The sequence below is a fragment of the Aeromonas rivipollensis genome (assembly GCF_037811135.1).
GTDB classification, from domain to species: Bacteria; Pseudomonadota; Gammaproteobacteria; order Enterobacterales; family Aeromonadaceae; genus Aeromonas; species Aeromonas rivipollensis.
The window spans coordinates 3156775-3269211 of the sequence record NZ_CP149130.1; the positions used below are offsets into that span (position 1 = coordinate 3156775).

109 protein-coding genes, 1 other RNA gene and 1 pseudogene (1 of these 111 only partly in view) are annotated in these 112437 nt (G+C 62.8%); 44 read left to right on the plus strand and 67 right to left on the minus strand.

What is annotated here, in order from left to right; genetic code table 11:
* Positions 1-492, plus strand: the 3' end of a protein-coding gene (locus tag WIR04_RS14170; protein ID WP_338887758.1) for a potassium/proton antiporter. It extends 1236 nt beyond the left edge of the window; the window shows 492 of its 1728 coding nt (coding positions 1237-1728); its start codon lies beyond the left edge, outside the window; the stop codon is at positions 490-492.
* 89 nt (positions 493-581) lie between these two features.
* Positions 582-1685, plus strand: a complete 1104-nt coding sequence (locus tag WIR04_RS14175; RefSeq protein WP_338887759.1) for a beta-N-acetylglucosaminidase domain-containing protein — start codon at positions 582-584, stop codon at positions 1683-1685.
* 73 nt (positions 1686-1758) lie between these two features.
* Here the strand turns inward: WIR04_RS14175 and WIR04_RS14180 are convergent, their stop codons facing one another.
* Positions 1759-2391: a LysE family translocator gene (locus tag WIR04_RS14180; protein WP_338887760.1), complete on the minus strand. Its 633-nt coding sequence runs from the start codon at positions 2389-2391 to the stop codon at positions 1759-1761.
* A gap of 163 nt (positions 2392-2554) precedes the next feature.
* Between WIR04_RS14180 and WIR04_RS14185 the strand changes: the two genes are divergently transcribed.
* From WIR04_RS14185 to WIR04_RS14195, 3 genes are all read left to right on the plus strand, one after another.
* Positions 2555-4177, plus strand: a complete 1623-nt coding sequence (locus tag WIR04_RS14185; RefSeq protein ID WP_338887761.1) for a methyl-accepting chemotaxis protein — start codon at positions 2555-2557, stop codon at positions 4175-4177.
* Between the two features lie 158 nt (positions 4178-4335).
* Positions 4336-4866 carry a DUF1523 family protein gene (locus tag WIR04_RS14190; protein WP_205641336.1) on the plus strand — a complete coding sequence of 177 codons (531 nt, stop codon included), beginning with the start codon at positions 4336-4338 and terminating at the stop codon, positions 4864-4866.
* Positions 4867-4897: 31 nt separating this feature from the next.
* Positions 4898-5194, plus strand: coding sequence for a winged helix-turn-helix domain-containing protein (locus WIR04_RS14195; RefSeq protein WP_025326297.1), 297 nt, complete (start codon positions 4898-4900; stop codon positions 5192-5194).
* Between the two features lie 73 nt (positions 5195-5267).
* Here the strand turns inward: WIR04_RS14195 and WIR04_RS14200 are convergent, their stop codons facing one another.
* Together WIR04_RS14200 and rihA are read right to left on the minus strand one after the other, a co-directional pair.
* Positions 5268-5738 carry a hypothetical protein gene (locus WIR04_RS14200; RefSeq protein WP_025326296.1) on the minus strand — a complete coding sequence of 157 codons (471 nt, stop codon included), beginning with the start codon at positions 5736-5738 and terminating at the stop codon, positions 5268-5270.
* Between the two features lie 29 nt (positions 5739-5767).
* On the minus strand, positions 5768-6703 hold the full coding sequence (gene rihA / locus WIR04_RS14205) for a pyrimidine-specific ribonucleoside hydrolase RihA (protein ID WP_338887762.1): 936 nt from the start codon (positions 6701-6703) through the stop codon (positions 5768-5770).
* Between the two features lie 208 nt (positions 6704-6911).
* On the opposite strand from rihA, the gene WIR04_RS14210 reads away from it, so the two are divergent.
* Positions 6912-7607, plus strand: coding sequence for an RluA family pseudouridine synthase (locus WIR04_RS14210; protein ID WP_338887763.1), 696 nt, complete (start codon positions 6912-6914; stop codon positions 7605-7607).
* Between the two features lie 154 nt (positions 7608-7761).
* Here WIR04_RS14210 and udp read toward each other — a convergent pair whose 3' ends face one another.
* The gene (gene udp, locus WIR04_RS14215) at positions 7762-8517 is read right to left on the minus strand and encodes a uridine phosphorylase (protein ID WP_025326293.1); all 756 of its coding nucleotides are present in this window, start codon (positions 8515-8517) and stop codon (positions 7762-7764) included.
* A gap of 392 nt (positions 8518-8909) precedes the next feature.
* Here udp and yiaY point away from each other — a divergent pair, with 392 nt between their 5' ends.
* The 3 genes from yiaY to WIR04_RS14230 all read left to right on the plus strand — a co-directional run bounded on the left by yiaY (position 8910) and on the right by WIR04_RS14230 (position 11296).
* Complete coding sequence (gene yiaY / locus WIR04_RS14220; protein WP_338887764.1) at positions 8910-10061, plus strand: L-threonine dehydrogenase; 1152 nt, start codon at positions 8910-8912, stop codon at positions 10059-10061.
* A gap of 133 nt (positions 10062-10194) precedes the next feature.
* Positions 10195-10533, plus strand: a complete 339-nt coding sequence (locus tag WIR04_RS14225) for an outer membrane protein assembly factor BamE (RefSeq protein WP_005325779.1) — start codon at positions 10195-10197, stop codon at positions 10531-10533.
* 127 nt (positions 10534-10660) lie between these two features.
* Positions 10661-11296 (plus strand): NAD(P)H-binding protein, encoded by a 636-nt coding sequence (locus tag WIR04_RS14230; protein WP_338887765.1) that lies wholly within the window; start codon positions 10661-10663, stop codon positions 11294-11296.
* Between the two features lie 88 nt (positions 11297-11384).
* On the opposite strand, the gene WIR04_RS14235 is transcribed toward WIR04_RS14230, so the two are convergent.
* Positions 11385-11744, minus strand: coding sequence for an RnfH family protein (locus tag WIR04_RS14235; protein ID WP_042650423.1), 360 nt, complete (start codon positions 11742-11744; stop codon positions 11385-11387).
* Positions 11737-12171 (minus strand): SRPBCC family protein, encoded by a 435-nt coding sequence (locus tag WIR04_RS14240; RefSeq protein ID WP_338887768.1) that lies wholly within the window; start codon positions 12169-12171, stop codon positions 11737-11739. Before WIR04_RS14240 ends, WIR04_RS14235 begins: the two co-directional genes overlap by 8 nt.
* Positions 12172-12420: 249 nt before the next feature.
* Here WIR04_RS14240 and smpB point away from each other — a divergent pair, with 249 nt between their 5' ends.
* Both smpB and ssrA read left to right on the plus strand, forming a co-directional pair.
* Entirely contained in the window at positions 12421-12909 is a 489-nt protein-coding gene (smpB, locus tag WIR04_RS14245; protein WP_025326288.1) for an SsrA-binding protein SmpB, read from the plus strand.
* A gap of 122 nt (positions 12910-13031) precedes the next feature.
* Positions 13032-13391: a transfer-messenger RNA gene (gene ssrA, locus WIR04_RS14250) on the plus strand.
* A 154-nt stretch (positions 13392-13545) separates the two neighbouring features.
* On the opposite strand, the gene WIR04_RS14255 is transcribed toward ssrA, so the two are convergent.
* Positions 13546-13977, minus strand: a complete 432-nt coding sequence (locus WIR04_RS14255) for a GNAT family N-acetyltransferase (protein ID WP_025326287.1) — start codon at positions 13975-13977, stop codon at positions 13546-13548.
* Positions 13978-14159: 182 nt separating this feature from the next.
* Here WIR04_RS14255 and WIR04_RS14260 point away from each other — a divergent pair, with 182 nt between their 5' ends.
* Positions 14160-14660, plus strand: coding sequence for an SRPBCC family protein (locus tag WIR04_RS14260; RefSeq protein WP_025326286.1), 501 nt, complete (start codon positions 14160-14162; stop codon positions 14658-14660).
* 60 nt (positions 14661-14720) lie between these two features.
* Here the strand turns inward: WIR04_RS14260 and WIR04_RS14265 are convergent, their stop codons facing one another.
* On the minus strand, positions 14721-15227 hold the full coding sequence (locus WIR04_RS14265) for an N-acetyltransferase (protein WP_338887773.1): 507 nt from the start codon (positions 15225-15227) through the stop codon (positions 14721-14723).
* A 161-nt stretch (positions 15228-15388) separates the two neighbouring features.
* Positions 15389-16603: a GNAT family N-acetyltransferase gene (locus WIR04_RS14270; RefSeq protein ID WP_338887775.1), complete on the minus strand. Its 1215-nt coding sequence runs from the start codon at positions 16601-16603 to the stop codon at positions 15389-15391.
* Positions 16604-16822: 219 nt separating this feature from the next.
* Here WIR04_RS14270 and WIR04_RS14275 point away from each other — a divergent pair, with 219 nt between their 5' ends.
* The 3 genes from WIR04_RS14275 to WIR04_RS14285 are packed head-to-tail and all read left to right on the plus strand — an operon-like array spanning position 16823 to position 19268.
* Positions 16823-17641 carry a DUF3100 domain-containing protein gene (locus WIR04_RS14275; RefSeq protein WP_338887777.1) on the plus strand — a complete coding sequence of 273 codons (819 nt, stop codon included), beginning with the start codon at positions 16823-16825 and terminating at the stop codon, positions 17639-17641.
* Positions 17638-18087 carry a hypothetical protein gene (locus WIR04_RS14280; protein ID WP_025326283.1) on the plus strand — a complete coding sequence of 150 codons (450 nt, stop codon included), beginning with the start codon at positions 17638-17640 and terminating at the stop codon, positions 18085-18087. The genes WIR04_RS14275 and WIR04_RS14280 overlap by 4 nt, the downstream gene beginning before the upstream one ends.
* Positions 18087-19268, plus strand: coding sequence for a M20 family metallopeptidase (locus tag WIR04_RS14285; protein WP_338887780.1), 1182 nt, complete (start codon positions 18087-18089; stop codon positions 19266-19268). Before WIR04_RS14280 ends, WIR04_RS14285 begins: the two co-directional genes overlap by 1 nt.
* A gap of 123 nt (positions 19269-19391) precedes the next feature.
* Here the strand turns inward: WIR04_RS14285 and WIR04_RS14290 are convergent, their stop codons facing one another.
* The 4 genes from WIR04_RS14290 to WIR04_RS14305 form a co-directional block, all read right to left on the minus strand.
* Positions 19392-20351, minus strand: a complete 960-nt coding sequence (locus WIR04_RS14290) for a LysR substrate-binding domain-containing protein (RefSeq protein WP_338887782.1) — start codon at positions 20349-20351, stop codon at positions 19392-19394.
* Positions 20351-20989, minus strand: coding sequence for a pyridoxamine 5'-phosphate oxidase (gene pdxH / locus WIR04_RS14295; RefSeq protein ID WP_338887784.1), 639 nt, complete (start codon positions 20987-20989; stop codon positions 20351-20353). The genes WIR04_RS14290 and pdxH overlap by 1 nt, the downstream gene beginning before the upstream one ends.
* 164 nt (positions 20990-21153) lie before the next feature.
* Complete coding sequence (locus tag WIR04_RS14300; RefSeq protein ID WP_338887786.1) at positions 21154-21477, minus strand: hypothetical protein; 324 nt, start codon at positions 21475-21477, stop codon at positions 21154-21156.
* Entirely contained in the window at positions 21474-23450 is a 1977-nt protein-coding gene (locus WIR04_RS14305; protein WP_338887788.1) for a reprolysin-like metallopeptidase, read from the minus strand. Before WIR04_RS14305 ends, WIR04_RS14300 begins: the two co-directional genes overlap by 4 nt.
* A gap of 211 nt (positions 23451-23661) precedes the next feature.
* Between WIR04_RS14305 and WIR04_RS14310 the strand changes: the two genes are divergently transcribed.
* Entirely contained in the window at positions 23662-24873 is a 1212-nt protein-coding gene (locus WIR04_RS14310; protein ID WP_307765567.1) for an RsmB/NOP family class I SAM-dependent RNA methyltransferase, read from the plus strand.
* Between the two features lie 65 nt (positions 24874-24938).
* Here WIR04_RS14310 and WIR04_RS14315 read toward each other — a convergent pair whose 3' ends face one another.
* Positions 24939-25283, minus strand: a complete 345-nt coding sequence (locus tag WIR04_RS14315; protein ID WP_025326276.1) for a Grx4 family monothiol glutaredoxin — start codon at positions 25281-25283, stop codon at positions 24939-24941.
* 287 nt (positions 25284-25570) lie between these two features.
* Here WIR04_RS14315 and sodB point away from each other — a divergent pair, with 287 nt between their 5' ends.
* Positions 25571-26155 carry a superoxide dismutase [Fe] gene (sodB, locus tag WIR04_RS14320; protein WP_005331469.1) on the plus strand — a complete coding sequence of 195 codons (585 nt, stop codon included), beginning with the start codon at positions 25571-25573 and terminating at the stop codon, positions 26153-26155.
* A gap of 103 nt (positions 26156-26258) precedes the next feature.
* Here the strand turns inward: sodB and WIR04_RS14325 are convergent, their stop codons facing one another.
* The 42 genes from WIR04_RS14325 to befA form a co-directional block, all read right to left on the minus strand.
* Complete coding sequence (locus WIR04_RS14325) at positions 26259-27071, minus strand: MlaA family lipoprotein (RefSeq protein WP_025326274.1); 813 nt, start codon at positions 27069-27071, stop codon at positions 26259-26261.
* Between the two features lie 79 nt (positions 27072-27150).
* Entirely contained in the window at positions 27151-28428 is a 1278-nt protein-coding gene (ccmI, locus tag WIR04_RS14330; protein ID WP_338887791.1) for a c-type cytochrome biogenesis protein CcmI, read from the minus strand.
* Positions 28425-28904 carry a cytochrome c-type biogenesis protein gene (locus tag WIR04_RS14335; RefSeq protein ID WP_338887793.1) on the minus strand — a complete coding sequence of 160 codons (480 nt, stop codon included), beginning with the start codon at positions 28902-28904 and terminating at the stop codon, positions 28425-28427. The genes ccmI and WIR04_RS14335 overlap by 4 nt, the downstream gene beginning before the upstream one ends.
* 11 nt (positions 28905-28915) lie before the next feature.
* Positions 28916-29446 carry a DsbE family thiol:disulfide interchange protein gene (locus WIR04_RS14340; protein WP_139744875.1) on the minus strand — a complete coding sequence of 177 codons (531 nt, stop codon included), beginning with the start codon at positions 29444-29446 and terminating at the stop codon, positions 28916-28918.
* On the minus strand, positions 29443-31398 hold the full coding sequence (locus WIR04_RS14345; protein WP_262108981.1) for a heme lyase CcmF/NrfE family subunit: 1956 nt from the start codon (positions 31396-31398) through the stop codon (positions 29443-29445). Before WIR04_RS14345 ends, WIR04_RS14340 begins: the two co-directional genes overlap by 4 nt.
* A 248-nt stretch (positions 31399-31646) precedes the next feature.
* Positions 31647-32138: a cytochrome c maturation protein CcmE gene (gene ccmE / locus WIR04_RS14350; protein ID WP_338887798.1), complete on the minus strand. Its 492-nt coding sequence runs from the start codon at positions 32136-32138 to the stop codon at positions 31647-31649.
* Positions 32135-32341: a heme exporter protein CcmD gene (ccmD, locus tag WIR04_RS14355; RefSeq protein WP_025326268.1), complete on the minus strand. Its 207-nt coding sequence runs from the start codon at positions 32339-32341 to the stop codon at positions 32135-32137. The genes ccmE and ccmD overlap by 4 nt, the downstream gene beginning before the upstream one ends.
* A 2-nt stretch (positions 32342-32343) precedes the next feature.
* Positions 32344-33084, minus strand: coding sequence for a heme ABC transporter permease (locus tag WIR04_RS14360; RefSeq protein WP_025326267.1), 741 nt, complete (start codon positions 33082-33084; stop codon positions 32344-32346).
* 164 nt (positions 33085-33248) lie between these two features.
* Positions 33249-33917, minus strand: a complete 669-nt coding sequence (ccmB, locus tag WIR04_RS14365) for a heme exporter protein CcmB (RefSeq protein WP_025326266.1) — start codon at positions 33915-33917, stop codon at positions 33249-33251.
* 2 nt (positions 33918-33919) lie between these two features.
* Entirely contained in the window at positions 33920-34555 is a 636-nt protein-coding gene (gene ccmA / locus WIR04_RS14370; RefSeq protein ID WP_338887801.1) for a cytochrome c biogenesis heme-transporting ATPase CcmA, read from the minus strand.
* A 266-nt stretch (positions 34556-34821) separates the two neighbouring features.
* Positions 34822-35208, minus strand: coding sequence for a DUF2802 domain-containing protein (locus WIR04_RS14375; RefSeq protein WP_025326264.1), 387 nt, complete (start codon positions 35206-35208; stop codon positions 34822-34824).
* 94 nt (positions 35209-35302) lie between these two features.
* Positions 35303-35791 (minus strand): chemotaxis protein CheW, encoded by a 489-nt coding sequence (locus WIR04_RS14380; protein ID WP_005333026.1) that lies wholly within the window; start codon positions 35789-35791, stop codon positions 35303-35305.
* A 69-nt stretch (positions 35792-35860) separates the two neighbouring features.
* Positions 35861-36721 carry a chemotaxis protein CheW gene (locus WIR04_RS14385; protein WP_338887806.1) on the minus strand — a complete coding sequence of 287 codons (861 nt, stop codon included), beginning with the start codon at positions 36719-36721 and terminating at the stop codon, positions 35861-35863.
* Positions 36718-37512: a ParA family protein gene (locus WIR04_RS14390; protein WP_025326262.1), complete on the minus strand. Its 795-nt coding sequence runs from the start codon at positions 37510-37512 to the stop codon at positions 36718-36720. Before WIR04_RS14390 ends, WIR04_RS14385 begins: the two co-directional genes overlap by 4 nt.
* 4 nt (positions 37513-37516) lie before the next feature.
* Positions 37517-38425: a flagellar motor protein MotB gene (locus WIR04_RS14395; protein WP_290030759.1), complete on the minus strand. Its 909-nt coding sequence runs from the start codon at positions 38423-38425 to the stop codon at positions 37517-37519.
* Positions 38426-38427: 2 nt separating this feature from the next.
* Positions 38428-39165 (minus strand): flagellar motor protein, encoded by a 738-nt coding sequence (locus tag WIR04_RS14400; RefSeq protein WP_338887811.1) that lies wholly within the window; start codon positions 39163-39165, stop codon positions 38428-38430.
* A 2-nt stretch (positions 39166-39167) separates the two neighbouring features.
* The gene (locus WIR04_RS14405; protein WP_338887813.1) at positions 39168-40280 is read right to left on the minus strand and encodes a chemotaxis response regulator protein-glutamate methylesterase; all 1113 of its coding nucleotides are present in this window, start codon (positions 40278-40280) and stop codon (positions 39168-39170) included.
* Positions 40281-40311: 31 nt separating this feature from the next.
* Positions 40312-42456 (minus strand): chemotaxis protein CheA, encoded by a 2145-nt coding sequence (locus WIR04_RS14410; protein ID WP_338887815.1) that lies wholly within the window; start codon positions 42454-42456, stop codon positions 40312-40314.
* Between the two features lie 11 nt (positions 42457-42467).
* Entirely contained in the window at positions 42468-43208 is a 741-nt protein-coding gene (locus WIR04_RS14415; protein ID WP_025326257.1) for a protein phosphatase CheZ, read from the minus strand.
* Positions 43209-43220: 12 nt separating this feature from the next.
* Positions 43221-43604 carry a chemotaxis response regulator CheY gene (gene cheY, locus WIR04_RS14420; protein WP_025326256.1) on the minus strand — a complete coding sequence of 128 codons (384 nt, stop codon included), beginning with the start codon at positions 43602-43604 and terminating at the stop codon, positions 43221-43223.
* A gap of 111 nt (positions 43605-43715) precedes the next feature.
* Positions 43716-44435, minus strand: a complete 720-nt coding sequence (locus tag WIR04_RS14425; protein WP_025326255.1) for an RNA polymerase sigma factor FliA — start codon at positions 44433-44435, stop codon at positions 43716-43718.
* The gene (locus WIR04_RS14430) at positions 44428-45303 is read right to left on the minus strand and encodes a MinD/ParA family protein (RefSeq protein WP_025326254.1); all 876 of its coding nucleotides are present in this window, start codon (positions 45301-45303) and stop codon (positions 44428-44430) included. The genes WIR04_RS14425 and WIR04_RS14430 overlap by 8 nt, the downstream gene beginning before the upstream one ends.
* 1 nt (position 45304) lies before the next feature.
* Positions 45305-46765 (minus strand): flagellar biosynthesis protein FlhF, encoded by a 1461-nt coding sequence (gene flhF / locus WIR04_RS14435; RefSeq protein WP_025326253.1) that lies wholly within the window; start codon positions 46763-46765, stop codon positions 45305-45307.
* Positions 46766-46781: 16 nt separating this feature from the next.
* Entirely contained in the window at positions 46782-48884 is a 2103-nt protein-coding gene (flhA, locus tag WIR04_RS14440) for a flagellar biosynthesis protein FlhA (RefSeq protein WP_338887821.1), read from the minus strand.
* 307 nt (positions 48885-49191) lie between these two features.
* A complete protein-coding gene (gene flhB / locus WIR04_RS14445; protein WP_106887471.1) occupies positions 49192-50322 on the minus strand; it encodes a flagellar biosynthesis protein FlhB in 1131 nt (376 codons plus the stop codon).
* Positions 50315-50557 carry a hypothetical protein gene (locus WIR04_RS14450; RefSeq protein WP_338887824.1) on the minus strand — a complete coding sequence of 81 codons (243 nt, stop codon included), beginning with the start codon at positions 50555-50557 and terminating at the stop codon, positions 50315-50317. Before WIR04_RS14450 ends, flhB begins: the two co-directional genes overlap by 8 nt.
* Positions 50550-51347: a flagellar biosynthetic protein FliR gene (fliR, locus tag WIR04_RS14455; RefSeq protein ID WP_338887826.1), complete on the minus strand. Its 798-nt coding sequence runs from the start codon at positions 51345-51347 to the stop codon at positions 50550-50552. Before fliR ends, WIR04_RS14450 begins: the two co-directional genes overlap by 8 nt.
* Before the next feature lie 70 nt (positions 51348-51417).
* Positions 51418-51687, minus strand: a complete 270-nt coding sequence (gene fliQ / locus WIR04_RS14460) for a flagellar biosynthesis protein FliQ (RefSeq protein ID WP_010673927.1) — start codon at positions 51685-51687, stop codon at positions 51418-51420.
* A gap of 27 nt (positions 51688-51714) precedes the next feature.
* Entirely contained in the window at positions 51715-52470 is a 756-nt protein-coding gene (gene fliP, locus WIR04_RS14465) for a flagellar type III secretion system pore protein FliP (RefSeq protein ID WP_307765577.1), read from the minus strand.
* The gene (gene fliO / locus WIR04_RS14470; protein WP_338887829.1) at positions 52457-52840 is read right to left on the minus strand and encodes a flagellar biosynthetic protein FliO; all 384 of its coding nucleotides are present in this window, start codon (positions 52838-52840) and stop codon (positions 52457-52459) included. Before fliO ends, fliP begins: the two co-directional genes overlap by 14 nt.
* Complete coding sequence (fliN, locus tag WIR04_RS14475; protein WP_025326247.1) at positions 52837-53232, minus strand: flagellar motor switch protein FliN; 396 nt, start codon at positions 53230-53232, stop codon at positions 52837-52839. Before fliN ends, fliO begins: the two co-directional genes overlap by 4 nt.
* A gap of 50 nt (positions 53233-53282) precedes the next feature.
* Positions 53283-54353, minus strand: coding sequence for a flagellar motor switch protein FliM (fliM, locus tag WIR04_RS14480; protein ID WP_106887475.1), 1071 nt, complete (start codon positions 54351-54353; stop codon positions 53283-53285).
* Between the two features lie 10 nt (positions 54354-54363).
* Positions 54364-54870 carry a flagellar basal body-associated protein FliL gene (fliL, locus tag WIR04_RS14485; RefSeq protein ID WP_171268714.1) on the minus strand — a complete coding sequence of 169 codons (507 nt, stop codon included), beginning with the start codon at positions 54868-54870 and terminating at the stop codon, positions 54364-54366.
* A gap of 57 nt (positions 54871-54927) precedes the next feature.
* Positions 54928-56724 (minus strand): flagellar hook-length control protein FliK, encoded by a 1797-nt coding sequence (locus tag WIR04_RS14490; protein ID WP_338887835.1) that lies wholly within the window; start codon positions 56722-56724, stop codon positions 54928-54930.
* 88 nt (positions 56725-56812) lie between these two features.
* The gene (gene fliJ, locus WIR04_RS14495; RefSeq protein ID WP_106887478.1) at positions 56813-57253 is read right to left on the minus strand and encodes a flagellar export protein FliJ; all 441 of its coding nucleotides are present in this window, start codon (positions 57251-57253) and stop codon (positions 56813-56815) included.
* Between the two features lie 16 nt (positions 57254-57269).
* Complete coding sequence (gene fliI, locus WIR04_RS14500; RefSeq protein ID WP_025326242.1) at positions 57270-58601, minus strand: flagellar protein export ATPase FliI; 1332 nt, start codon at positions 58599-58601, stop codon at positions 57270-57272.
* A gap of 183 nt (positions 58602-58784) precedes the next feature.
* Positions 58785-59588, minus strand: coding sequence for a flagellar assembly protein FliH (gene fliH / locus WIR04_RS14505; protein WP_338887838.1), 804 nt, complete (start codon positions 59586-59588; stop codon positions 58785-58787).
* A gap of 68 nt (positions 59589-59656) precedes the next feature.
* Positions 59657-60718, minus strand: coding sequence for a flagellar motor switch protein FliG (gene fliG, locus WIR04_RS14510; protein ID WP_025326240.1), 1062 nt, complete (start codon positions 60716-60718; stop codon positions 59657-59659).
* On the minus strand, positions 60711-62417 hold the full coding sequence (gene fliF / locus WIR04_RS14515) for a flagellar basal-body MS-ring/collar protein FliF (RefSeq protein ID WP_338887841.1): 1707 nt from the start codon (positions 62415-62417) through the stop codon (positions 60711-60713). Before fliF ends, fliG begins: the two co-directional genes overlap by 8 nt.
* A gap of 55 nt (positions 62418-62472) precedes the next feature.
* Positions 62473-62790, minus strand: coding sequence for a flagellar hook-basal body complex protein FliE (fliE, locus tag WIR04_RS14520; RefSeq protein WP_338887843.1), 318 nt, complete (start codon positions 62788-62790; stop codon positions 62473-62475).
* A gap of 125 nt (positions 62791-62915) precedes the next feature.
* Positions 62916-63266 carry a hypothetical protein gene (locus tag WIR04_RS14525; protein WP_338887845.1) on the minus strand — a complete coding sequence of 117 codons (351 nt, stop codon included), beginning with the start codon at positions 63264-63266 and terminating at the stop codon, positions 62916-62918.
* A 149-nt stretch (positions 63267-63415) separates the two neighbouring features.
* On the minus strand, positions 63416-64192 hold the full coding sequence (gene befA / locus WIR04_RS14530) for a beta cell expansion factor BefA (protein ID WP_025326236.1): 777 nt from the start codon (positions 64190-64192) through the stop codon (positions 63416-63418).
* A 296-nt stretch (positions 64193-64488) separates the two neighbouring features.
* On the opposite strand from befA, the gene rimO reads away from it, so the two are divergent.
* Positions 64489-65817 carry a 30S ribosomal protein S12 methylthiotransferase RimO gene (gene rimO, locus WIR04_RS14535; protein WP_338887847.1) on the plus strand — a complete coding sequence of 443 codons (1329 nt, stop codon included), beginning with the start codon at positions 64489-64491 and terminating at the stop codon, positions 65815-65817.
* Between the two features lie 162 nt (positions 65818-65979).
* On the opposite strand, the gene WIR04_RS14540 is transcribed toward rimO, so the two are convergent.
* Entirely contained in the window at positions 65980-66447 is a 468-nt protein-coding gene (locus WIR04_RS14540) for a GNAT family N-acetyltransferase (protein WP_338887849.1), read from the minus strand.
* A gap of 356 nt (positions 66448-66803) precedes the next feature.
* On the opposite strand from WIR04_RS14540, the pseudogene WIR04_RS14545 reads away from it, so the two are divergent.
* From WIR04_RS14545 to WIR04_RS14595, 11 genes and pseudogenes are all read left to right on the plus strand, one after another.
* Positions 66804-66983: pseudogene (locus tag WIR04_RS14545) on the plus strand (hypothetical protein); the annotation flags it as partial.
* A gap of 614 nt (positions 66984-67597) precedes the next feature.
* Positions 67598-69280: an ABC transporter substrate-binding protein gene (locus WIR04_RS14550; protein WP_025326232.1), complete on the plus strand. Its 1683-nt coding sequence runs from the start codon at positions 67598-67600 to the stop codon at positions 69278-69280.
* A 117-nt stretch (positions 69281-69397) separates the two neighbouring features.
* Positions 69398-70381: an ABC transporter permease gene (locus tag WIR04_RS14555; RefSeq protein WP_005331240.1), complete on the plus strand. Its 984-nt coding sequence runs from the start codon at positions 69398-69400 to the stop codon at positions 70379-70381.
* A gap of 1 nt (position 70382) precedes the next feature.
* Complete coding sequence (locus tag WIR04_RS14560) at positions 70383-71291, plus strand: ABC transporter permease (RefSeq protein ID WP_163136087.1); 909 nt, start codon at positions 70383-70385, stop codon at positions 71289-71291.
* Positions 71288-72310 (plus strand): ABC transporter ATP-binding protein, encoded by a 1023-nt coding sequence (locus WIR04_RS14565; RefSeq protein ID WP_338887853.1) that lies wholly within the window; start codon positions 71288-71290, stop codon positions 72308-72310. The genes WIR04_RS14560 and WIR04_RS14565 overlap by 4 nt, the downstream gene beginning before the upstream one ends.
* A gap of 11 nt (positions 72311-72321) precedes the next feature.
* Positions 72322-73314, plus strand: a complete 993-nt coding sequence (locus WIR04_RS14570) for an ABC transporter ATP-binding protein (RefSeq protein ID WP_338887855.1) — start codon at positions 72322-72324, stop codon at positions 73312-73314.
* A 102-nt stretch (positions 73315-73416) separates the two neighbouring features.
* Complete coding sequence (locus tag WIR04_RS14575; protein WP_338887857.1) at positions 73417-75132, plus strand: glycoside hydrolase family 9 protein; 1716 nt, start codon at positions 73417-73419, stop codon at positions 75130-75132.
* Positions 75133-75490: 358 nt separating this feature from the next.
* Complete coding sequence (locus WIR04_RS14580) at positions 75491-76363, plus strand: BadF/BadG/BcrA/BcrD ATPase family protein (RefSeq protein ID WP_338887859.1); 873 nt, start codon at positions 75491-75493, stop codon at positions 76361-76363.
* Positions 76364-76513: 150 nt separating this feature from the next.
* On the plus strand, positions 76514-78379 hold the full coding sequence (locus WIR04_RS14585; protein WP_338887861.1) for a beta-N-acetylhexosaminidase: 1866 nt from the start codon (positions 76514-76516) through the stop codon (positions 78377-78379).
* Between the two features lie 200 nt (positions 78380-78579).
* Positions 78580-80133 carry a PAS domain-containing methyl-accepting chemotaxis protein gene (locus tag WIR04_RS14590; RefSeq protein WP_338887863.1) on the plus strand — a complete coding sequence of 518 codons (1554 nt, stop codon included), beginning with the start codon at positions 78580-78582 and terminating at the stop codon, positions 80131-80133.
* 77 nt (positions 80134-80210) lie between these two features.
* A complete protein-coding gene (locus WIR04_RS14595; protein ID WP_025326223.1) occupies positions 80211-80567 on the plus strand; it encodes an MGMT family protein in 357 nt (118 codons plus the stop codon).
* 21 nt (positions 80568-80588) lie between these two features.
* Here the strand turns inward: WIR04_RS14595 and WIR04_RS14600 are convergent, their stop codons facing one another.
* Together WIR04_RS14600 and topA are read right to left on the minus strand one after the other, a co-directional pair.
* On the minus strand, positions 80589-80759 hold the full coding sequence (locus WIR04_RS14600) for a hypothetical protein (protein ID WP_162852227.1): 171 nt from the start codon (positions 80757-80759) through the stop codon (positions 80589-80591).
* 116 nt (positions 80760-80875) lie between these two features.
* Positions 80876-83497: a type I DNA topoisomerase gene (gene topA / locus WIR04_RS14605; protein WP_025326222.1), complete on the minus strand. Its 2622-nt coding sequence runs from the start codon at positions 83495-83497 to the stop codon at positions 80876-80878.
* A 360-nt stretch (positions 83498-83857) separates the two neighbouring features.
* Between topA and astB the strand changes: the two genes are divergently transcribed.
* Positions 83858-85195: an N-succinylarginine dihydrolase gene (gene astB, locus WIR04_RS14610; protein WP_307765591.1), complete on the plus strand. Its 1338-nt coding sequence runs from the start codon at positions 83858-83860 to the stop codon at positions 85193-85195.
* Positions 85196-85268: 73 nt separating this feature from the next.
* On the opposite strand, the gene sohB is transcribed toward astB, so the two are convergent.
* A complete protein-coding gene (gene sohB, locus WIR04_RS14615) occupies positions 85269-86276 on the minus strand; it encodes a protease SohB (RefSeq protein WP_338887869.1) in 1008 nt (335 codons plus the stop codon).
* Positions 86277-86500: 224 nt separating this feature from the next.
* Between sohB and WIR04_RS14620 the strand changes: the two genes are divergently transcribed.
* Together WIR04_RS14620 and WIR04_RS14625 are read left to right on the plus strand one after the other, a co-directional pair.
* Entirely contained in the window at positions 86501-87256 is a 756-nt protein-coding gene (locus WIR04_RS14620) for a YciK family oxidoreductase (protein WP_338887871.1), read from the plus strand.
* 87 nt (positions 87257-87343) lie between these two features.
* Positions 87344-88228: a LysR family transcriptional regulator gene (locus tag WIR04_RS14625; protein WP_338887873.1), complete on the plus strand. Its 885-nt coding sequence runs from the start codon at positions 87344-87346 to the stop codon at positions 88226-88228.
* Positions 88229-88302: 74 nt separating this feature from the next.
* Here WIR04_RS14625 and WIR04_RS14630 read toward each other — a convergent pair whose 3' ends face one another.
* On the minus strand, positions 88303-89475 hold the full coding sequence (locus WIR04_RS14630) for an MFS transporter (protein ID WP_025326217.1): 1173 nt from the start codon (positions 89473-89475) through the stop codon (positions 88303-88305).
* Positions 89476-89637: 162 nt separating this feature from the next.
* Here WIR04_RS14630 and WIR04_RS14635 point away from each other — a divergent pair, with 162 nt between their 5' ends.
* Both WIR04_RS14635 and WIR04_RS14640 read left to right on the plus strand, forming a co-directional pair.
* Positions 89638-90780 (plus strand): PatB family C-S lyase, encoded by a 1143-nt coding sequence (locus WIR04_RS14635; RefSeq protein WP_338887874.1) that lies wholly within the window; start codon positions 89638-89640, stop codon positions 90778-90780.
* A gap of 221 nt (positions 90781-91001) precedes the next feature.
* Positions 91002-92330: a TAXI family TRAP transporter solute-binding subunit gene (locus tag WIR04_RS14640; RefSeq protein ID WP_338887875.1), complete on the plus strand. Its 1329-nt coding sequence runs from the start codon at positions 91002-91004 to the stop codon at positions 92328-92330.
* 78 nt (positions 92331-92408) lie between these two features.
* On the opposite strand, the gene WIR04_RS14645 is transcribed toward WIR04_RS14640, so the two are convergent.
* Positions 92409-93317, minus strand: coding sequence for a LysR family transcriptional regulator (locus tag WIR04_RS14645; protein WP_338892592.1), 909 nt, complete (start codon positions 93315-93317; stop codon positions 92409-92411).
* Between the two features lie 170 nt (positions 93318-93487).
* On the opposite strand from WIR04_RS14645, the gene WIR04_RS14650 reads away from it, so the two are divergent.
* The 4 genes from WIR04_RS14650 to ygjK all read left to right on the plus strand — a co-directional run bounded on the left by WIR04_RS14650 (position 93488) and on the right by ygjK (position 99027).
* Positions 93488-94744, plus strand: a complete 1257-nt coding sequence (locus tag WIR04_RS14650) for an adenylosuccinate synthetase (protein ID WP_025326213.1) — start codon at positions 93488-93490, stop codon at positions 94742-94744.
* Between the two features lie 266 nt (positions 94745-95010).
* Entirely contained in the window at positions 95011-95547 is a 537-nt protein-coding gene (locus WIR04_RS14655) for a YbhB/YbcL family Raf kinase inhibitor-like protein (RefSeq protein WP_338887877.1), read from the plus strand.
* A gap of 11 nt (positions 95548-95558) precedes the next feature.
* Entirely contained in the window at positions 95559-96362 is an 804-nt protein-coding gene (locus WIR04_RS14660) for a helix-turn-helix transcriptional regulator (RefSeq protein ID WP_043135564.1), read from the plus strand.
* Positions 96363-96546: 184 nt separating this feature from the next.
* Entirely contained in the window at positions 96547-99027 is a 2481-nt protein-coding gene (gene ygjK / locus WIR04_RS14665; protein ID WP_338887880.1) for an alpha-glucosidase, read from the plus strand.
* Between the two features lie 74 nt (positions 99028-99101).
* Here ygjK and tyrS read toward each other — a convergent pair whose 3' ends face one another.
* On the minus strand, positions 99102-100301 hold the full coding sequence (gene tyrS, locus WIR04_RS14670) for a tyrosine--tRNA ligase (RefSeq protein WP_338887882.1): 1200 nt from the start codon (positions 100299-100301) through the stop codon (positions 99102-99104).
* 114 nt (positions 100302-100415) lie between these two features.
* On the opposite strand from tyrS, the gene WIR04_RS14675 reads away from it, so the two are divergent.
* Entirely contained in the window at positions 100416-101735 is a 1320-nt protein-coding gene (locus WIR04_RS14675; protein ID WP_289984737.1) for a peptidoglycan DD-metalloendopeptidase family protein, read from the plus strand.
* A 265-nt stretch (positions 101736-102000) separates the two neighbouring features.
* Positions 102001-103110, plus strand: coding sequence for an anhydro-N-acetylmuramic acid kinase (locus tag WIR04_RS14680; RefSeq protein ID WP_338887886.1), 1110 nt, complete (start codon positions 102001-102003; stop codon positions 103108-103110).
* A 215-nt stretch (positions 103111-103325) separates the two neighbouring features.
* Here the strand turns inward: WIR04_RS14680 and WIR04_RS14685 are convergent, their stop codons facing one another.
* Together WIR04_RS14685 and WIR04_RS14690 are read right to left on the minus strand one after the other, a co-directional pair.
* Positions 103326-103739, minus strand: a complete 414-nt coding sequence (locus tag WIR04_RS14685) for a nuclear transport factor 2 family protein (RefSeq protein WP_338887888.1) — start codon at positions 103737-103739, stop codon at positions 103326-103328.
* A gap of 72 nt (positions 103740-103811) precedes the next feature.
* Positions 103812-104273, minus strand: coding sequence for a GNAT family N-acetyltransferase (locus tag WIR04_RS14690; RefSeq protein WP_338887890.1), 462 nt, complete (start codon positions 104271-104273; stop codon positions 103812-103814).
* Positions 104274-105060: 787 nt separating this feature from the next.
* Here WIR04_RS14690 and WIR04_RS14695 point away from each other — a divergent pair.
* Positions 105061-106326: a RidA family protein gene (locus WIR04_RS14695; RefSeq protein ID WP_338887892.1), complete on the plus strand. Its 1266-nt coding sequence runs from the start codon at positions 105061-105063 to the stop codon at positions 106324-106326.
* 54 nt (positions 106327-106380) lie between these two features.
* Here WIR04_RS14695 and WIR04_RS14700 read toward each other — a convergent pair whose 3' ends face one another.
* Positions 106381-107202 (minus strand): hypothetical protein, encoded by an 822-nt coding sequence (locus WIR04_RS14700; RefSeq protein WP_338887894.1) that lies wholly within the window; start codon positions 107200-107202, stop codon positions 106381-106383.
* 360 nt (positions 107203-107562) lie between these two features.
* Positions 107563-109554, minus strand: coding sequence for a transketolase (gene tkt / locus WIR04_RS14705; protein WP_338887896.1), 1992 nt, complete (start codon positions 109552-109554; stop codon positions 107563-107565).
* A gap of 341 nt (positions 109555-109895) precedes the next feature.
* Between tkt and metK the strand changes: the two genes are divergently transcribed.
* From metK to WIR04_RS14720, 3 genes are all read left to right on the plus strand, one after another.
* A complete protein-coding gene (gene metK, locus WIR04_RS14710; RefSeq protein ID WP_025326202.1) occupies positions 109896-111047 on the plus strand; it encodes a methionine adenosyltransferase in 1152 nt (383 codons plus the stop codon).
* Positions 111048-111115: 68 nt separating this feature from the next.
* Complete coding sequence (locus WIR04_RS14715; protein WP_338887898.1) at positions 111116-111655, plus strand: SprT family zinc-dependent metalloprotease; 540 nt, start codon at positions 111116-111118, stop codon at positions 111653-111655.
* Positions 111656-111728: 73 nt separating this feature from the next.
* Entirely contained in the window at positions 111729-112427 is a 699-nt protein-coding gene (locus WIR04_RS14720) for an endonuclease (protein ID WP_025326200.1), read from the plus strand.
* The last annotated feature ends 10 nt before the right edge of the window (positions 112428-112437 follow it).

Consider the following 112437-nt stretch of genomic DNA (forward strand, 5'->3'; position numbering starts at 1 on the left):
AGCCAGTGGGAGACCTTCGTCTATCGCCTGAGCGCCGAGAAGTGGTGCATCGGCTCGCCCCTGCGGGAGTTGCGCATGCCCCAGGGCACCCGCATCTGCGCCCTGTTCCGCGGCCAGGAGCTGCTGCACCCCTCGGGCAGTACCTGCCTGCAGTCGGACGACATCCTCTGCGTCATCGGCCACGAGCGGGATCTGCCCGCCCTCGGCCAGCTGTTCAGCCAGGCACCGGAGCAGGATCTGGGCCCGCGCTTCTTCGGTGACTTCCTGCTGGAGGCGAGCGCCAGGCTGGTGGATCTCGCCCCGCTGTACGGGCTGGATGTGAGCGAAGTGGCGGATCAGACCCTGGGCGATTTCATTGCCCATCAGTTGGGCGATAATCTGGTAGTGGGTGACCACGTCGCCTGGCAGGGCCTGCTCTGGACGGTGGCGGAGATGGAAGAGAGTGAGCCTCGCAAGATAGGGGTACGCTTCCTGGAAGAAGATCCGGTCTAGGACGCAAGCCGGCCCCTGTTCAATACACATACTCGGCGCCCGTTCCCGCCAGGACGGTGAACCGGCGCCCGGCGAGAAGGGAGTGACCCATGCCTTATCAAACCCTGTTATCTGGTCTCTATCCTCCCTCCCCCCGACTGGGGCTGATCGAGGGCTTCTTCGGCAAGGGCTGGAGCTGGGAGGCCCGTGCCCGCTATGCCCAGTGGCTGCCCCGCCATGGCTATGGCTTCTACCTCTATGCCCCCAAGGAAGACGGCTATCTGCGCAAGCACTGGGCCGAGCCCTGGCCGAGGGAGCAGCTCGACCACCTGCGCCAGCTGGCCCAGCAGTGCCGGGACAACGGCCTCGCCTTCGGTGTGGGCCTGAGCCCCATGGGCGCCCATCACGACTACGCGCACAAGCGCCCGGCCCTGCTCGAGAAGGTGCGCCTCATCGAGGAGGCGCTCAAGCCCGACATCCTGGCGGTGCTGTTTGACGACATGAAGGGGGACACCCCGGATCTCGCCCACTGGCAGCTCACCATAGCCCACGACATCGCGGCCCACACCGGCGCCAGCCGTCTCATCTTCTGCCCCAGCTACTACTCGACAGATCCGGTGCTGGAGAAGGTGTTCGGCGCCATGCCCCCCCACTATCTGACGGATCTGGGCCAGGGGCTGGACAAGGGTTTTGACATCTTCTGGACAGGCCCCAAGGTCTGCTCCACCGACTACCCGGCCGCGCACCTCAAGCAGGCCGCCGACTGGCTGCACCGCAAGCCCTTCCTGTGGGACAACTACCCGGTCAACGACGGCAGCAAGGCGAGCAGCTTCCTGCACCTGCGCGCCTTCGAGAACCGCCCCGCCGAGCTGGCGGAGCTGACCGCCGGCCACGCGGTCAATCCCATGAAGCAGGCGGCGCTCTCCGTGCTGCCGCTCGCCACCCTGCCCATGAGTTACCGGCTCGGCCACCAGTACGATCCGGATCAGGCGCTGCACACCTCCCTCAACGCCACCTGCGGGCCGCAGATCTCCGCCATGATAGAGGCCGACCTGCCGCTGTTTCAGGACATAGGGCTGGCCCAGCTCACCCCCGAGCAGCTCATCCACCTCAAGCACCGCTACCTGCCGTTTCAGGATCAGGCCTGCGTCGCCGAGATCCTGCGTTGGCTGGACGGCGAATACGTGTTCGATCCGGACTGCCTGACCGACTGACCCCGACCGTCAGCCGCCCACGAAAAAGGCCACCTCCCCGGCAGGGAGGTGGCCTTTTTTCATTCCGATCCCCTCAGCCGAAGGCCAGCCAGATGCCGACGAACAGCATGAGCGAGCCGGCAATGCGGTTCATCAGGGTGACGTTGCCGCTCCTGGCGAGGAAGTGGCGCAGGGTGCGGCCACCGCTCGCATAGAGCAGCAGGCAGGAGAACTCGATGACCAGGATGAGCACCACCAGGGCACTGATCTGGGGAGCCATCGGCTTGGCCGCATTGATGAAGGGCGGCAGCAGGGAGACCATGAAGGCCCACCCCTTGGGATTGGCGATGGCGGTGACGAAGCCCTGCAGCGCCAGGCCGAGCGGCCTGGTCTCCTGGCCGGCCGAGAGATCCGCCGGAATCGCCATCTTGCCCTTGGCCTGCCACATCTGGATGCCGAGCCAGACAAGATAGGCACCGCCCACGTACTTGAAGGCCGAGAACAGGGCCGGATAGTTGAGCATGACGGCCGCCACCCCGACCACGGAGAGCACAGAGACCAGGCCGACCCCGATGAGCTCCCCCCACATCATGTGCAGGGTGCGGCGCACCCCCAGGCTCATGCCCAGAGTCATCGCCAATGTCATGCACATGCCGGGGGTCACGGAGACAAAGAAAAACGTGGGAATAAAGAGCGCCAAGATGGCGGGATCAATCCAGTCGGACACACTACACCTCCAGATAACAAGCAGTCGATCTTGCCTATCACACTCTTTTAACACAAGAAAAACCTTTGCGTTCAGCAAGAATTCAACATTAAAAACCCTGTGACAAGAGTTGTCGCGCCTGTGTAAGATGCCGCCTCACTCCTCTTTTGGGTTAGGATCTTTCATGTCTTTGAATAATCTGTCCATTCGTCTGCAAGTTCTCATTCCACTACTGCTCGCCAGCCTGCTGATGCTGCTCATGGCCGTGATCAGCAAGCAGGAGATAGACGGTGCCATCAAGGACATGAACGACACCACAACCAGCGTCACCCGCCACAAGGATGATATCGCCGCCCTGATCCACGCCACCTACCGGCTGCGCACCAACGCCATCTACGGCCTCTACGATCAGGCCCGCTTCGCCGAGCTGCCCGGCACGCTCAATGCCGCCGAGCAGGAGATAAGCGGCCTCTTGTCCCGGCTGGTGATCCCCGGGGCCGAGCAGGACAACAACCAGGTGGCGGCGGCCCTGCAGGCCTATCTCGGCCATACCCGCAGCAACATGCTGCCACTGCTGGCCCAGCAGTACAGAGACGGGACCAAGCCCGCCGGCTATGAGCAGTCCAGGCTGCGTTTTCGCGAGCTGGGGGAGCAGTTGATCAAGCAGATTGATACCCTCTCTGCCCACATCAATCAGCTGATCCAGCAGGAGATAGCCCTGGAGCAGGCCCACTACCAGGCCACCCTGCTGCAGACCCTGCTGCTGATGGCCGCCACTCTGGTCGCGGCGCTCTGCGGTGGCTGGTGGCTCTCCGGTCGCATCGTCCAACCCATAGGCCAGTTGCAGGAGGTGATGCACGCCGTCGCCCTCGGTCGCTTCAACGTGCGCGCCAAGGCCGAAGGCAACAACGAGCTGGGCCAGCTGGCCAAGGACATCAACCAGACCCTGAGCCAGCTTGGCAGCACTATCCATGCCCTGACCGGCATCAGCGGCAACGTGGCCTCCGCCGCCACCGAGCTGGCCGCCGTCATGACCCAGTCCGAGGCCAATGCCCAGCAGCAGCGCAGCGAGACCGAGCAGGTGGCCTCCGCCGTCACCGAGCTGGCCAGCACAGCGGACAACGTCAACCACAATGCCGCCCTGGCCGATGAGCTGGCGCGAGAGGCCAACAGCCGGGTCGAACAGGGGCTGGCCCTGTTTGCCGAGAGCATCGAAGCCAACGGCCGCATGGCGGGCAGCCTGGAGAACGCCGCCACCGTAGTGGCTCGGCTCAAGTCCCAGTCCGAGCAGATCGGCAAGGTGATAGAGGTGATCCAGAGCATCTCGGAGCAGACCAACCTGCTGGCGCTCAACGCCGCCATCGAGGCCGCCCGCGCCGGCGAAACCGGCCGTGGCTTTGCGGTGGTGGCCGACGAGGTACGCCTGCTGGCGGCGCGGACCCAGGACTCCACCAAGGAGATCCAGGCCATCATAGAGCAGTTGCAGAGCCAGTCCCTGTCGGCCAACAGCGGCGTACAGGAGACCCTGGAGATCCTCGGCCACAACCAGCGTCTCTCCGCCGAGGTGCAAGACCTGCTGGGGGGCATCACGGAGGCGGTCAACCAGATCAATGGCGCCAATGCCCAGGTGGCCACCGCCGCCGAGGAGCAGTCCTGCGTCACCGCCGACATCAGCCGCAACATCACCAACATCCACGAGATAGTGAACCAGAACGTGGCCGGCATCACCCAGAGCGCCGCCGCCAGTCACGAACTGTCACAGCTCGCCGAGCAGCAGCGCAGGCAGCTCGCCCAGTTCCAGCTGTAATACTCCCCTCTCGTTGACAGACCCCGGGCCCGGCCCCGGGGTCTGCCCCCTCCCGTTTAAAACGGCTTTTTGCCCACAAGGCGCCATTGGGGGCTGGGCTGCATCCACAAATATGGGTATGGTAGAGGCACGTCATTCCCCCTCACCCAGAGAACACCATGAGCCTCAAGTTCAAGAAACCCGCTTTTATCACGCTGGGCCTCGTCGCCCTGCTCTCCGCGCTCTGGCTCGATTTCTATCTGCCGGAACACACCATCGCCACCATCACAGGGGTCGAGGTGAAGCGCACCGACAAGGATGGCCCCATCAGCCAGAAGAATCCGGCAGACGGCCCCACCACCGACGTCTATTACATCTACACCGAGCGCCCCGGCGAGAAGATCCGGGTGTTTCGCAACGAAGATACCGGCTGGGGCTGGCCCTTCTACTTCAAGTTCAATGCCGCCGACGTCCAGGCCAAGGCCAAGTCCATGGAGTTCGAGAAGCGCCTGGCCATCATCACCTCCTATGGCTGGCGGATTAACATGTTCACCATGTTCCCCAACGTCACCAAGATCGAGAGCACGGATCCTGACGCCTCGACCTGGAGCTTCTTCCGCTGGTTCTGGTTCGGCATCTGGGCCCTGGTGATGGGCAAGGCCGCCATCGCCACCTGGCGCTACTTCGACCGCCTCGAGGACGAGATATGAGGGGTACACCGGCATCAGGCGGAGACGGGCAATGACAGAGCCGAGCAAGACCCGCACCAGCTTCTACCGGCGGCTCTACGTGGCCCATCTGATCAGCCAGGGCACGGATACGGTGCCCGCCATCATGGCCGCCACCGGCATGCCGCGCCGCACCGCCCAGGACACCCTGAGCGCCCTGGCCGAACTCGATATCAGCTGTGCCTTCGAGCAGACCGAGGGAGCCCGCCACCTGCAGGGCCACTACCGCATCAGCGACTGGGGCCCCATCAATCCTGCCTGGATCGAGGCCCAGCTCCCCGCCATCAAAGAGACCCTGGGATATCCCTGAGGGCGAGCTGACAATAGACAAAAAGAGAGGGGAGCCCGTGGCTCCCCTCTCTTTTTGTCATCGGGATATGGCCCTACTCCGGGAAGGGCTCCTCCGGCAGCGGCTCCGCCGATTCCCCCCGGGTGCAGTCGATGATGGAGCGCTTGGGGTTGCCCGGGTCACGCAGCAGCAGGGGGGCCTCCCCCCTGTCGTGCTTCTGCTCGTCAGCAAACTCGCTGCCGTAGGCGTTGTGGGTCAGCCTGCGCGCATTGGCGATGGGGGTATCCACAAACAGGGCGTGCACCTCGAAGGTCGAGGCCGGGATCAGAAATCCCGTGATGGGCAGGCCATGAAGCTCCTGGTGGGTCTTGTACCAGGCGAAGCCGTCAGAGGTCCTGTCGGGGGTGAAGGTCTTGAGCAGCGGGTGGGACGGCTCACCGCTCTCGCTGTCCAGGTAGAGATCGTCCAGATCGCAGGTCGCCAGCCCCTGCCACATCCTCTCGAAGGGGGTGGCACAGGCCGTCAATTGCATACATGTCAGCAGTGCCAACGTCCCTTTCCACATGCCCAACCCCTTATTCGATGTCCGAGATCTTAGTCAAACGCCCTTAGACGCCCCACCAACAGATCGATGAAGCCGACCCTGTCCAGCCCCAGCAGCACCCGCGCATTGGCCGGTCTGCCGGTGAGCCCGTAGCGATCCACTACCGTCATGCCGGTAGTATGGGTGCCTCCGGTTTCGATATCGACCCGGCACTCTACCCCATGAAACAGCGTCGGTGCCAGCAACCAGGCGATGGTACAGGGGTCATGGAGCGGCGCGCCAGCAAATCCCCACTTGGGATCCCTGTGGTAGATCATGAAGAAATCAAGCAGGTCCGCCACGCACTGGGCCACCGGATTGGGGATGGCACGCACCCGCGCTATATCCTCGTCCATCACCTGGGCCTCGTGGGTCACATCCAGCCCGCACATGGTGATGGGGATACCGGCGTTGAACACCATATCGGCTGCTTCCGGGTCCACATAAATATTGAATTCCGCCGTTGGGGTCCAGTTGCCCGCCCCCGCCGCGCCGCCCATCAAGACGATGCGGCCAATCTTGGATTTCAACTCGGGGTGGGCAGCCAGCAGCAGGGCGATATTGGTCAGCGGCCCGGTCGGCACCAGGGTGACCGGCTCCGGGTTCTCGCGCAGGCACTTGGCCATCAATTCGAGGCCCGTCATGGCCTGGGGCGCAAAGGCGGGATCCGGCAGTGTGGGGCCGTCCAGACCCGATTCGCCGTGGACGTTGTCCGCTATGATGAGCTCCCGGGCCAGGGGGTTGGGCGCCCCCGCCGCCACCGGAATGTCGTGGCGACCGAGCAGAGTGAGGATGCGCAGGGCGTTGTTGAGAGTCTTGTCCGGGGTCTGGTTGCCCGCGCTGGTGGTCACCGCCAGCACCTTGAGCTCTGGGCTCGCCAGCGCCAGGATGAGGGCGATGGCATCATCGTGACCGGGATCGCAATCGAGAATAACGGGCAACGCCATGGAGAGGTTCCTTACGACATGACAGGGAGCCATACCTTAACAAGCAAGCTTCGGATGAACTCGGGAAGGGGTCACAAAACGGGGCCTTCCTGCATTATCAATCAGTTGCCACCAGCCCCGCCGGGCAGGCACTGGCCAGCTCGTCCCGATTCGCCCCGCGCCGCCGGTTCGGGTATGATCGCCCCCCGTTTCCAGCCCGCAGCCGCCCATGTCCGCCATCGTCGATACCTTTATCGCCCCCCCCTGCAATGCCCAAATAGAGATCCTGTTCGAGGATAAACACCTGCTGCTCATCAACAAGCCGAGCGGCCTGCTGAGCCTCTCGGGCAAGAACCCGCAGAACCTCGACTCTGTCCACCATCGGCTGGTGCAGGATTACCCCGGCTGCACCCTGGTGCACCGCCTCGACTTTGGCACCTCGGGTCTCATGGTGGTGGCCAGAGACAAGGGCATCAACGGGATGCTGTGCCAGCAGTTCAGCCAGCGGGCGGTGAGCAAGGCCTATGACGCCCTGCTGTGCGGCCATCTGGCGGACGATGAGGGGGTGATCGACGCCCCCATCGCCAAGGATCCGGCGATCTTCCCGCTGATGAAGATCTGCGCCAGCGGCAAGCCCGCCCGCTCCCGCTATCGGGTGGTGGAGCGACTGGTGCACGAGGGTGCCGGGGGCGAGCCCTTGCCATTGACCCGGGTCAGCCTGGTGCCTGAGACGGGCCGCACCCATCAGCTGCGCATCCACAGCCAGCTGCTGGGTCACCCCATACTAGGTTGCGATCTCTACGGCGGTCTGCTGTTGCCGGGCTGTGAGCAGGCGCCAAGGCTGATGCTGCATGCCAGCGCATTGGATTTCGTGCATCCGGTGAGCGGCGAGCCGATGCAGATCCGCTGTGCAGCGCCTTTTTAGGGGCAATCAGTAGAGGCCGTCAGTAGATGGCAATAGACGCGAGTGTGGCGGGAATAGTGAAAGAGGTGACGGGAGAAGAAAAGGGGCAAACGGCGGATAAAGATAGGGGCCGCGCTTTCGCAACGGCCCCCACCCCCCACTCGTGGTGGTGCTATCAGATCAGCTTGCGGGCAGCGCCCAGCACGATCTTGATGGCATCAGATTCGGTTCTCGCCATGGTTTCGGCGTTCGGGATTTCCTGCTGGGTACGGTTCACGATGACACCGGCCACCATGCCGGCGCGCAGGCCCTGGCTGGAGCACATGGTCAGCAGGGTGGCGGACTCCATCTCGTAGTTCAGCACGCCCATGGCTTGCCACTCTTTCATGGAACCCTGGAAACGGCTCACTACGCGGCCGGATACGGTGTCATAGCGCTCCTGACCCGGGTAGAAGGTGTCGGAAGAGGCAGTTACACCCACGTGCAGGGTGGAACCCAGTTCCTTGGCGGTGTTGACCAGCGCAGTGGTGCAGTCGAAGTCGGCCACGGCCGGGAACTCCATGGGTGCGAAGTGCAGGCTGGCACCGTCAAGGCGCACCGAGCCGGTAGTCACAATCACGTCGCCCACGTTCAGGTGCGGCTGGATGGCGCCTGTGGTGCCGATGCGCAGGAAGGTACGGATACCCAGCTGGGCCAGCTCTTCCACTGCGATGGAGGTGGACGGGCCGCCGATGCCGGTGGAGCAGATGATCACGGCCTTGCCGTCCATCTCGCCGCGCCAGGTAGTGAACTCACGATGGCTGGCCAGGTGCACAGGGTTGTCCAACAGCTCTGCGATACGCTTCACGCGCTCGGGGTCACCGGGAACGATCGCCAGGGTGGCGCCTTGCAGATCCGCTTTCTTCAAACCCAAGTGAAATACATCAGACATAGTGGACTCCTGGTTGCATCCCGCCGCCTCGCAGCCGAGCGCAGTTAAGGTGATTCTTTATGGTATTTTCGAGCCTGTTTCCCTCCATTGGGGAAGGCGCCAACTATGGTCGAAAGCGCTTTCCAATTCCTTGACGCGCTTCACACTTCCGCGCATCCGCGGCCCTAAAAAACCGGCAAAACGTTTGCTAACCTGATGAATTTCTTGAAAAACGTTTTTATACCGAACAAGAGGCAAGAGCCCTTGTCAATCCCCGCCAGGCCCCGGTTTTTCGGTACGTGATCGAGTCCATAAAGTTGCCAATCAGATACCATTGACCCCTTTTCATCCCCTCTGACGCTGTTATGTTGAGGCCCGTATACCACTTAATGGCTAATCATACGGAGTCCACCATGGCGACATTCAAGTTCTACATTCCCGCGGTCAACCTGATGGGGGCGGGCTGCCTGCAAGAGGCGGCGGCCGACATCCAGGGTCATGGCTTTCGCAAGGCGCTGATCGTCACCGACAAAATTCTGGGCCAGATAGGCGTGGTCGCCAGGCTCACCGCCCTGCTGGCAGAACATGGCATTGAAAGCGTGGTTTTCGACGAAACCAAACCTAACCCCACCATGACCAACGTCGAATCCGGTCTGGCCATGATCAAGGCCCATGGCTGCGACTGCGTCATCTCCCTCGGGGGCGGCTCCCCCCATGACTGTGCCAAGGGCATCGCCCTGGTGGCCACCAACGGCGGCAGCATCCAGGACTACGAAGGGGTGGACTGCTCCGCCAGGCCGCAGCTGCCGCTCATCGCCATCAATACCACGGCCGGTACCGCCTCCGAGATGACCCGCTTCTGCATCATCACCGACGAGGCCCGTCAGGTGAAGATGGCCATCATCGACAAGCACGTCACCCCGCTGATGTCGGTCAACGATCCCGAGCTGATGCTGGCCAAACCCGCCGGCCTCACCGCCGCCACCGGCATGGACGCCCTGACCCACGCCATCGAGGCCTATGTCTCCACCGCCGCCACCCCGGTGACCGATGCCAGCGCCGTGATGGCCATTCAGCTCATCGCCAAACACCTGCGCACCGCCGTCAACCAGGGGGACGACCTGCACGCCCGCGAGCAGATGGCCTATGCCCAGTTCCTGGCCGGCATGGCCTTCAACAACGCCAGCCTGGGTTATGTGCACGCCATGGCCCACCAGCTGGGCGGCTTCTACGACCTGCCCCACGGGGTCTGCAACGCCGTGCTGCTGCCCCACGTGCAGACCTACAACGCCCGGGTGAGCGCCGCTCGACTGAAGGAGGTGGCCCGTCACATGGGGGTGGACGTGAGCGCCATGAGCGACGTACAGGGTGCCGAGGCGGCGATTGCCGCCATCAGGCAGCTGGCGCTGGACGTGAAGATCCCGGCCGGGCTGGAGCAACTGGGCGTCAAAACCGATGACTTCGACCTGCTGGCCAGCAACGCCCTGAAAGATGCCTGCGGCTTCACCAACCCCAAGCAGGCAAGCCACGAAGAGATTGTCGCCATCTTCCGCGCCGCCATGTGAGGGCGCTGTAGTGTGTCAGGGCCGCCACGCGGCCCTTTTTATTGGCAGGAGGATCAATGGCTTTTTACTTCCGCACGGGGAGTGGGTATGATTTGCCGAGCTAAAAAGACTGTATGGATGATCTGAACCCGATATGCGGATGAAACACCTGATTGCCGCGGCCCTGACCGCCCTCACCCTGTCCGGTTGCAGCCTGGTCTATCGCATCGATATTCCTCAGGGCAACTATGTGGAACAAAAGCAGGTCGACAAGCTGCGCCAGGGCATGACCCGCGAGCAGGTCGAGTTCGTGCTGGGTTCTCCCATGCTGCGCGACGGCTTTGACCCCAACACCTGGTACTATCTCTATGAGTTCCAGCCAGGTCGTGGTGACAAGGAGCGCAAGGAGCTGACCCTGAACTTCGTGGGTGACAGACTCGCCACCGCCACCGGTGACTTCCCCCTCCCCGCCGCCTTCACGACCCCGCTCTGATAGCATCACAAAACCGGCCAAGGCCGGTTTTCTCTTGTCTGGCCTCCAATCGGGTTTCGCAGGAGCGCGCTCCCTGAACCATGATCAAGGAGGTCAAGGCCCCTCGTCACCCCCTCTAGGAGATCACATGAGCCAGATCCTGATCGCCGGGGCAACCGGTTTGGTCGGCCAGGCCCTCATCAGCCAGCTCGGCCCCGAGCACCAGCTGACCCTGCTCTGCCGTCAGCCGGGCGAGGCCGCCCCCAACCGGCACTGGCTGCCGGTGAACTTCGAACGCCTCGACGAAGTGGCGCTGCCCGGCCCCGTCGAGATGGCCTTCTGCTGCCTCGGCACCACCCGCAAGGATGCCGGCTCCGATGAGGCCTTTCGCCGGGTCGATCACGACTATGTGCTGGCCTTTGCCGCTCTCGCCCGCCGCCACGGCTGCCGCCGTCTGCTGGTCGTCTCCAGCCTGGGAGCCAACCCCGGCTCCCCCGCCCTCTATCCCCGCACCAAGGGCGAGATGGAGCAGGCCTTGCTGGCGCAGGAGTGGCAGCGGCTCGTCATACTGCGCCCCGCCATGCTGCTCGGCCATCGCCAACCCCCGCGCAGATCCGAGCAGATAGTTCAGGCCATCTATCCCTGGATAAAACCCCTGCTGCAGGGGCCCCTCATGCGCTGGCGGGCCATAGAGGCGAGCCAGGTGGCGCACGCCATGACGGTGCTTGCCAACCAGGCTCAGGGGGTCGAGATAGTGCAAAACGAGCGATTGCTCACCCTGTAAGGCCCGGGCCTGTGCAGCCCCTGTGGTAAAACATCCCATAGAAAAGAGGCGCCATGGCGCCTCTTTTCATTGCTCGGTCTTCCCCGCATCAGGTCGATTCGCCGTCGTCCCGCTTGCGGTGCACATCGGGGCGCCCGCCGGTGACCACGTCGGCCCGTCCCTCTTCCTTGGCCTTCTCCGCCCGCTTCTTGCGCATCTCCTTGGGATCGGCGATGAGGGGACGGTAGATCTCGATGCGATCCCCGTCCTGCACCGGCTCGCTTCCCTTGACCGGACGGCTGTAGATGCCGAACTTGTTGACCGAGAGATCGATCTCCGGGTGTTTCTGCACTATGCCGGACAGCTCGATGGCAGCCAGCACGCTGGTGCCCGGGGCCACCCGGATGCACAGCACGGTTTGCCGCTCGGGCAGGGCATAGGCCACTTCGATATTGAGCAGATCAGACACCGTAGACCACCTTGGCGCGGTTGGAGAAGGCGAGCACCATGGAACTCACCAGGTCGCGGAAGATCTGGCCAAAGGCCAGCTCGATCAGCTTGGAGGTAAATTCAAAATCGAGATCGAACTCCACCTTGCAGGCATCCACGTCCAGCGGCGTGAAGGTCCACCAGCCCGCCAGCGTCTTGAAGGGACCTTCCACCAGCTCCATCTTGATGGCGCGGTTGGCATCGAGCTGGTTGCGGGTGGTAAAGGTCTTGGCGATGCCTGCCTTGGCCACATCCACCGAGGCCGTCATGTAGTCCTCGCCGGTCTCGTGGACGCGGCTGCCGACACAGCCGGGCAGAAACTCGGGGTAAGCGTGAACATCGTTGACCAGCCGGAACATTTGTTCGGCACTGAACATCACCAGGGCACTGCGAGTAATACGGGGCATGGGCTTTCCTCATCCAATCGGGCCGATTTTATCACCTTGTCAGCCAAAATCACCGCCGAAACTGCTCAGCGGGCCGCTACTCGTGCAATTGCCCCCTTTGTAGCCCCTGATGACCGGGTTGAGATCACCTTGCCAGCCAAAAACATCACCGAACTGCTCACAAAGCCGCCACTCGAGTGGTTGCGCGTTTTACAGCCGCCGCCACCCACGTATAATGCGCCTTCCTAAACATTGCCGAAGGCCCCCGTCATGAGCAAAAAGAACAGTAAAAACAAAGCCGGGTCCAGCACCATTGCACTCAACAGAACCGCCCGTCACGAGTACTTCATCGAAGAGCGCGTGGAAGCCGGTCTGTCCCTGCAAGGGTGGGAAGTCAAATCCCTGCGGGCGGGCAAGGCCAACATCAGCGAAGCCTATGTCATCTTCCTGCAGGGCGAAGCCTTCCTGTTCGGCTCCAGCTTCCTGCCGCTGAACGCCGCCTCCAGCCACGTGGTGTGTGACCCGACCCGCACCCGCAAACTGCTGCTGAGCCGCCGTGAACTCGACAAGCTCGAGAGCCTGACCGCCCGCCAGGGCTACACCATAGTGCCGCTGGCGCTCTACTGGAAAGAGTGCTGGGTCAAGGTCGAGATCGGCCTGGTGAAGGGCAAGAAAGAACACGACAAGCGGGAAGACACCAAGGCTCGGGAATGGGACCGGGAGAAGGCCCGCATCATGAAGAACAAGAACCGCGGTTGATTGTGCGCCGCCAGCTCCCGTGCGGCGACCAATAAACCAGCAATCGACCGGCCCGTGCCGGTCGATTGCCATCAACGCCTTGCCATGGCAGGATTTTTGCGTACAATCGCTTTTGACAACTTGGGGCTGATTCTGGATTCGACAAGATTCACGAAACCCAAGGTGCATGCCGAGGTGCGGTAGGCCTCGTTAACAAACCGCAAAAAAATAGTCGCAAACGACGAAAACTACGCACTCGCAGCTTAATAACCTGCGCTGAGCCCTTCTCCCCTAGCTTGCCTGTGTCCTAGGGAATTGGAAGGTCATCCTTCACAGGATCGTGTGGAAGTCCTGCTCGGGGCGGAAGCATTAAAACCAATCGAGCTAGTCAATGCGTGGCGTGTCTCTCCGCAGCGTGCTGGCGAATGTAAAGAGTGACTAAGCATGTAGTACCGAGGATGTAGTAATTTTGGACGGGGGTTCAAATCCCCCCAGCTCCACCAAACGTTTGGAAAAGGCCACTTCGCAGGAAGTGGCCTTTTTTGTGGATTGCGTTCATGCCTGAGCCGGCTCTGGCGGTCTGTCGAGACCTGTGACGGGCTGGACGGCTCTGATGCCGCCCTCTGCCGGAGCAGAGGGCGCGCCTCGCGAGGGAGACTAGTCGCCGGAGGTCAGGACCAGCCTGCGCCAGGGGCCCGTTATCTCGCAGTGGCCGGTCTCGTCCGTATTTTGCCAGCCCAGGCGGTGATAGAACGCCAGCGCCGTGGTGTTGCGGGTGGCCACCTTGAGGGATGCCGGCGGCTTGTGTCCGGCAAGCCCGGCGGCCAGCAAGGCCCGCCCCATTCCCTGCCCATGCCAGTCGGCCACCACATAGAGGTGATGCACGAAACTGTCTTGACCCCAGATGGAGACAAATCCGCAAGGGGTGCCGCCCTTCTCCGCCACCCAGATCTGTTCACCCCGGGTCTGCTCGGCAAAGTCGCTCAACCGAAACAGGGAGGGCTCTACCCAATGGAAGGCCTGTCGCCTCCCCTTGAGGAATAGCTGCGCCAGCATGGGTTCATCTGCATCTCTCATCATTCTGATCATGAAGACATCCTTGATTTGCCTGCTTACTGCCTCCCACTCTCGATGGATACCGCCGCCGTGTCAAATCGGCAAGATGGACCCTCTTGAATACATGATGCTGTGACGCAGGGCTGCCTATTTTATCGCCTTAGGGGCTATACTGCCTGGGTCCCGTCCATGACTGGTTTGAGGTTCACTGATTTATGGATAACAAGCAAATAGAAGGCAGCATTCTGGTACCCGCCCACATCGACGATGTCTGGCGGGCCTGGACCACGGAGAGCGGTCTGCGCAGCTTCCTGGCGCCGGAATGTCTGATGGTGCCGGAACCCAACGGTCCTTTCGAAATCTATTTCAGGCCAGAAGCCCCGCTGGGAGAGCGCGGCAGTGAAGGGTGCCGGGTGATGGCGGTCATGCCCCATGACTTGCTCAGCTTCAGCTGGAATTTCCCGCCCCAGTTTCCCCATATCCGCCAGCAGAAGACCCAGGTCAGCCTGCGTTTCGTGCCCGAAGGTCAGGGCACCCGGCTCCATTTCCTGCAAACCGGCTGGGCCAATGACCCGGATTGGGACCAGGGCTATGCCTACTTCAGGGAGGAGTGGCTGGAGCTCAGTCTGCCAAGGTTGCAGTATCGCTTCACCCACGGCCCCATCGACTGGAACAACCCGCCGGGCAAACAGCAGTTGAAGTCCCTGGCCCAGTGAGGGAGAAATTGAAATAAAGAAGGACCCTTAGCGGGTCCTTCTTCTATGGTGTTCAGGCGATTATTCCACCTGCTCTTCGTCGAACAGGGGGTGGTAGAGCACCTCGCCCTGCAGACCGGCCAGCCCCCCGGGCTGCAGCTCCATCGCCATGAAGCAGTCGGCGGGCACCTCGTAGATGCAGTGCAGGCCGAAGTCGCTGGCGGGCCTGAAGCCGAAGCGGCCATAGAAAGCCGGATCGCCGAGCACCACCACCGCCTTCCAGTCCATCTCGAGGGCCGTGTCCAGCCCTTCCCGCACCAGATCCGAACCTATGCCCTGCCCCTGCCAGTCCGGATGGACGGCCACCGGCGCCAGCCCGAGCCAGGGACCTTCCTGGCCGTCAATGGTGATCGGGCTCAGCATCAGGTGCCCCATGAACTCGTACTCTTCCTCCTCGACCATGGTGACCACGGCGGCCCCACACTCGCGCAGGCGATTGACCAGTTCGGCCTCGTCGGGACGACCAAAGGCGGCGCTCACCAGCTCGTAGACTGGCAGCATGTCGCCGGGACGCTCGGTTCTCAACATACAGCGTTACTCCTCGTACAGCAGGGCGGCCATTATTTCACAGAAGTGGCCCCTGGCTTGAGCGCCTTTATCCGAAAATGGGAGGGCTGACTCAGGAAAACGAATGACAACCCGTGCACAAAGCATCGCAATACCCCCTCTTCCCGCCGACGTTGCCAGCATCAAACACCTGGCTCACCCCGCAATCGCAGCAGGTACCCGAGGCCAAGCTCGCCCCTGTCCTTGAGCAGGACACCGCCATCATGGGCCTGCACCCCGGGGGACTCAGGCGCCAGCCAGGCGAGCGGATGGCACCTGACCGTCAGCCCAGCGGGGAGACGCCGCTCACCGCCCGCCCCGGCCCCTTCCATGAAGAGCGCCACCTCCTGCCCCCCGACTTCGTCCTCATGGAGGATGGCCACCGCCACCCGCTCGTCCTCGAGCCAGGGGGCCAGCGCCTCCTTGCGGTCGTCCGGCAGGTCCGGCGGGCGATCCAGTCGCCAATGATCCAGTTCAGCGGGTTGGCGCGCCGACCCGGGCCGCCGACCGCAATGGTGCATGCCGAGCTTGGCCATCACCCGGCCGGAAGCCAGGTTGCCCGGCATGTGGCGGGCGGTCAGGGCGGGCAGACGCAGTTGCTCGAAGGCAAAGGCCCTGACCAGCCGTGCTGCCCGGGTGGCCAGCCCGCGGTTTTGCCAAGGGACACCCACCCACCAGGCCAGCTCGCCGTGCCAGTGCAGGGAGATGACCCCGAGCAGGGGGGCCGGCTCATCACCCATGGGCAATGTCAGGGCCCAGGTCCGCCCCAGCCCGAGGGCGGCCTTGCGCCCGCTCATGGCGAGCCAGTCGCGGGCCGCCTCTGCTGGATAGGGGTGAGGAATATTGAGGGTGTAGCGGGCGAGCGCCTCATCCGAGCAGTAGCGCAGGACGGCTGGCTCGTCGGCGGCTTGCAGTGGCCGCAGCACCAGAGCCGGAGAGGCAGCGCCCCCGGGTTCACGCAGCAGGGGGGTGGTCAGGCGCCGGGCCAGCAGGCGTTGCAGCGCGGCGGCCAGATCCCCATCGGCGCCGAGGAGCATGTCCGCCCCACCGGGCCCCAGGGTGAGCAGGCCGCTCTCCTTGGCCAGGGTCAGGAGGACGCTGGAGGCAGAAATCAGGATCTGGCAGCTCGGGTCCGCCGTCATGAGGGGTGACTCACCCTCCCCCAACCAGGCGGCGAGCAAGCCGCTGGCCAAGAGGATGCCATCGGGCGGGCAGCGGGCCCAGGGCGCAGGGGTCACTGCCCCTTGCTCGCCGCGCCTGCCTTGCAGCAACTGCCAGCGGTTGCCCTGCCCCTGCCACGCCTGCAGCGCCCCCTGCCAGCGGGGCTGCCAGAGCGCCTCTTCTATCAACAGTTCCATCCTTCCCCCTGCGACCGCCGAACGGCGCAGCATAACCGGCTGCTAATGGTTTGTTAACCCATATCTTTAGCATGGTTAAACGGCATACCCCATGAAAAAATGCCATATGGCCAGCTTGATGGCGGTCACATTAATGCCCCCCTGCCCTTCCTATCATGCCCCCATCTCGCAGCGGCCAGCGCCGCTCGTGAATGACAACGCATAACAAGAGAACACACTATGCAGCAAACCACCCCCCTCAAAACGGTGTTAGTCAGTACCCTGGCGACCGCCCTGCTGATCTTCGTGGCCCAGTACCTCATCGGGAAACAGGAGATCAGGATAGGCATCGCCATCATCCCCATACTGCCCATGCTCTTTGCCGTCATCATCGGCATGATAGTCTCCGCCAAACCGGTCAAGGATCGCATCCCGGGCTGGAAGCGCCTCTTCAGCGAAAAGGAAGAGGGCTTCTGCGGCAAGATGGTGGGCTTCAGCCTGCTGATCCTGGGTACCCAGTATGCGGGCATGATCATCCCCAACCTCAAGATGATCCTCAGCGTCGGCGTGCCCCTCTTCCTGCAGGAGATAGGCAACCTGCTGCCCATCCTCATCGCCATTCCGCTGGCGGTGAAATTCGGCTTCGGCCGTCGCGCCATCGGGGCCTGCTCCTCCATCAGCCGCGAGCCTTCGGTCGCGGTGATCCAGGGCAGATTCGGCACCGGCTCCCAGGAGTACATTGGCGTGCTCGCCATCTACCTGTGCGGCTCCGTCATCGGCACCCTCTGGTTCAGCGTGCTCGGCAGCATAGCGCCCCTCACCGGTCTGCACCCGCTGGCCCTGGCCGCCGGCTCCGGCGTGGGCTCAGGCTCCATGCTGAGCGCCGCCTCCGGTGCCCTCATAAACGGCCTCGACGAGGCGCTGGCCCAGCAGGTGCTGAGCATAGCCGCCGCCTCGAATCTGCTCTCATCGGCGCTGGGTGCCCTCTCCCTCACCTACCTGGGGCTGCCCCTCGCCGAAAAGATCTATGCCCTGACTGACAAAGGAGCGAAAGCATGAAAAGCATCGTGATGGATATGCGGTTCGTCTTTCTGGCGATCCTGCTGGCCATGTTTACCCAGACCCTGACCACCGGCACCCCGCTCTGGCTCATGGGTGACAGCTTCGTCGCCATGTCCCTGGTGGTGTTCGCCTCCCTGGTCGCCAAGCGCTACCTGCCCTCCTCCCTGCCGGCCTTTGCCTATGCCACCATCATCGGCATCCTCATCTGCCTGCCGGAGACCCCAGTGCGCGCGCTCTTCATCGATGCGGTGGCGAAGATCTCCTTCCTCTCCTGCTGCGTGCCGCTGCTGGCCTTCGCCGGCCTCTCCGTCGGTGGTCAGCTTGAGGAGCTCAAGAAGATGTCCTGGAAGGTGATCCTCATCTTCATGATCGTTTCAACCTGCTGCTTCTTCGGCGCCTCGCTGGTTGCCCAACTCGGCTTCTCCATTCAAGGGATCATCTGATGCACCACTACCACATAGAATCGGATCTGCTCGCCCTGCGTGACTTCAGCTGCGAGGTACGCCACCACCTGCACAGCATCCCGGAATACTCCGGGGCCGAGTTCAAGACCTCGGCCTACTGCCGCGCCCTGATGGAAGAGTTCGGCTACCAGATCACCGACTACCCGGGCTTTACCGGTTTTCACGGGGATTTGGTTATTGATCCCAACCTGCCCACCATCGCCTTCCGTGCCGACATGGACGGCCTGGAGATGCACGACATGAGCGAGGTGGCGTTCAAGTCCACCCACGAGGGCATGGCCCACAACTGCGGTCACGACTCCCATATGGCGATCGCCCTGACCACCGCCAAGTTCCTGGCAGCTCACCAGGCTCGGCTGCAATACAATGTGCGCATCATCTTCCAGATGGCGGAAGAGGACATGCGGGTACCGGGCGCCGAGAAGATGGTGGAACTCGGCTGCATGGCGGGGGTGGACGAGGTCTACGCGCTGCACAACGACGGCGCCATGGAGACGGGCACCATCAAGTTCAACCAGGGGGTCATGTCCTCATGGGGCTCCGCCTGGACCCTGAATGTGCACGGCATCTCCGCCCACGGCTCCACCCCCCACAAGGGGCTGGATGCCATCCGCGAGGCGGTGCGCATCATCGAGGACATGGACTACATAGTCGCAAAGCGCACCAGCCCGTTCAGCCCGGCGGTGTTTGGCTGCGGCATGATCAACGGCGGCACCATCCCCAATGCGGTGGCCGATCACGTGCAGGCCCGTGGCACTATCCGCGCCATGGACGCCGAGACCGACCAGATCCTGAAAAACAGCTTCAAGGACATGGTCGCGCAGAGCGAGCTGCGCGGCTTCAAGACCACCATGGTCTATGCCGGCTACCCGGCGGTGGAGAACCATGGCGAGGCCTGTGCCCGCCTGCTGCAGGCCGCCACAGACGTGCTGCCAGCCGAGGGCATCAATGCCCAGGGTCAGCCCATGACCGGCAGCGAGGACTTCAGCTACATGCTCAACGCCACCCCGGGTCGCAAGGGGGCCATGTTCTTCCTCGGCAGCGGCTGCCAGGCCAAGGGGATCTGCAACTACCTGCACGCCAATCCCTATTACCTGGACGATGACTGCCTGCTGATCGGTGCCCAGATATTTGTCAATCTGGCGACCAGGGCAACCTAGTCACCCGACGGAAATAGAAAAGAGAGGCCAATGGCCTCTCTTTTTTTGCCTCTGCCATTTCGAGCTGCATCGCAGCCCCGGCTATTTGCCTCTGCCATTCAGGGCCGCAGCACAGATCCGGCGCTACAACCAGGGCAGGGTCGCGGCACTGGCGGGGGGCGACTGGTTGAGCAGCGCCAGCTGCACCGTCTCCCGGCTCACGTGGGGAGCATAGAGGTGGATGAAGTCATACATGTAGTCCCGCAGGTGGGCGTGTCTGCGCAGGCAGACATGGGCCACGCTCGAGGCGATCAGGTGATCAATGTTGAGGCAGACCAGGCTCTCCCTGTCCCCCTCGTCGAACGCCGAGGTGGCGATCACCCCCACCCCCATGCCGAGGCGCACATAGTGCTTGATGATGTCGCTGTCGGTGGCGGTCAGCACTATGCGGGGGCTGAGGCCATGACGACCGAAGGCCTTGTCCATCTTGGAGCGACCGGTGAAGCCGAACACATAGGTGATGAGGGGATAACGGGCCAGATCCGCCATGGCCAGGGGCTGGCAGTCGAGCAGCGGATGACCGTGGGGCACCACAACGCCGCGCCCCCAGCGGTAACAGGGAATGGTCGCCAGCTCGTCGAACAGGTGCATGGACTCGGTGGCGATGGCCATCTCCACATCCCCGTTTTGCACCATCTGCGCCAGCTGGGCCGGCGCCCCCTGATGCAGCTGGATGCTCACCTCGGGGAAGCGGCGGGAGAAGGCGGTGATCACCGACGGCAGCTTGTAGCGGGCCATGGTGTGGGTGGTGGCGATGCGCAGCACTCCGCTGGTGGCCAGCTGATCACCGAGGGAAAGTTGGCCAATCTGCTCCACCTGGGCCACCACCCCCTTGGCCAGCTCCATCACCTGCTCCCCCATGGGGGTCAGGCCCACCAGATTCTTGCCCTTGCGGGTGAACAGCGCCAGCCCCAGCTCGTCTTCCAGCATCTTCATCTGCTTGCTGAGGGTCGGCTGGGAGGTGTAGAGCTTCTCCGCCGTCGCCGAGATGTTGAAGTTGTTCTTCACTATCTCGGTGAAGTTCTTGAGCCGGGCTATGTTCATCAGGGGGCCAGTCGCTCTATGTGCCAGCCATCCCCCTCGCGGCTGTAGTAGAAGCGATCGTGCAGGCGATGCTCGCCCCCCTGCCAGAACTCCACCGTCTCGATCCGCACCCGGAAGCCGCCCCAAAAGCTCGGCAACGGCACCTCGCCATTGGCAAACTTCTGCTTGAGCTCGAGGAACTTGGCTTCCAGCACGCCACGGGCCGAGATGCGGGTCGACTGCTTGGAGACCCAGGCGGCTATCTGGCTATCCTTGGGACGGCTGTGGAAGTACTTCATCACCTCGAAGGTGCTCATCTTCTCCACCCGGCCTGTCACGTGCACCTGGCGGTCGAGGGTGTGCCAGGGGAAGAGCAGGCTGATGCGGGGGTTGCCCTCCAGCTGGTGCGCCTTGCGGCTGCCCATGTTGGTGTAGAACACCATGCCCTCGGCATCGTAGTGCTTGAGCAGCACTGTGCGCTGCCAGGGCTGGCCGTCGGCATCCACTGTGCCCACCACCATGGCGGTGGGGTCGGTCAGCCTGGCCTCGCACGCCTGGGCCAGCCACTTCTCGAACAGGACGAGAGGCTCGGCCGGCAGATCGGCCCGGTGCAGTCCGCCCCTGGTGTATTCACGACGCAGATCAGCCACATCCATCATCTTGATTTTCCTTCTCTCTTTCTTTGCCGCCACTGCGGCTGTGGATGGGGGCATTGTGCGACGAGCACGTCATGGGTACAAGCCTGGGGGCGGCCAAATACTGGCACCAAAAACAGAAAGGGAGGCCTGTGCCTCCCTTTTTCTGCCGGCAGCTTGCCGCCTGCCTATGGTTTGCCGTCAACCGGCGGGCAATGGGCCAGCATGCGCCGGTTATATTCCGCCGCATAGGCGCTCAGCCTGGCGTGAGCCTCCTTCTGATCCGGCTTGATGACATCGCCGAGCCCCTCCAGATAGCGCACGCCACAGCGGGCCTTGGCCGCCACCTGCCGCTCCGCCGCTATGCCGGGCGCCACCTCGCCGCGCCCGGCCCGCACTATCAGCCGGTAGTCCTGCTTGGCCAGGCTGTCACTGACCGCCTGATCCAGGGTGTCGGCATCGGCCTGACAACCGCCAAGCAGGGCGAGCAGCAGCACGCAGGCCAGCCTCATGCCCGCCTCCGTTGCCAGCCCAGCAGCGCCAGGGCCAGGGTCCAGAAGCCGAGGGCGCCACCGCCACCACCGCCGCCCTCTTCCCCACGCTGGGTCACCGACAGCTTGAGCGGGCTGATGGCGAAGAAGAGGTTGTCACTGCAGGCCACCTTCAGCCTGGCGGTGCCGTCGTTGCCGGCGGGTATGGTAACGCTGGCCGAGCCGGAGTTGGGCTGGCCACTGGCGAGCAGGGTCCAGCTCACCCCCTCGTCCCGGGTCAGGGAGAGATCCACCTTGCTGCAATTGATGGGGGCCGCGTTGGTGCCGGCCACGTCCCAGCCTATGGTCTGGCTGGCGCCGGCTCCCAGCGGGGTCACCAGCGGGCTGGTCAGGCGGAAGGCGCTGCCGGTGTTGACCACCTGGATCTTCATGTCGTCACTGGAAACACCGCCCTTGCCGTCCCGCGCCGTGAGGCGGAAATTGAGCTCCCTGTTGGTGGCAGGCCAGGCCTCCCCCTTCGCCAGGGTGTTGGAGAGCAGGGAGGGCAGACTTGGCAGGGTACGCTCCGGCAACGCGGTCGGCGCCACGAAGCGAAACAGCGGGCGACTGCCGTCGTCCACCATGCTGGCGACGCTGAAGGACTCGGTGCCGAGATCGATCTGCTCCCAGGTGTAACTCAGGGGATCCTGATCCAGATCCGCCCCGGCGCCCTTGAGCACGAAGGGGGTGTTGGCCGGGATCACATAGTCGTTGCCGGCGGCGACCTGGGGCGCGTTGTTGGTCAGGCTCTGGGAGCTGCCACAGCTCGCGACTGTGGCCATGTGGGCCCGCATCTGCTCGATGGACTTGCTGTGGAAGTAGGGCAGGCTGTTGGCCTGCAGGTTCTCTTCCCCGCAGATCCCCGCATAGGCCATGATGGAGCTGCCGCTGCCGGGCTCCCAGGCCTGGCTGGCCTCCCGGTTGCCACCGCCACAGCTGCCGGTGGTGCCGTTGAAGGTGTGGTCGGCGCCGAACTGGTGGCCAATCTCGTGGGCCACGTAGTCGATGAAGAAGGCATCCCCCACCGGATTGGGGGAGCCCGTCATGCCCGCCGACTTCTCCGCGGTGCAGAGCACTCCCAGCCCCGCCAGACCGCCGCCCCCGGTGTTGACCACGTGACCTATGTCGAAGGCGCCGAGCTTGGTGCCAGCCTGGGTCTGTGCATTCTGCTGCACTGTGACGTTGGCATCTATGTCACCGTCATCGTTGTTGAAAGGATCGGTGGCGGTGTCGGTGAAGATGATGGTGTCGTTGCCGCTGGCGAGCTGGAACTCGGCGGCGACGTCACGCTGGTACACCTCGTTGACCCGGTTGAGCAGGGTGGCGATGGCGCCGAGACCGGCCTCGACGGTGCCGCCGTGATACTGGGTGTACTCCCCCGCCGCCGAGATGGCGATGACGTAGCGCTTGCGCTGGTTGCCATCCACCAGTACCTGACGGGCCAGGGCCTTGGCCTGGGATCCGATCACCTTGTCCGCCTCTTCCTCCAGCCGGCTGTGGGCATCCTGCTGGTAATAGATGGCGTAGCCTTCACCGTTTCTGAGCGGATCCACGAACACCATGCGGCCCTGGTGGCTGAACATGGCGTGGAAACCCTGGGGACCGAGATCGAAGCGCCCCGTCTCCACCGGGTTGGACTCGTCATACCCCTTGAATGCCAGAATGCCGGGATACCTGGTGGCGAGATCCGATGGCAGCAGATCATAGGCCTGCAGGTTGAAGGTCACCTCCTTGCCATCCGGCAGGGGCAGGGTCAGCCGCGATTCCCCCGCCAGCAAGCCGGCGAAGTAATCGGCCGGCACAGTGGCAATGCGATATTGGCTGGCCCGCACCTCATAGCCATCGGCAGCGGTGGCCCGTGCCGCCACCGTATTCCACTCACTGGCGGCCAGGCCGGTGGCGTTCATCAGACCGGCCACCAGCAACGCCAGCGGAGAGTATTTCATCAACTGCATCTTTATTATTCCTTTTTCAATGCGTTCGCCTGAACTGCCTCAGCATCATTTTCCTGCCCGGGTGAGAAGTCCAGCGCCATCCTCTGTACATTCCCCGAATGGGGACGGTTGCACCAATGCAGTCTAGCCCCTATCATGGCGCGGATTTGTCCGTTTCAGAACCCTCCTGTGTCACGGGCCGGTTCACCCTTTTTTGGCCAAGGTTAATCTCATGCTCAAATCCCCACTGTTGCCCCGTTTCGGGGATCTGGTCGTTGCCATTGTTGACGATGTACTCGGTCAGGGCCTCACCCTCGACCGCGCCTATGCCCGTCACTTCTCCGGCATCGAACTCAAACCGCAAGAACAGGCAAGGATTGCCCTGGTCACCGGCGACCTGCTGCGTCGTCTCAGCCTCTATTGCTTCCTGACCGGCATCCAGGTCCGTCAGGCCGAAAAGAATGTCTGGCCGCTGCTGCACAGCTGGCACGCCTTCCACAAGATTGCCCAGCCCAACAACCCGACCCTGGATCGCTTCAATGAAGAGGCATTCCGTCGCCGTCTGACCGAGGCGAAGAAGAACCCGGTGCTGATGGATGGTTGCCCTGCCTGGCTGGAGAAGCTGGGCAACGAGCAGTTGGGTGAGGCCTGGCCTGCCGAGCGTGCCGCCCTGGCCTGGATGCCCAAGCGCTACCTGAGGGTCAACACCCTCAAGTGCACCCGGGAAGAGCTGCAAACCATTCTGGCCAAAGAGCATGTCACCACCATTCCGGTTGATGGTGTTGAGACGGCCCTGCAGGTCACCTCGGACGCCGCCCTGTTCCGCACCAAGGCCTTTGCCGATGGCTGCTTCGAACAGCAGGATGCCGGCTCCCAACTGGTCGCCGCCGCCCTGGAAGTGACCCCGGGCATGCGGGTCATCGATGCCTGCGCCGGTGCCGGTGGCAAGACACTGCACATCGCCGCCATGATGGAAGGCAAGGGCCGCCTGCTGGCGATGGACGTGGAAGAGTGGAAGCTGGAGAACCTCAAGCAGCGCGCCCGCCGCGCCGGTGCCCACAACGTGGAGACCCGGGTCATCACCAGCAGCAAGACTGTCAAGCGCCTCAAAGAGAGCGCCGACCGCGTATTGCTGGACGTCCCCTGCTCCGGCCTTGGCGTACTCAAGCGCAATCCGGATGCCAAGTGGCGTGACACCGCCGAGCGCCTGCCGGTGCTGGTCGCCCTGCAAGAAGAGATACTGCAGCGCTATAGCCAGATGGTGAAGGTGGGCGGCCTGCTGGTCTATGCAACCTGCTCCATCCTGCCCCAGGAGAACCGCCAGCAGGTGGACAAGTTCCTCGCGGCCAACGAGAACTATCGCCTGCGGGATGACCACACCGTCAGCCCCTCCGAGACCGGCTTCGACGGTTTCTACATGGCACGGATCGAGCGTATCGGCTGAGGCCCTGCGCACCCATAGAAAAGGGGAGCCATGGGCTCCCCTTTTTGCATGATGCGGATGCGACCTTATTCGGCGGCGGCATCGTCCTGCTTGTGCTTGGCAGCAGCTTCCTTGATCAGGGTCTGCAGCTCGCCAGCCTGGAACATCTCGATCATGATGTCGCAACCACCGACCAGCTCACCTTCCACCCAGAGTTGCGGGAAGGTCGGCCAGTTGGCAAATTTCGGCAGCTCGGCACGGATGTCCGGGTTTTGCAGGATGTCGACGTAAGCAAAAGGCTCGCCACAGGACATCAGGGCCTGGGAGGCCTGGGCAGAGAAACCGCAGCTGGGTAGCTTGGGGGATCCCTTCATGTACAGGATGATGGGATTCTCAGCCAGCTGCTGTTTGATCTTTTCAATAGTTTCCATAAATGCCTCACTAGAGCGATTTCGGCGGCCATTCTACTGCAAACCGGGCAGACCACAAACTGGCAAACCGTCCCGAATGCAAGAAGTGATGAATCAATACGCCGCAGCTTGATCCGGATCATGGCGAGAATCAAGAGTTGTTCGCCCATCTTTGATGCTGCTACAATCGACGGGCTTTGGGCCGTCTGGCCCCATCATTTCAAGAACAATTCTTTTCAACATAGAAAAGAGTACGCAATGTCTTGCAACCGTCGCCTTCGCACGGCCCAGCCAATGGAGAGTAGAAAATGGCTTTCGAACTTCCCGCTCTGCCCTATGCAATCAATGCTCTGGAACCGCACATCTCCCAGGAAACCCTGGAATATCACCACGGCAAGCACCACAACACCTACGTGGTCAACCTGAACAACCTGGTGCCGGGTACCGAGTTTGAAGGCAAGTCTCTGGAAGAGATCATCAAGACCTCCACTGGCGGTGTCTTCAACAACGCCGCCCAGATCTGGAACCACACCTTCTACTGGCACTGCCTCTCCCCGAACGGCGGTGGCGAGCCCACCGGCGCCCTGGCCGATGCCATCAACAAGGCCTTCGGCTCCTTCGCCGAGTTCAAGGATGCGTTCACCAAGTCTGCCATCGGCAACTTCGGCTCCAGCTGGACCTGGCTGGTGAAGAAAGCCGACGGCTCCCTGGCCATCGTCAACACCTCCAACGCCGGCTGCCCGCTGACCGAAGCCGGGACCACCCCGCTGCTGACCGTCGACCTGTGGGAGCACGCCTACTACATCGATTTCCGCAACCTGCGTCCGAAGTACATGGAAACCTTCTGGGCCCTGGTCAACTGGGAATTCGTGGCCAAGAATCTGGCTGCCTGATAGCCTCTTTCTTGCCAAAACGCCCCGCACTGCGGGGCGTTTTTTTATGGCGAACGACCAACGAAAAAGGCGCCATGGGCGCCTTTTTGATAACCATGGGTCGTTACTGGTCTATCTCGTCCAGATACTCGTCCAGGTTGCTGTCATCCTCCTGCTGGCCCTTCTGCTGCTTGAGCTCAGGCTGGCGACCTGTCACCTTGCCATCGTTGTACTGCAGGTAGAAGTCCTTGGTCAGGGCATAAGGATCGAGTGCATTGTCGATGATCCGCTCCTGATCGATGAGCTTGGAGCGCGTGCCCAGGCCATCCAGCGCCCAGTGCACCACCCGCAGCGGGAAGGTCAGCAGGGCATAGGGGAAGTAGATGGTATCTATGGTATCCCCGACAAACTCCCGGGTAGTGGTCGGGCCGTAGACGGGCACCATGATGTAGGCGCCATCCCCGATGTCCGCCCTGCCGAGCACTGTGTCCATCTCCAGCATGTTGCGCTCGAGGCCGGCATGCTTGGCCACGTCGAAGATCCCCAGCAGACCTATGGTGGTGTTGAGGGTGAAGCGGCCCAGGTTGGTCCCCGCCCCCTTCAGATCGCCGACCAGCAGGTGGTTGATCATGCTGCTCGGCTCGTCGAAGTTCTCCACCAGGTTGTCGATACCGTCTTTCATCCCCTGGGGCACATAGCGGGCATAGCCATGGACCACGGGGCGAGCCACGTAGGGTTCCAGCACGTCGTAGTTGATGGCCCACATGGCCCGGTTGGCCCCCTGGAAGGGGTCACGGGGATCGCTGGCCGTGCTGGACGCACCGGGGCGGCTGGGGGTTTCGTTGAGATCCAGGCTCTCTGGGCCCGGCTTGGGAGGGCCACCCGCACAGCCCCCCAACAGCAGTGCCACTGCCAATGCTCCTGAACGCAGATACATATGAAAGTCCTAAGCTTTTTTGGGAATCTTTATGGATTATAGGTAGCCCGCCCCATCCCGGGGTCGGGCCAAGAGGGTATTAGAGTGCGTGATCGATGCGGATGTCAATCGGCGCTGTGGGAATGGTGGTGGTCGGCACTGTGACCGAGACCCCCTCAAAGGCTCCTTCCTTGTTCATGACGTTGCCGCCCCGGGAGAGGCGCGCCTTGAACTGCAGCTCGGGATAGGCCGCCAGCTTGCTCCCCTCCATCATGGCATCCCCATCCCCCAGTGAGAGGGTGAGGGGCAACTGCGGACCCGGGATGCGCTTGACCGCGATGGGCATGGGCGGGCCATTGGGGATCACCGCAAAGACGAACAGGTGGGCATCCTCCGGCAGCTGGATGCCGGGTGCCAGGGTGATGTGCAGGGGATATTCTCCCTCCTTCACCGCCAGAACCTGAGCACTGCCCTGCCCAGCCTGAGCGCCCTGGGCGGCAGGTGCGGCTGTCACGGCGATGCCGCGCTGACGCAGTTGCTGCTCGGCATACTCGATGGAGCGCTCCACCATGGCATGGCGGGTCGAGCCCTTCTCCAGCAGCGGCAACATGGCTCGCCAGCGCACCAGCGCTGTCTGGAAGTCCTCTTTCTGCAACGCCATGAAGGCATGGACCGAGCGCGCCTCTATGTTGGCCGGATCCTGGGCGATGGCCGCCTGCAGCAGCTGATCCGCCCGGGCCTCCTCCCCCGTCATCATCAGGGCCTGGGCATAGGGCACCGCCACCATGGCCTTCTGCGGAGCCAGGGAGTAGGCCCGCTCCAGCGCCTCGCGGGCCATCTCGGGGTCATTGCCATCCAGGGTCAGACGCCCCAGCAGCAGCCAGCCACGATAGTCGTTCGGTTCTTCTTTCAGCCGGGTGCGCAGCCCCAGGGTGAAGTCCAGCAGATCCTGCTCGGTCACCTCGCTATCCCGCTCCACCAGGATGCGGTTGCTCAGCTCCCCCAGCCGACTGCTGGCATCCTGCCAGCGGCTCACCTCCTGCCAGGCCCCCAGCTGGTAGTAGAGCCCCAGGCTCACCACCACCAGCACCAGCACACCCGGGATCCAGATCAGGCTCTTGCCGCCGCGGGCACTCTGCTCCACGTCTGGGATGTCGTCCAGCAGGCTGCGTTGCAGCTCAACCAGGGACTCGGACTCCTCGGCCAGTATCCCCTGCTCACGCTCCTCGCCTATCTCCAGCAGACGCTGGCGATAGAGTTGCTTGTTGAGCGCCGAACGGCTGATGCTCTGGCGACCCTCGCCGCGCCACAGCGGCAGGATCAGCGCCAGGCTCGCCAGCACCAGCAGGGCCGCGATCACTATCCAAAATGCGGTCATTGTTTCTCTTCCTCTTTGAGCAGCTCGGCCAGACGGCGCCGCTCTTCTTCGCTCAGGGCGTTATCCATTCGTTTTGTCGCCGCCGGGGCACGGCGGCTGCGCACCACCACAGTGGCGGCACCAATGACGATGACCAGCAGGGGGCCAAGCCAGAGGATCAGGGTGGAGGCCATCAGGGGGGGATCATAGAGGATGAAGTTGCCGTAACGGGCCACCATGTAATCCACCACCTCCTCCTTGTCCTTGCCGTCCCGCACCATCTGGTAGGTCTTGTCCCGCAGGTCCTTGGCGAGCCCCGCATTGGAATCAGCGATGTCCTGGTTCTGGCACTTGGGGCAGCGCAGTTCCCTGGTCAGCTCGCGGAAGGTCTGCTCCTGGGCATCGTTGTCGAAGGTGTAGACGTCGATGGCGGCACTGGCCTGGCCGGCGCCCAGCAGACCCCCCAGCAGCAACAGGGATGCAATAAGTGTTTTCATCAGAGCGGCCCTCACTTCATGGCATCGAAGATGGGTTTGAGGGTCGAGGCCCAGACTTCGGGATTGACGTCCCCCACGTGGCGATAGCGGATGATGCCCTGGCTGTCGATGAAGAAGGTCTCGGGGGCGCCGTAGACCCCCAGATCCAGCCCCAGCATGCCGTCCGGATCATAGAGGTTGACCTCATAGGGATTGCCGAGCTCAGCCAGCCACTTGATGGCCTTGTCCCGCTCATCCTTGTAGTTCATGCCGACGATGGGAATGCCCTGCCCCGCCAGCTGCTTGAGGTAGGTGTGCTCCCCATAGCAGGTCGGGCACCAGGTGGCCCAGACGTTGAGCAGCATGGGGCGCCCCTTGAAGATGCTCCTGTCATGCTGCTTGCCCAAGTCATAGATGTCCTGCAGGGTGAACACGGGCACCTCCTTGTCCACCATCACGGATTCCAGCTTGGTGGGGTCCGAGTAGAGCCCTTTGAACAGGAACACCGCCCCCATCAGGAAGATGATGAAGGGCAGCAGAAACAGCCAGGTCTTCTTGCTCATGCCTTGGTCTCCTCGTCACGACGGCCGAACCGGTAGCGCTTGTCCAGCATGGCCAGCACGCCGCCGATGGCCATGAAGACGCCGCCGAACCAGATCCAGCGCACAAAGGGCTTGTAGTAGATACGCACCGCCCAGGCGCCGTTGTCGAGCTGCTCGCCCAGCGCCGCATAGAGATCACGGGTGAAGCCGGCATCGATGGCGGCTTCGGTCATCGGCATGCGACTGACCTTGTACATCCGCTTCTCGGGCTTGAGCAGGGCCACCTGCTTGCCGTTCCTGTGCACCTCCAGCACCCCCTTGAAGCCGTCGTAGTTGGGGCCGTTCTTTTCGCTGATACCGGTGAACACGAATTCGTAGTCGGCGAAGTGCACCCGATCGCCAGCCTGCATGCGCAAGTCCTTCTCGATGCTGTAGTTCTGGGTGCAGGCGATGCCGATGATGCTGACCGCCAGTCCCACGTGGCCCAGGATCATGGCCCAGTGGCTGTTGCCGAGGCGGCGCACCCCGGTGGCGAAGCTGTGCTTGTGGGTGGCGCGCACCCAGGTCTCCTGGATGCTGGTGATGATGATCCAGGTACCCAGGCCTATGCCGAGCGCGGCCCAGGGCTTGAACTCACCGGCGAAGAGCTGCGGCAGCAGCAGGGCGGCGGCCAGACTCAGTCCCAGGGCCAGCACTACCTTGCCCTTGAGCTCACCGAGCTCCTGACGGCGCCAGCGGAACAGCGGCCCGACCCCCAGCAGCAAGGCGAACGGGATGATCAGCCAGCTGTAGATGTGGTTGAAGAAGGGGGTGCCGATGGAGATGCTGCCAAGCCCCAGCTCCTTGTGCACCAGGGGCAAGAGGGTGCCGAGCAGCACTGTGAGCAGGCCCGCTACCAGCAGTATGTTGTTGCCAAGCAGCAGGGTCTCGCGGCTCCACAGCTCGTGCTTGCCGTGGCTCTTGACCTGGGAGCCCTTGAAAGCGAACAGCAGCAAGGAGCTGCCTATCACCGCCAGCAGGAAGCCCAGGATGAAGAGGCCGCGGGTCGGGTCGGAGGCAAAGGCGTGGACGGACACCAGCACGCCGGAGCGCACCAGGAAGGTCCCCAGCAGGCTCAGGGAGAAGGCGGAGAGCGCCAGCAGCACTGTCCAGGCCTTGAAGGTGGCGCGCTTCTCGCTCACCGCCAGCGAGTGCAGCAGGGCCGTGCCCGCCAGCCAGGGCATGAAGGAGGCGTTTTCCACCGGATCCCAGAACCACCAGCCGCCCCAGCCGAGCTCGTAATAGGCCCACCAGGAGCCGAGCACTATGCCAAGGGTCAGGAAGACCCAGGCCGCCATGGTCCAGGGACGGGACCAGCGCGCCCAGGTGGCATCGAGACGCCCCGTCATCAGGGAGGCGATGGCGAAGGCGAAGGCCACCGAGAAGCCCACATAACCCATGTAGAGCATCGGCGGGTGGAAGATGAGACCCGGATCCTGCAACAGGGGGTTGAGGTCGCGCCCATCCACCGGGAAGTACGGCAGGGTGCGGGTGAAGGGATCAGAGGTGAACAGCACGAAAGCGGTAAAGCCCACCGAGATGAGCCCGAGCACCCCCAGCACCCGCGCCACCGCATCCAGCGGCAGGCGACGACTGAACAGGGCGACGGCCGCGGTCCAGCCCCCCAGGGTCAGCACCCAGAGCAGCAGGGACCCCTCGTGGGCCCCCCACACCGCCGAGATGCGGTACTGCAGCGGCAGCAGGCTGTTGGAGTTGGTGGCCACATACTGCACGGTGAAGTCGTTGTCGACAAAGGCCCAGGTCAGGCAGAGGAAGGAGAGCAGCAGCAGCAGGAACTGGCTGTAGGCGAGCGGACGGGCCGCCGACATCATGCCGAGGCGCCCCAATTTGGCGCCGATCAGCGGATAGCTCCCCAGCAGCAGGGCGGTGGCAAAGGCCAGGATCAGTGCGAATTGCCCCAGTTCAGGGATCATGGCTGACTTCCTTTCAATTGCGCCGCGACTAGGACCGGTGCACAGGCATGAGACGGTGAGAACTGCCCCAGTTCAGGGATCATGGCTGACTTCCTTTCAATTGCACCGCGACCAGAACCGGTGTCCAGGCATGAGACGGTGAGAACTGCCCAAATTCGGGGATCATTGACTATTTCCTTTCGATGGCAGGGTGAGACATACCGATCCGGCGGCGAAACGAGCTGAACACGAGACAAAGGCTGCCGGTATCATTGCTTGGCCCCCTGCAATTGCGCTTCGGTATATTCGGGCTTGAAGTGCATGCCATTGGTAGCGTCCGCCACCTCCGGCGGCATGTAGTTCTCGTCGTGCTTGGCCAGCACCTCGAAGGCGGCCACAGTGGTCGCGTCCTTGAGGGTACCCTGGGCGACTATGCCCTGCCCCTCCCGGAACAGGTCCGGCAGTATGCCGTCAAATTCCACCGTCACCAGATGGCCGCCGTTGTCTATCAGCTTGAAGGCCACCTTGAGGCTCTGGGGATCACGCTGCACCGAGCCCGGCACCACCAGGCCGCCGATGCGCAGGCGCTGGCCCTCTTCCGGCTTGACCTTCTCCGGCCCCTTGCCCTCCACCAGCTCGCTCGGGGTATAGAAGAGATCGATGTTCTGGCTGAGGGCATAGAGCACCAGGCCAGTCACGCTGGCGAGGCCCAGGCTGATGGCCAGAATGATGGTGAGGCGTTTCTTGCGTCTCGGGTTCATAGGGTGTTCTCCATCTGCTGGGCCGCCTTGCGACGAGCCTCGCGGGCCTGCTTGTTGCGCAATTCGCCGAGCAGGTTGCGGGTTTTCAACCGGGTGGAAATGACGATGCCGACCAGGCAGAGCGCGGTCAGACCGAAGGAGAGCCAGACGTAGAAGGCGTAACCCCCCATGGCCATGAAGTCGCTGAATGAGGCAAAGTGCATGCTTACTTCTCCTGTCTGGCGATGTCGGCAACCCAGGGGCGGTGCCACTCCCGCATCAGCAGCTCGTTGCGAAACCGCATCAGGGTCAGGGCCCCGAGGAAGGTGGCAAACGCCAGTATCATGATGAGCAGCGGCCACAGCATCTCGGGGGAGATGGAGGGCTTGTCAAACTTGGTGATGGAGGCGCCCTGGTGCAGGGTGTTCCACCACTCCACCGAGTAGTGAATGATGGGCAGGTTGATCACCCCCACCAGCGCCAGTATGCCGGCGGCGCGACCCGCCACCACCTTGTCGCTGAAGGCGTTGTAGAGGGCGATGACCCCAAGATAGAGAAACAGCAGGATAAGCTCGGAGGTGAGGCGCGCGTCCCACACCCACCAGGTGCCCCACATGGGCTTGCCCCAGGCGGCACCGGTGAAGAGGGCGATGAAGGTGAAGACGGCGCCCACCGGGGCTATGGCCGCCACCGTCATGTCCGCCATGCGCAGTTGCCACACCAGGCCGATGAAGGCCGCCACAGCCATGGTGGAGTAGGCTCCCATGGAGAGGATGGCGGCAGGCACATGGATGTAGATGATCCTGAAAGAGTCGCCCTGCTGATAATCGGCGGGGGCAAAGGCCAGCCCCCAGACGGTGCCTATGATGAAGGCGAGCAGGCTTGTCACGACAAACCAGGGCAGCAGGGTGCCGGCCAGCCCATAGGCGCGCTCGGGTTTGGCATAAGGGTGCAACCATTTCCACATAGCTCACAGAACCTTTCAGTTATTAATTTTTAAGTGGCGAGGCCTACCATACCCACCGGCGGGAAACATCATATCCCCCCAAAGCAATAAGCAGCCATCCCCTTGATCTATCTCAATTATATTTTTCATAAAACAGCCTCAAAAGAGGCTTTTTTGATAATTAATCAGTTGACGCTGACCCGCAGTGCCGCCGAGATGGCCAGGGGCGTCAGGGTCAGGGCCCCCACCAGCATGGCCCCCAGGATCGCGAGTTGCCCCCCGTAGGGCAACCCCATGCTGGCCGCATCTATGGCGGAGGTGGCGAAGATCAGCACCGGTATATAGAGCGGCAGCAGCAGCAGGCTGAGCAGCACGCCCCCCTTTCGCAGTCCCGCCGTCAGCGCCACCCCGACCGCCCCGAGCAGGCTCAGCACCGGAGTCCCCAAGGCCAGGGTGGCCACCACGGCCAGATAGCTCTTCATGTCCAGGGAAAGCAGGATGGCGAGCAGCGGGGAGACCAGCAGCAGTGGCAGGCCGGTCAGCAACCAGTGAGCGATCACTTTGGCCAGCGCCAGCAGCCCGAGGGGATGAGGCATCAGCATCATCTGCTCCAGGGCGCCGTCGCTGAAGTCATCGCGAAACAGCCGCTCCAGGGAGAGCATGGCCGCCAGCAGGGCCGCCACCCAGATGATACCGGGGGCGATGCGGGCCAGCAGCTGGGGCTCGGGCCCGATGCCGAGGGGAAAGAGGGTGATGACGATGAGGAAGAACCAGAGCGGGTTGAAGATGTCGGCGCGCTGGCGCAGGGCCATCAGCAACTCGCGGTGAATAAGGTGTATGACGGCGCGCAGCATGGCTACTCCTGCAACAACGAGGTCAGCGACAGTGTCTTGAGGCGCCCCTGCATCAGGGTCAAGTCCTGATGGGTGGTGAGGACCACCATGCCTCCCCGATCCGCGTGGATCAGGAACAATCGCTCCAGCACCCTGACCCCCTGCTTGTCGATGGCGGTGAAGGGTTCATCGAGGATCCAGAGCGCCGGGCGCTCCGACAGCCAGAGCCTGGCCAGGGCCACCCGGCGCTGCTGCCCTGCCGAGAGCTGGCCCGCGGGATAGTCCTCGAAGCCGGCGAGTCCGACCTGGGCCAGCACCTGCCAGAGATCCACGGAAGCCTCGGCCGTGCCGTGCAGCTTCTGGTAGAAGGAGAGGTTCTCGAGGGGGGTCAGGGTCGCCTTGACGCCGGGCTGATGGCCCAGGTAGAGCAGGCTGGCATGGTACTCATCCCGGCAATGGCGGATGTTCTCCCCGTTCCAGCACACCTCCCCCGCGAAGGGTTGGGAGAGGCCGGTCAGCAGCCGGAGCAGGCTGGTCTTGCCCACCCCGTTGGGGCCTTCAATCTGCATCAGATCGCCCGAGCGCACCGCGAAGGAGAGATGTTCAAACAGGGTGCGATCTTCACGCACGCAGCTCAGATTGTTGGCTTGAAGCAGCATGAGGATGTAATCGTTGAAAATGAGGCGGCCTGCATCTTAACACAGGATCCGGAGGCGTCTTTTCAAAGATGCCAATAATCAACAGGATTTGTGGGGGAGATCGCGCACCGGCAGAAGAAGATGTGGCAAGGGGAAACTGGAGTGACCAGGCACGGGCAGAGGAAGGGGTGGCAGGGGAAAAGTGGGGAGATCGCGCATGGACAGGGGAAGATGTGGCAGGGAAGAGAGGGGCGGCCTGAGCCTCCCCTCTCGGTCAGGAGCAGGGGTTAGCTGCGACCCTTGCGCAGGGAGATCAGCAACTCGGCTTCGGCCTGGGGCAACTCGCACTCGCTCATCACCTCGTCGAGATCGGCGCCGAGCTCCACCATCTTGGCGGCGCGGCTGTAGAGGCGGCGTTCCGGATCCTGCAGGGTCAACTCCTGCTGGCTATCCTGGATCTTCTGCATGGCTCCTTCGGCGGATTGCAGGCGCTGACCCATGCCGATGGCACCGGTATGCAGCTCCATCATCTGCTTGCGCAGACTCTCGAGCTGCCCCTGCAGCGTCTCCATCCTGGCCTCGGACTCTCGCTGACGGCGGCGGTGACCCAATAGACCGTAGAGGGCCAGCACCAGTGCCAACAAGGACAACCCCAAGGCTGCGAATTCAATCATCAAACTGTCACCTTCCTCATCACAGGGTCCCGCTCGGCATCAAGGTGCCGCGGGCAGATCCGGGACCGCTGTTGTATCACTTTTTGACCCGCCGTTACAGGGAGCCAATATCGTCCCACTCTTCGTCGGAGAGCAGCTTGTTGAGATCCACCAGGATCAGCAGCTGACCGTCGCGGTTGCTGACACCCTGGATGAACTTGGCGCTCTCCTCGGTGCCCACCGCCGGGGCGGCATCGATCTCGGAGGAGCGCAGATAGACCACCTCGGCCACGCTGTCCACCATGATGCCGATCACCTGCTTCTCCGCCTCTATGATGACGATGCGCGAATTCTCGCTCACATCACCGGCCGGCAGGCCGAAGCGGGAGCGGGTGTCGATGACGGTCACCACGTTGCCACGCAGGTTGATGATGCCCAGTACATAGTCGGGCGCACCCGGTACCGGGGCTATCTCGGTGTAGCGCAACACCTCCTGGACCTGCATCACGTTGATGCCATAGGTCTCGTTTTCCAACTGGAAGGTCACCCACTGCAGCACTTCGTCCTCGGCCAGATTTTGTGCAATATTGCGCTTCTCTGTCATCTTCTTGATCCTTGTATGAACCCGTCAACGGGTAAAATTAGCAATAAAACCATGGCAGTGCCGATGTTGTCAGCGGCCTTCAATGTTCACGCCTCGGCCAAGGAGCACCAGCAGCTCCCTGACGTGCAGCAGGGCACACATCTTCTCCTTGACCATGCCCGCCAGCCAGGGGCGTTTCCCCTCCTGGTGGCGCCACTTCACCTGATCCCGATGCAGCAGTTCGGTGCCCTTCAACTGATGACAGGCCAGTCCCCAGGGTGATTCCCCCAGCATAATCAGATATTTGTACTCGTCTATCTCCAGATGCTGGCCCGGCATGACCCACTGGGCCGTGTCGACCACGTTCATCTTCTGCTCCCGGGAGGTCATGATCCCCTTGTACCAGCCCGGCTGGCCGAAGAGGGAAGTCACCTCCCCCAGCTGGTGGATGCCGCCGAGTTCGGTCAGGGGCACAGCGAAGGTCACCCCGGCCACATCGAAGAAGAGCGCCTGAAACTCGTTGCCGGTATCCAGGTTTTCCCAGGCCGCAGGGGCAGGCTCAGGCTCCGCCGCCAGCGCGGGTTCGGCCAGTGTCAGGGCGACGGGTTCGGCGATCACCGGTATCACCTCGGGCGTCGCCAGGGCCACCTCGACCGGTTCGGGCTCGACCTCGAGCTGGAAGGGCTCGACATGCAGCTCTTCATGGCTCAGGACATCCATCTCATCCTGCACCTGGCTCACCTGGGCGAGCAGCTCGCTCAGTTGCGCCAGTCGGCTGTCGGCTTCGAGATAGGGGGCCGCAACCACCTCGGGCAAGGGGGCGGGTTGAGGCTGCAACTGCAGCACAGGGGCCGGCGCCTCGTCGTCCGGATCGTCCCGCAGCAGGACGTCATCGAGCAGCAGGGAGTGGAAATAGTCATCCATGGCCCGAACCTGGGTGGTCTCTCTCATGGCGTCACCTCCTGGGTTCGTTGACGCTCCAGCGCATCAATAAAGTTGAGCAGTGTCTCGTAGGCATAGGTGCCACGGCTGCCCGGTGCATAGATGGACGGGGGTATGTGCAGCAGGCTGGCATCCCGGAATTTGGTGTCGATGGGAATGACCGCATTCCACACCGCCTCCCCATACTGCTCCTTGATGGACTGCAGCGTCATCAGGGAGGCCCGGGTACGCTTGTCGAACATGGTCGGGATCACCGTATAGCGGAACTTGTCCCGCTTGGATCGCTGCATGATCTCGAAGGTCTTCATCATCCGCTCCAGCCCCTTCAAAGCCAAAAATTCGGTCTGCACCGGCACCAGGATGCGATCGCAGGCCGCCAGCGCATTGACCATCATCACCCCCAGCACGGGCGGGCAGTCGATGAGCACATAGTCATACTGGTCCTGCACCCGCAACAGGGCACGCTTGAGTACCAGTCCCATGCCTTCCCGGTTGCCCATGACTCTGTCCAGGGTCGCCAGCGTGATGGAGGCCGGCAGCAGGTGGATGTTTTCGAACTTGGTCTTCAGGGTCATGCGGTTGACCAGCTCGCTGCTCGGCTTGGCCGCCTGGAACAGCTCGTAGAGGGTGCCTTCCAGCCGGTCCGAGTCAAAATCGAAATAAGAGGTCAGGGAGGCATGGGGATCGGTGTCGATCAGCAGTACCCGCTGGCCACGCTGGGCCAGAATGCCCGCCAGGGAGACGACCGTGGTGGTTTTACCGACTCCACCCTTCTGATTGGCAACCGTCCAAACAATCACTGTATCAATCCTGCCTTGTTGTTATGCGTATGCCACCACCGGGCAGCGTCACCACTCTGACGTCCTCGCTGTCGACGCTCTGTGGCGCGGCCGGGGCCGGCGTCACCGTCAGGGAGTTGACGGAGGTTCGCGGCACCCAGGCGAATCTGGATATGGCGACCACGACCTTGCGATTCTGTAACCGCCCCTGCTCGCTGCCGTTGTCGGCGAAGGGAGAAAATTCCCCATAGGCCTCGTAGGCGAGCCGCTCGGGGGCTATCCCCTTGGCCACCAGGGCGCCGAGCACAGCTTCGGCGCGGGCGGCAGACAGGGTCCAATTGGAGCGAAACATTTCGTTGTTGATCGGCTGGTTATCCGTGTAACCCCGCACCCTGACATAGTTATCGACCGGTTTCAGAATACCTGAAAGCGTATCGAGTACAGGGGCCGCATTGCTCCCCAGAAAGGCGCTGCCGCTGCGAAACAGCAGGCCGGAACTCAGCTCCACCGTCAGCCAGTTGTCATCCTTCGCCAGCTTGACCACGCCGGCATCCACCAGGGCGCCCATGGCCTCCTGCAACTGCAGGTCTATGGTCGCAAGGGCCGTGCCATCTTGCTGGATCGGGGTGCCCGTGATGGGGGCGCGCGAAGGCGACGGGGAGGCCTGGCTCTCCAGCAGGGAAGGCGCTGCCGACACCGGGTGGTTGAGCAGGGAGTTGCCCTGCCCTTCCAGCAAGCCATCGCTGCGCGGTACCTGGTTGAAAGCCTGGGTCATGCCCTCGATGACGGCGCGGTACTGCTCCTTGTTGACGATGGCCACAGAGTAGAGCACCACGAAGAGGGCGAAGATGAGCGTCATGTAATCGGCATAGGAGACCAGCCAGCGATCGAGATGTTCTCGCCCTTGCAGGTGCAAACGATAGCGCTTGCGCATGGCTATTCCCCTTTCAGATAAGCCCGTAGCCGCCGTTCAACCTGCTGGCCATTCTCCCCGTGGGCGATGGCCAGCAACCCTTCCAGCGTCATCTCCTGATAGAGACCGTAGTGGTAGTGAAATGCCCGCAGGCGATTCGCTATCGGCAGATAGAGAAGGTTGGCAAACCCCACTCCGTAGATGGTCGCGACGAAGGCGATGGCGATGCCGGCACCGAGGGTGCCCGGCTCCTCCAGGTGAAACATGGCCTGGATGAGGCCTATCACGGCCCCTATGATGCCGATGGTCGGGCTGTAGCCCCCCATGGCCTCGAACACCCTGGCAGCATGCTCGTTGCGCTCCTGCTCGATGTCGATGTCCGCCTCCAGCAGGCGGCGGATATCCTCGACGGAGACACCGTCCACTATCATGGTGAGCCCCTGGCGGGTGAAGGGATCAGGCTCCTCTTCGGCCTGGTTCTCCAGTGCCAGCAACCCCTGCTGGCGCGCAAACTGGGCCCAGGCCTGCAGGCGCTCGGCCTGCTGCACCAGATCCAGTTGCGGCGGGAACAGCATCCAGCGGGCTTGGGCGAGCGCGGCCAGCATGTACTTGCGGGGCGTCTGCAGTATGACGGCCCCCCAGGTGCCCCCGACCACGATGACGAAGGCCGGGCCATCCAGCAGGGTCAGCAGGCTGCCGCCGTGCCACCATTGGGCGACGGCCACGGCGAGCAGCGCCAGCACCAGGCCGAACATGCCCATGGTCAGCGACCCAACTCGACCAGGATGCGCTGGGCCACCCGATCCAGCGGCAGGGATTCGCTCGCGATGCCGGCCTTGGCAACCGCCTGGGGCATGCCGTAGACCACGCAGGAGGCTTCATCCTGCGCCCAGATGGTGGCGCCCTGCTCCTTGAGCAGACGCGCCCCGTCCCGGCCATCGGCACCCATGCCGGTCAGCACTATGGCGAGCACCTTGTCGCCGTAGATCTTGGCGGCCGAGGCGAAGGTGATGTCGACGCAAGGCTTGTAGTTGACCTTGTCATTGCCCTCTATGATGCGAAGGCGAGCCCCGGGCCCGCGCCCTTCCAGCAGCATCTGCTTGCCACCGGGGGCCAAGTAGGCGTGGCCCGGCTTGAGCACGTCACCGTCCTCCGCCTCCTTGACCCCGATCTGGCACAGACCATTGAGACGGGCGGCGAAGGCGGCGGTGAAGGTGGCCGGCATATGCTGGATTAACAGGATCGGATGGGGAAAATCTCCCGGCAGCTTGGTCAGCACGTTCTGCAGCGCCACCGGGCCACCGGTGGAGGTGCCGATGGCCACCAGCTGATAGCTCTTGCCGCTGCGCTTGAAGCTGGCGGGCGCCGCGGCGCGGACCGGCTCGGGCTGACGATCAAGAGGACGCGCCGAGGCAGCGCCGAGAGTGGGGCGCACCAGGGGCTCCGGCGTCCGGGGTCTGGCGGCCGCCATCAGGAAGCGCTTGCGGGCTATCTCCCTGACGCGTTGTTGCAGCAGCTTGACGGCCTCATCCTTGTCGCGGGCGATGTCTTCGAACTTCTTGGGCAGGAAATCCAGGGCACCGGCATCCAGTGCATCCAGGGTCGCCTTGGCCCCCTCGTGGGTCAGCGAGGAGAACATCAGTATGGGAGTCGGACACTTGGCCATGATCTCGCGCACGGCGCTGATGCCGTCGAGCACCGGCATTTCAATGTCCATGGTGATGACGTCAGGCCGCAATTGCAGCGCCTTGTCTACCGCCTCCCGGCCGTTCTGGGCAGTGTCGATCACCGTCATCAGGGGGTCCTGATTGATGATCTCGCTGACCCGGCGACGGAAGAAACTCGAATCGTCGACCACTAATACCTTGACTGCCATTGTTATTCTTTTAACTCCTTGGGCCAGACGCTCAGTGGCGACGGGCATAGGCCTTGAGCAGGCTGGGCACGTCCAGGATGAGGGCGATGCCACCGTCGCTGGTGATGGTGGCGCCGGCCATGCCGGGGGTCCCTTGCAGCAGATTGTCCAGAGGCTTGATCACCACCTCTTCCTGGCCGATGAGGTTGTCCACGACGAAGCCCACCTGCTGGGTGCCGATCTGGACTATGACCACGTGGCCTGTGTCCTGTCGTGCCGCCCTGCCGGCACCGCGGACCAGCCACTTGTGCAGGTAGAACAGCGGGATCGCCTTGTCACGGACTATGATGGTGAGCTGGCCATCCACCACGTTGGCCTTCTTCAGATCCAGGTGGAAAATTTCGTTCACACAACCAAGCGGCAGGGCGAAGGTCTGTTCACCCACCTCCACCATCAGGGTCGGCAGTATGGCCAGGGTCAGGGGAACCTTGATCTCAAGGCGGGTGCCCTTGCCCCAGGTCGAATCTATGTGCACAGAGCCATTGAGGCTGACGATGCTGGTCTTCACCACATCCATGCCGACGCCACGGCCCGAGATGTCGGAGATCTCGGATTTGGTGGAGAAACCGGGGGCGAAGATCAGGTTGTAGGCATCGTTGTCGCTCATGCGCGCCGCGCTGTCGGCATCGAGCACGCCACGGCTGATGGCGATGGCTTTGAGCTTCTCCGGATCCATGCCGGCGCCGTCATCCTCGATGCAGAGCAGAATATGGTCACCCTGCTGGGAGGCGCTCAGGGTGATGGTGCCCTGACGGGGCTTGCCCGCCTTCTCCCGCACGTCCGGCATCTCGACGCCGTGGTCGCAGGAGTTGCGCACCAGGTGAACCAGGGGATCGGCCAGGGCCTCCACCAGGTTCTTGTCGAGATCCGTCTCTTCACCCACCATCACCAGCTCAATATCTTTCTTGAGGGTGCGGGCGAGATCGCGCACAACGCGGGGGAAGCGGCCGAAGACTTTCTTGATAGGTTGCATGCGGGTCTTCATGACCGCGCCCTGCAGATCGGCGGTCACCACATCCAGGTTGGCCACCGCCTTGGACATCTCTTCGTCGTTGCTGGCGATGCCGAGGCTCACCAGGCGGTTTCGCACCAGCACCAGCTCGCCCACCATGTTCATGATGACGTCCAGGGTCTTGGTATCCACCCGCACCGTGGTGTCGTTTTGCACCGCACTGCTCTCGGCAGGGGCCGCCTGTTTGGCAGGGGCGGGTGCCGGGGCCGGCTTGGCCGGTGCAGAAGCGGCTTTGGCGGGGGCTGCGCTGACCGCGACCGGCGCCTTGGGCGGGGTCACGGGCGCGGCGGGAGCCTTGGGCTCGGGAGGCGGAGCAGCCGCCATGCTGTGCTGCGGCGCCTGGCCACGGCCATGCAATTCATCCAGCAGGCGTTCGAACTCGTCGTCGTCGATGAGCTCGTCCACCTCTTTTTGTACCGATTGCAGCGGGGAGAGATCCGGGGCGCCGCCATGCTGGCCCTGGCCGTGCAGCTGATCGAGCAAGGCCTCGAACTCGTCGTCCGTGATGTCGCCTGAACCGCTCAGCACGGGGGCGGCAGAGACCGTCGGCGCCTTGCCAGCACCGTGCAGTTCATCCAGCAGGCGCTCGAATTCGTCGGCGGAGATCTCGTCGATGGAGCCGCCACCGTTGACGGCCACAGGCGCGCTCTCGGCGACGATGGCGGGTTCGGGTTCTGGCTCTGGCTCGGGTTGCTGCGAGGCGGCAACACTGGCGGTCCGCAGCTGTTCCTGCCCTTCGGGTTTGCACAATTCGTGCAGATCATGCAGCAGATCGGCAGAGGCCGGGCTGGTCGGCTCCCGATTCTGCACCTGGGCAAACATGACGTTGATGGCATCAAGGGCCTGCAAAATGACATCCATCAGCTCGGCACTGAGGGTTCGCTTGCCGTTGCGCAGCATGTCGAACAGGTTCTCGGCACCATGGCAGACGTCCACCAGTTCGGTCAGGGAGAGGAAACCCGCTCCCCCCTTGACGGTATGGAAGCCGCGAAAGATGGCATTCAACAGATTCTTGTCATCGGGCCGCTTTTCCAGGTCGACCAGTTGTTCAGACAACTGTTCCAATATTTCTGATGCTTCGACCAAAAAGTCTTGCAGTATGTCTTCATCAACTTCGAAGGCCATGCGTCACTCCATTAGAATCCCAGGCTAGACAGCAGATCGTCCACATCATCTTGACCATTGACCACATCGGACCTTGTCTGCGGGTTCATGATGGGGCCTTCTGCCTCGATGCCGCTCGCCGGCAGGCTGCGCGCCGAATTCTCGATGACGGCCTCACCAAACATGGTCAGCATCTCTATCAACTTTGTTTCAACTTCCTGCACCAGCTTGATCACCTTGCGGATCATCTGACCGGTCAAGTCCTGGAAATCCTGAGCCATCAGGATTTCAGTCAGCAGTTGTCGTAACTTATCGGCATCCGTCTCCGAAGCCTTAATAAAATCATTCAGTTGATGGCAGAGTGCCTTGAACTGACCCAGTTCAAGATCCCGACTCATCAAGGCATTCCAATTGGGCATCACCAGCTGAATGTTGTCATTGAGCCGATCGGCGATGGGAAGACTGGCCTCGACCGCATCCATGGTGCGATTGGCCGCCTTGTCAGTCATGTCGATGACATAGCTGAGCCGCTCCCGGGCATCCGGGATCTCATGGGTGGCCAGGTCGGGGATCCTGGGATCCAGGCGAAAATCTTGCAGTGAGTTGTGCAATTGGCGGGTCAGCTGCCCCACCTTGTCAAACAGGGCCGCCGCATTGGGGGCGCACACATCGGCGAGGATGGTATCGGCCTGTTCAAACTCTTCTCGCTCCAGGTGGGCAACCAGCATCCTTGCCTGTTCAAGCGAGATCATGGCACTCGTTTTGGCCTTCATCCCTGCCGCTCCTTAGCCGATTCGTTCAAAGATTTTGTCGAGCTTCTCTTTGAGGGTGGCGGCAGTGAACGGCTTGACGATATAGCCATTGACCCCGGCCTGGGCGGCTTCGATGATCTGCTCGCGCTTGGCTTCCGCAGTCACCATCAGTACCGGCAGGTGCTTGAGTTTGTCATCGAGACGGATCGCCTTGAGCAGGTCTATGCCCTGCATGCCGGGCATGTTCCAGTCGGTGACCACGAACTGATAATCGCCGTTTTTCAACATCGGCAGGGCCGTGTTGCCATCGTCTGCTTCATGGGTATTGTTATATCCCAGGTCACGCAGCAAGTTCTTGATAATCCGGCGCATCGTTGAAAAATCGTCGACGATGAGGATTTTCATGTTCTTGTCCAAAATTCCCTCCTAAATAGCCGCCAAAACGGCTCACTTACATGATGCAGATCGCAGGTTTTATGGTGCGGATTATGCCTTAGAGTTGCGTTCCAGTGTAGCCAGTACAACCACTTATAAATTCCAATCTCTCAAACGGGCCCGCAGCCTGTGCATGGCCTGGCTGTGGATCTGGCTCACCCGAGACTCGCTCACGCTCAGGACTTCCCCGATTTCACGCAAGTTCAGCTCTTCGTCGTAATACAGCGACAGCACCAGGGCTTCCCGTTCGGGCAGGCGGGCGATGTGTTCGGCCAGGGCGCCCTGAAAGCGCTCGGCCGCCAGATCGTCGAAGCCGCCGTGACCGCTGGCGTCATCGGGATGCCCTATCACATCCTCGCTGACCCCGAGATCCTCGATGCCGATGATCTTGCCGCAGGAGACATCCTGCAGCATGGCATGGTATTCGCCAAGGGAGACCCCCATGTTGGCGGCCACCTCGGTGTCTCTGGCATCCCGGCCATGGGCCTGCTCCACGTTCTCGATCGCCTCGGCGATGGCACGGCTGTTGCGGTGCACCGAGCGGGGCACCCAGTCCCCGCGGCGGATCTCGTCGAGCATGGCGCCGCGGATGCGGATGCCGGCATAGGTTTCAAAGCTGGCGCCCTTGCTGCCGTCAAAGTTGCGGGAGGCTTCGAGCAGCCCAATCATACCTGCCTGGATCAGGTCATCCAGCAAGACACTGCTTGGCAGGCGAGCCAATAAATGCTGGGCAATCCGCTTGACCAGCGGAGCGTGACGCTCGACCAGCACGTAGGAATCCTGATGACGCAAGTATGCTTGGGCTTTATTCACGGGAGTCTTCCTGTGCTATGACCGGCTTTTGCAATAAATTTTCCAGGAAAAATTCGAGGTGTCCCCCCGGCTGGTTCGGGATGGGCCAGCTCGCCGCCTTGTTCGCCAGGGCACGAAATGCCAGGGAGGCAGGCGACTTGGGAAACGCCTCGACGATCAGCTTCTGCTTGCGCACCGCGGCCCGCAGGTTGGTGTCGTAAGGCACGCAGGCCACCAGCTCCAGAGAGGTGTCCAGGAAGCGGTCGGTCACCCGGGTCAGCTTGGCGAAGAGCTCCTGCCCCTCGCGCAGGGAGCGAACCATGTTGGCCACCACCTTGAAGCGGAACACCCCATGATCCTTGGAGAGGATCTTGATGAGGGCATAGGCATCGGTGATGGAGGTGGGCTCGTCGCACACCACCACCATGATGTCCTGAGCCGCGCGGGTGAAGCTCAGCACCATGTCGGAGATCCCTGCCGCCGTGTCCACCAGCAGCACGTCCACCTGGGTCTTCATCTCGCTGAAGGCGCGGATGAGCTCGGCATGTTGCACCGGCGACAGCTCGACCATGGACTGGGTGCCCGAGGTGGCCGGCACTATCATCATGCCGTAGGGCCCCTCGACGATGATGTCGTCTATGGTGCACTCCCCGGCCAGCACATGGGAGAGGTTGCGGTGCACCCGCAGCCCCAGCATGACGTCGACGTTGGCCAGACCCAGGTCGGCATCCAGCACCAACACCCGCTTGCCCTGGGCGGCCATGGCTCCCGCCACGTTCAGGGTCACGTTGGTCTTGCCGACGCCCCCCTTGCCTCCGGACACGGCGATCACTTTTACTCGATTGTTTTGACGCATTTTGCGCAGACCACTCGCCTGATCCATATACATGTTACTCATAAAACTCCGAATCTTCGGCCTCGCCAAAGCCTGAACCCCAGAAGTAAGGGTCTTCTGTTTCCCGCTCCAGCGAGCCCATGGCCGCGCCGACCAGCAGCGCCGCATTGGCAACTTGAATATCTTCCGGCACCCGCTGTCCATCTGTGATGTAGCTGATGGGCAGGGCGTTCTGAATGCATACATTGATCACCTCACCCAGATTCAGGCTCTCGTCGAGCTTGGTCAGGATGCAGCCGGAGAGCGGAATGCGCCGGAAGTGATCCACCGCCTCCTGCATCACCCGGCGCTGGGAGGTGGCTGACATGACCAGGTAGCTGCGAATGCGCACCTTGGCATTCTTGACCAGGGTGTCGAGCTGCTCGGTCAGGCGGATATCCCGCTGCCCTACCCCGGCGGTGTCGATGAGCACCAGCCGACGGTGACGGAACTGATAGAGCGCATTGGCCAGCTCCTCGGCATCCCGTACCTGACGCACCGGGCAACCCATGATGCGACCATAGGTCTGCAGCTGTTCGTGGGCCCCGATCCTGTAGTTGTCCGTGGTGATGAGGGCCACCTGCTCGGCGCCATACTTCATGGCAAAGCGAGCCGCCAGCTTGGCGATGGTGGTGGTCTTGCCCACCCCGGTCGGGCCGAGCAGCGCCACGGCACCGCCCTGGCGCAAGATGTCGTCTTCGCTGATCTTGAGCTGGGCCGTCAGTACCTCGGCCAGCTGGGCCATAGCCTGATGGATGGGCATGTCTTCCGGGATAAGCCCGGCGAGCTGATCGGCGAAGGCATCGTCGAACCCCATCTTCTTGAGTTCCTTGATGAGCAGCGCCCGCATCGGCTCGCGGCGCTCCACCTCCTGCCACATCAGACCGGAGATCTGGTGCTCCAGCAGCTTGCGGATGCTGGCCATCTCCTTGCGCATCCCCTCCATCTCCTGATCCCGCGGGGCGGGTTGGGCAGCACGGGGGCCGGGGGCAGGACGTGCCTTCGGCTTGGCAGGCTCGGGGGCCGCGCCCCACTGGCCCTGTTCGGCCAGCGTCCTGGGTGCGCCGTTGGCGGACGCCAGTCCCGCGGACTGATTGCCGCCAGCGGCCCCATTCCCGGACCATGGTGCCGGAGCCGGGGTGCCGTTGCCCGCAGGATTGGCAGGGTTGAGCTTCTGCTGGCGCGCCAGCAGGGCCGCCAGGGTATCGGCATAATATTCGTTCTGCTCCTTGGGGGGAGCCGAGCGCGTCATCTGCTTGCCCGCAGACGAGATATTGACGCTCTCATCGTTCAACTGACGGCGAACCGGCGCATCTTTAGGTCCAGGCACCTGGGACTGATAATCGACGGCCGCGACTATCTCCACCCCACCGGTGACCTTTTTGTTGGACATGATGACGGCATCCGGCCCGAGCGTCTCCTTGACCTCGGCCAGCGCCGTTCGCATGTCTTTGGCAAAAAACCGCTTAATCTTCACCCGTCATCTCCGCTAACTAGCCCTGTCCCACCGCACTGACGATGCGGATCTGCTTGTCATCAGGCACTTCCTGATAAGACAGGACGCGTAATCCAGGAATGGCATTCTTGACAAATTTCGCCAGGGTATTGCGCAATATCCCCGATGTCAGAAGCACGGCCGGCTGGCCTTCCAGTTCTTGTCGTTGAGTGGCTTCCACCAGGGAGCGCTGCATCCGCTCCGCCAGTCCCGGTTCTATACCGGCGCCATCTCCCCCACCTGCTTGCAGGGATTGATGCAATATGCGTTCCAGTTCTGGTGAAAGGGTGATCACCGGCAGCTCGGGCTCGGGGCCGGCAATCTCCTGCACTATCAGCCTGCGCAGGGCGATACGGCAGGCGGCGGTCAGCACTTCCGGGTCCGGACTGCGTGGCGCATATTCCACGAGGGTCTGCAGGATAGTGCGCATATCGCGAATTGGCACGCCTTCATTGAGGAGATTTTGCAATACCTTGACCAGGTTGCCCATGCTGATCACCTCGGGAACCAACCCTTCCACCAGCTTGCTCTGATGCTTCCCTATCATGTCCAGCAGTTGCTGCACCTCGTCGTGACCCAGCAGCAAGGCGGCATGGTTGGAGAGGATCTGGCTCAGGTGGGTGGCCACGACGGTGGCCGCGTCCACCACTGTGTAACCCAGGGTCTGGGCCTGGGAGACCTGCTCCTTGGCGACCCAGACAGCTTCCAGTCCGAACGCGGGGTCCTGGGTCGCTATGCCCTGGATCTGGCCGAACACCTGGCCCGGGTTGATGGCCATCTCCTTGTCGTGATAGACGGTGGCCTCGCCGGTACTCACCCCCATCAGGGTGATACGGTACTGATTGGGGGCGAGATCCAGGTTGTCGCGGATATGCACCGCAGGCACCAGGAAGCCGAACTCCTGGGAGAGCTTCTTGCGCACCCCCTTGATCCGGTTGAGCAGCTCGCCCCCCTGGTTCTTGTCAACCAGCGGGATGAGCTGATAGCCCACCTCCAGGCCGATGATGTCCACCGGCATGACGTCGTCCCAGCTCAGGTCCTTCTGCTCCAGCGGGGCATCGCCCTGGGCCGGCAAGAGTTCACCGCTCGCCACCCTGGCCTTGTTCAGTTTCTCCCGGCGCAGCAGCCACCAGGCCCCCACCGCCGCCACGGCCCCCAGACTCAGGAAGGCCAGGTGCGGCATGCCGGGCACGCTGCCCATCATCAGCAGTATGCCGGCGGAGATCACCAGCGCCTTGGGGTTCTCGAACAGCTGGCCGAGCACGGCCGTGCCCATGTCCTGATCGGTATTTTGACGGGTGACTATGATGGCGGCGGCGATGGAGAGCAGCAGTGAGGGTATCTGGGCCACCAGGCCGTCACCTATGGCGAGCAGGGTGTAGATCTCTGCCGCTTCGCCGAAGCTGAGCTGGTGCTGCATCATGCCGATGATGAAACCACCGATGATGTTGATGAAGAGGATCATGATGCCGGCGACGGCATCCCCCTTCACGAATTTGGAGGCACCGTCCATGGAGCCGTAGAAGTCAGCTTCCTGGGTCACGTCCTGACGGCGCTTCTTGGCCTCTTCCTGGTTGATGAGACCGGCGTTCAGGTCCGCATCTATGGCCATCTGCTTGCCGGGCATGGCATCCAGGGTGAAGCGGGCGCTCACCTCCGAGATCCGGCCCGCACCCTTGGTGACCACCACGAAGTTGATGATCACCAGGATCATGAAGACGATGATGCCCACCGCATAGTTGCCGCCGATCACCACGTTGCCGAAGGCCTCGATCACATGGCCCGCCGCCGCGCTGCCGTTGTGGCCTTCCAGCAGCACCACCCGGGTGGAGGCGACGTTGAGCGCGAGCCGCAGCAGGGTCGCTATCAGCAGGACTGTGGGGAAGGCGGCAAACTCCAGCGGCCGACGGGTATAGACGGCCACCAGCAGCACCACTATGGAGAGGGCGATGTTGAAGGAGAACAGGATATCCAGCATCAGGGGCGGTATGGGGAGTACCACCATGCCGAGAGAGGCGAGCACCAGCAGCGGGGTCCCTATCCCCTTGCTGAGCAACCATCTGTACTCTTTGAAACGGCTCACTCCAGCCTTGAATCCCATCGTTCTTCTCGATTTACAACTGCCGATGCCGAATGAAAGCAAATATCAAGCCAATTACTCAAGCAATTGATTTGTTAGGATTTTATTTTGATGCTGTCAGAAGTCCGTCGGAGGACAGGTTCGGGTAGCTTGATGGCAAACAGGGCGGAGTGCGGGGGTTCTTAGGATATTCCGACGGAACATGGTGGACAGCTCTCTGGCGGTGGAGACAGCCAACGCCTCAGAGCACAGACTGCTTGCAATAGTCCGGCGGCATAGTGGACAGACCTTGGCGGTGGAGACGGCCAACCTCTCCCAAAACACCGGGCTACTTGCGATATTCCGGTGGAATGGGCAGATCCCTGGCGACCGGGGTCGGGCGGCGGCCACGGCCACGGCGGAACTTCTTGAGCTGATAGACATAAGCCAGCACCTGGGCCACGGCGGCAAAGAGTCCCTCGGGGATCTCCTGGCCAATCTCGGTGGCGTGGTAGATGGCCCGGGTCAGGGGCGGCGAGGACATCACCGGGATGTCGTACTCCCGCGCAATCTCCCTGATCTTCATCGCCACCTCGTCCACCCCCTTGGCCAGCACCTTGGGGGCGGCGCCTGGCTTGCCCGCGTCGTATTTCAGGGCCACTGAGTAGTGGGTCGGGTTGGTGATGATGACGTCCGCCTTGGGCACATCCCCCATCATGCGGCGCATCGCCATCTGCATCTGCAACTGGCGGATCTTGCCCTTTACCTCGGGCTTGCCCTCGCTGTCCCTGAACTCGTCCTTGATCTCCTGCTTGGTCATCTTGAGCTGGCGATTGTGGTTCCAGGTCTGGAAGGGCACGTCGATGGCGACTATAGGGATCAGGGCGCAGCAGAGGATGATCAGCATCCACAGCAGCAGGTCCAGGGCGTCTATGATGCCGCCGGGGAAGCCCTCGAGAGAGAGATTGAGCAGGTGATTGAACTGGCTCGACAGCATCCACCAGGCGAACAGGCTGATGAACACCACCTTGGCGATGGACTTGACGAGCTCCACCAGGGACTGCACCCCGAACATCCTCTTCAACCCACTCAAGGGGCTCAGCTTGCTCCACTTGGGCAGCATGGCCTCGGAGGAGAAGTTCATCCCCCCCAGCAGGGTGTTGCCCACGAAGGCGGCTATGGTCACCAGCAGGAACAGCAGGCCGAGGGGCTGCAGCAACTCCCACAGCAGGGTGGGCAGCATGACCCCCATGGCGTTGGGATCGAAAGCCTGATCCCGGTCCAGGGTAAAGCCCATGGTGAGCACCTTGACCATGGCGCCAGCCAGGCTCTCCTTGATCATCAGCAAGCCAAACACGGTCGCCAGCAGGACGCTGGCGGTACCCAGCTCCTTGGATCGTGCAATCTGCCCTTTTTCCCGGGCCTGTTGCAGTCGTTTGCCCGTGGGTTGTTCTGTGCGTTCCTGATCGGTATCAGCCATGCTGACCCCCGACTGACTGGCCGTTGTAGATCAGCCAGCCGATAGCATGGCCTGGTTGTTCGGTGCCATTGACCCGATCGGTATCAATGACATGCAGTCCCCCGACTGGCTGGCCGCTGTAGATCAGCCAGCCGATAGCATGACCTGGTTGTTCGGTGCCATTGACCTGATCGGTATCAATGACATGCAGTCTCCCGACTGGCTGGCAGCTGTCGATCAGACCGGTATCAGCCATTCTGCCCCCCCAGGCACTGGACCTTGATAAGCTCACAGCTGGTCTCCTGCACCCGCTCCCAGAGGGAGTCGAAGTGCCCCATGAAGCCACCTATGGTGAGCCAGAGGATGAACAGGCCCGACATCATGCTGACCGCAAAGCCGATGCTGAAGATGTTGAGCTGGGGGGCCGCCCGGGTCATGACCCCGAACGCGAAGTTGATGAGCAGCAGGGCGATGATGGCCGACAGCGCCATCACCAGGGAGGCCTGGTACATGACCCCGAGGAAACTCACCAGGCTGCGGATGGCGGGCAGGCTGAGTCCGCTGTCCGAGACCGGCAGGGTCTCGAAGCTCAGCACCACCATCCTGATCATCAGGAGGTGGCCGTCCACCGCCAGAAACACCAGGGTCGCCAGCATCAGGTAGAACTGACCCACCACGGGAGCCGACTGGCCGTTCATGGGATCCACCAGGGTGGCGAAGCCCAGGCTGGTCTGCATGGCGATGATCTGGCCCGCCATCACGAAGCTTTCCAGCAGAAACTGGGTCATGAGGCCGAGGGCAACGCCGATGAGCAGCTGCTGCCCCAGCACCAGGAAGCTGCCGACGGAGAACAGCTCCACCTTGGGCATGGGGGGCAACAGGGGGGCGATGATGAAGGTGATGGCGAGCGCCAGCCCCATGCGAACGTTCGCAGGAGCCAGCCGGCTGCCGAACACCGCCATCACCATCAGCAGGCTGCTCACCCGGGCAAGGGGCCAGAGCACGGACGCCAGCCACTCCATGATCACCGCAGTGGTATAGCTCATGCCGCCGCTACCGAAGCCATGGGACTGGTGGTCATCGGCAGCCTGATGGTCGCTAATGCCGGCACGGGCATCAGCCGACCACCTCGGGGATCTGGCTCACCATCAGCTGGAAGAAGTCCATCAGGCTCTGCAGGCCCCAGTGGGCGCCGGCCCCCAGGGCCAGCAGGGTGACGACGAGACGGGGCAGGAAACTCAGGGTCTGTTCGTTGATGGAGGTGGCGGCCTGGAAGATGGCGACGACCAGCCCCACCATCAGGCTCGGCAGGATCACGGCACACACCATTATGGTCACCAGCCAGAGCGCCTCACGGAATACGTCGACGAAGGTTTCCGGACTCATCTTATCGGCTCCTTTCCATTGAACGGCTTACCCCGCCCCCAGCCCGAAGCTGGTCGCGAGCGACCCCAGGATCAGGTTCCAGCCGTCCACCATGACGAACAGCATCAGCTTGAACGGCAGGGAGACCAGCATTGGAGACAACATCATCATCCCCATGGCCATCAGTATGCTGGCCACCACCAGATCGATGACCAAGAAGGGCAGAAACAGCATGAAGCCTATCTGGAAGGCGGTCTTGAGCTCGCTGGTGACGAAGGCCGGGATCAGCACCCGCAGCGGCACATCCGCCGGCTCGGCCACCTGCACGTTCGCTATCTCCATGAAGGTGTTGAGATCCTTGACCCGGGTCTGGGCCAGCATGAACTGGTGGATGGGCAGCTCGGCCTTCTCCAGCGCCTCCTTGGGCCCTATGGTCTCCGCCAGATAGGGCTGCAGCGCCTCCTCGTTGATGCGATCCAGCACCGGCGACATGATGAAGAAGGACATGAAGAGGGCGATGCCGATCAGCACCTGGTTGGACGGGCTCTGCTGCAGGCCTATGGCCTGTCTGAGGATCCCGAGCACCACTATGATCCGGGTGAAGGAGGTCATCATGATGACAATGGCCGGCAGGAAGGAGAGCGCGGTCATCAGCGCCAGCACCTGCAGGGTCAGGCTGTACTCCTGACTGCCATCCGCCATGGTCTTGACGGTCAGCGCCGACATGCCGTCCTGGGCCATCGCCAGGGGCGACAGCAGCACGGACAACAGGCCCAGGCACCCGATCCAGTTAACTTTTTTCATGCTTGCCCATCAATTTGCCGAGCTGCTGGGAGAAGGCCTGGGGCTGACGCTCGTCCAGTGGCTCTTCCAGGCGATAGAGGAAGTTGACCTGCTGGGGCGTCACCCCGATGAGCAGCTGTTGCTCGCCCACCTTGACCACCATCAGCTTCTCCTTGTACCCGAGCGGCAGGGTGGCGATGACCTTCATCTGGCCGCCCCCCATCACCTGGGTGAGCTTGCTCTTCTTGAGCAGGAAGCCCAGCACCAGGATGAGGCCGATCACCATCAGGCTGGAGAGCAGCCAGGAGGTGATGCTGGGGGGAGTGGCGCCAGCCCCCGGGTTGGCCAGTGTGGGGACGGCGAACAACAACAGGGCGATGGCACGAATCATTTGAGCTTCTTGATCCGTTCAATCTGGCTGATGACATCGGTCAGGCGAATACCGAACTTGTCGTTCACCACCACCACCTCGCCGTGGGCGATCAGGGTGCCGTTGACCAGCACGTCCAGGGGCTCGCCCGCCACCCGATCCAGCTCCACGACAGAGCCCTGGTTCAGCTGCAGCAGGTTGCGGATGCTGATCTGGCTGCGCCCCACCTCCATGGCGATGGTCACCGGAATATCCAGAATGGTGTCCAGCTTGCGCCGCTCCTCGGCACTGATGGGGGCGTCGTCCTTCAGCTCTTCCAGGGGGGCAGGCTTGGCCTCGGCCGTCACCTGCTCTTCCAGCGCGGCAGCCCAGGCGTCAGCCATCAGATCCTGCTCGTCATCGGTTCCGCTCATCTTCAATTCCTCATGCTGCTTCGTGACCCAGGTCGCAGGCGACGGGTCTATTAGGGCTGTTTATCGGCGATGCTGCGTTCGAGCTCTTCCAGCTCGGCCTCGCCATCGATGCGCACGCCCCCCCGGGTCACCAGATGCATCTCTGTCTTGACTCCGTCAGGGCGCTTGATTTTGTCCACTATCTTGAGCGCCACGTTCTCCTTGGTGCGCCCCATCTTGGCGTGGAAGGTGGGCAGGTCCTCCACGAAGACCAGCAGGTTCTCCGGCATCTCCACCGGGATGATGTCGCCGGGTTGCAGCTCCATCAGCTCGCGCAGGGAGAGCTCTGTCTCCAGCAGCTTGGCCTTGAGTTCCACCTTGACGTCCATGATTTCGTCACGCAGGGCCTTGCTCCAGCGCACGTCTGTGTCGCCCTTGTCACTCTGCACCCCGGCATCCAGCAGCTCGCGGATGGGCTCCAGCATGGAGTAGGGCATGGCCACGTGGAAGTCGCCGCCACCGCCATCGAGCTCGATGTGGAAGGAGCTCACCACTATCACCTCGGTGGGGCTGACGATGTTCGCCATGGCCGGGTTCACCTCGGAGTCGAGGTACTCGAAGCCGACATCCATCACCGGCGCCCAGGCATCCTTGTAGTCCTCGAACACCAGCTTGAGCAGCATCTGGATGATGCGCCGCTCGGTGGGGGTGAACTCGCGCCCCTCGATCTTGGCGTGATAGCGGCCGTCGCCGCCGAAGAAGTTCTCCACCAGTATGAAGACGAGACGCGCCTCCATGGTGATGAGTGCCGTCCCCTTGAGGGGGCGGAAGCGCACCATGTTCAGGCTGGTCGGCACGAACAGGGTGTGCACGTATTCGCCGAACTTGAGCATCTGCACGCCGTTGATCGACACCTCGGCGGTGCGCCGCATCATGTTGAACAGGCTGATGCGCATGTGACGGGCGAACCGCTCGTTCACCAGCTCCAGGGTCGGCATGCGGCCACGGACGATGCGGTCCTGGGAGGAAAAGTCAAACTGGGCGATACCGGGATCCCCGGCCGCCCCTAGCTCTTCCTCTTCGACATCATCGACACCGTGCAGCAGGGCATCAATTTCGTCCTGACTTAACAGATCGCTCACGCTTCACCTTTCATTGCATGACAAAGCCGGTAAACAGCACTTGTTCTATTACGGGGGAAGAGACCAGATCCTTGAGGACCCGGCGACACTCTTCCAATGAATCCTGACGCAGCTTCTCCTTGCCCTCGAAGGTCATCAGCTGCTCGGCGGTGGCCGCGCTGAAGACCCGCAGCAGGGTCCCTTCGATCAGGGGAATATTCTGTTTGGCCAGGGTCTCGTCAGCGGCCCCGCGCACCATCAGCTGGATCTTGATCTGCACCAGCCGATCCCGCTGCCCGCCTGCCACATTGAACACGAAGGGACGCGGCATGCCCACATAGAGGGAGGGTTGGGGCGCACTGGCTTCGGGCTTGGCCTCGGCCGTGTCGGCCGCCGGTTCGTCGGAACCTGCAAACATGAACCAGGCACCGGCCCCGCCGCCACCCAGAAGGATGACGACCAGGGCGACTATCATGATCAGCTTCTTTTTCTTGGCCGCCGCCGGGTCCTTCAGCGTCAGTTCGTTATCGTCTGCCATCCCTTGTCCACCCTAGTCTCAAACTTGTTCGGTATCATAAACTTACTCGGGCAGGCATCAAGCATAGAAATCAATTCCGGCATCGTTTGTCGATTCCACCAGCAGACTCAGGGTGCGGGCCCTGCCCTCCCCCTCCGGCTGGTCGCCACCGGCAAAGCCTCCCCCTTGCTGACCCTGACCGCCGAAGCCAGACTGGCCCTGCGATGGCGGCTGCCCCTGCTGCTGTTGCCCCTGCTGCTGCGCCTGTTGTTGCACCACTGTCTGACCGAGCTGGATCCCCTGCCCCGCCAACATGTCCCGCAGCCTGGGCATGGCCTGCTCCAGCATCTCCCGGGTCTGGCCATGCTGCACCACGAAGTGGACGTTGGCCTGGCTGGAGGCATCCATCTGGATTTGGATCTTCATCTTGCCAAGGCCCAGGGGGTCTAGCTGGATCTCCGCCTGCTGCAGCTTGTCCGCCAGCATCAGGTTCACCTTCTGGTGCAACTGGGCTGGCGCCTCCGGGGTGGCCAGCTTGAGATGCGGCAGGCTCTGGGGCTCCCGCCGCGCACTCACCTCGGCGGCCGGTTTGCCATCGCTGGTCTGGGCATGCTGCAGCGGCTGGCTTCCTTCGCTCGGCTCTGTGCCCTTGGCCTCGACCCCGAGCGACTTGCCCAGCTCATCGAGCTTGGATTTCTGCGCCGCCGGCTTGAGTTCCGCGGCGGCTCCGACGGCCACCGCGGGTTCGGCCTCCATCTGCTGGATGCCGGCCGAGAGCGCCGTCAGCGAGGCTTGCGGCCCCTGGGACTCGTGACGAGCCAGCGTCTGCTGGGGCGCCGTCAGCACGGGATCCGGGCTGGATGGGGCGGGCTGGGGAGTGGTGCCACTGGCCGTCGTCTCGGCTCTGGGGGTTGGGGCCGCGCTTGGCTTGGCCTCCCGGGTGTCGCCTGCCGGGCTCGCCTTGTCGCCCTCACCACCGGCAGTGCCAGGTTCTGGTGTGGCCTGGGCCCCACCCTGCGGCTCCACCCTGACCACGCCGGCGTCGAAGGCCCTGGCTGTGGTCGCGGAGGCCGCGCTGATCTGTTCGTCATGGAAAACTGGCTCGGACGGCTTCGTGCCCGCCACAGGCCCCTGGCTCGCCGGCGCAGAGACGGCCTCACCGGCCACTACCTTGGCCAGCAGGGCCGCCCGCGCCTCGCCGGACAAGGGTTCAGTCGCCACCGCGGCCGTTGGCTGACCGGCCTTGGCCGCCGCCGTGCTGTTTTCGGCAGTGGCCTGCTCGCTCTGCTGCGGCTCCGAGGGCTGGCCCTTGCCCGCGGCGACGGGTACCTTGCCAGCGGCAAGCCCGCCCTCTTCAACGTCAAGGGGGAGCGCCTCCGGGGCCTGCCCATCGGCGACCACCGGCGAGGCTGGTGCCGCTCCCGCCGTCACAGGCCCCGCAGCCTGTGACACAGGATGCGACTCGGGCGGCAAGTCATTGCCGTCGACGGTCGCCGTCACCTCCTGGGGGGGCAAAGCTGGGGGCACCACCAGGCTGACATCCTGCCTGAGGGAGGCCTGCAGCTGCTGCAGAAAATCCTCGGGGGGAAGCTCGGTCTCCTCAGATGGCGCCTTGGTGGGCAGCTCCTGATCGCCAGTTGTCTCGGCAGACGCCAAAGATTTGGCATCCGGGGTGACCGCAGCCAGGGCCTCGTCACCCCCTTGACTGGCCGATGGCTCCTGACCCAGCAGCTGGGCCATGGCATCGGCAAAGGCGGCCTTGCCGTCCGCCAGCGACAGATCCTTTCCTTCCACCCTGGCGAGGAGCGAGGGCGACAGGGCGCCGTCGGCAGGGATTGCCTGGCTGGGCGCTAGGTTCAACTTGGTCTCTATCATGCTGGGATCCCTGACGACAATCCTGTGATGACCGCACATCCGGGGGGCGGAGGCGGCGTCTTAGCCTGTGTTGGCAATAGAAAGCAAGTTACAGGCCAGAATGGTGATAGCGTCGCAGTATGGCGTAATCGTCCAGCATCTTCTGCTCCTGACGTTGCGCCTTAAGCTGCGCTCGTCCGGCCTGCTTCTCGAGCAGCAGCTCGACGGCCTTGCGCCGCTGCTGGGCTTCGAGCCACTGGGTGCGGCACTGGGCCAGCGCCTCGCGCACCTGCAACACCCCTTCATACTGCTGGGTCGCCGCATTTTCCAGCTTGTTGATGAAGGCGTGATACTGGCTGTTCTGCTGGGGCGTTATCCCCTGCAGGCCGCGATCCGTCCACTGCTGGTGGTAGATCTGGCGGTACTGGTTAAGTGCATTCTGCTGATCCATGAACAGCTTGAGATCCTGCTGGGCCTTGGCCAGCGCCATGGCAGCCTGCTGTTCGGCCTCCAGCAGTCGGCCCGCCAGCAACGTCAATCCTTTACTCATCACGACACTCCACCGGTTAACGCATCAGCGGCATGGCCACCATGTGCAGGGATTGCAGGCCCTCGTCGTAGGGAACCACCTCGCGCATTTTCTGCTGCAAGAACTGATCCAGATAGGGTTTCTGGATGATGGCCCTGTCGATGCGCGGATCCGATCCCTGGCTGTAGGCGCCTATGGTGATGAGATCCCGGTTTTGCTGATAGAGGGAGTAGAACTGCTTGAAGGCACGCGCCAGCTCCATGTGCTCCGGGGAGGTCACCATGGGCATGACCCGGCTGATGGATTTTTCGATGTCGATGGCCGGGTAGTGGCCCGCATCCGCCAGCTCCCGCGCCAGCACTATGTGGCCATCCAGGATGGCCCGCGCCGCATCGGCGATGGGATCCTGTAGATCGTCCCCCTCCGTCAGCACGGTGAAAAAGGCCGTGATGGAGCCCTGGCCGTCGCTGCCGTTGCCGGCCCGCTCCACCAGTGCCGGCAATTTGGCAAACACCGAGGGCGGGTAACCCTTGGTGGCCGGCGGCTCCCCCACCGCCAGGGCTATCTCGCGCTGGGCCTGGGCGTAGCGGGTGAGGGAGTCCATCAGCAGCAGCACGTTGAGCCCCTGCTCGCGGAAATACTCGGCGATGGCGAGCGCCGTCTCGCACCCCTTGAGCCGCATCAGCGGCGAGGCATCGGCTGGCGCCGCCACCACCACGGCGCGCTCGCGCCCCTCGGCGCCGAGGATCTCCTCGATGAACTCCTTCACCTCCCGGCCCCGCTCGCCGATGAGGCCCACCACCACCACATCCGCCACAGAGCCGCGGGTCATCATGCCGAGCAGCACCGACTTGCCCACGCCGGAGCCGGCGAACAGCCCCATGCGCTGGCCCCGCCCCACGGTGAGCACGGCGTTGATAGCGCGCACCCCCACATCCATGGGCTCATGGATGGGACGACGGGCCAGGGGGTTGATGCGATGCTGGGCGAACTGCACCGTCTGGGACGAGATGATGGGGCCCAGCCCGTCCAGGGGCTGGCCTATGCCGTCGATGACCCGGCCGAGCAGGTTCATGCCCACCGGGATGCCGTGATCCTCGGTGATGGGCACCACACGGGCACCGGGAATGATCCCCTTGAGCTGCTCGCTCGGCATCAGAAACAGCCGATCGCCGGAGAAGCCCACCACTTCGGCCTCCAGCATGCCATCCTGGGTGTCGATGCGGCACAGGGCCCCGATGGCGGCGCGGCAGCCGATGGCTTCCAGGGTCAGCCCCACCACCCGGGTGAGTTTGCCCGCCACCGGCGGTATGGGCGCGAGATCGCGGACCCGGTAGCCTTGCAGTCGACTGAGCAGGGATGCTGTCATCGCGCCTCCAGAGAGAAAGGGGAAAGAGGCCGGGAGCCTGCCGTCATTGTCACCAAGCCGGGAGACAGTGCGCAGCAACCTGGCTTCCCTGTGCCAGAGCGGGACAGGGTGTCAGTCGGCATTGTCACGAAGGGACATGGTGCGAAGCAGCGCGCACTCCCTATGCCAAACCGGGGAAGAGGGTCAGTCGGCATTGTCACGAAGGAAGTTGCGCAGCAGTTGATCGATGCGCCCCGACAGGGTCAGATCGATGCTGGAGAGTTCGGTGGCCAGCTGCAGATCCCCCGGGGAGAGGGTGGGATCGCTTTGCAGCCGCCAGTGACGCCGGGCACACTCCTCGGCGCCGAAGGCCTGCTCGACCCGGGCCACGTCGTCCGGGTGCAGCATCAGGGTGACCCCCTGCTCGGCGGCAGGCAGCAGGGCAAGACCCTGCTTGAGGGCCTCGAGCAACAGCCGCGGCGACGTCTCGGCCTCGTGGCGAATGAGGGCGCGGGCGAGCTGCTGGACTAGGGCGATGAGCTGCTGCTCCACGGCGCTGTCCTGCTCGCTCAGGGGATTGGCGAGGCGGGAGACGAGCCCCTGCCAGTGGGCAATCTCCTGCTCCACCTGGTCGCGGCCCATGGCCAGCCCCTCTTCGCGGCCCTGCTCCAGACCCGCTTGATGTCCCTGCTGCAAGCCTTCCAGCTTGCCCTCCTCCAGCCCCTTGGCAAAGCCGGCCTCTCGCCCCTCGGCCAGCCCCTCTTCCCAGGCGGCCTGGCGGATTGCCTCCACCTCTTCGGCGGTGATGCTGGGGGTCGGCTCCTCCGGCTGCTCTTGTGGCGGCATCTCGTCCGCCTGCTCCTGGCGATACCAGTCAGGGCCAAGCCCCAGGGCATTGCTCTGGATCTCGGATTCGACCTCCATCTCGGGCCAGCCCCAGGCTTCCACCCGGGTCTCGTCCGCCTCGGGCCTGACATAACCCCGCAGCTTGCTGTTCTTGTTATTCATGTGCGAAAGACACTCCTGGCGTGCCGGACGAAGGGGGCGACATCATCGCACATTCCATTGCCCATGGCTTAGAGGAACTCTTCGCCACCGCCAGCCCCCAGCATGATCTCGCCCGCGTCCGCCAGACGGCGTGCGGTGGAGAGGATCTCCTTCTGGGCGGCCTCCACCTCTGAGACCCGGATCGGCCCCATGGCTTCGAGATCGTCCGCCAGCATCTCGGCGGCCCGCTTGGACATGTTCTTGAAGACCTTCTCGCGCATCTGGTCGTCCGAGCCCTTGAGGGCCCGTTGCAGCAGATCCCCCGGCACTTCCCGCAGCAGGGTCTGGATGCCCCGATCGTCCACATCGATGAGGTTCTCGAACACGAACATCAAGTCCTGGATCTGCTGGCTCATCTCCTCGTCCGACTCGCGGATGGAGTCCATCAGCTGGCCTTCGATGTTGGTGTCCAGGTAGTTCATGATGTTGGCGGCAGCCTTGAGGCCACCCATCTTGGCCGCCTGGGCCCCGGCCGCACCGGCGAACTGCTTCTCCATGATGTCGTTGAGCTCTTGCAGCGCCGCCGGTTGCACCTCTTCGAGGTTGGCGATACGCATCACCAGATCCAGGCGCACCTGCTCCGGGAACTGGCTCAGTATCTCGGCGGATTGCTCCGGCTCCAGATAGGAGAGCACTATGGTCTGGATCTGCGGGTGTTCGTTCTGGATGATGCTGGCCACCTGGCGGGCATCCATCCACTTGAGGGAGTCTAGGCCGCGGGCGCCGGACCCCAGGATGATCTGATCCACCAGGTTGCTGGCCTTGTCCTCCCCGAGCGCCGCCACCAGGGCCTTGCGCACGAAGTCTTCACTGCCGATGCCGATGTTGGTGTATTTCTGGATGTCGTCGATAAATTGACGATGCACCGCCGCCACCCGGTCGTGACTGAAATCCGACATGGAGGCCATGGACATGCCGAGCCGCTGCACCTGCTTGGGCTCGAGATGACGGAAGATCTGGGCGGCATCCTCCTCGTTGAGGCTCAGCATCAAGACCGCCGCCATCTCCATCCCGGCCATCTGGTCGAGGATCTGGCGCTGGTTGTCGGTAATCTCGTTACCGGTGACTTGGTTTTTCTTCTCTTCAGGCATCTCGGTTCGTTACCCATTCTTTGATGACCTGAGCGGCCAGGTCTGGTTCATTCGCTACCAAGGCACGCACGGCCTTGAGCAGGTCCTCGTCACGGTGCAAGTCAGGCAGCTTGAGCTGGCCATCCCGCAGGCCGAACACCGGCTCGGCCTCGGCCTGGGCCGCCAGCAGGCTCAGCTCGTCGTCCCCGCCCAGCACTGTGTGGTTGTCGAAGTCCAGCTCCCCTTCCGGCTTGGCATCCGGGTAGAGCAGGCGCTTGAGCATGGGCCGCACCACTGTGACGATGAGCACTATGATGACCAGCACCGAGGCGGCGATGCGTACCGCGCGCCAGAACCAGGGCTGCTCGTAGAGGGGCATGTCGGCCACGGCTTCCAGCTCGGGGCGGTTGAACGGAATGGCGACCACCTCCAGGGTGTCTCCCCGGGTCACGTCGAAGCCGAGGCCGCCGCTGAGCAGACGGCGCAGGGTATCGAGCTCGGCCTGGCTGCGGGCTTCCCGGGTGACGGCTCCGTCGGCGCCGGGAGTGGCCTTGTAATCCACCGCCACCGACACCGTCATGCGGCGGATGCCGCCCTGCTGGCGCCGGATGTGGCTGACCGTGGTGTCCAGTTCGAAGTTGCGGGTCGCCTCCTTGCGGGAGCGGCCGGAAGAGCCGGTTCCCCCTTCCGCGCCGGCGGCCTGCTCGGGAATGCTGGAGGCGGCGGGCGGCTGATTGGTGAGCGCGCCAGGCACGCCGCCATTGCTGCCGTTGGCGCTGTTCTCTTCTACCGTCATCTCGGAGCGCACCGCCGGCAAGTCCGGATTGTAAGTCTTGCGGGTCTGCTCCTGCTGGGAGAAGTCGAGGGAGAGATCGACCTCCGCCGTATAGTTGTCGGCCCCCAGCACCGGGATCAGAATGGCGTCAATTTTTTGTTTGTATTCGAGCTCCTGCTTCTGCTGCATCGCAAACTCCTTGCGAGTCTGGGCAGAGAGCGGGTCCTGGGAGCCGGAGTTGAGCAGGCGGCCGTTCTGATCGGTCACTGTGACGCGGGTCGGCTCCAGGCCGTGCACGGCGGAAGCGACCATGTCGACGATGGAGTCCACTTCTCCCTGGCCCAGCGCAGCCCCTTTCAGGCTCAGCACCACTGTGGCGCTCGGCTTGCGTTCGTTGCGGGCGAACACGTTGTCCTTGGGGATGGCCAGCAGCACCTGGGCCTTGGCGACGTTCTGGAACTGCTCGATGGCGCTCGCCAGCTGGCGCTCGCGGCTCAGTTTCAGACGCTCGCTCTCCATCCGCTGGCTGACCCCGAAGCTGGAGTCCTTGAGCAGTATGGCTTCGCCATCGTTGCTGGCCTCGCTGCTGCTGGCGAGGCCGGCGCGGGTCAGGCGCAGCCGGATGTCCGCATAATTCTCGGCACTGACCAGCACGCTCTTGCCATCGACCTGATAGGGGATCTTCTGCTGATCCAGGTAATCCAGGGTGGAAACCAGCTCCTGGGTGTTGAAGGTGCCGAGGGGACGCATCTCCGGCTCCTTGCCCCACAGCAGGATGAAGACGGCGATGGCCAGACAGATGGTCAACCCCAGGATCAGGGTGATCTGCCGCAACACATCGGTGTTGGACAAGAAGCCCAGGGCCGAGCTCTTCTGCTCGTGCTCATCGAGGGCGGCAGCCCCCTCGTTGTTCATCAGCAGATCGCCGTTTGGATCGTTAGCCACTCTTCAGGTCCTTATTGCTGACATCTTCATGATGCTCGGTCGCCATGGGGCCGAGTTACACTGGCATGTTCATGATGGTCTTGTAGGCATCGACCATCTTGTTACGCACCTGCACCGTCGCCTCGAAGGCGATGGAGGATTTCTGCCCGGCGATCATCACCTCGGACAGGTCCACCGACTTGTCGCCCATATCGAACCGGGTGCGCAGATCGTTGGCGCTGCCCTGCAATTCGTTGACGTTGCCCAATGCCTGTTGCAGCATCTGACCGAAATCCGAGTTGACCGGACGACCGGGCTGGGTCAGCGGCGTGGCACCGGCTTCTACCTTGAGTGCCTGCATCTCTTGCATCAGGCTGCTTGCGCTTATTTCCATCTTCCCTTCCCAGACAAATCATTGACACTGGCAAGCCTTAAGCAATTAGAGTGCCAACCGGAAAGAGGGGCAGGCCACCTGCGCCGAGGGACCGCCACAAGCGGGCGCCCTGGCCCCACCTCATGTCACCCCAGCACCAGCTTCAGGTAGCCGAGATGCAGATCGTAGTGCTCGTCCGCTGGCAGCTTGACCAGCACCTCGTCGTGCAGGAAGTGCGCCTTCTCGGTGGCCTGCACAGGGGCCACCAGGCCCACCTTCACCAGCCTGGCGACGATGGCATGGGCCAGCGCCATGGTCCCCTCGCCCGCCCGTCCCCAGCCGAAGGCGACCCCCTTTGCCGCCCCTTCCGTCAGGGGCTCGACCTCATCGCCATTGACCCAGAGGACCATGGGGCTGCCCTGCTGCAGCCGCAGACAGATGCTCTGCCGCTCCCACTCCCGGCGCCAGTCCACGGCAGATTCAGATGCCTGGGTCATGTCACTCTCCTTGTTCAACGACTGTGTCTTGCTTTCGCCCATGAAAAAGAGGGCCGAAGGCCCCCTTTTTACTGCAAGTCACGTCATTTAAACAGGCAGTATTTCAACATGATAAAAGAAAAATACCGGATCGCTGTCAGCGACTGCCGTCACTTGTTCAGATCGTCATCCAGCCAGTATTTGGAACCCGAGATATTGGCATCGAGCAGCAGTCCCTTCTCCCCTATCTGGTAGATGGCCATGCCGCCATTGTACTTGGCGGTCAGCTCGGCGCTCTCCTTGCCGGCCACGGCCCCCACTTCGGAGGTGGCCTCCCAGCCCTTGTTGACGAAGGCATCGAACCTGGCCTTGTCTTCAAACAGCACCACCTGCTGGTAGAACTTGCCCCCCATGCCGGCGGCCAGCCCGGCGCCAAACATCTTCATATAGGTGTGCTTGCCCGTCTTGCGATTGATGGCAACCCCGGACCCCTGGTTGGTGTGCACCATCAGGGAGAACTTGCGCGAGTCGAACACCGCATAGCCATAGGCCTTGTCAAACAGCAGCTTGGCGGAGGGTTGCTCGTTGAACAAGCGCACCAGGGCGGTATCGGCCATGGTATCCAGGGCGGTTCTGGCCTCGGCGGGGGTCTTGGGTTCGAGCATGGTGTCGAGCTTCTTGTCGGCGGCCGTCAACCACTCCTTGCCGGTGGCGGTGCTCTCTTCCGTCCAGGCGCCCGCCTTGTTGTAGGCATCGGCTCCCCAGCTGGAGACAGACTCCCAGGTCGCCTTGGAGAAGTCGGTGATCCCCTGCCAGGCTTCCTTGCTGGTGTCGCTCACCGCGGTGCCAAGCTCGGAGGCCGCTTCCTTCAATTTCGCCCAGTCGGCATGGCTGGGACCAGATGCAAGTGCCAGGACGGCGGCAATCAACCAGGATCGGCTCTTCATTGTGTGCTCCTTAAATATCCCATCAGCGGACATGTCACCCTATCAGATTTAAGCCAACTCAAAGAAGTCCTGAGTGGTTGTCCCCTCGCCCCGGATCCACCAAGGCCAGGCTTCCCTGCCAGCGAGAGAAGAGGCGGCCACCGCCATCATGAGCAGGCACCGCCTCCCTGACGACAAGGGACAGAAGCTGACCGTAAATATTGTTCGGCCTGACAACCTCGGTTGTATAGTTTTTGGTTAGCCATTCCGGTAAAATCCGCGCCCTTGAATAAGAGCCACCTAAGAGTGATTGAGCGATGTCCAACACAAAACAGGCCCCCAAAGTAGGATTCGTCTCCTTGGGTTGCCCCAAAAATCTGGTCGATTCCGAGCGTATCCTGACCCAGCTGCGTACCGAAGGGTACGATGTGGTGCCCAGCTATGACGATGCGGAGCTGGTGGTGGTCAACACCTGCGGCTTCATCGACAGCGCGGTACAGGAGTCGCTGGAAGCCATCGGCGAGGCCCTGGCCGAAAACGGCAAGGTGATAGTCACCGGCTGCCTCGGCGCCAAAGAGAACCAGATCCGCGAGATCCACCCCAAGGTGCTCGAGATCACCGGTCCCCACGCCTATGAAGAGGTGCTGGGCCACGTCCACAAATACGTGGCGAAGCCGACCCACAACCCCTTCACCAGCCTGGTGCCGGCCCACGGCGTCAAGCTGACCCCGCGCCACTACGCCTATCTGAAGATCTCCGAAGGCTGCAACCACCGTTGCACCTTCTGCATCATCCCCTCCATGCGCGGGGATCTGGTGAGCCGCCCCATCGGCGAAGTACTGGCGGAAGCCAAGCGCCTGAAAGAAGCCGGCGTGAAGGAGATCCTGGTCATCTCCCAGGACACCTCCGCCTACGGCGTGGACGTCAAGCACCGCACCGGTTTCTACGACGGCATGCCGGTCAAGACCAGCATGGTGGCCCTGTGCGAGGAGCTGGCCAAGCTCGACATCTGGGTACGCCTGCACTACGTCTACCCCTATCCCCACGTGGATGACGTCATACCGCTGATGCGCGACGGCAAGGTACTGCCCTACCTGGACATCCCGTTGCAACACGCCAGCCCGCGCATCCTGAAGCTGATGAAGCGCCCGGGTACCGTCGAGCGCACCCTGGAGCGGATCCAGAAGTGGCGCGAGATCTGCCCCGAGATCACCCTGCGCTCCACCTTCATCGTCGGCTTCCCCGGCGAGACCGAAGAAGAGTTCCAGATGCTGCTGGACTTCATCGACAAGGCTGAACTGGACAGGGTTGGCTGCTTCAAATACAGCCCGGTCGAGGGTGCCAAAGCCAACGAGCTGCCGGATCCTGTGCCGGAAGACGTCCAGGAAGAGCGCTTCCAGCGCTTCATGGAGCTGCAGCAGCAGGTCTCAGTTCGCAAGCTGGCCCGCAAGGTCGGCAAGGAGATGACTGTGCTGATCGACGAAGTAGACGAAGAGGGCGCCACCGGCCGCTCCTTCGCCGATGCCCCCGAGATCGACGGCCTGGTCTACCTGAACGGTGAAACCGGCCTCAAACCCGGCGATCTGGTCAAGGTCCGCATCGATGAAGCGGACGAATACGACCTGTGGGCCAGCCTGATAGGCTAAGTCCGCAGTCCATGATGGCGCCTGCCCGGCAGGCGCCAATAAAAAAGCCAGTCAGTGACCCTGACTGGCTTTTTTTATTGGCCGCACAAAATGGTTATGCGCGCTGAAGCAGGCCGCAAGCTGCTGCACCAGACGTCACCAGATCAGCGCTTCTGACGAGGGCTAGATGCCGGTATCCGCCACCATCACCAGAACATGAAGACCTTTATCATTGACCTCCTCAAGGGCCTTGAAACCATGACGGCAATAAACGCCACCGGTCAGGTTCTCGGTTTGCAAGTACAGTTTGCTGATCCCCGCCCTGCGGGCACGGCTGAGGATCTCTGTTACCAACAAGGAGGCGACCCCCTGCCCGCGCGCTTTTTCAACCACATATACCCCACCCAACCAATGCTCGTACTCGGGAAATATCGCCATTTCACGGATCTTGAGCTCGGCAGCCCCCACCCATTCACCGGCCTGGCGGGCCAGTACCATCAGCGGAGCCCGGTCAACCTGGGTGGCCGCCATGACCTTGGCCAGCACCTGATCTTGAGTAAAGCGACCACTGTCGCGGCACCATTCGTCAAAATACCATGAGGCAACCACGCCTGCGGCAGATGGCGCATCCGCCAGTAACAACAACTCCATAAAACCTCTTTTGCGTATAACCCATGACCTGCAGGGAGGAATGAACACGGCGAGGCGAAACCCAGGGTCGCACTCGCGAGCGGCGAGGCTCCGAGACCGGCATGTTCTAGACAAGGTTATCGAATGGATATCATAACCAGCCGGGGAGTGGAAGGGATCGGGAGCCAAGGCGCACTTTCCCGCCATGACCCAGCAACCGGTTCTGCAGCTGGCGCGGCAGATCGGCCGGGATGAAGCTAAAGGTGGTCTTGGCCTGCCCGGTCGAGGTGACATGGAGTCGGACCCCAGACCGGCCACGGCAACGTTGAAGACCTGTTTCCCGTTGGCCTGGCGCAGATTGTCCACCCGGCTCAGAGGTCCCCAGCTATGACGATGCGGAGCTGGTGGTGGTCAACACCTGCGGCTTCATCGACAGCGCGGTACAGGAGCCGCTGGAAGCCATCGACGAGGCCCTGGCCGAGGCCAAGCGCCTGAAAGAGGCTGGCGTGAAGGAGATCCTGGTCATCTCCCAGGACACCTCCGCCTACGGCGTGGACGAGGTCCGCATCGACGAGGCGGACGAGTACGATCTGTGGGCCAGCCTGATCAAGTAATCCGCTAACGGATGTGGCGCCCGAAGCCAGTCAGTGAATGCTGACTGGCTTTTTTATTGCCCCAAATCAGCCAACACGAAAACCCTTGGCAGCCGGCGCCGGCTCCTTGCGCAAATAGGACGCCCCCCATCATCACCCGACTCAGCGGGATATGCCCCTTAGTGAGCCAGCGCACAGTTCTGCCCCGCCCCCCGGTTCGCTTGTTTCAAGCTCAAAATAAAGCCACTTAAGGGGAGCAAAAACGAGCACGATCCACTTCACACTATCGTCTTTGAATTGTCATAAAAGGTGACTTGGTACTTTGTGAGAATTAATGCAAGCGTATAATTTAAAAGGATTAAAAATAGAGTTTGACGATAATGACGAGAGAGTCCGAGTTTTTACGATATCGACGAAATGAAGAGTTGTTGTTTTCCTGTTAACTCTGCTTTTCTAAGGGCGTTGGATGACACAACTACAAGGGTGCAAAACCTGACCAACATTGAGGGCCGGCATCCAAGCATGGGATCCGGTGCTCCATTCCAAAACCATGGAAGACCAATAAGAAAGGAAAAAATATGCTTGCCAAAGTATCCAAAATCGCTACCTCAGTCATGCTGGGAACCCTGATGCTAGGTGCCGCCGGCACCGCCATGGCCGCCGAGAACAAGACGGTGCTGACCCTGGTCGCGCAACAGGAGACCGCATGGGTCAAGAACTTCAACCCCTTCCTGCAGGCCGGTCTGCTGCACACCACCCGTCACTTCATCTACGAGCCGCTGGTGATCTTCAACGATATGCAGGGTGGCAAACCCGTCTATCGTCTGGCCACCCACTACGCCTTCAGCGATGACCTGAAGTCGGTCACCTTTGACCTGCGCGAAGGGGTCAAGTGGTCCGATGGTGAAGCCTTCACCGCCGACGACATCCTCTTCTCCTTCAACCTGGTCAAGGCCAACAAGGCGCTGGACGAGCGCTCCATCTGGACTCAGATCAAGGGTGTCGAGAAGCTGGGTGAGCACAAGGTCAAATTCGACCTGGCCGAGGTCAACACCAACGTGGTGAACGACCTGGTGCTGGTGCCCATAGTCCCCGAGCATCAGTGGAAGTCGGTAAAAGACCCGGTTGCCTTCACCAACGACAAGCCGGTCGGCACAGGTCCCTTCACCGAAGTGGACAACTTCTCCGCCCAGCTCTATACCCAGTGCCGCAACCCGCACTACTGGGACAACGCCAACCTCGCCATCGACTGCCTGCGCATGCCGCAGATGGCCACCAACGACCAGGTACTGGCTGCTGTGATGAAGGGTGACGTGGACTGGTTCGGCTCCTTCGTGCCGGACATCGAGCGCCTCTACGTCGGCAACGATCCCAAGAACAACAAGTACTGGTTCCCCGCCTCCGGCACTGTGGCGTTCAACGTCAACTTCCAGAGCAAGAACCCGGGCAATAACGAAGCCTTCAACGACATCAACTTCCGCCGCGCCTTCTCCATGGCGATGGACCGCCAGTCCATGGTGGACATCGCGGGCTACGGTTACCCGACCGTCAACGAATACCCCTCAGGTCTGGGCAAGGCATTCGCCTCCTGGGACAACCCGGACGTCGAGAAGAAATACGGCAAGTACAACAAGTTCGACCTGGAAGGTGCCAAGGCTCTGCTGAAGGAAGCGGGCTACAAGGACTGTGACGGCGACAAGTTCCTCGACACCCCGAGCTGCAAGAAGATCGAGTTCAAGGTGCTGGTACCGAACGGCTGGACCGACTGGGTCAACACAGTCCAGATCGGTGTGGAAGGGCTGCAGGCCCTGGGTCTGAACGCCAAGACCTCCACCCCGGAAGCCACCGTCTGGACCGAGAACCTGATCACAGGTGACTTCGACGTCGCCCTGCAGGGGTACTTTGCCGGTGCCAACCCGCACAAGTACTTCGAGACCGCCTTCCACTCCCGCAACATGGGTGAGCGCGGCAACCGCTTCGCGGCGCCCCGTTACAAGGATCCCGAGCTCGACAAGCTGATCGATGACTTCACCCAGACCGCCGATGCGGCCAAGCAGAAGGAGATCATGTTTGCCATCCAGGAACGCGTCGGTGCCAACCAGACCATCATCCCGGTGTTCAACAACCCGACCTGGTACGAATACAGCACCAAGCGCTTCAATGGCTGGTTCAGTGCCGACAACCCGGTCGCCAAGCCGCAGGTACACCCGGACACCCCGGAGCGTCTGCTGCACGTGTTGTCACTCAAGCCAAACAGCTAATCACCTCGGCCCCCTGCGGGGGGCCTTTTTCCCCGCCATGTCTTCCATCCCCCGTCTTTGCCGGGGTTGGGGGAGCTTTGCCCGGCGCGGGGCAGGCTTGCAGTAAAAGGTATCACCATGGGATTTATACTTAGACGCTTCTCCTTCTATCTGGTCGCCTTCCTGGTGGCCGCCACCATCAACTTCCTGCTGCCCAGAGCCATGCCCGGAGATCCCGTCTCCGTCATGTTCGCCCGGGCCGGCGCCATGATGGAACCAGCCGCCCTCGAGGCCCTCAAGGCCACCTTCGGGTTCGTTGACGGTCCCATCACCACCCAGTTTCTCGCCTATGTGAAGAGTGTCTTCACCTGGGATCTCGGCACCTCGGTGCGCTACTACCCCCAACCGGTCGCTGACGTGCTCGGCCGCGCCATCGGCTGGACCCTGTTCCTGGTGGGCACCTCCACCATACTGAGCTTCTCCATCGGCTCCATCGTCGGCATCTTCGCCGCCTGGTACCGGGGGGGACGCATGGACAGCATCCTCTCCCCGCTCACCCTGGTGATGCAGGCCATTCCGCCCGTGGTGGTCTCCCTGCTCGCCCTCTTCCTGTTCGGAGTCAGTCTCGGCTGGCTGCCCATCGGCTACGCCTACAGCCCGGAGATCACCGCCGATTTCGGTTGGGAACACATCAAGAGCATCATGCTGCACGCCATCATGCCGGTGGGCACCCTGGCCATGGTGCAGGTGGGGGGTTTCCTCATCACCATGCGCAACAACATGATCAACCTCCTGGGTGAGGACTACATCACCATGGCCAAGGCCAAGGGGCTCTCCAGCAACAGGGTCATCTTCAACTACGGCGCCCGCAACGCCGTGCTGCCCAGCGTCACCGCCCTCTCCATGGCGCTCGGCTTCGTCATCGGTGGCTCCCTCATTACCGAGGTGATCTTCAACTACCCGGGCCTGGGGCTCACCCTCTACCAGGGCATCCTGGCCCGCGACTACCCGCTCATTCAGGGGCAACTGCTCATCATGACCATCACCATGCTCAGCTTCAACTTCCTGGCGGACGTGCTCTATGTCTTCCTGGATCCCCGTCTGCGTACAGGAGGCAAATAAGATGCGTATGCCGACTATTTTAAAAATCCTGCTGGGCAACAAGAAGGCCGCCTTCGGCCTCGCCATCGTGGTCACCTTCGTGCTGATGGCCCTGTTTGCCCCGCTGCTCGCCAGCAACGAGCCCACCAAGCGCGTTGCCCGCCCGCACCAGCCCCCCAGCGTGGAGCTGGTGATGGGCTCCAACCGCATGGGCCACGATCTCTGGGCCCAGTTCACCAGCGGTGCCCGCATCTCCCTGATGGTGGGCTTCGGGGCTGGCCTGCTGGTGTGCGCCCTCGCCATCGGTATCGGCATCACCGCCGGTTACTTCGGCGGCGTGGTGGACGAGTGCCTCACCTTCCTGATGAACGTGGTGCTGGTGATCCCCAACCTCCCCCTGCTGCTGGTATTGGCAAGCTTTATCGGGGAGGCGTCACCGACGGTGATCGCCCTCATCATCGGCTTTACCTCCTGGGCCTATGGCGCCCGGGTGATCCGTGCCCAGACCCTGGCGCTGCGGGAGAAAGAGTTCGTCATCGCCGCCGAAGTGCTGGGGGAGCCGGCCTGGCGCATCATACTGGTGGAGATACTGCCCAATCTCATCTCCATCATAGGGGTGAGCTTCATCGGCTCCATCATCTACGCCATCGTCACCGAGGCGACCCTGGAGTTCCTGGGACTCGGCGACCCCACAGTGGTCAGCTGGGGCATCATGCTCTACAACGCCCAGACCTCCAGCGCCATCCTGGTAGGCGCCTGGTGGGAAATCCTGGCCCCCTGCTTCGCCATCGCCACCCTGGGGGCGGGTCTGGCCATGCTCAACTTCGCCATCGACGAAATCGCCAACCCGCAACTGCGCTCCCACAAGGGCCTGCGTCGCTGGAAGCAGCTCGCCGTCCCGGTCACCGTCGCTCAGGAGAAGACAGCATGAGCTCGCAACAACCCCTGCTGTCGGTACGCCAGCTCTGCGTCGACTACATCACCGAGAACGGCGACGTGCGCGCCGTCAACTCGGTCAGCTTTGACATCATGCCGGGTGAGGTGTTCGGCCTCGCCGGCGAGTCCGGCTGCGGCAAGTCCACGGTCGCCTTCTCGGTGGCGCGCCTGCACAAGCCGCCCGCCTACATCAGCGGCGGCGAGATCCTGTTCAAGGGGGAGAACATCCTCGCCTTCGACGACGAGCGGCTGCGCAGCTACCGCTGGCGCCAGGCGAGCGTGGTGTTCCAGTCCGCCATGAATGCCTTGAACCCGGTGCTGCGCATGGAAGAGCAGTTCTGTGACGTGCTGCTGGCCCACAACCCCGGCATGACCCGCTACGAGGCGATCAAGCGCGCCCAGGAGCTGCTGGAAATAGTCGACATCCACCCGAGCCGGCTCAAGGACTACCCGCACCAGTTCTCCGGCGGCATGCGCCAGCGGCTGGTGATCGCCATCGCCATGGCCCTCAACCCCGAGCTCCTGATCATGGATGAGCCCACCACGGCACTGGATGTGGTGGTGCAGCGGGAGATACTGCAGAAGGTCTACGCCCTCAAGGCGAAGTTCAACTTCTCCATTCTCTTCATCACCCACGACCTTTCGCTCATGGTCGAGTTCTGCGATCGCATCGGCATCATGTACGCCGGCGAACTGGTGGAGGTGGCGCCGGCCAAGGCGATACTGACCGCGCCCCTGCACCCCTACACCAAGGGGCTCGGCAACTCCTTCCCGCCCCTGCACGGCCCGAAAACCGTGCTGGAGGGGATCCCCGGCACCCCCCTCAACCTGCTGGAGGTGCCGGTCGGCTGCCGCTTCCAGGCCCGCTGCGGCAAGGTGCACGAGCGCTGCCGCCAGGAGTACACCCGGCTGGCCGAGATCCGGCCCGGGCAGCAGGCCGCCTGCCACCTCTATGACTCGGCCGAGGAACAACTGGACCACCCCATCTATCTGGACAAGGCCGCTGGCTGTTAAGGATGTCTGTCATGCAAATCGCCCAAACCGACGCGCCCATCATCGAGGTCCAGCATCTCTACAAGGACTTCGCCGTCAACTCCAATGCCATCAAGAGCGGCAAGATGCGGGCCCTCTCCGACATCACCTTCAACCTCCACCGGGGCCGCGCCCTGGCGGTGGTGGGGGAGTCGGGCTCCGGCAAGAGCACCATCGCCAAGATCATCGCCAAGATGTACAAGCTCTCCAACGGCCGCATCCTCTACCGGGGCCGGGATCTGGAGGAGTTCAACAAGGGCACCGCCCTGCTGGACTACCGCCAGAGCGTGCAGATGGTGTGGCAAGACCCGTTCGGTTCGCTCAACCCGACCCACACCATCTACCACCACATAGCCCGCCCCCTGCTGCTGCACAGCAAGGTGAGCGACAAGCGGGATCTGCCCGACATGGTCTATGGCCTCCTTGAAAAGGTGGGGCTGACCCCGGCCAAGGCGACGGCGGCCAAATACCCCCACCAGCTCTCCGGCGGCCAGCGCCAGCGGGTCAACATCGCCCGCAACCTGGCGGTGGAGGCAGAAGTGGTGCTGGCGGACGAGCCCACCTCCATGCTCGACGTCTCCATTCGCATCGGCATCCTCAACCTGATGGAGCAGATGAAGAACGAGCTCGGCGTCTCCATGCTCTACATCACCCACGACATCGCCACCGCCCGCTACGTGGCGGAAGATCTCGCGGTGATGTACGTGGGCCACATGGTGGAGTGGGGCGAGGTGGACGAGATACTGCACCACCCCCAGCATCCCTATACCCAGCTGCTCATCTCGGCGGTGCCGGATCCGGAGAAGAGCATCCATGCCGAGCTGGAGGGGGGCCGCAAGGGGGAGATCCCGCTCTGGACGCCGGAATCCCGGGGCTGCCCCTTCGCCGGTCGCTGCCATCAGGCCATGGCGCGCTGCAAGGAGAGCCTGCCCCCCGTGACCAAGCTTGCCGACAACCACTTCGTGCGCTGCTACCTGCACGAATAAGCCAGCCCCCCGCTCAGGGGGCGGCCTTACCGGCCCGCGATACCTTCACCCGGGCCTCCTCGCGAGGCCCCTTCATTGCCCCAGACCAGGGAGTAAAGCTGGATGGAACTCTTGATCAATCAGGTGGGTTACGATTGTGACGGACACAAGATTGCCCTGCTGCAGACCGCCGCCGACGTGGAAATAAGCGGCCTGGTGCGACTGCGCCGCCTGCATGATGACCGCCTCCTGCTGGAGGTTCCTCTCCAGGCCGCAGGCCAGGTGCCCGGCTGGCAGGGACGTGCCTACTGGCGTGCCGACTTCAGCGCCTTCAAGGAGTCCGGCCACTACCGGCTGGAGGCGATCACCGCACAAGGCATAGTCCGCTCCACCCGCTTCGCCATAGGTCAGGATCTGCTGATCGGCCGCTGCCTCTCCGATGTCATTCACTACTTCAAGGGCCAGCGTGCCAGCGGCGCCTTCGATAGAGCCGACCGCAGCGCCCGACTGTTTGGCACCGACCAGCGCAAGGATGTGCACGGCGGCTGGTTCGATGCCAGCGGCGACATGAGCAAATACCTGAGCCACCTCTCCTACGCCAACTACCTCAACCCCCAGCAGACCCCCCTGGTGGTATGGAGCCTGCTCAAGAGCCGGGCGCTCCTGGCGACGCGCCGCGACATCGACGGGCTGAACCTCTGCAAGCGGCTCAGTGACGAGGGGCTGCACGGGGCGGATTTTCTCTGCCGGATGCAAGATGAGAGCGGCTTCTTCTACATGACGCTGTTCGACAAGTGGAGCAAGGATCCCGAGCAGCGCGAGCTGTGCGCCTACGCCACCCAGCAGGGGCTCAAGTCAGCCAACTGGCAGGCGGGTTTCCGGCAAGGGGGCGGCATGGCCATCGCCGCCCTGGCCCGGGCCGCCCGCGAGCAGACCGGCGGCGACTTCGATACCAGCCACTATGCCGAGGCGGCCAGGCGCGGCTACCTGCACCTGCGCGAGCACAACCTCGCCTATCTGGACGACGGTCGCGAGAACATCATCGACGACTATTGCGCCCTGCTGGCGGCGGTCGAGCTGACCCAGACCCTTGGCCGCGACTGGCTCGGGGAGGCAAGGGAGAGGGCCGGCAGGCTCTGCGCCCGCCAGCGCCCCCACCCCGAGCTCGGCCACTACTGGAGTGCCAACGACGACGGCTCGCGTCCCTACTACCACGCCGCCGAGGCGGGTCTGCCGGTGCTGGCCCTGCTGGAATACCTGGGGGTCGAGCCGGATCAGGATCGCCGCGCCCGGGTGAATGCCGTGGTGCAGCAGGCGCTGGCCGCCGAGCTGGCCCTCGCCGCCCGGGCGGGCAACCCCTTCGCCCTGGCACGCCAATATGTGAAGGGGGTGGACGAAGACCCCCGCATCAGCTTCTTTATGCCCCACCACAACGAGTCCGGTTACTGGTGGCAGGGGGAGAACGCCCGGCTGGCCTCCCTGGCCGCCATGGCCTTCGCTGCGGCCCGCCACTTCCCCCAGCAGAGCCCACTCCTGATGACGTTCGGCCAGCGCCAGCTCGACTGGATCCTCGGGCAAAACCCCTTCAACGCCTGCATGCTGGCGGGGCACGGCATCAACAACCCGAGCTACACCGCCGGTTATCCCAATGCCCTCGGCGGCATCTGCAACGGCATCACCGCCGGGTTCGATGACGAGGCTGAGGTCGCCTTCATTCCCGAGGAGTACAGGGATCGGCTGGATCAGAACTGGCGCTGGGGGGAGCAGTGGATCCCCCACGCCGCCTGGTTCGCCCTGGCCATCAGTTGGCAGAGTGCGCCGGAGGCTCGTCATGATTGAGACGTACAAGGATCGGCTCGGACATCATTGGCGCAGGAGAGAGCAGTGGATCCTCCAATCATTCAGCCTGGTTTGCCCTGGCCATCAGCTGGCAGAGTGCGCCGGAGGCTCGTCATGATTGAGACGCACAAGGATCGGCTCGGACATCATTGGCGCAGGAAAGAGCCGTGGATCCTCCAATCATTCAGCCTGGTTCGCCCTGGCCATCAGCTGGCAGAGTACGCCGGAGGCTCGTCATGATTGAGACGTACAAGGATCGGCTCGGACATCATTGGCGCAGGAGAGAGCCGTGGATCCTCCAATCATTCAGCCTGGTTGGCCCTGGCCATCAGCTGGCAGAGTGCGCCGGAGGCTCGTCATGATTGAGTACTGGGTCGGGGTCGATGGCGGAGGGACCCACACCCGCGCCCGCATTCGGGACAAGGGGGGCAGAGTGCTGGGAGAGGGGCGCGCCGCGGGCTCCAATCTGGAGCTCGGCATTGCGCTCGCCCACGCCAATGTGCTGGCGGCCATCGAGCAGGCCCGCCTTGAGGCAGGGCTCCCCCGGGAGAGTAAGCAGCAAATGGGGGTGGGGCTGGCGCTGGCCTCCGCCGAGCTGCCCGACTGCTACCAGGCCCTGCTCGAGATGCCCTTCCCCTTTGCCAGCGTGCGGCTCACCTCCGACGCCTTCGGCGCCTGCCTGGGCGCCTTTGGTGGTCGGGAGGGGGCCATCCTCATCGCCGGCACAGGGTCAGCCGGGCTCATCTACCGCCATGGCCAGCTCCATAGCTGCTCAGGGCGAGGCTTTCCCATCTCGGATCTCGGCAGCGGTGCCTGGCTGGGGCTGCGCGCCATCCAGCAATCCCTGCTCTGCCACGACGGTATCCTGCCCCCCAGCCTGCTCGCCGTGCGCCTGCTCGATCATTTCAAGCGGGATCAGGCGGAGGTGGTGCGCTGGGCTGCCCGCGCCATTCCCGCCGACTATGGCCGCTTCGCCCCCTGGGTGTTCGACGCCGCCAGCGACGGGGATGAGCTCGCCAACCAGCTGCTGGACGAAACCTGCGCCCAGTTGCAGACCCTGCTGGAGGGCATGGGGCAGCTGGGAGCCGACCGCATCGCCCTGCTTGGCGGCGTCGGCATGCGCCTGGCCCCTCGCCTGGGACACCTCAACCTGGTTCCCCCGCAAGCCGATGCGCTGGAAGGCGCCATCCTGTTTGCCCAGTCGGAGGCCTACCCATGCCTGCATCCTTAAGCCCTGCCCGGCGTGAACGATACGCTGGAGAGGGCACAGCCCCGTTTGCCCAGCCGGAGGACTACCCATGCCTGCATCCCTTAGCACTGTCCACGCCGAGCCACCTGCGCGAGAGGACCCCATCTTGTTCACCCCATCAGAGGAATACCCATGTCTGCACCCCTGATCCATACCCAGATCGACCGTCGCGACGGTGAAGACGTCTGGTTCCGCTTCACCCTGAGCCAGCTCCCGGCCAGCCCTTGGAAGCTGCACTTCTGCCTGGCCCGTCAAATCGATCCCCAGTCGGTGGAAGGGGGATCCCTGGCACGCCAGAGCGGCAGCTACAAGGTGCTGGTGCCTCATGAGGGAGTCAGCGAGCTGCGTTTTTGCTGCCGCAACACCCCCATCAAGCGCTACTCCGACCTGCCCCAAGGCTTCTTCCTCAGCCTGACGGACGAAGGTGCCCAGCCGCTGCTGCAACCCCTGGTGCAGGCGGGCCTGGATCTCGGCCTGCCGCCGAGTCCGGCGGCGGCCCCCGATCTGCCCGAGGTGGAGCCCGCCAACGGCATAGTGCCCCAGCCGACTCAGCTGCGACTGCCGGAAGGCAACTTCCGCCTGGCCGAGCGGGCCCATGTCAGCGGCCCTGTCTCCCTCGCCCCCCTGCTGGCCCATTTCAACGAGCTGACGGGGCTCGCCCTGACCCAGGATCACGACGCCGAGATCCACCTGGTCGAGGCACAGCTCCCCCAGGAGGCTTACCAGCTCGTCATCACCACAGAGGAGATCCGCATCCGGGCTGCCGGCGAGGCTGGCTGGCGCCACGGTCTGGTGACCCTGGCCCAGTGGGTCCTGCAACACGGGGAGAGCCTGCCCTGCCTCGAGGTGGAGGATGCGCCCAGGTTCGGTTTTCGCGGCATCTTCCTCGACTGCGCCCGCCACTTCCACTCCATCGCCACCCTCAAGCGCCTGCTCAAGCAGATGAGCCTCTACAAGTTCAACCGCTTCCACTGGCACCTGACCGATGACGAAGGCTGGCGCCTCGAGATCAAGGCCTTCCCCCGGCTGACCGAAGTGGCGGCCTGGCGGGGACATGGCCTGGCGGTGGGCCCCCAGCTCAGCGGCGGCCCCGAACCTTATGGCGGCTACTACACCCAGAGCGAGGTGCGCGAACTGGTGGCCTATGCCGCTGGGCTCGGCATCACCATCATCCCGGAGATAGACATCCCGGGTCACTGCCACGCGGCCATCAAGGCGCTGCCCGAGCTGCTGCGGGAAGAGGCGGACAGCTCCCGCTACCTCTCGGTGCAATATTTTGACGACAACGTGCTCAACCCGGCCCTACCCGGTACCTATCGCTTCCTGGAGGCGGTGATCGACGAGGTGTGCGCGCTCTTCCCCGGCACTCAGGTGCACATGGGGGGGGACGAGGTGCCGACCGGGGTCTGGACCGACAGCCCCGCCTGTCAGCAGTTGATGGCAGAGCAGGGTTACTCCGATTGCCGGGAGCTGCAGGGCCACCTGCTGCGCCACTGCCAGCAATACCTGGCGGCCAGGGGCAAGCAGATGCTGGGCTGGGAAGAGATACTGCACGGGGACAAGGTGAGCCGGGACGCCACCATCTTCGCCTGGACCAGCTTCCAGGCGGGGCTGGATGCCGCCTCCGCGGGCTACCCCGTGGTGATGGCCCCGGCCCAGTCCCTCTATCTGGATCTCGCCTGGAGCCCGGACATCCATGAACCCGGGCTCTACTGGGCGGGGACCCTCAATCTGGAGCAGGTCTACCGATGTGACCCTGCGCCGGCCGATTTCCATGCCAACGATAACATCCTGGGGGTGCTGAGCCCCTTGTGGTCGGAACTGATCACCTCTCGCGATCGTCTCGACTACATGTTGTTCCCGCGCATGCTGGCCACGGCCGAGGTAGCCTGGAGCGACCCCGCCCGCAAGGCCTGGGATCACTTCGCTGCCCGCCTGCCCGGCCAGCTGCAGATCCTCGATCAGTTGCAGGTGCGTTACCGGGTACCACAGAGGTAGTGTTATCTTTCTCTTTTTGGCGACCTTTTGGTCGCCATTTTTTTACCACCAAACAACAAAAATCCAACCTAGCCCCTACTTTTACTCTGCCTTTGTTGGCAAAATAAGGCCCCCGATGAGGCCGGGCAAGAGGCACTGCGCCCGGGCCTGCATCCGGTTCAACCACAATAACAACCAGCAACGCATCGGAGCTTATCCTTATGGCCCGCAAACACGTCCAGATCCAGGACAGTGAAGTTGAGTTCCCCGCCGACGTGCAACTCGTCTCCACCACGGATCTGCGCGGCGTCATCACCTACGCCAACCCCGCCTTCTGCCGCATCGCCGGCTACCATGTCGATGAACTGGTCGGACACAACCACAATCTGGTACGTCACCCCGACATGCCCAAGGCCGCCTTCGCCGACCTCTGGGATCGCCTCAAGGAGGGCAACCCCTGGCGCGGCATGGTCAAGAACCGCTGCAAGGATGGCCGCTATTACTGGGTCGACGCCTATGTGACCCCCATCTACGAGAACGGCAAGATAAGCGGCTACCAGTCGGTGCGCTGCAAGCCCGAACCCCAGCTCAAGCAGGTCGCCACCCAGGCCTATCAGGCCCTGCTCAAGGCCGAACAGGGCGGCGCCAGCAAGCTGCCCTCCCTGCACAGTGCCAGACCCCTGCTGCTCGGCCTGCTGATGCTGGCCCTATTCGGTTGGGCGGCCTTCTCCCAGGGGGCCCTGACGGTGCTGCTGATGCTGCTGCCCCTGCTGGCCGTCGCCGGCGCTTACTGGCGCGAGCTCATCTCGCTGCCACGCTACCTCAAGCGGCTCGGCCAGCAATATGACAGCCTGACCCGGCTGGTCTACTCGGGGGACGCCCCCGGCGCCATCGCCGATTTCCATCTCAAGATGCTGCAGGCCCGCATTCGTACCGTACTGGGTCGGGTCAACGACGCCACCCATCCCCTGCAGACCCTGGCGACCGACCTGCAGGACTCTTCCCATCAAGCCTTCCTCGACATCAACGAGCAGGACGCCCAGACCCAGCAGATGGCCGCCGCCATGACCCAGATGGCCAGCACGGCCCACGAGATAGCGCGCAACATCCAGGACACCAACAGCCAGGTGACAGAGGCACGCAGCAGTTGCCAGCATACGGTGCAGCAGCTGGATCAGACCGAGCAGCAGATGGAGCTGCTGGCCAGGCAGGCGGAGCATGCCTTCCACTCCGCCGTCGAGCTGGCGAACGAATCCGAGCGGATCGGCAGCGTCATGGGCGAGATCCAGGGCATCGCCGAGCAGACCAACCTGCTGGCCCTCAACGCCGCCATCGAGGCGGCCCGGGCCGGTGAACAGGGACGTGGCTTTGCGGTGGTGGCGGACGAGGTGCGCACCCTGTCCACCCGCACCCACAAGGCGACCGAGCAGATCCAGGGCAGCATCCGCCAGATCCAGCAGACCCTGGGCCGCTGGCAGGGGATGATGCAGGACAACCTGGCCCAGACCCGGGAATGCGCCCTGATGACGCGCCAGGGGTCCGGCAACCTGCATCTGGTGCTGGGGGAGATAGATCAGGTGACCGAGTTCTCCACCCAGATAGCCGCCGCAGCCGAACAGCAGCAAGCGGTGGTGGAGGAGATCAGCCGCAACATCCACCAGATCTCCCAGTACTCCCGCGCCAACAGCCAGAAGATACAGGCGGTGGACAACTCCAGCCAGGAGCTGCTCAAACGCGCCAGCGAGCTCAGGGGGCTGAGCCAGACCTTCGGCTGAGCCGGATCCCGTATTGCCCCCCAGACCACGGAAGCGCCACAATGGTGGCGCTTTTGTTTCACGTCGAGTAAGGCCCCATGATGATGACTCCTCCCCCTCCCCCCTTGAACAAGGTGGCACGCATCGAGGCTATCCTGGCCCTGATCCCGGCCGGTCGCGTGGTGAGCTATGGCCAGGTCGCCGATCTGGCGGGCCTGCCCGGGCGGGCGCGGCTGGTGGGAAAAGTGTTGCGGGAGACGGACAAGACACTGCCCTGGCACCGTGTGCTGGGCGCAGGCGGTACCATCTCCTTGCCCAAGGGCTCGGCGGGTTTCGATGAACAGATAGGAAGATTGCAGGAAGAGGGGGTGCCGGTGATCAAGGGGCGGGTCAGGATGCGGGAGTGGCAGTGGCAGCCCGACCTCGCCGAGCTGCTCTTTCTGATCCCGTTCTAGCGCCTGTCAGGGGCGCCGCCGCTAGTCGCTGGCAAGGGGGCCCAGGATGTCGTCGCAACGTACCTGCACCGGTATGGTCTCGTCTTCCCGCTGCAGCAATACCAGCAGACTCTGCCTGTCCACTTCCAGCACATAGGCCGTTCCTTCCCGGGTCAGACAGGTCATGCCTGGCCGGATTTCATGTATCTCCATGACAACCTCCCTGTCTTGTGCTGCCATCCATGCAGCCCTCTCAGTATACCGCCATCTCCCAATAAAAAGGCCCCTCGCAAGGGGCCTCTTTCATCATGATGTGAGCGGTGACGCGATCAGGACTTCTTCGCCTTAGCCAGGCTCTCCTGCCACTTCCCATTGTCGTAATGGGCGGTCCAGCCCGTTGCCTTGCCGTTCACCTCCGTCATCACGTACTGCTCCTTGCTCTTGCGGCTGAAGCGCACCACGGATGCGTTACCGTCAGGATCTGACGCCGGGGCGTCGGCCAGGTACTGATGCTTGGGCGAGAGGCGGTCGCGGAAGCGCTTGAGCTCCTCCACTAGTGGCGCACGAGTCTCACGGGATTTCGGGAAGTTGCTGGCGGCGAGGAAGAGACCGGCCGCCCCGTCACGCAGCACGAAGTGGGCGTCGGACTGGGTGCACTTGAGCTCGGGCAGCGGCACCGGATCTTCCTTCGGCGGCGCTATGTCACCGTTTTTCAGGATCTTGCGGGTGTTCTTGCAGGTCTCGTTGGTGCAACCCATGTACTTGCCGAAGCGGCCGTTCTTGAGCTGCATCTCGGAGCCGCAGCGATCGCATTCGATGCTCGGCCCTTCGTAGCCCTTGAGCTTGAACTGGCCCTGCTCGATTTCGTAGCCGTCGCAGTCCGGGTTGCGACCGCAGACGTGCAACTTGCGGCTGTCGTCGATGATATAGGCATCCATGGCGGTGCCGCAGACGCCGCAGCGGTGCTTGGCGCGCAGCGCCTCGGTTTCCGCCTCGTCACCGTCGGTGGCGGAGACGAACTCGTCCGCACTGACCAGGTTGATGGTCTTCTTGCAGCGCTCTTTCGGCGGCAGGGCATAGCCGGAGCAGCCGAGGAAGACCCCGGTGGTGGCGGTGCGAATGCCCATCTTGCGGCCGCAGTCCGGGCAGTCGATGTCGGTCAGCACCATCTGGTTGGCACGCATGCCCCCCTCTTCCGCCGGCTTGTCGGCCTGCTCCAGCTCCTGGGTAAACTCGGCGTAAAAGGCGTCCAGCACCTTCTTCCACTCCAGGCTGCCTTCGGCGATGCCATCGAGCTTGTCTTCCATCTTGGCGGTGAACTCGTAGTTCATCAGCTCGACGAAATTTTCCACCAGACGGTCGGTGACGATCTCACCCATCTTCTCGGCGAAGAAGCGGCGGCTCTCGACCCGCACATAGCCGCGATCGACGATGGTGGAGATGATGGAGGCGTAGGTGGACGGGCGGCCGATGCCGCGTTTTTCCAGCTCGCGCACCAGGGCCGCTTCGGTGAAGCGGGCGGGCGGCTTGGTGAAGTGCTGACGGGGATCCAGCTTGACCAGCTTCAGGATCTCGCCGACGGTCACCGCCGGCAACTGGTTGTCTTCTCCCTTGCGACCCATGGGCGGCAGGGCCTTGGTCCAACCGGCGAAGCGCAGGGTGCGACCGCGGGCCTTGAGCTCGAACTCGCCCGCCTTGACGGTCAGGGTGGAGGAGTCGTACTGGGCCGGGGTCATCTGGCAGGCCACAAACTGGCGCCAGATGAGGTCATAGAGCCGCATGGCATCCGGCTCCATCCCTTCCAGCATCTCGGCAGTCACCAGCACGTTGGAGGGACGGATCGCCTCGTGGGCCTCCTGGGCGCCTGCCTTGGAGCCATAGAGCGTCGGCTCGGCCGGCAGGTAGGCAGCGCCATACTGCTCGCCGATATATTCGCGCACCGCCTCGACCGCCTCTTTGCTGAGGTTGGTGGAGTCGGTACGCATGTAGGTGATGTAACCCGCTTCATAGAGACGCTGGGCCATCATCATGGTCTTCTTGACCCCGAAGCTCAGTCGGGTGGAAGCCGCCTGCTGCAGGGTGGAGGTGATGAAGGGGGCGGATGGCTTGGAGCCGGTCGGCTTGTCTTCCCGGTTCACCACCTTGTAGTCGACCCCTTCCAGGGCGGCCACGGCGGCGAAGGTCTCGGCCTGGGTCACCGGCTTGAAATCGACGCCGTTGCGGCTGACCACTTCCATCCGCAGATCGGCCTTGTCACCGGTCAGCAGGTCGGCGTTGAGATCCCAGAACTCAACCGGCACGAAGGCCTTGATCTCGCGCTCTTTATCGACGATGAGGCGCACAGCGACAGACTGCACCCGGCCGGCGGAGAGACCGCGGGCCAGCTTCTTCCACAGCAGTGGGGAGACCATGTAGCCCACCACCCGGTCAAGGAAGCGACGAGCCTGCTGGGCGTTGACGCGATGGATGTTCAGATCGGACGGCTGGGCAAAGGCCTCCTGGATGGCGGTCTTGGTGATCTCGTTGAACACCACCCGCTTGTAGCGGCTGTCATCACCGCCGATGATCTCGCGCAGGTGCCAGGCGATCGCCTCTCCTTCTCTGTCCAAGTCGGTTGCGAGATAGATGGTGTCGGCCTTCTCGGCCAGACTCTGCAACTCGCTGACCACTTTCTCCTTGCCGGGCAAAATCTGGTAGTTGGCCTGCCAGCCTGCGGTCGGGTTGATCCCCATCCTGGAGAACAGGGCGTTGCGATCCTTGGCCGCCTTCTCGGATTCGCTGAGCTTGATGCCGCGAATGACAGGTTTTTTGGGCTCTGTGCTGGCGCTGCCGCTGGTCGGCAGATCGCGCACGTGACCGACGCTGGATTTCACCACGTAGTCCTTGCCCAAATATTTGTTGATGGTCTTGGCCTTGGCCGGAGACTCCACTATGACCAGTGATTTGCCCATGCTGTAACTATTATCCTCATTGCACCCGACGGGGTTGGCGTGCGGTTTTGTGGGGCTGTATAAGAGATTTGACGGGAAAAAGCAATCTTGTGAACAAATTTGCCATGCAGCCCGAACCGCCTTGCTTCTTTATTTATTAATGCGAAGGGGACGCGCGGGAAGCAACCGCTTTTTTGTTTTTATGCTATATCCCCCCCTTTTTTAGATTGGAAATGACATATCCAGCCACCCCCGTCACATAAAAAACCACCTTGGTTATCAGCTTGTTACAAAGGATGAAATCTCTTTATAATGGCCGCACGCCGCAGCTTTGTGCGCGGAAGGAACCGCTCCCCATATAAAAATCGAAAGGATGTAGTCATGAAGCACTTCGAGGTCAACTTCGACGGCCTGGTCGGCCCCACCCACAACTATGCCGGCCTCTCCTATGGCAATGTGGCGTCCCAAAGCAACGCCAAGGAAGCGTCCAATCCGAAGGAGGCCGCCAAGCAAGGGCTGCGCAAGATGAAGGCGCTGACCGAGCTCGGCATGACGCAAGGGGTGCTGGCGCCCCAGGAGCGGCCGGATCTCGCCACCCTGCGCCGCCTCGGCTTCACCGGCAACGATGCCAGCGTCCTGGCCCAGGCCGCGAAACAGGCCCCCGCCGTGCTGGCCGCCTGTTACTCCGCCTCCAGCATGTGGACCGCCAACGCCGCCACCGTCTCACCGAGCGCCGACACCCAGGATGGCCGCATTCACTTCACCCCCGCCAACCTGACCAACAAGTTCCACCGCTCCCTGGAGCCCGAAGTGACAGGCCGCATCCTGCGCGCCGTGTTCAACAACGATCGTCACTTCAGCCACCATCAGCACCTGCCGGAGAACGACCACTTCGGTGACGAGGGGGCCGCCAACCACACCCGTCTGTGCCGCGCCTACGGCGAGGCCGGGGTCGAGCTGTTCGTCTATGGCCGCAGCGCCTTCGACGTCTCCCAGCCCGCCCCCAAGCGCTATCCGGCCCGCCAGACCCTGGAGGCCAGCCAGGCCATTGCCCGCCTGCATGGACTCGGGGAAGAGAGCGCCGTCTTCATCCAGCAAAACCCGGACGTGATCGATCAGGGGGTGTTCCACAACGACGTGATAGCGGTGGGCAACCAGAACGTGCTCTTCTTCCACCAGCAGGCCTTCCTCCATACCGAGGCGGCCCTGGCCGAGGTGCGCACCAAGTTCGGCGAGGGGGAGCTGCACTTTATCGAGGTGCCGACCAATGAGGTGTCGGTACAGGATGCGGTGAAATCCTATCTGTTCAACACCCAGATCCTGACCCTGCCGAGCGGCGAGATGGCGATCATCGCCCCCACCGAGTGCCGCGACAATCCGGCGGTCTCTGCCTATCTGGCCAAGCTGGTGACCCTGGGCACCCCCATCAAGGGAGTGCACTTCATGGACGTGAAGCAGAGCATGAAGAACGGCGGCGGCCCCGCCTGCCTGCGACTGCGGGTTGCCATGAACGACGCCGAGCTGGCGGCGGTCAACCCGGCCTGCCTCATCAACGACAGCCAGTTTGTCCGTCTGGACAACTGGGTCGAGCGCCACTACCGCGACAGCCTGTCGCTGGACGATCTGCGCGACCCTTCCCTGGTGCTGGAGACCCGCACCGCTCTGGACGAGCTGACCCAGATCCTGAAGCTGGGATCCGTCTACCCCTTCCAGCGCTGAGACGCAGGAGAGACGGGATCAAAAAAGCCGGGCTCCTGCCCGGCTTTTTCATGTCGATGTCGACGGCAAGACCTCAGCGCCAGGGGCTCTGCTGCCACAGGCGACCGAGAGCCCCCTCCAGCGCCTGGGCCCCCTGCTGACCCAGCCGCTGGGTCAGGCTCTTTGGCTTGCGGTAGCTGATGCCGACCACCTTGTGGTGGCTGGCCTGGGCCAGCAGGTAGTCATCGCTGGTGCAGAGCGCATCCACCAGACCAAGCTGCTTGGCCTGGCTCGCCAGCCAGTGCTCGCCGGTAGTGACGCTTTCTATGTCGAGGTTGGGTCTGTGCTCGGCCACGAACCCCTTGAAACGCTCGTGGATGGCCGCCAGCTCCTCGCGAAACTTCTCCCGCCCCAGATCGTCGTTCTCGCCGAACATGGTGATGGTGCGCTTGTACTGGCCCGCGGTGTGCATCTCGAACTCGATGTCGTGCTTTTTCAGGAGTTTGTTGAAGTTCGGCAGCTGGGCAATAACGCCTATGGAGCCGACGATGGCAAAGGGGGCCGCCAGTATCTTGTCCGCCACGCAGGCCATCATGTAGCCGCCGCTCGCCGCCACCTTGTCGATGGCCACCGTCAGCGTGATGTCCTTGTCACGCAGGCGCTGCAGCTGGGAGGCCGCCAGGCCATAGCCGTGCACCACGCCGCCGCCGGACTCGAGGCGCAGCAGCACCTCGTCCCCGGGCCGGGCGACCCCAATCACGGCGCTCACCTCTTCCCGCAGGGAGGCCACCTCCCTGGCGTCCATGCTGCCGTGAAAATCGAGCACAAAGAGCCGGCTGCGCTCGTCCTCGCTCTTGGCGCGCACCTTCTCTTCGGCCTTGCGCGCCTTGTCCATCTGCTTGCGCTCGGCCTTGCCGGCCAGGGCCGATTGCAGCTGATGACGCCCCTGCTCCAGCTCCCGGGAGAGATCGGTCACCACCAGCTCCCCCTTGCGGGCCCTGGGCTGACGGCTGCTCACCACCATCAGGACGACGGCGCCTATGGCCAGCAGTAAGGTGAGGGTCTTGGCCAGAAACAGGCCGTATTCGGTCAAAAATGCCACTTGATGCTCCGCGCTATGTTCGGTTTTTTCACATAGTAAGGAGTTTGGCGGTATGGTGCAAAAACTCTGCCATGGGCCAGGGGCAGACAGCGCCAATTCACGCTACCGCCCTGTTTTCTTCACATTTTTGCCGTCTCATACTGGTCAACGGCAGGGCCGGATCAGTACACTTGCCTCCTCTATGGTCGCGCCCATCCCTCACGGATTTGTTAACAGGAGTGCACATGCTCGATTATCAGGCCCCCCGGGATCTGCTCAAGGACAAGGTCATTCTGGTAACGGGTGCCGGTGACGGCATCGGCCGCGAAGCGGCGCTCACCTATGCCGCCCACGGCGCTACAGTAGTGCTGCTCGGTCGCACCAGCGCCAAGCTCGAGGCGGTCTACGACCAGATAGAGGCGGCCGGTCACCCCCTGCCCGCCATAGTCCCTGTCGATCTGAAAGGGGGCACCGCCGCTCACTACCGCGGTATGGCCGAGACCTTCGCCCAGCAGTTCGGTCGCCTCGACGGCGTGCTGTTCAATGCCGGTCTGCTCGGCACCCTCTCCCCCTTCGAGCACATCCAGGAGAAGGAGTGGGACGAGGTGATGCAGGTCAACGTCAAATCCGAATTCCTGCTGACCCAGGCCCTGTTGCCCCTGATCCGCCAGACCGCCAAGGAGCACGGCGAGGCCTCCATCGTCTACACCTCCTCCAGCGTGGGCCGAAAAGGGCGCGCCTACTGGGGCACCTATGCCATCTCCAAGTTCGCCGTCGAAGGCATGATGGAGGTGCTGGCGGACGAGCTGGAGAATACCGGGGTGCGGGTCAACAGCCTGAACCCGGGCGGCACCCGCACCAGGATGCGGGCCAGCGCCTTCCCGGCGGAAGACCCCCAGTTGCTGAAGACCCCGGCCGACCTGATGCCGCTTTATCTCTATCTGATGGGGCCGGACAGCCGTGGCAAGACAGGCCAGACCTTCGTGGCCCAGCCCAAATAAATCAACAAACTAACCAGGTGGGGTTAAAGTGAAGAGGGGCGCCAGTCGCGCCCTGTTGAATCCCATCGGCCCCTGACAGGTTGCACTATGTTTCGTCCAAAGAGCACGTTTGAGCAATGGCGGATCTTCCAGGCCGTGGTGGACTGTGGCGGTTACGCCCAGGCCGCCGAGGCGCTGAACAAGAGCCAATCCTCCCTCAATCATGCGGTCGCCAAGCTGCAACAGAGCCTGGGGCTGGCCCTGCTGGAGGTGAGAGGGCGCAAGGCGGTGCTGACGCCGGCGGGGGAGATCTTCCTCAAGCGGGCCCGTCAGCTCAGCCAGCAGGTGGAAGAGCTGGAGAACCTGGCCAACAATCTGGAGCGCCAGTGGGAGCCGCAAATCAACCTCTATGTCTCCGCGCTGCAACCCAGAGAGCGGCTCTACCGGGCGCTGGCGCACTTCCATCCCCGCAGCCGGGGTTGCCGCATCAATCTGCACGAACGGATCCATTGCCACTTCAATGCGCTCCAGGTGGGGGACTTGATGCTCTCAGAACACCTGCCCCACGATCGCACCGGCCTGCCGCTGGACGAAGTCTGCCTGCTGCCGCTGTGCGCGGCCGGGCATCCCCTCGCCGGGCAAGAGGAGCCCATCACGGCCGAGCTGCTCGCCAGCCATAACCAGATAAGCCTGCACCCGCCCATCCACCGCTCGGTGGACTGGAACGACGCGGACGACACCGGCTGGAAGGCGACCCACTATCACGAGGTGCTCAGCATGGTGCGCCTCGGCCTCGGCTACGCCTGGGTACCTGGCCACCTGGTGCGGGAGGAGCTCGCCAGCGGCGCCCTGGTGCAGCTCGATCTGGCCGGCGGCAGCGAGCGCTACCTCTACACCTACCTGCTCACTCTCTCCACCGATGCCCTGGGCCCGGCGGCCGAGCTGCTGCTGCGCTGCCTGCGCAACGAATACCAGGCCGACAACGGCAAGTAATGCTCCGCCGGCCTCCGCGGCCGGCCCCTGCTTATCCCGCCGGCGTCAATGCCGTGGCGACCGCCATGGGCGCCTCACACATTGGGCACCCGCCAGCAAGCGGCCAGTGCGGCCAGCGCCAATGCGGTGGCCACCATGAATACCCCGTGAAAACTCCAGATCTCCGCCACTGTGCCGGCGATGGCGCCCGCCATGATGGAGCCGGTGCGGATGCTGTTGGCAAACAGGGTGGTCGCGACCCCGGCCCGACCCGGCATCAGATCCTGGAAATAGGACATGCCAATGCCGGCGACAATGCCGATGAAGATGGCGTTGAGCAGTTGCAGCGCGATGAGGGCCCCCTGGCTCGACAGTGTCACCAGGCCGGCGTAGAACCCCACCCCGGCCAGCACCGCCAGCAGCATCATGGGCCGCTTGCCGAAGCGCCGGGTGTAGTAACCCGCCAGCAGCATGAAGGGGATCTCCAGGGCCGCCGCCGTGCCCATCAAGATACCGGCCAGCTTCTCCTCCAGCCCCAGCTCGCGGGTGATGTAGAGCGGCATGTTGATGAGGTACATGCTGTTGCAGGTCCACATCAGGGTGGAGGCGATGAAAAGCGCCCGTACCGAGGGATCTCGCCAGCTGCTGACCCGCTCCCCCCCGCCATGGCTGCTCGGCAGCGGCAGGGAGGGCAGCCAGCGCCAGACCACCAGGGCGCAGACCAGATAAGCCAGGGCGGAAGCCAGATACATCACCTCGAAGCCGTAGCCGATGGCGAGCGCGAAGGCGGCCGGCGGCCCTATCACCCAGGCCAGGGAGAACTGGGCCCGCAGCACCGAGCTGAACATGTCCGCCCGTTTGTTGCGGCTGTCGGCGTATTCGCGCGCCAGGGCAAACAGCTGGGGGCTGGCGGTGGCGGTCAGGCTCGCCAGCACCACCCCCAGGCTCACCAGCAGCCAGTATTGCCGGTTCCAGGCAAACAGCAGGGAGAGCACTATGCCGGCGACACAGCAGCGCAGGATCAGCTGCTTGCGATCCCCTCCGTTGTCGGAGCGATGGCCGAGCCACTGGCTGATGAGGATGCCGATCACCGCATTGACGGTGTAGAAGAGCCCGACCAGGAAGGGGCGCACCTGCACCTCTTCGGCCAGAAACAGGCTCAGGGTGGGCACCTGGAGTGCCACCGCCACCCCGGTCATGAAGGTCACGGCGAGGAAAGAGAGAGAGACGGGATCCGGCCTCTTGCGGGCAGCACTCAGCAAACTCATAGAGATACCATTGATATGGAAGAGAAAAGGAAGCCAGAAGCCGGCGGATGTACAGTATGACGGCGATTATTTTATGCGATTATCAACAGCCACCTCAAGGCTTGCGAGGCCAGGTCCAAGTCCGTACATTGGTAAACCCTCTGGCCAGTACAAGGATTTCACATGTTTGATTTTGATCGGGAGATAGATCGCAGCGGCACCATGAGCCTGAAGTGGGACAAGTACAAGGGTCAGGATGTACTGCCCATGTGGGTAGCCGACACCGACTTCGCCTCGCCTCCCGCCGTCATCGAGGCCCTCACCGCGCGGGTGGCCCACGGCATCTTCGGCTATTCCCGCCCCTCCCCCCGGCTGATCGAACTCATCATCACCCGTCTGCAGCAGCGCTATGGCTGGACCATATCCCCGGAGTGGCTGGTCTTCCTGCCGGGGGTGGTGCCCGGTCTGAACCTCGCCTGCAAGGCCTGGAGCCAGCACGGCCGTGGCATCATCACCCCCAAGCCGGTCTATTACCCCTTCCTGCAGGCGCCTGGCTTCAACGATCGCCCCCTGCTGACCGTCCCCATGATGGAGGAGGCCGGGCGCTGGGTGCTGGATCTGGAGGAGCTGGAGCGCCAGGCCCCCTCCGCAGACCTGCTGCTGCTGTGCAACCCGCAGAATCCGGGGGGCACCGTCTTCACTCGCGAGGAGCTGCTCGCCATCGACGCCATCGCCGAGCGCCACAACCTGGTTGTCTGCTCGGATGAGATCCACTGCGATCTGCTGCTGGACAAGGATGCCCGCCACATTCCCTACGGCGCCCTGAGCCCGTCGGCCGCCGAGCGCTCTGCCGTCATGATGGCGCCGAGCAAGACCTTCAACATCGCCGGCCTGTGCTGCTCCTTCGCCGTGATCCCCAACGCCCGCCTGCGGCTCAAGCTGCAACAGGCGATGCGCGGCATCAGCGCCGACGTCAACCTGCTGGGCTTCGTCGCCGCCGAGGCGGCCTACGAGAGCGGCGAGCAGTGGCTCAGTGAACAGCTCGACTATCTGAGGGCCAACCTGACCCTGATCGAGCAGGCTGTGTCCCGCTGGCCCGGCGTCAAGCTGGCAAGGAATCAGGCGACCTATCTCGCCTGGATCGATGTGAGCGCCCTCGGGCTGGATGATCCCGTCGCCTTCTTCGAGCAGGCGGGGGTCGGTCTCTCCCCGGGCGCCCAGTTTGGCAATGGCCAGTTCGTGCGCCTCAACTTTGGCTGCACCAGGGCTCGTCTCACCCAAGCCTTGTCGCGCATGGAAAAGGCCATTCTCCAGCGCACCGCCTGACAAGGAACGCGCGCTCCAACGCTGGCTGCACCAGGGCTCGCCTCACCCAAGCCTTGGCGCGCATGGAGAAGGCCATTCTCCAGCGCCGCGCCTGACAAGGTCCCACCCCCTTGACGGGAATGGTGAAAGCCATTCAGGTTCACATCTGATATAGATAAGATGTGACTCATGACGGGATGAGCCTGGCTCATCCTTTTTTTCAGCCATTGTTCCGGTTCACTATGCACCCACGAGCCCTGCGTCCCCTGTTGCGCCTCTCACTTGCCGCCCTGCCCTGGCTGGCGGCCATGCTGGCACAGCCCCTCTCTGCCACCCCCGCCTATGTCACCATAGGCACGGGGGCGCTCAACGGCGTCTACTACCCCACGGGGGGCGCCATCTGCCGTCTGCTCAACGACGACAGCAGCAACCACGGGCTGCACTGCACGGTGCAGAGCACCTCGGGCTCCATCGCCAACCTGGCCGCGCTGGCCAAGGGCGACATCCAGCTGGCGCTGGTGCAGTCGGATGTCTTGTACCATGCGGCCCAGGGCAGCGGCCCCTTCGCGGGCCAGACCCCGAACGATCAGCTGCGCAGCCTGCTGCGGCTCCACAAGGAGTCCCTGACCCTGCTCGCCAGCGCCACCAGCAACATCACCACCCTGGCGGACATCGAAGGCAAGCGGGTCGATCTGGGCGCCCCCAATTCAGGGGACAGGGTCACCAGCCGGGCGCTGCTCGACGCCATGGGCTGGCAGGAGAGCCAGTTTGCCGCGCCTCCCGTGGCCTCGGCAGGCAACCGGCTGGAGGGACTCTGCAACGGCACCCTGGATGCCGCCTTCCTGGTCGCCGGCCACCCCAACCAGGGGATAGGCGATCTGACAGGTCGCTGCCAGGCCCGCCTCATTCCCATCGAGGGGGAGCAGGTCGACAAGCTGCTCAAGCAGTATCCCTACTATGAGCACAGCCGCATTGGCGCCAACCTCTACCCGGGGCAGACCAGCTCCATCGCCACCTTTGCGGTAACCGCCGAGCTGGTGGCCGAGGCCAGCCTGCCCGAGGCAGAGGTACGCACCCTGCGCGACGTGCTGAGCCGCAATCTCAAGCAGTTCACTCGGCTGCACCCGGCGCTCACCACCCTCACCCCGGAATCCATGCAGGCGGGGGACGTACTCCCGCTCCACCCCGGCATGCTGGATGCCGCTCCTACCCTGTTGCCCGACACCCTGGCCCCCTCAGGGGCCGAGGCCACCTCGGGGGCGCTCCCCACGGCACCGTCCGTCCCCACCAGTGCGGCCACCCCGCTGGAGGGGACAGAGGTGCTGCCGGAGCAACCCGCCGGCGCCACCCTGCCGGCCAGTTCGGATGCGGTGACGACAGAGCAAGCCCCGGCGCTGACCACGCTCCCGACGCAGGCAGAGACAACGTCAGCGCAGGGCAGCCAGCCGGACGCGGCCGGGATCACCACTCCCTCGGCGGCAAAGGGCACTGCACCGACCGCGACGCCCGCACCGGGCAGCCCAAGCGGCGCCTCGCCGGTCACCGGCGATACGCCCGCCCCCGCCCAATGACGGGGAGAGCACAATGCAAGAGGCCACCCCGGGGTGGCCTCTTGTCATCCGGATGTGCGCCGGCGAGCGGCGCCGGCCTTATCCCTTGGGAAGCGGCAACGAGTCCGGGCGCTGGATCTCCTCCTCCACCCAGTGCAGCAACTGCTTGATGGCCCGCGACAGCACTTGGTTCTGGCGCACCACATACCCCAGGCTGGTGCCGGGGAAGTCGGTCAGCCGGGTCACGGGGGCACTGAGCTTGAGGCGCGGGTGGAGCGAGAAGTCCGGCACTATGGCGACGCCAAACCCCGCCTCCGCCCAGTCGAGCTGGGCATCCACGCTTCCCACCTCCATGATGCGGCAGCTCGGCAGCCCGAGCAGGGGCAAGGACGGGTCTATCAGTGCCCGGGTGCGGGTGTCGTGACCGAGCAGGATCAGGGTGGGCTCGTCGAGGGGATCGCTATCCCCGGCCTTGGCACGGGCCTGCCAGCGGCTGAGCCCCTGCCCCAGGGCACACCAGGTCACCTGCTGCAATTCTGTGTAGAAGAGCGGCTCGCTGCGCTTTTGCGCCATCACGAAGCCGAGATCCGCCTTGCCCGCCCTGACCAGATCCGCCGCCTGATCCGAGGTGGTGTTGAACAGGGTGAGATCGATGCCGGGAAAGGCCTGCTTGAAGCGCTGGAACGGCTGGATCAGCAGCAGCCGCGAGATGATGTCGCTGGCGGCGATGGCGAGCGTCCCCTGGCTCAACTGGCTGAGGGCGTTGAGATCGGACTGGCAGAGCTGCAGCTCATTGATGGCGCGCTCGGCGCTTTGCAGCAACCGCTCCCCCGCCTGGGTCAGCCGAAAGGGGCTGCGCTCGATGAGCTTGACCCGGGTGGCCTGCTCCAGGTTCTTGAGGTGCAGGCTGACGTTGGGCTGGGTCATGTGCAATTCGGTGGCGGTCTGGCCGAAGTGCTGCAGGCGGGCCAGGGTGACGAAGGTATTTAACCAGTGAATATCCAGCATGAAGAGGTTCTCATCCAGCGCTGGCGCGGCTTGGCGCACCATGGCACGTTGTGTGCCGATAAATCGGTCATAATTATATGACTTCCTTATTGGAATTATAAAGATAATTAATTTTTCTAATCCACACAGGGCTCCTAGGATGGACGCCTAACGTCTTAGGAGAAAGAGTCATGTCGTCTATCGTAGTCGTAGGTGCTAACTGGGGTGATGAAGGCAAAGGCCGCATCGTCGATTATCTGGCAGGCCAGTCCGCCGCCAGCATCCGTTTCCAGGGCGGCAACAACGCCGGCCACACCGTGGTCAACGATCTTGGCACCTTCAAGCTGCACCAGCTGCCAAGCGGCGTCTTCAACCCGGATTGCCTGGTTGTCCTCGGCCCTGGCATGGTCATCAGCCCGGAGCCGCTGACCAAAGAGCTGGCTGAAGTAAAAGCCGCCGGCGTGACTCCGAAACTCGCCATCTCTGACAGAGCCACCTTCTGCCTGCCGATCCACGCCCTGGAAGACACCCTGGAAGAAGTTCGTCTGGGTGATGGCGCCTATGGCTCCACCCGTCAGGGCATTGCCCCGGCTTACGGTGATCGGGTCATGAAAAAGGCGATCCTGGTGGGCTGGCTGAAACAGCCGGAAGTGCTGGTCGAGCGCATCCAGTTCTTCCTCGACTGGAAACTGCCGCAGCTCAAGGCTCTCTACCCGAGCTTCGAGTTCAGCCAGACCGCCCAGGAGATGGCCGACTGGCTGCTGGAAGTGTCCGCCCCCTGGATCGACGCCGTCTGCAACGTCAGCGAGCCGCTCAAGGCCATCCAGGCCCAGAACGGCACCCTGCTGTTCGAAGCCCAGCTGGGCGCCGGCCGTGACCTCATCTACGGCGAGTACCCCTGGGTGACCTCCTCCCACGTTTCCGGCGCCTACGCCGGGATCGGTGGCGGCCTGCCGGCCCTGCGCCCGGAGCGTGTCATTGCCGTGGCCAAGGCGTTCAGTACCTCTGTGGGTACCGGCACCCTGATCACCGCCATGGAGAACCAGGAAGAGTTCCGCAAGTTCGCCAACGAGTTCGGCGCCACCACTGGCCGTCCCCGTGACATCGGCTATTTCGATGCGGTCGCCACCAAGCAGGGTCTGGAGATCCAGGCCGCCAACGAGATCGCCCTGACCAAGCTGGACTGCCTCTCCGGCATGCCTGACTTGAAGATCTGCGTGGCCTACGAAGGTGCCAACACCGAGAACCCGATCTGGCCGCAGACCGCTGGTCTCAAGCCGGTGTACGAGTCCATGGAAGCCTGGAGCGAAGACATCTCCCACATCCGCAAGTTCGAAGACTTGCCCAAGGCTGCCCAGCACTATGTGCTGCGCATCGAAGCCCTGCTGGGTGTGCCGGTGCCCATGGTCTCCGTCGGCCCGGGCCGCGAGCAGATGATACTGCGCTAAGCCGCCTCGCTGCTGCCAGCAAGATGTCAAAACCGGCCTCATGGAGGCCGGTTTTTTTATGGCCGCCCACCACTAACCGCAGCGGCGTTCCCAACCCTCTCTCAACCCCTCTCCTTTCCCCACAAAGCGCAGTTCGGCTCGAAACAGGCATTCTTTATTCCGATATTGAGCAGTAAGGTTGAACCCGGCTCGTCCCCCGCCGCTAGACTGATCCCGTCATCAGGATCTCCCCATGGGGATCCCCTCATCCATAAAGGAGCACCACCATGAAATTACCCCTGCGTTCTGCCCTGCTCTCCCTGCTGTGCCTGGCGGCCCTGCCAGCCACCGCCATGACCTTGAAGAGCACGGACATCCAGGAAGGCCAGCTGATGGACAAGGCATTGAGCTTCAACGGCTTCGGCTGCAAGGGGGAGAACCGATCCCCCCAGCTGAGCTGGCAGGACCTGCCGGCCGGCACCAAGAGCGTCTCCATTACCGCCTATGATCCCGATGCCCCCAGCGGCAGCGGCTGGTGGCACTGGCTGGTGGTGAACCTGCCCGCCAACCAGAGCGAGCTGGCCAGCAACGCCTCCGGCAAGCTCAAGCAGGGGCTGGAGATTAAAACCGATTTCGGCAGCCAGGGTTACGGCGGCCCCTGCCCCCCGGCCGGGCACGGCATGCACCGTTACCAGTTCACCGCCTGGGCCCTGCCCCAGGATCTCGAGGTGAAGGCAGATACCCCGCCCGCCATGGTAGGCTACATGCTCAATGCCATGGCGCTGGGCAAAGCCACCCTGACCGCCACCTTCGTCACCCCATAGGAGCCCGCCGGATGAGCACTCCCCTGCTGCAACTGAATCACTATTTCGGGATCCGCCAGCAGCCCCTGCACAGGGTGCTCATCTATGCGCCGACCCTCATCTGGGTGCAGCAGGGCCACAAACAGCTGTGGTGGCAGGAGAGGCGCCTGTCCTTTGACAAGGGGAGCTGGCTGCTGATCCCGGCAGGCCACCAGCTCACCTTCGTCAACCAGCCCGAGCAGGGCAAGTTCAGCTCCCATGCCCTGACCCTGCTGGCCCCGCCCCCCGCCGAGTGGCTGACTGAGGCCCCGACCACCCCGCAGCGGGAGCCACGCCTTGAGATAAGCCCGGCGCTGGCGTTCTGCTTCGAGCTGGTCTGCTCCATGGCCAGCCGCAAGCTGAGCGAGGCAACCCAGATCCAGCTGCTGCACGCTTTCTATGCCGAGCTGCACGCCGCCCATGCCCTCGACCTGCTGTTTCCCGCCAGCACCATGACGCTCGGGGAGCGGCTGGCTCGCTATCTCGGGGTCGAGCCCGGCGCCGATCACAGGCTGGAGACCCTGGCCCCCCACTTTTCCATGAGCCGCGCCTCCCTGGTGCGCAAGCTGGCCGCCGAGGGGCGCAGCTTTCGCCAGCTGCTGGCCCAAGTGCGTATGAGCCACGCCCTCACCCTGCTGCAACAGGGACTGAGCCCGCTGGAGACGGCCCTCGCCTGCGGTTACGACTCCCCCGGCCGCTTCGCCGCCCGCTTCAAGCAGGAGTTCGGTCTGACCCCCCACCAATATCTGCGCACCTGCCCCTCAACGGCCCCGCAACGCCAAGTAAATAGTTACTAATAATAATTCCTGTGTAACCTCATGTAACCCGGTGATCCCGATCACACCTCTCCCCGCCCGTACTGTGACGTAGCGCCAACCTTTCCGCTTTCTTTCCCCTAGAATGGCTTTGAAAACGTTTTTACTAAAATAACCACAAAAATAGCACCTTTCTTAACCTACAAAATCGTCATTGGAGCGAGATATGTTTCGTAAAAATTTACTTTCCGTCGCCCTGGGTGTCGCCCTGTTTGGCCTGGCCGCCTGCAACGGCAATGACTCAAGCGCACCTACCCCGCCCGGCGCCACCCTGGCGAACCAGTACAGGAACGTGATCGATCGCACCGGTACCCCGCTCCAGTTCCGTGACTTTGACAGCTACTCCAACCTCAAATACAACCCCCTGCTCGATCTCGGGGCCTGGCACGGCTTCCTGCTGCCCGCCAGCGACACCGAGTGGGGCGGCTTCACCGGCCCCATGGTGATCGCCGAAGAGTACAGCCTCTTCTTCGCAAGGGAGCTGGACAAGTTGACCCTGAGCGATGAGAGCGGCCGTCAGTACCCCCTCACCAGCGCCAGCAAGCATGAGATCTACGCCATCCCCGGTGCCCTGGTGCAGCGCTTCGAGTTCGAGCCCTTCACCCTGGAGCTGGAGCTGCGCTACGGCGATGCCCGCACCGCCCTTGTCCGCACCCGTCTGGTGAACAATCAGGATGCGCCCCTCACCCTCAATCTGAGCTGGCAGGGGGAGCTGCTCCAGCAGTGGGATGCCAGGAAGACGGTGGCCGAGCAGTACCCGGACTGGACCCGCACCATCAGCCAGAGCGAGCAAGGCATCGAGTTCCAGTTCGGCGAACTGCGCAGCACCTGGAACATCATGCAAAGCGGCAGCGCCCGCTATCGCATCGATCGCACCCTGCCAAGCCGCACCACCCTGGACGAGAAGGGGCTCGGCTATGTGAGCGAGGCCAGCCTCACCCTGGCCGCCAAGGGTCAGCAGGATATCTACACCCTGCAGAGCTATGTCCACTCTTCTGATGAGGCGAGCCGCTACCAGCAGAGCCGCCAGACCCTGCTGGCCAAGCCTGCCGACGCCTTCGATGCCTCCATCCGCCGCTGGGAGGGCTACCTCGAGCGCGGCCTCTCCAACCAGGGGATCCCCGAATCGGAGCGCCGCATCGCGGTCAAGGCAATGGAGACCCTCAACGGCAACTGGCGCTCGCCGGCTGGCGCCATCCTCCACGACGGCGTCACCCCCTCCAACACGGCCCGCTGGTTCGACGGCGTCTGGGCCTGGGACAGCTGGAAGCACGCCTACGCCATGGCTCACTTCAACCCGGACGTGGCCAAGAACAACGTACGCGCCATGTATGACTACCAGATCCAGCCCGACGATCCGGTGCGTCCCCAGGACGCCGGCATGGTGATCGACGCCGTCTTCTACAACAAGCTCTCCGATCGCGGCGGTGACGGCGGCAACTGGAACGAGCGGGACACCAAGCCGCCCCTCTCCGCCTGGGCCATCTGGGAGATCTACGGCGCCACCCAGGACAAGGCCTTCATCGCCGAGATGTATCCGAAGATCCAGGCCTATCACGACTGGTGGTACAGGGCGCGGGACAACAACCGCAACGGCATCATAGAGTACGGCGCCACCCGCCACGTCGAGCACAACGACGAGTTCGGCAATATCACCTTCAAGGTGCAGTACAGCGGCGCGGTACCGGACGGAGTCGATCTGTCGAGCTGCACCCCCGAGGGGGATGGCTGGTACGGCTGCGCCGGCATGGCGCTCTATCAGCAGGTGCTGAGCGTTGGCGGCTACGCCGAGATGGACATAGGTGCCCAGCACGGCGCCGGCTGGGAGTCCGGCATGGACAACGCCGCCCGCTTCGGCTTTATCGAGCAGGACCAGCTCAAGCGCTACGCCGACAAGGCCTATGGCGGGGACCTGGCCCGTGCGCGCCAGGACTGGAACGTCGCCTTCTTCGAGAACCACGAGGATGACGGCAGCCTCATCGGCTTCTCCATCGATCAGGAGTCGGTGGAGCTCAACGCCTTCCTGGCGAAAGAGAAGCGCATCCTGGCGGACATGGCAGACCTCCTCGGCAAGCCGGATGAAGGGATCCGCTATCGCGAGGGAGCGACCCAGCTGGCCGGCTATATCAACAGCTGTCTGTTCGATGAGGCCTCCGGCTTCTATTACGATCGCCAGATCCATCAGGGGGATGTGGCAGACGCCAACGGCTGCGTCGGCAAGTTGCTGACCGCCCGTGGCCGTGGGCCGGAAGGCTGGAGCCCGCTCTGGGCCGAGGTGGCGGACAAGGAGAAAGCCGCGCGGGTGCGCGAGATAATGCTCAATGCCCAGGAGTTCAACACCAAGGTGCCGCTCGGCACCGCGGCCCTGACCAACCCGGCCTATGACCCCGACATCTACTGGCGCGGCCGGGTCTGGCTGGATCAGTTCTACTTCGGGGTGAAGGGGCTGGAGAACTACGGCTATCGCGACGACGCCCAGGCGCTGGTCAACAAGCTGTTTGCCAACGCAGAGGGGCTGGCGGGCACTGGCCCCATCCGCGAAAACTACAACCCGGAAACCGGCGCCATGCAGGGGGCCAGCAACTTCAGCTGGAGCTCGGCCCACCTCTACATGCTCTATCGCAACTTCCTTAAAAAAGAGGGGTAATCCCCGCTGACCCGGTAAATGACGCAACAAAAAGGCCTCCAGATGGAGGCCTTCTTTCTATCAGGGGAGCGCGCTTACTTGACGGTCACCCGGGCAAACTTGCGCTTGCCGACCTGATAGACGGCGGTACCGGCACCGATGAGTGCCTTGCCATCGTCCAGCTTGTCGCCATCCACCTTGACCGCGCCCTGCTTGATCATCCGCAGCGCCTCTGAGGTGGTCTCCACCAGACCGGCGTCTTTCAGCAGGTTGGCGATAGCCAGACCTTCCCCTTCCAGGGCCAGTTCGACTTCCGGCATCTCGTCCGGGATGGCGTTCTTGGAGAAGCGCTGGGTGAAGTCTTCGTGGGCCGCTTCGGCCGCCGCTTCGTCGTGGTAGCGGGTGATGATCTCTTTCGCCAGCCAGATCTTCACGTCGCGGGGGTTCAGGGTACCGGCTTCGATACCGGCCTTGAAGCCTTCGATGTCCGCTAGCGGGCGGGAGGAGAGCAGCTCGTAGTAGTTCCACATCAGGGTGTCGGTGATGGACATGATCTTGCCGAACATCTCACCCGGGGCGTCGTGCACGCCTATGTAGTTGGCGGCGGACTTGGACATCTTCTTGACGCCGTCCAGACCCACCAGCAGTGGCATCATCAGCACGCACTGGGCGGCCATGCCGGCATCTTTTTGCAGCTCGCGACCCATCAGCAGGTTGAACTTCTGATCGGTACCGCCGAGCTCGACGTCCGCCTTGAGCGCGACCGAGTCATAGCCTTGCAGCAGCGGATAGAGGAATTCGTGAATGGCGATGGACTGGCCGCCGCTGTAGCGCTTCTTGAAGTCGTCGCGCTCCATCATGCGGGCCACTGTCTGCTTGGCCGCCAGCTTGATCATGCCGGTCGCGCCCAGCTCACCCAGCCAAGTGGAGTTGTACTCGATGCGGGTCTTGGCGGGATCCAGGATCTTGAACGCCTGCTCGGCATAGGTGAGGGCGTTGTGCTTGATGGCCTCTTCGGAGAGCGGCGGGCGGGTGCTGTTCTTGCCGGACGGATCCCCCACCATGGCGGTGAAGTCGCCGATCAGCAGGATGATCTCGTGGCCCAGATCCTGGAAGGTCTTCAGCTTGTTGAGGATCACTGTGTGGCCCAGGTGAATGTCCGGAGCCGTCGGGTCCATCCCCAGCTTGATGCGCAGCGGGCGCCCTTCCTTCAACTTGGCGACAAGTTCTTCTTCAACCAGAATTTCTTCCGCTCCGCGCTTGATCTCGGCTAGCGCCACCTCGAGCTGGGACATTTTTTGACTCTCCAATCACGATTCCACAGGGCCAGACATATTACTGGAATGGCAGGCCAATTGGAAAGGCGGTAAACTCCGACCTTCTTCTGGGTTCAACTTCGTCAGCTTCTCATGGTCATTTGGCACGCCTTCAACTCTCTTCCTACCTGGCACCGCAAGATGGTGCTTATTCTGAGCATCCTGGTGATGATGCTGGCAGCCTGGCCAAGCGAACAGGCCGTCGCCACCCGGGTCGATGACAACGGCAACGAACTTGCCCTGCACCAGCCCGCCGACCCGGCCGCCGCGACCGATGAACTCGAGGACGCGCAGCCCCTCACCCCGCCCAAGCCGCGCTACATCACCAAGCAGGTGAAGGTGCGCCGGGGCGACAACATGGGGGTCATCTTCCAGCGCATCGGGCTCAATACCACTGATCTGCACCTCATCGATCAGCTCGACGGCAGCGATCCCCTGCGCATGCTGCAGCCGGGACAGGAACTCACCTTCAAGCTCACCGAACAGGGCGAGCTGCACAGCCTCTATTACCCCCACAGCCTTGAGCAGGCGCTCAAGGTGAGCCGCAAGGACGACAGCTTCGTGGCCAGACCGGTGCGCCTCGAGCTCGACACCCGCGAGCAGGTGGCGAAGGGGGAGATCCGATCCAGCTTCTGGGGCGCCGCCAGCGAGGCGGGCATGACGGAGGATCAGATCATGGATCTCGCCGCCATCTTCGGCTGGGACATCGATTTTGCCCAGGACCTGCAGCCGGGGGACAGCTTCAGGGTGGTCTATCAGGACAAGTATCAGGATGACGAGCGGGTGGCCTCCGGCGACATCCTGGCCGCCGAGTTCATCAACCAGGGGGCCATCTATCGCGCCGTGCTGAACCAGGATGGCAACTACTACACCCCGGAAGGCAAGGCGATGCGCAAGAGCTTCCTGCGCGCCCCGGTCAACTTCAAATACATCAGCTCCAACTTCAATCCGCGCCGCCTGCACCCTGTCACCGGCAAGGTGCGCCCCCACAACGGCATCGACTACGTGGCCCCCGTCGGAACCCCCATCATGGCGGCGGGCTCAGGCAGCGTGGTGGCCGCCGGTTACAACCAGTTCAACGGCAACTATGTCTTCATCAAGCACGCCGGCAACTACGTGACCAAGTACCTGCACCTCTCCAAGCGCACAGTGAACAAGGGCCAGCGGGTGAAACAGGGGCAGACCATAGGCCTGCTGGGGGGCACTGGCCGCGTCACAGGCCCGCATCTGCACTATGAATTCGTGGTGGGCGGTGTGCACAAGAACCCGCGCACCCTCACCCTGCCCCAGGCCGAGACCCTCACCGGGCGGGCGCTGGCCAGCTTCAAGGCCGAGGCCAGGCCGCAACTGGCCAAGCTCGACAGCACGGATCTGCAACTGGCCCAGAACAAGCGGGACAGCAACGGCAGCTAAGGCTCGCCCCACTTGGCGGTAATGAACAGAGAACAAGGAGAGGCCATGAGCGAGCGCTATATCGGATTGATGTCGGGTACCAGAGCTTGGCATGGGATAGATGCCGTGCCCTCCTCCACTCCTTGGTCAGGTTTCTCGTCACAGAAGGGCATGTCATGAGCGAGCGCTATATCGGATTGATGTCGGGTACCAGAGCCTGGCATGGGATAGATGCCGCGCCCTCCTCCACTCCTTGGTCAGGTTTCTCGTCACAGAAGGGCATGTCATGAGCGAGCGCTATATCGGATTGATGTCGGGTACCAGCATGGATGGGATCGATGCCGTGCTGGTCACTATGGATGGTGAAACCCTTCGGGTAGAGGATGCCCTCTGCCATCCCTGGCCAGAGGCAACGGCGCACGAGCTCCACGCCCTCTGCACCCCGGGGGAGAACGAGATAGACCGCATGGGGGTAGCCGACAATCGAGTGGCGCAGGAATTTGCTGCCGCCACCCTGGCGCTGCTTGCCAAGGCAGGGCTTGAACCCAAGGATATCCGCGCCATCGGCTCCCACGGCCAGACAGTGCGCCACCGCCCCCAGCTCGGCTTTACCCTGCAAATAGGCAATGCGGCCCTGCTGGCTGCCCTCACGGGTATCGATGTGATTGCCGATTTTCGCACCCTGGACATGGCCCTCGGCGGTCAGGGGGCGCCTCTGGTGCCCGCCTTCCATCAGGCGATTTTTGCCAGACCCCATGCCCTTCGGGTGGTGCTGAACCTCGGCGGCATCGCCAATATCTCTGTGTTGCCGGGCCACGCCGAGGGCGTCTATGGCTTCGATACCGGCCCCGCCAACACCCTGCTCGATGGCTGGTATCGCCGCCATTACCCCCAGGGCGGCAGCTACGACGCCGGTGGCCAATGGGCGGCCAGCGGCCAGCTTGTTCCGGCGCTGCTCGAAAAACTGCTGGCTCACCCCTACTTCGCCGCCCCCTATCCTAAGAGCACGGGGCGGGAGATGTTCACCCTGGAGTGGCTAGACCACGAGCTGGCAGGCACGGCATACGCCCCGGTGGATGTGCAGCGCACCCTGCAGGCGCTCAGCTGCCACAGCATAGCCCGCCAGCTGCCTGCGGTGGATGAGGCACAAACCAGGCCCGAGCTCTTCGTCTGCGGTGGCGGCGCCCACAACGGCCCCCTGCTGGCGGAGCTCGCCGCCCTGCTGCCCCGCTGGCGCCTTGAAAGCACGGCGGCACTGGGGCTCGCCCCCGACTGGGTGGAAGGAACGGCCTTTGCCTGGCTGGCACAGCGCTTTATGACGCGCCAGCCCGGCAACCTGCCCGCCGTCACCGGCGCCAGCCGACCGGCCGTACTGGGTGCCCTCTATCCCGCCTGAGGGAGCCAGCTAATCGATTTTCACCCCGGGCCCGTCCATCAAGCCGGGCAACCAGCCCTCCCATTCTGACACCGGCGCCAGCCGACCGGCGGTACTGGGCGCCGTCTATCCCGCCTGAGCGCCTGAGTACCAGCGCCATTAACCCCTGAGCAATCACGTGCTCAAACAGATGCCGCCCAAAGGCGGCATTTGTGCATTGGGGTGGAAAAGGCCGGTCAGCGGGGGGTGAGCCGCTTGTTGAACAGCTTGAAGCTGGCTCTGGCGATCAGACCCTGCTCTATGAGGTAGATACAGAGCATCTCTATGGTGCCCAGCCCCTCCGGGAAGTTGCGGGTGACGCGCTCATGGTCGATGACCACATTGTCGTAGCTGTGGCGAGAGAGCAGGGGCGCATGCAGATCCGGCTCTGCGAAGCGCGAGACCATGTTCGCCGCCATCTGCGCCTTGTCCCGGGCGATGATCTCCCCCTCCAGGCTGTACTGGGCTGCATCATCGGCATAGGTGGCCAGCCAGGCCGCCACATCCTTGCTGTTATAGGCATCCAGCTGCGTCTGCACTATCTGTTCCATCTGTCCTATCTGCTGCGCTGCAACATCCTTGGCTTCCAGCTGCTCTGCTTCAACTCTCATTGATTCCATCCTGCCCTGGCGGGCGTGGTTAGCGTCGGGCGGTGCGCCCTGTGGTCAGCGCTCACTCTCCCACTACCGGGCGCCAGCCTCGAGGGTGAGAGAGAGTCGCAGCATGTCCTTGTGCTGGATGCCGCTCTCGAAAATGGGGTCGGGGTAGTGGTGCAGAAAGTGATCCTTCACCACGGCATCCACCCTAAAACCGAGGCGCTGATAACAGGTGAGCGGATAACCAAAGGTGCCCGTGCCCAGCTCCACCCGCCTGATGCCGCGGGCCGCAAGCTCGGTCAGCCCATGGCGCAGCAGACCGGAGCCTATGCCCCGGCGCTGGTGATCCGGCCTCACGGCGACATTGAAAATTTCGGCCGTCCCCGGGCTCAGGGTCCTGACGACGCAGACCCCGACCAGGATGCCCTGGGCCCGGGCGGCAAAACACCAGGCCCCTGGGAGGTATGACCTTATCCGCTTCTCTGAGGGATCCGCCTCCAGCAACAAGGCGAGGGGGATCTCGGCCGCAGCTATATTTCCGTACTCCATCTTCATCTCTCTTTGCTTCATCGCCGCTCGTCGCCAGCCAGATGCCGATCGCAAATCAGGGCGTCTCGCCTCAGGATCTGCCGCCTCAGCCCAGAGGCGCAGTGGCGGTGCTGCCATGGCATGCTTCGGGTCTATGAGGCCAGATAAAAAATCACCCCAGAGATTGCGCCATGGCGCTATTTCATGGCCCGTATGACTTTCCCATGCAGATATATTGCATGATATGCCAGCCATATCGCCATTCATATACTTGCCGAACATGGCTAGCATATTTTCAATCACCATAACAGCCCCATCGTCCGTGCATAAAATACATATCCATGCATGAACAATTGAATTAACTGCACGGCGTCACCGCTGATTAACCTATGGTTCACAGCCTGGCTCCCTATCTGTCGGGAGTGAGCCCCCGTATCAGGCTGATCCTCCGAAAAATGGGGCTGATTGCACCATCAGCAGGGCATTTATTCCCTGAATTGAATCGCAACGGGACTATATTTCAGTGCGTTGAGCCAACGCATAAAAACGAGATCCCGGTTTGCCCTCCCCCCTTGGCCACTCATAGAATCCCCCTGTCTGAGATATTTCACCCTGTTCCAGCCTCCTTTATCCACTCCCTCTCGGGCGCGGATTGACAATGATCACCGAGGACCCGACGCCCTTCTATATGCGGCAACGGGCCATCGGTTGCCATACCGGATCTGCCTTGTCGGGTATGGAGGAGCGCGATCGAATGGGGTGACCCATACCCTGCGATAACAACGAATAGCAAGAAGAGGAATATCCTATGAGTGGCACCATCATCAAGGCTGCAAGAAATACCCCCCATGCCCCCCAGGATCTGGGCCCCTACACCCAGAGCGTGGCCTTCTCCCACTACAACAATATTGCCGCCCAGCTGCCGGTCGATCCCAGGACAGGCAAGCTGGTGAGTGGCGATATCCAGGCGCAGGCCAGACAGTGCCTGACCAATATCCAGGCCATCGTCGAGAGCATCGGCCACGTCATGGACGACATGGTGAAAGTCACCCTCTTCCTCAAGAACATGGGGGATCTGGAGGCGGTCAACGCCGTCTATCGCGAATTCTTCCCCCGCAACCTGCCGACCCGTACCGTGCTGGCGGTGGCCGGTCTGCCGCTCGGCGCCGCCATTCAGATGGACGCCCTGCTCTCCAACGGGGAAGGCACCTTCCCGCAAGCCCCCTGCCCCCTTATCAAGCTCGCCCGAAACAGCTGCCGGGCACCGGCCGATCCCCTCTCGAACCATACGGTGGCCTTCTCCCACTACAACAATATCGGCGCCCAGTTGCCGGTGGATGCCACCACCGGCCAGCTGGTTGCCGGTGGCATCCAGGAGCAGGCAGCCCAGTGCCTGCGCAATATCAAAAACGTGCTGGAGAGCATAGATGTGCCCTTTGACGATATCGTCAAGGTGACTGTCTACCTGACCAGCCTCGCGGATCTGGAGGCCGTCAACGAGGTTTACACAACTTTCTTCCCGGACTCCGCCATCGCCCGCGCCGTCGCCTATCTGCCAGCCCGCAGCCTGATCGTGGCCTCTGCCCTGCCGCTCGGTGCCCGGGTGCAGATGGATGCGGTCATCTCCCACGGTGACGGCACCCCGCCCCAGCTGGTGGAAGACAGGCACAACCTGGTGATCCGCGCCCGTAACACCGACAAGGCACCACGCAGCCCGCTCCATTGCCAGAGCGTCGCCTTCTCCCACTACAACCATATCGCCAGCCAGCTGCCGATCGACATGGCCACCGGCAAGGTGCTGACCGGCTGTATCCGTGAGCAGACCGCCCAGTGCCTCGGCCATATCAAGACCATCGTGGAGAGCATCGGCCATGTGATGGACGATATCGTCAAGGTCAATATCCAGGTGAAGAACATCGCGGATCTGGCGGACGTGGATGCCATCTACACCAAATACTTCCCGGCCTATCTGCCCACCCGCACCGTTATCGGCGTGAGCGATCTGCCCGCCGGCGCCCTGGTGCAGATGGATGCCGTGATGTCCAATGCGGAAAGTACCCCGCCGCAGGCATAAAGTTTATTATTTATGGTAAAAAGACACCGGCTTAGGCCGGTGTCTTTTATCTCGCTATTTAAAGAGTAAGTCGTTGGGCTGACTATTTTTACGTCTAGACATTCTCATTTTTTTAATCACGGAACCCATTAGACCAATGCAGCCAGAAAAGAAGAACATCCCTCCGACTATGAACCCGGTGAGTAATACCGCATTGAATTTCGCAGGATCATCCATAGCAGTGACAGCATAAGTATGATCTTTACCGAAACCAGCCTTTCCTAACAGTAACTCCTCGAATGTTAAAGATAGAATGAAGGTCCCAAACCCTATCATGGCAAGACAACCCAATATAGGGCACAGATATTTATATTTTCCTCCTTGAAACTCTTCTAGGGGCTCGATTATTAATGCTAAGCCGCACGCCCCACCCATAATATAAAGAGCATTATCTGAAATAGGGGTTACATATATAAGCAGGTCTCGCATACCTGGAGTGTGATATGAAAAAGTCTCAGCAAACCCATGAAACTTAGGGAATATATCTATCCCATTTCTCATCAAAACCGCTTCTAATATTCCAACAAGTGGTGCCCCCAGAAGCATATAGAGTGCAACGTTGAATATAATACTCTTTCCTATTGAATAAACCTTTTCATTATCTCTCTTGTCATAGTGATCTATTATGCACAATGCAGCGACAATACAGAATAAAAACGATGAGATGGCGATAATTAATGTTGGAATGCCAGAGATAAAGAAACCACCTCTTTTCGCTGGAATATAGGTATACCCATTAGCCAGCTCGGCAACACCGTAGGCCACACTAACGAGCATTAAAAAAGCACATACCAGACGTACTCTAAGTGGTATGTGATTAGGCTTATACTGTGACATGCAAACTTCTTTCCCTTGAGCAGAACATGTTGTGTCTACTAAATGAACTATTTAAAAACACAGCCGGATATGACAACGCTCTCTTCAACGCTCACTCATCACTACAGCTTAAGTGTGAAAAGTTCCATTCAGCATTAGGCTGAATCAGAGACAAGTAGACTCGTAAGAGCATTGTACGCATATGCGTCCATCTAATAAATGGTCTCTCTCACAACTACACTGTTTGGAGCCCGTTTTTCATTAAGCCTTCTGCAACACTCTCAGGATCATAAAAAACGCCCCCCATCTTGCGATGGAGGGCGTTTTATTGTTCTAGCTATTGGGCCTAGGCGACCCAATGTTCAGCGTTTACAGGGGCTATTACAGGGACTCTGCGGTCGCAACCACGTTTTCCACGGTAAAGCCGAATTCCTTGAACAGCAGCTCGGCCGGGGCGGACTCACCGAAGGTGGTCATGCCGATGATCTTGCCGCCGAAGCCCACGTACTTGTACCAGTAGTCGGCGATACCCGCTTCGATGGCGACACGCTTGGTGACGCTGGACGGCAGGACGGACTCCTTGTACTCGGCAGATTGGGCGTCGAACACGTCGGTGGCCGGCAGGGAGACCACGCGCACGGCGCGGCCCTTGGCGGTCAGCTGCTCATAGGCGGCCACGGCCAGCTCCACTTCGGAACCGGTGGCGATCAGGATCAGCTCCGGGGTACCGGCGCAATCCTTCAGCACGTAACCACCCTTGGCCACATCGGCCAGTTGCTGGGCGGTGCGGTCCATCTGGGGCAGGTTCTGACGGGAGAAGATCAGGGAGGTCGGGCCGTCATGGCGCTCGATGGCGTGCTTCCAGGCGATGGCAGACTCTACCTGGTCACAGGGGCGCCAGGTGCTCATGTTCGGGGTCAGACGCAGGGAGGCGATCTGCTCGACCGGCTGGTGAGTCGGGCCATCTTCACCCAGACCGATGGAGTCGTGGGTGTAAACGAAGATGGCGCGCTGCTTCATCAGGGCGGCCATGCGCAGGGCGTTGCGGGCGTACTCCATGAACATCAGGAAGGTGGCGCCGTAGGGGATGAAACCACCGTGCAGGGCGATGCCGTTCATGATGGCGGACATGGCGAATTCGCGCACGCCGTAGTGGATGTAGTTGCCTGCGGCGCTCTCGGGAGTCAGAGACTTGGAGCCGGACCACATGGTCAGGTTGGACGGGGCCAGATCGGCGGAACCACCCATGAATTCCGGCAGCAGCTTGCCGAAGGCTTCCAGGGCGTTCTGGGATGCTTTACGGGTCGCGATCTTGGCCGGGTTGGCTTGCAGGGTCTCGATGATCTTGGCAGATTCAGCGGCCCAGTTGGCCGGCAGCTCGCCTGCGGTACGGCGCTTGAATTCGGCAGCCAGGGTCGGGTGCGCGGCTTCATAGGCGGCAAACTTGGCAGCCCAGTCGGACTCCAGCTTGGTGCCTTTCTCCTGGGCATTCCACTCGGCGGCGATCTCGGACGGGATGACGAAGGGCGCGTGATCCCACTTCAGGAAGGCACGGGCGGCGGCGATCTCGTCGTTGCCCAGCGGTGAGCCGTGGCAATCGTGGGAGCCGGACTTGTTCGGGGAGCCGTAGCCGATGATGGTGCGGCAGCAGATCAGGGTCGGCTTGCCGGTCTCGGCCTTGGCGGCTTCGATGGCGGCGTTGATGGCTTCCGGGTTGTGACCGTCAACAGCCGGGATGACGTGCCAGCCGTAGGCTTCGAAACGCTTGGGGGTGTCGTCGGTGAACCAGCCTTCCACATGACCGTCGATGGAGATGCCGTTGTCATCCCAGAAGGCGATCAGTTTGCCCAGCTGCAGGGTACCTGCCAGAGAGCAAGCCTCGTGGGAGATACCTTCCATCAGGCAGCCGTCGCCCATGAAGGCGTAGGTGTAGTGGTCGACGATATCGTGACCCGGCTGGTTGAACTGCTCGGCCATGGCCTTCTCGGCGATCGCCATGCCCACGGCATTGGTGATGCCCTGACCCAGAGGACCAGTGGTGGTTTCGATGCCAGGGGCATAACCGTACTCCGGGTGACCCGGGGTGCGAGAGTGCAGTTGGCGGAAGTTTTTCAGATCGTCGATGGAGAGGTCGTAACCGGAGAGATGCAGCAGGGAGTACAGCAGCATGGAGCCGTGGCCGTTGGACAGCACGAAGCGGTCACGGTCGGCCCACTTGGGGTTGTTCGGGTTGTGCTTGAGGTGGCCACGCCACAGCACTTCGGCGATATCTGCCATTCCCATGGGGGCGCCCGGGTGACCGGAGTTGGCTTTTTGAACGGCATCCATACTCAATGCGCGAATGGCATTGGCAAGCTCTTTACGAGAAGGCATCTGTATCTCCTGCGATTGCTTCATTTGATGGCCAAGATTAAGGCGCGTTATTGTCCCAGCAGGGCGGGCGCGGTGCAAATATTATCTGGGCGAATAAAGTGGCTTTGGGAGCACAATCGCTTTTCTGGCCCGGGAAAACGATTCAATCCGCCCCCTCTCTTACCTCCATCGGGGTGGTTGCCCCCTCAGCCTTGGTCCGGGCGGGTCCAACCCCAAATAGTGCTGGCAATCACCCTGTGACCTAATTAAAATAGACGTCCAGATGTAGATACCTCTACAGTCATCCTGTCATTTTCCGGTTATGGCCAAGGCGATAACCCCATACGAATCGAGAACCAATCATGGCAAAGCTGTTTACTTCCGAGTCGGTCTCCGAAGGCCATCCCGATAAAATCGCCGACCAGATCTCCGATGCGGTGCTGGACGCCATCCTGGTGCAAGACACCAAGGCGCGCGTCGCCTGCGAGACCCTGGTCAAGACCGGCATGGTGATGGTGGCCGGTGAAGTAACCACCTCTGCCTGGGTCGACATCGAGCAGATCGTGCGCGACACAGTGCGCGAGATAGGTTACACCCACTCCGACATGGGCTTCGATGCCGACTCCTGCGCCGTGCTGAACGCCATCGGCAAGCAGTCCCCGGACATCAACCAGGGCGTCGATCGTACCGATCCGCTGGAGCAGGGTGCCGGTGACCAGGGCCTGATGTTCGGCTACGCCACCAACGAAACCGACGTGCTGATGCCCGCCCCCATCACCTACTCCCACCTGCTGGTGAAGCGTCAGGCCGAAGTGCGCAAGAACGGCACCCTGCCGTGGCTGCGCCCGGATGCCAAGAGCCAGCTCACCTTCGCCTACGACAACGAAGGCAAGATCCTGGGTGTGGATGCCGTGGTGCTCTCTACCCAGCATTGCGACTCCATCAGCCACAAGGATCTGGTGGAAGCGGTGCGCGAGGAGATCATCAAGCCGGTGCTGCCGGCCGAGTGGATCACCAAGGACACCAAGTACTTCATCAACCCGACCGGCCGTTTCGTCATCGGCGGCCCCATGGGTGACTGCGGTCTGACCGGTCGCAAGATCATCGTCGACACCTACGGCGGCATGGCCCGTCACGGTGGTGGCGCCTTCTCCGGCAAGGACCCGTCCAAGGTTGACCGTTCCGCCGCCTACGCCGCCCGCTACGTTGCCAAGAACATAGTCGCCGCCGGTCTGGCTGCCCGCTGTGAAGTCCAGGTCTCCTACGCCATCGGCGTGGCCGAGCCGACCTCCATCAGCGTCGAGACCTTCGGCACCGGCAAGGTGGCCGAGGAGCTGCTGGTCAAGCTGGTGCGCGAGTTCTTCGAGCTGCGCCCCTACGGCCTCATCGAGATGCTGGATCTCAAGCGTCCCATCTACCAAGCGACCGCCGCCTACGGCCACTTCGGCCGTGACGAGTTCCCCTGGGAGAAGACCGACAAGGCCGCTCTGCTGCGCGACGCCGCCGGTCTGTAAGGCTGGCCGTTGTGATAAAAGGGGAGCCTGGCTCCCCTTTTGCTTATCCGCTACCCGACGAGACCTCGATGTCTGCCACCAGATCCCAACTCGACGCTTCCCTGCTCCAGCTGCTGCACCAGCGGGTCGACGCCTGCTTCATGCAGGCGGAGGCGCGCCTCGGCCGTTCCTTCCCACGCCCGCGCGTTCACTGCAACATGCGGGGCCGGGCGGCGGGGTCGGCGCGGCTGCAAACCTGGGAGCTGCGCTTCAACCCGGCGCTCTATGAAGCCAACCAGCAGGCCTTTCTGGCCGAGGTGGTGCCCCACGAGGTGGCGCACCTGCTGGTCTATGCCCTCTGGGGGGAAGGGCGCGGCAAGTCGCGGGTGCTGCCCCACGGTCGCCAGTGGCAGTCGGTGATGCGGGAGCTGTTCGCGCTCGCTCCCAACACCACCCACAGCTTCGATCTCACGGTGCTGGCCCAGCGCACCCATGCCTATGCGTGTGCCTGCCAGCAGCATCAGCTCTCGGTGCGCCGTCACAACAAGGTGGTGCGCGGCGAGGCCCGCTATCACTGCCGCCGCTGTCGCCAGCCCCTGGTGTTGCAGCCGGGGTCGCCAGCGGATTGAGTCAACCCCTGTCGTGCCCCTGTGTTAGGGTGCGCAGCTTCTTCAGCCAACCGTTTCATTGCCAAGGATCTTCATGTTTCGCTCTCTGTTCACCCTCAGTGTCGGCCTGCTCATCAGCCTGCCGTTCATCAGCTCGCCCCTGCAGGCCCAGACCTTTCGCGCCGCCAAGCAGGATCTGAACAAGCTCTATCAGAGCCACCCCACCACCTTCTATTGCGGCTGCAACATCAAGTTCAGCGGCAAGCAGATGGCCCCCGACTGGGAGAGCTGCGGCTACCTGCCGCGCAAGCAGGCCAATCGCGCCTCTCGCATCGAGTGGGAGCACGTGGTCCCCGCCTGGGAGTTCGGCCACCAGCTCCAGTGCTGGCAAGAGGGCGGGCGCAAGAACTGCGGCAAGAGCGACGAGTTCAACAAGATGGAGGGGGACATGCACAACCTCTTCCCCGCCATCGGCGAGGTCAACGGCGATAGGGCCAACTACCGCTTCTCCGACTGGAACGGCAAGCCGAACCAGTACGGCAAGTGCCAGATGCTGGTGGACTTCAAGGATCGCCGGGTACAGCCGCCCAAGGGGCCGGTACGCGGCCAGATAGCCCGCGCCTACCTTTACATGGGCCAGCAGTATGGGCTGCGCCTGGCCGCCCAACAGCGTAAACTGTTCGAGGCTTGGGACAGGCAGTACCCGGCCGACCGCTGGGAGTGCGAGCGCAACAGCCGCATCGGCAAACTGCAGGGCAACACCAACCCCTTTATTGAAAAGCAGTGCCGATAACCCCATCTAT

What these genes read in the sequence shown, in the direction of transcription:
- WIR04_RS14490 (WP_338887835.1), bottom strand. Translation starts at nt 56,724, where the DNA reads ATGATAGAGACCAAGTTGAACCTAGCGCCCAGCCAGGCAATCCCTGCC.
- WIR04_RS14525 (WP_338887845.1), bottom strand. Translation starts at nt 63,266, where the DNA reads ATGACCCAGGCATCTGAATCTGCCGTGGACTGGCGCCGGGAGTGGGAG.
- fliN (WP_025326247.1), bottom strand. Translation starts at nt 53,232, where the DNA reads ATGAGCGGAACCGATGACGAGCAGGATCTGATGGCTGACGCCTGGGCT.
- WIR04_RS14335 (WP_338887793.1), bottom strand. Translation starts at nt 28,904, where the DNA reads ATGAAAACACTTATTGCATCCCTGTTGCTGCTGGGGGGTCTGCTGGGC.
- flhA (WP_338887821.1), bottom strand. Translation starts at nt 48,884, where the DNA reads ATGGGATTCAAGGCTGGAGTGAGCCGTTTCAAAGAGTACAGATGGTTG.
- sodB (WP_005331469.1), top strand. Translation starts at nt 25,571, where the DNA reads ATGGCTTTCGAACTTCCCGCTCTGCCCTATGCAATCAATGCTCTGGAA.
- fliP (WP_307765577.1), bottom strand. Translation starts at nt 52,470, where the DNA reads ATGAAAAAAGTTAACTGGATCGGGTGCCTGGGCCTGTTGTCCGTGCTG.
- metK (WP_025326202.1), top strand. Translation starts at nt 109,896, where the DNA reads ATGGCAAAGCTGTTTACTTCCGAGTCGGTCTCCGAAGGCCATCCCGAT.
- WIR04_RS14360 (WP_025326267.1), bottom strand. Translation starts at nt 33,084, where the DNA reads ATGTGGAAATGGTTGCACCCTTATGCCAAACCCGAGCGCGCCTATGGG.
- WIR04_RS14280 (WP_025326283.1), top strand. Translation starts at nt 17,638, where the DNA reads ATGAAAAGCATCGTGATGGATATGCGGTTCGTCTTTCTGGCGATCCTG.
- WIR04_RS14175 (WP_338887759.1), top strand. Translation starts at nt 582, where the DNA reads ATGCCTTATCAAACCCTGTTATCTGGTCTCTATCCTCCCTCCCCCCGA.
- topA (WP_025326222.1), bottom strand. Translation starts at nt 83,497, where the DNA reads ATGGGCAAATCACTGGTCATAGTGGAGTCTCCGGCCAAGGCCAAGACC.
- fliE (WP_338887843.1), bottom strand. Translation starts at nt 62,790, where the DNA reads ATGGAAATAAGCGCAAGCAGCCTGATGCAAGAGATGCAGGCACTCAAG.
- befA (WP_025326236.1), bottom strand. Translation starts at nt 64,192, where the DNA reads ATGAAGAGCCGATCCTGGTTGATTGCCGCCGTCCTGGCACTTGCATCT.
- WIR04_RS14290 (WP_338887782.1), bottom strand. Translation starts at nt 20,351, where the DNA reads ATGAACATAGCCCGGCTCAAGAACTTCACCGAGATAGTGAAGAACAAC.
- WIR04_RS14700 (WP_338887894.1), bottom strand. Translation starts at nt 107,202, where the DNA reads ATGTCACAGTATAAGCCTAATCACATACCACTTAGAGTACGTCTGGTA.
- WIR04_RS14375 (WP_025326264.1), bottom strand. Translation starts at nt 35,208, where the DNA reads ATGATTGAATTCGCAGCCTTGGGGTTGTCCTTGTTGGCACTGGTGCTG.
- astB (WP_307765591.1), top strand. Translation starts at nt 83,858, where the DNA reads ATGAAGCACTTCGAGGTCAACTTCGACGGCCTGGTCGGCCCCACCCAC.
- WIR04_RS14655 (WP_338887877.1), top strand. Translation starts at nt 95,011, where the DNA reads ATGAAATTACCCCTGCGTTCTGCCCTGCTCTCCCTGCTGTGCCTGGCG.
- WIR04_RS14690 (WP_338887890.1), bottom strand. Translation starts at nt 104,273, where the DNA reads ATGGAGTACGGAAATATAGCTGCGGCCGAGATCCCCCTCGCCTTGTTG.
- smpB (WP_025326288.1), top strand. Translation starts at nt 12,421, where the DNA reads ATGAGCAAAAAGAACAGTAAAAACAAAGCCGGGTCCAGCACCATTGCA.
- WIR04_RS14285 (WP_338887780.1), top strand. Translation starts at nt 18,087, where the DNA reads ATGCACCACTACCACATAGAATCGGATCTGCTCGCCCTGCGTGACTTC.
- WIR04_RS14400 (WP_338887811.1), bottom strand. Translation starts at nt 39,165, where the DNA reads ATGGGCATGTTCGGCCTGGTGCTGGCGCTGCTCGCCGTGGCCGTCGCC.
- WIR04_RS14685 (WP_338887888.1), bottom strand. Translation starts at nt 103,739, where the DNA reads ATGAGAGTTGAAGCAGAGCAGCTGGAAGCCAAGGATGTTGCAGCGCAG.
- pdxH (WP_338887784.1), bottom strand. Translation starts at nt 20,989, where the DNA reads ATGATGGATGTGGCTGATCTGCGTCGTGAATACACCAGGGGCGGACTG.
- ccmA (WP_338887801.1), bottom strand. Translation starts at nt 34,555, where the DNA reads ATGCTGCTTCAAGCCAACAATCTGAGCTGCGTGCGTGAAGATCGCACC.
- WIR04_RS14255 (WP_025326287.1), bottom strand. Translation starts at nt 13,977, where the DNA reads ATGATCAGAATGATGAGAGATGCAGATGAACCCATGCTGGCGCAGCTA.
- ccmE (WP_338887798.1), bottom strand. Translation starts at nt 32,138, where the DNA reads ATGAACCCGAGACGCAAGAAACGCCTCACCATCATTCTGGCCATCAGC.
- WIR04_RS14570 (WP_338887855.1), top strand. Translation starts at nt 72,322, where the DNA reads ATGCAAATCGCCCAAACCGACGCGCCCATCATCGAGGTCCAGCATCTC.
- WIR04_RS14395 (WP_290030759.1), bottom strand. Translation starts at nt 38,425, where the DNA reads ATGCGCAAGCGCTATCGTTTGCACCTGCAAGGGCGAGAACATCTCGAT.
- WIR04_RS14585 (WP_338887861.1), top strand. Translation starts at nt 76,514, where the DNA reads ATGTCTGCACCCCTGATCCATACCCAGATCGACCGTCGCGACGGTGAA.
- WIR04_RS14300 (WP_338887786.1), bottom strand. Translation starts at nt 21,477, where the DNA reads ATGAGGCTGGCCTGCGTGCTGCTGCTCGCCCTGCTTGGCGGTTGTCAG.
- WIR04_RS14625 (WP_338887873.1), top strand. Translation starts at nt 87,344, where the DNA reads ATGTTTCGTCCAAAGAGCACGTTTGAGCAATGGCGGATCTTCCAGGCC.
- fliJ (WP_106887478.1), bottom strand. Translation starts at nt 57,253, where the DNA reads ATGAGTAAAGGATTGACGTTGCTGGCGGGCCGACTGCTGGAGGCCGAA.
- WIR04_RS14340 (WP_139744875.1), bottom strand. Translation starts at nt 29,446, where the DNA reads ATGAGCAAGAAGACCTGGCTGTTTCTGCTGCCCTTCATCATCTTCCTG.
- ygjK (WP_338887880.1), top strand. Translation starts at nt 96,547, where the DNA reads ATGTTTCGTAAAAATTTACTTTCCGTCGCCCTGGGTGTCGCCCTGTTT.
- WIR04_RS14560 (WP_163136087.1), top strand. Translation starts at nt 70,383, where the DNA reads ATGCGTATGCCGACTATTTTAAAAATCCTGCTGGGCAACAAGAAGGCC.
- WIR04_RS14380 (WP_005333026.1), bottom strand. Translation starts at nt 35,791, where the DNA reads ATGACAGAGAAGCGCAATATTGCACAAAATCTGGCCGAGGACGAAGTG.
- fliL (WP_171268714.1), bottom strand. Translation starts at nt 54,870, where the DNA reads ATGGCAGACGATAACGAACTGACGCTGAAGGACCCGGCGGCGGCCAAG.
- WIR04_RS14595 (WP_025326223.1), top strand. Translation starts at nt 80,211, where the DNA reads ATGATGATGACTCCTCCCCCTCCCCCCTTGAACAAGGTGGCACGCATC.
- WIR04_RS14680 (WP_338887886.1), top strand. Translation starts at nt 102,001, where the DNA reads ATGAGCGAGCGCTATATCGGATTGATGTCGGGTACCAGCATGGATGGG.
- WIR04_RS14660 (WP_043135564.1), top strand. Translation starts at nt 95,559, where the DNA reads ATGAGCACTCCCCTGCTGCAACTGAATCACTATTTCGGGATCCGCCAG.
- WIR04_RS14260 (WP_025326286.1), top strand. Translation starts at nt 14,160, where the DNA reads ATGGATAACAAGCAAATAGAAGGCAGCATTCTGGTACCCGCCCACATC.
- WIR04_RS14640 (WP_338887875.1), top strand. Translation starts at nt 91,002, where the DNA reads ATGCACCCACGAGCCCTGCGTCCCCTGTTGCGCCTCTCACTTGCCGCC.
- WIR04_RS14645 (WP_338892592.1), bottom strand. Translation starts at nt 93,317, where the DNA reads ATGCTGGATATTCACTGGTTAAATACCTTCGTCACCCTGGCCCGCCTG.
- tyrS (WP_338887882.1), bottom strand. Translation starts at nt 100,301, where the DNA reads ATGTCCCAGCTCGAGGTGGCGCTAGCCGAGATCAAGCGCGGAGCGGAA.
- WIR04_RS14385 (WP_338887806.1), bottom strand. Translation starts at nt 36,721, where the DNA reads ATGAGAGAGACCACCCAGGTTCGGGCCATGGATGACTATTTCCACTCC.
- tkt (WP_338887896.1), bottom strand. Translation starts at nt 109,554, where the DNA reads ATGCCTTCTCGTAAAGAGCTTGCCAATGCCATTCGCGCATTGAGTATG.
- WIR04_RS14315 (WP_025326276.1), bottom strand. Translation starts at nt 25,283, where the DNA reads ATGGAAACTATTGAAAAGATCAAACAGCAGCTGGCTGAGAATCCCATC.
- yiaY (WP_338887764.1), top strand. Translation starts at nt 8,910, where the DNA reads ATGGCGACATTCAAGTTCTACATTCCCGCGGTCAACCTGATGGGGGCG.
- WIR04_RS14630 (WP_025326217.1), bottom strand. Translation starts at nt 89,475, where the DNA reads ATGAGTTTGCTGAGTGCTGCCCGCAAGAGGCCGGATCCCGTCTCTCTC.
- WIR04_RS14185 (WP_338887761.1), top strand. Translation starts at nt 2,555, where the DNA reads ATGTCTTTGAATAATCTGTCCATTCGTCTGCAAGTTCTCATTCCACTA.
- WIR04_RS14555 (WP_005331240.1), top strand. Translation starts at nt 69,398, where the DNA reads ATGGGATTTATACTTAGACGCTTCTCCTTCTATCTGGTCGCCTTCCTG.
- WIR04_RS14190 (WP_205641336.1), top strand. Translation starts at nt 4,336, where the DNA reads ATGAGCCTCAAGTTCAAGAAACCCGCTTTTATCACGCTGGGCCTCGTC.
- WIR04_RS14620 (WP_338887871.1), top strand. Translation starts at nt 86,501, where the DNA reads ATGCTCGATTATCAGGCCCCCCGGGATCTGCTCAAGGACAAGGTCATT.
- WIR04_RS14550 (WP_025326232.1), top strand. Translation starts at nt 67,598, where the DNA reads ATGCTTGCCAAAGTATCCAAAATCGCTACCTCAGTCATGCTGGGAACC.
- WIR04_RS14575 (WP_338887857.1), top strand. Translation starts at nt 73,417, where the DNA reads ATGGAACTCTTGATCAATCAGGTGGGTTACGATTGTGACGGACACAAG.
- fliG (WP_025326240.1), bottom strand. Translation starts at nt 60,718, where the DNA reads ATGCCTGAAGAGAAGAAAAACCAAGTCACCGGTAACGAGATTACCGAC.
- ccmD (WP_025326268.1), bottom strand. Translation starts at nt 32,341, where the DNA reads ATGCACTTTGCCTCATTCAGCGACTTCATGGCCATGGGGGGTTACGCC.
- fliR (WP_338887826.1), bottom strand. Translation starts at nt 51,347, where the DNA reads ATGAGCTATACCACTGCGGTGATCATGGAGTGGCTGGCGTCCGTGCTC.
- flhB (WP_106887471.1), bottom strand. Translation starts at nt 50,322, where the DNA reads ATGGCTGATACCGATCAGGAACGCACAGAACAACCCACGGGCAAACGA.
- WIR04_RS14310 (WP_307765567.1), top strand. Translation starts at nt 23,662, where the DNA reads ATGCTCAAATCCCCACTGTTGCCCCGTTTCGGGGATCTGGTCGTTGCC.
- WIR04_RS14210 (WP_338887763.1), top strand. Translation starts at nt 6,912, where the DNA reads ATGTCCGCCATCGTCGATACCTTTATCGCCCCCCCCTGCAATGCCCAA.
- WIR04_RS14240 (WP_338887768.1), bottom strand. Translation starts at nt 12,171, where the DNA reads ATGCCCCGTATTACTCGCAGTGCCCTGGTGATGTTCAGTGCCGAACAA.
- WIR04_RS14345 (WP_262108981.1), bottom strand. Translation starts at nt 31,398, where the DNA reads ATGATCCCTGAACTGGGGCAATTCGCACTGATCCTGGCCTTTGCCACC.
- fliQ (WP_010673927.1), bottom strand. Translation starts at nt 51,687, where the DNA reads ATGAGTCCGGAAACCTTCGTCGACGTATTCCGTGAGGCGCTCTGGCTG.
- WIR04_RS14540 (WP_338887849.1), bottom strand. Translation starts at nt 66,447, where the DNA reads ATGGAGTTGTTGTTACTGGCGGATGCGCCATCTGCCGCAGGCGTGGTT.
- WIR04_RS14635 (WP_338887874.1), top strand. Translation starts at nt 89,638, where the DNA reads ATGTTTGATTTTGATCGGGAGATAGATCGCAGCGGCACCATGAGCCTG.
- rihA (WP_338887762.1), bottom strand. Translation starts at nt 6,703, where the DNA reads ATGGCGTTGCCCGTTATTCTCGATTGCGATCCCGGTCACGATGATGCC.
- WIR04_RS14590 (WP_338887863.1), top strand. Translation starts at nt 78,580, where the DNA reads ATGGCCCGCAAACACGTCCAGATCCAGGACAGTGAAGTTGAGTTCCCC.
- WIR04_RS14405 (WP_338887813.1), bottom strand. Translation starts at nt 40,280, where the DNA reads ATGGCAGTCAAGGTATTAGTGGTCGACGATTCGAGTTTCTTCCGTCGC.
- WIR04_RS14305 (WP_338887788.1), bottom strand. Translation starts at nt 23,450, where the DNA reads ATGCAGTTGATGAAATACTCTCCGCTGGCGTTGCTGGTGGCCGGTCTG.
- udp (WP_025326293.1), bottom strand. Translation starts at nt 8,517, where the DNA reads ATGTCTGATGTATTTCACTTGGGTTTGAAGAAAGCGGATCTGCAAGGC.
- fliH (WP_338887838.1), bottom strand. Translation starts at nt 59,588, where the DNA reads ATGAATAACAAGAACAGCAAGCTGCGGGGTTATGTCAGGCCCGAGGCG.
- WIR04_RS14715 (WP_338887898.1), top strand. Translation starts at nt 111,116, where the DNA reads ATGTCTGCCACCAGATCCCAACTCGACGCTTCCCTGCTCCAGCTGCTG.
- WIR04_RS14200 (WP_025326296.1), bottom strand. Translation starts at nt 5,738, where the DNA reads ATGTGGAAAGGGACGTTGGCACTGCTGACATGTATGCAATTGACGGCC.
- WIR04_RS14565 (WP_338887853.1), top strand. Translation starts at nt 71,288, where the DNA reads ATGAGCTCGCAACAACCCCTGCTGTCGGTACGCCAGCTCTGCGTCGAC.
- WIR04_RS14450 (WP_338887824.1), bottom strand. Translation starts at nt 50,557, where the DNA reads ATGGCTGATACCGGTCTGATCGACAGCTGCCAGCCAGTCGGGAGACTG.
- WIR04_RS14230 (WP_338887765.1), top strand. Translation starts at nt 10,661, where the DNA reads ATGAGCCAGATCCTGATCGCCGGGGCAACCGGTTTGGTCGGCCAGGCC.
- WIR04_RS14410 (WP_338887815.1), bottom strand. Translation starts at nt 42,456, where the DNA reads ATGGCCTTCGAAGTTGATGAAGACATACTGCAAGACTTTTTGGTCGAA.
- fliI (WP_025326242.1), bottom strand. Translation starts at nt 58,601, where the DNA reads ATGACAGCATCCCTGCTCAGTCGACTGCAAGGCTACCGGGTCCGCGAT.
- WIR04_RS14270 (WP_338887775.1), bottom strand. Translation starts at nt 16,603, where the DNA reads ATGGAACTGTTGATAGAAGAGGCGCTCTGGCAGCCCCGCTGGCAGGGG.
- WIR04_RS14415 (WP_025326257.1), bottom strand. Translation starts at nt 43,208, where the DNA reads ATGAAGGCCAAAACGAGTGCCATGATCTCGCTTGAACAGGCAAGGATG.
- fliO (WP_338887829.1), bottom strand. Translation starts at nt 52,840, where the DNA reads ATGATTCGTGCCATCGCCCTGTTGTTGTTCGCCGTCCCCACACTGGCC.
- WIR04_RS14695 (WP_338887892.1), top strand. Translation starts at nt 105,061, where the DNA reads ATGAGTGGCACCATCATCAAGGCTGCAAGAAATACCCCCCATGCCCCC.
- WIR04_RS14675 (WP_289984737.1), top strand. Translation starts at nt 100,416, where the DNA reads ATGGTCATTTGGCACGCCTTCAACTCTCTTCCTACCTGGCACCGCAAG.
- WIR04_RS14650 (WP_025326213.1), top strand. Translation starts at nt 93,488, where the DNA reads ATGTCGTCTATCGTAGTCGTAGGTGCTAACTGGGGTGATGAAGGCAAA.
- rimO (WP_338887847.1), top strand. Translation starts at nt 64,489, where the DNA reads ATGTCCAACACAAAACAGGCCCCCAAAGTAGGATTCGTCTCCTTGGGT.
- WIR04_RS14580 (WP_338887859.1), top strand. Translation starts at nt 75,491, where the DNA reads ATGATTGAGTACTGGGTCGGGGTCGATGGCGGAGGGACCCACACCCGC.
- WIR04_RS14225 (WP_005325779.1), top strand. Translation starts at nt 10,195, where the DNA reads ATGCGGATGAAACACCTGATTGCCGCGGCCCTGACCGCCCTCACCCTG.
- WIR04_RS14720 (WP_025326200.1), top strand. Translation starts at nt 111,729, where the DNA reads ATGTTTCGCTCTCTGTTCACCCTCAGTGTCGGCCTGCTCATCAGCCTG.
- ccmI (WP_338887791.1), bottom strand. Translation starts at nt 28,428, where the DNA reads ATGACCGCATTTTGGATAGTGATCGCGGCCCTGCTGGTGCTGGCGAGC.
- WIR04_RS14325 (WP_025326274.1), bottom strand. Translation starts at nt 27,071, where the DNA reads ATGTATCTGCGTTCAGGAGCATTGGCAGTGGCACTGCTGTTGGGGGGC.
- ccmB (WP_025326266.1), bottom strand. Translation starts at nt 33,917, where the DNA reads ATGCTGCGCGCCGTCATACACCTTATTCACCGCGAGTTGCTGATGGCC.
- WIR04_RS14430 (WP_025326254.1), bottom strand. Translation starts at nt 45,303, where the DNA reads ATGTATATGGATCAGGCGAGTGGTCTGCGCAAAATGCGTCAAAACAAT.
- WIR04_RS14195 (WP_025326297.1), top strand. Translation starts at nt 4,898, where the DNA reads ATGACAGAGCCGAGCAAGACCCGCACCAGCTTCTACCGGCGGCTCTAC.
- WIR04_RS14275 (WP_338887777.1), top strand. Translation starts at nt 16,823, where the DNA reads ATGCAGCAAACCACCCCCCTCAAAACGGTGTTAGTCAGTACCCTGGCG.
- WIR04_RS14265 (WP_338887773.1), bottom strand. Translation starts at nt 15,227, where the DNA reads ATGTTGAGAACCGAGCGTCCCGGCGACATGCTGCCAGTCTACGAGCTG.
- WIR04_RS14600 (WP_162852227.1), bottom strand. Translation starts at nt 80,759, where the DNA reads ATGGAGATACATGAAATCCGGCCAGGCATGACCTGTCTGACCCGGGAA.